This window comes from Rubripirellula amarantea (assembly GCF_007859865.1).
In the GTDB taxonomy this organism is placed as follows: domain Bacteria; phylum Planctomycetota; class Planctomycetia; order Pirellulales; family Pirellulaceae; genus Rubripirellula; species Rubripirellula amarantea.
The window spans coordinates 288,358-403,700 of sequence record NZ_SJPI01000001.1; the positions used below are offsets into that span (position 1 = coordinate 288,358).

The window sequence follows — 115,343 nt, forward strand, 5'->3', positions numbered from 1 at the left end:
CACGCCGTTGGTGGTTTCGCTGGCTTGGCTGGTGCAATCATCTTGGGCCCACGCATCGGACGCTTCTCGGCTGATGGCAAAAGCGTGCCACTGCCTGGTCACAACATCACGTTCGCAGCCCTGGGTGTATTCATCCTTTGGGTTGGGTGGTATGGCTTCAACCCTGGTAGCCAATTGGCGTTCCAAGGAACCGGCGACATCGACGCAACCGTCATGATTGCTGTTAACACAACGCTGGCTGCTGCTGCTGGTGCCTTGATCTCAACGATTCTTAGCTGGGGAATGTTCGGCAAGCCTGACTTGACCATGAGCCTGAACGGTGCATTGGGCGGGTTGGTTGGAATCACCGCTTGCTGTGACGCGTTCACCAACGGCATGTCAATCGTTGTTGGCGGCGTCGCCGGTGCTCTTGTCTTGCTCGGTGTGATCATGCTCGACAAGGCCAAGATCGACGATCCAGTGGGTGCATGGCCGGTACACGGTCTGTGCGGTGTCTGGGGCTGCATGGCTCTTGGAATTCTGCCCAACAAGCACCTCGCTAGCGGCGACACCAGCTTCGTCACTCAATTGATCGGAACTGCATCGTACTGCGTTTGGGCCTTCGGCTTGATGTTAGCACTGTTCGTAGTTCTCAAGGCTGCAGGCATGCTTCGAGTATCGCCAGAAGAAGAACAAGCTGGCTTGGATGTTTCCGAGCACGGCATGCACGCTTACCCATCAGACGCCATTGCTGGCGGTGCTGTTAGCGTGTGATTTTGATCTACCCACCGCTGCTTCGTCGTCCGGTCTGCTTGATCGGGCGGCGAAGCGCTCGGCGGGGTTTGTAAATCTCGAGCTCCTTCGGGACGACTCTTTGATTGAACCATTCTAAGTTCGGGGAGACTGGAAACTTCTTGGCTCTTGCCTGGGCCAGAAGCAGCCCGACCTGAGTAGGCGTCCGCCTCGCTTGCTCAGGCTCGGGTTTTTCCATGATCCGGAGCCGGTGATTGCCTTGGTAGTCACCGGCTCTTTTCGTTGATTCACACCAGCGCTGAATAACAGCTGGGAAACAGCTGGGAAACAGCTGAAAAACATCAGGGCTTAGCTGAACTGAAAAACGGAGTAGAATTGTCGATTGTAGCCTCGGCATTCCGCACCCGTCTTTCCCCTTCCCCATCGCTGGCTTGCAACGTGAAGCTCATCATCGCCATCATCCAACCGGGCAAGCTTGATTCCATCAAAGAGGCGCTTCGCGACGTCGAAGTGGTTCGAATGACCGTATTGGATTGCCAAGGCTTTGGACGGCAACGCGGTCAGACAGGGTCGTTTCGCGGTCATGATGTCGGCATGAATCTGCTAAGAAAGATCCAGCTTCAAATTGCCGTCAACGAACAATTTGTTGAACCCACAGTGGCCGCCATCACCGCCGGCGGACGCAGCGGTGATGACGGTGAGATCGGCGATGGCAAGATATTCGTTCTCCCAATGGATGATTGCATCCGAATCCGAACGGGCGAACGCGGCCAGGAAGCGATCTAGCACTCGCTGGCTACAGGGTGTCGACTTCAACGGACATCAACGACGACTGCTGATTAGGCGAAGGCAACTCTTCGGAATAGTTGTTGCTTTCAGGTGCCTGATACGGCGCTGCCTGATATGGCGAGGCCTGATACGGCGTTGCTTGATACTGGGGTGCAGCTTCAAGAGCGGGCAACGGTTGGGGAATTGAGTAGCTTTCGCTGTAAGTCATTCCATCGCAACCACCGTCACAGCTACTGACACCGCAACCGCAGTTTCCGCCGCTTGAACATACCGGCCCAGTTTCCTTGGCGGTCCAAGTGTATTCGCATTCGGGGCAAGTGTACTTCTTGGTCTTGAGCTTCTTGACCTTGCGAATCTTCGCACCGTTGTGGTGACAAGCGCTGCAACCACTGCCGTCGCACGAATCGCAACGGTTACAGCCCTTCTTACCGCGTTGCCATGGAAAAACAACTTTGGGAATGCAGATAACATCGTGCTCAACTTCGAAGCACTGCTTTTCAGCATCGACGACTTTAGCGTCAAGATTGCAGGTGTAACACTTGCAATCACACTTGGGGCAACAAACCTTGTTGCATTGATCGCCAAGGCATCCGCCGGCTTGCACGGAATGGACTTGAACGGTGGAGAACGTCAGCGTTACGAAGGCAACGGCAGATAATAGGAAACGGTTCATGATAGGACCTTGAACAAATGTTGGGTGTTTGGTGGGTCGAATAGCAACTCGGCGGAAGATCAGAAGTCGATCATGAAGCGAGCGCCATAGATGTCGTAGTTACCTTCAATTGGTGCACCGGCACGGTTACCCACGGTGCTGTTTTCGCTCTTTCCGGTAACGTAGTTGAACTGCATCCGAGCGTTCGAATTCCAGTGCCAGTTCAAACCAACCGTGAGTGCTTCGCCTTCACCGCCGAAGATGTCGCCGTCGCTGAAGTCGGCTTGGGAATAACGAGCAGCCACCTGCCAGGCTCCCCAACCTGCTTCGCGACATCCATCGCACTTGTCAACCAACCAGAAATTCTGGAACGGAGTAACCCGATCGATCGTGCCGCTTTCGCGATCCCAAGGCATGTGTTCACCCGTCAAGAAATAGCTGGCGTACACGTATCCGCCATCAAGTCGAACATCCTCAAATCCGTCGCGTTCGACCCAATTGGATTGATACTCCCCAACGATTTGCAGAGCGCCGACGTTAACGACACCTTCGAGCCCGATCAAATTGTAGTAGTCAGCTCCAGCAATCTGACCGGTGTCAAAGTATCGAGTGCCGGCCGTGCGTGCTTCGGGACGGGTACGAAATCTCGCTTCGGAAAGTGCGTCTTTGCTGACGTCGGCGTGAGCACCGGAAACAGCCCAGTGAGCGTACCCGCGGCCACCACTGATGTCGTCGTACCAAATGGTGTTCGCGAGACGTCCGGCAACTTCGAGTTGCAAGTGGTCGCCGACGTAGTTGCCTTCATCTTGGACGTTGCGTTGATTGAACACACCGTAACGCCAGTTCCAAGCCAGGTCATCAGAAACGCCGTAGGACTGCAAGCCGAGACGTCGCGCGTCTTCGTTGAACGCTTCAATCACGAACGGTCGTTCAATGAACACGTTGTAGCGAGAACTGTTCAGGTGATCCAATCCATAGGGACGCTTTTGGTTACCGGCTAGGACTAACTGCAGCACGGGCAAATCAGTCCAACCAATGTAAGCGTCTCGGAATTCGCTGTCGTTTCCGCCTGCGAATTCCATCTCTATTTTGTAGAGCATGTTATCTTTGACTTTGCCGGCGACCCCAAATCGTAGACGTCGGAATCCAAGCCTGTTCTCCTCGTCTTCGCCGCCTGCAAATTGAGTGACGCCTTCGTCGTTATCGAAACCCCATGCGTCCAAGTGAACTCGTCCGCTGACTTTCATGGTCGACTTGCTGGAACCGCTGACAACGAGCGATTTGTTGCCTGCAACTTCCGCCACTTCGTCGATCGAATCTTCAAGTTCGGAAAGATGTTCCTCGAACTCTTCAAAGCGTTCTTCTAGAGAACCGTCGTCGTCATCCGAATCCTCGACGCTCTCGTCATCGGTTTGAGGGACGGATAGTTCTGCTGCGTCTTCATCGGCTACGACTGAATCATCGCTGCTTTGATCGGTTGCCTCAGCATTAGCATTGGGTTCATTGTCAACGCTGGGTGCAGCGGGAACGGTCTCGCTAACGTCTTCCACCGCTTCGTCAAGCAACCATGCACCGGGACTGGCGTAGTTCGTCGGCATCACGACGGCAACGTCACCGGCAAGGCTTGACGGGACTTGAAAATGGTTATCGTCCGCAAGGGCATCGCCGGTGAATCCGACCGAGAATGCAGACAGGGCAACGCCGAGCGCTGCCCGAAGAGCGCGTCGCGCTCGCCGAGTAGAATGTGACATCTGAAGAAACCATCCATGATTTCGAAGTAGTGTAACGTTGCGGCTCTGCATCACGCTTAGCTGCTAAAGAGCGAGCAGGGTCTGGCTTCATGCACTGGGCGATTACCTATCGGCAATCGCAATCTCTGCTGGCTGTTTGAATCTTCGTCAGAACAAACAAACATACACATGCCAAAGATGACTGCATTAAACAGAAGCTTCCATCCGTCGTAATACGCGCGGATCAAGCGACGTTACCAAAACAACAGCAGTAATCGGAGGATCTGGCACAACTGTCCTCGGCCAACCCGCTCCAGGCACCCCGATGAAGCTTTCGTGAATCAGAAGAAAGATGCTTAAGCACGAACACCAAGGCATCGTCCGATTGGGCGATAACTTGTAAGGGTTGTAGTGTTAACAGCGCGGTTACTGTTTCTTCGCTTTGCGTTTGGCTTCCAACAATCGTTCGGTGTAACTCTTGGCGTCGGGTTCACTTGCTGGTACCTCTTTGGCCTCATTCTTCGTCACGTCTAAGGCAGTGGGTTGCTCCAGGTTCACATCATCTGCCGATCGGTCGTTTTGAGTTGGTTCAAAGCGGACACTCGCACGACGTTTTTCGAGCGACTCACCCAACGACTCTTTGCTTTTCCGCAACGCATCGAGCCTCTCGGTTTTTTGGGTAGAAGTTGCATCTGCTTTCCCGCGAAGTTTTGCGATCCACTTCCCTAACCAAGCCAAGCTAATGGATACACGCCGCACGAACACGTCGGCTAGGAATACAAGACACCCCAATAGCACGAACCATGGCCAAGCGTCACGAATGCTTCGTGCGAGCGGCAAACCGCCTCGAAACGTATTCGAATCAATCAAGTCCTCTGAAGGCTCGGATTGCAATGGTACGGTCACAATACCGGGTTCACCTCCTTCAGGTTTCAAAGAAGCTAGTGAGTTCAACAGAGCTTCGTTGGTTTCACGGACGCGATATTCTTCGCTGTAGGGCACTGTCACCCCCGTCGTCAACGGTGTGGCCCCGGCACCGGGAACCACGTTCACAAAGTAGCTGCCGGCTTGATCGCCCGGAAAGGATCCCACATAGCGACCTGGCGCGGTTTGCTTCATCCGCAAGGCAATGGGTTTTAGATCAGGCCCCAACGCGGTCGCATTCATTTCTAAGAAGTTCAGGAACGTGTCGTCCGTGCTAAGTGCATTGACGACCACCTGGACCTCTCCGTCACGTACTTGAGTTGCGATTGAGAACTTGCCAGTGTCGCCGGTAGGTCGCATCAACCACCGAACCAACTGAGTATAAAACTTGTCGTACCCATCCCACTTCGTCCAACCACCTGCCCAGCGGGCGCCGGTGTCGGTGGTGAGAACTGCCGTTCGCCCCAAACCGTAAGTCCAGACCGCGAGCACTGTCGCATTTTCGGGTGCGTCCGGTTTAGGCGATTGGATCAACACCTGGGCAAGCGGGCTTTCCTTCGCTTGGGTCAACACAAAACCTTCGATCGTAGGCAGCACCCGGTCAACGCCGTCGAGCAGCGGATGCGGAAAGACAACTTCCGGGACCGCGCCACCGGGCGGTTCGTAAACCAATGGGCGGGCGACCCGCCGAGCTTCTCGCTGAAAGATTCTCGGTAACGCTTTGCCACTACTGACGGCGTAGTACTTACCGCCCGTCGCCGTCGCGATTTGCTGCAATCGCCGACTTTCGGTCAAACCGTGCGAAGCAACCGCAACGGTGCTAATCGTTATGTTGTTTTGCTTAAACGACCCCACCGTCGCTGGCGAAGGAGCGGTCGGGTCGCCATCACTGATAATGATGCAGTGCTTAACCGAAGCGGGAGTCCGTGTCAGTCCGGCCACCACCATTCGCATCGCCGGATCAAACTGCGGCATGTCGCCAGGTGTCATCCGTCCTAAGGCAGCAAGCATCGCTCGCCGATTGGCGCCAACCTCTAACAATCCATTCTTGCCGCCCCACATCCATTTATCGCCCTGCATCGTCCAGTGAACCACACCGGCATAATCAGCGGGGCCGAGTTGTTCAATCGCGGACTTGGCAATCACTTTTTGCCAATAGTTTCCTTCGGCCATTTCACTAGCGTGCATGATCAACGCGAGTGCCCCAACCGCCTGGATCTTCGTGTTCTTAATCTTGAAATCAACAGGCATTGCCTCTTCGATCTTCGTGCCGGTCCAACCGCCTGCGCCGAAAGCTTCCGGACCACCGATCATCAACAAGCCGGCGCCGAGTTGCTGCGTGTTGCTGACAAGCATATCGATTTGTTGATCGCTAAATGAAGTGATCTGATCAGTCGCGTCACCCGACACTCGCGGTACTCCCGCTAGGATCACTGCGTCATAGGCCTGCAACTCTGCCAACGAGCCAAACAATTCGTCGCTAGGCTGCGATACCACTTCGATATTTCCGTCGCGAAGCGCTTCGATCATCAAATCAAACTCACCAATGCGCGAACGTTCCTCGATCAACAACACTCGTCCTTTGCCGCGGACATAGGTGTAGGCCGTGGCATTGTTGTTTTGCCGCAGGCCATCATCGTTTTCGGAGTCCGGTATAAACTCGGCGTCGTACACGTAGGCGGCGGGTTGTTCAATTTGATGCCGCAGCGGAAAGACGTTTTTGCCGGGGTCGAGTGTGATGGATTCTTCTAACAGCAAAGTTTCGTCGCCGCCGACTTGCTGCTTGACCCGTAACTTTCCTTTGACCGGTTCGCTCTGATTGGCATCTGTGTAGTTGTTGACCACGATGCGAGCTTCAAACGGTTGCCCTTTGCGAATGTTCTGAGGCAGATCAATCTTCTCGACAAGCACCTCGCTGGACGCATCTATCATCACAGGAACGATATCGATCCCGATTCCACTACGTGCGACCCGAGCAGCCAAACTTCTAGCTGCACCCACATTCTCGTTGCCATCGGTAACGATCACGATCCGCCGAGAAGTGTCTTCGGGCATGGACGCTTTGGCCAAGTTGATTGCTGACTCTAAATTCGTCGCATCGGCTCGCCCCGTAAGACTTTCCAAACGGCGAAGCGTTGGAATGTCATCGTCGAAAGGTGGGATTTCGATAGCCGCGTCACGTCCGAAAACTATGATGCCAGCGCGGTCTTCGCGAGTACGATCGCGATGTCGGCGGACATTGCGAATCACGTAGTCGAGCATTGCTTGGCGTTTCACCTGCGGGATACTCTCGGATTGATCGAGCAGGAACATGACGGTAACTCGGTCACTTGTCCGTACCAATTGGACGCCGGCAAGCGCCATCACGATCGCTGTCCAAACGACCGTGCGAAAACCGAGGGCAAGGACGCGGCGCAATTTCCCGAGCGCAGCGAGCGATGAATAGCCGATCCACCATAAAACCGGCACCGCCAATAACAGCCACAGGTAACCGGGGTGATCGAATCCGAGACGGTAGGGCAACATATTGAAGTGTTCCAACAATCCCGTAATGGATTTAGACGTGATTCAAAACGGTGGACGACGGTGCTGTGCTTAATTCTATGGGACCTTCGGGATCCCGTGGTTTTCCGTACATGGTTGCCGCAACCATCGTGGCCGCCATGCCCATGATACCCGCCAAGATGATCCCCAAGGAAATCATTAAGGCAGGTGCCCCCAAGACATCGGTTTCACCCTCCGGTGCAAGCACCACCGCGATCACGCTGATTACGTTATTGACAAAGTGCCCCAACATGGCGGGAACCAGCGATCCGCTACGCCAACTAACAAATCCCAGGAAAACTCCCATCGGAAAAACCGCCACCACGTGCACCAGATCGAGGTGAAAGACCGCGAACAAGAATGACGCGATCAAGATACCTATGACCGGATGCAGGGCCGCAGTCAGGCGTGTTTGAATGTAACCGCGGAACAAAATTTCTTCGCAAATCGCTGGGGTTGCTCCGATCATCAATGCCAACGGAATCAAGAACCCTGATGCTCCGTGAGCACGAAAGATGCTGCTCATTTCCTTCAAGCTCTCACTCTCATCCATAAACAGTCCGACCACCAGACTCGAGGCCAATCCAACAAGCGGAGTCGCGAGGGCGGCAGCAAGCCATGCCCATAACGGCCAATGACCGCGAACCAACGATAAGCGACGTAGCATCGGTGTGGGTGACAGGAACGCGGCGATCACCGCCGGAGTCACCAAGGCAAACTGCGGCAAAACGACCATGATCAGTAATCCCAATCGCGACCGAGAAACCGACATCAATTGTTCAGGGTCTCTCAGCAACTCCATCGAAATCGTGCCATGAACAACCAGGACCGCTGCTAGAGCCATCACTAAACTGGATACGAAGAACACCATTAGCGCGACAACGCCCATCGCAAATGGAGTCCACAATCGACGGCGTGACAGGAACGCCGATGAACCCGACAAGTAAGGATTGCCTAAAACGTCTGATTTCGCGTCGCTTGATCCATCCTGACCCTGTGGCCAGTCCGCTTGAGCTGGTTTCGCGTACGGGTTTGGAAGTGGAACTTGTTCAGAACGATCGCCTAACGAACCCTTCATCCCGGGATTACCCAGTCCGGGATCACCCATTCCGGGATCGTTTATTCCGGGATTGTCCCGCTCTTGATCACGCCAATTTTTTGGCGACGTCGGTCCGTGTTCATCAAATTCCATCAAAGCGACCGACTGTAGAGAAAGACAAGGCAAGCTAAGCAAATTCCGCCGTGGGAATTGTACTCCAATCGCCAACCTTCGTCGCTGCTTTGCGACAGGCATTCTGGCTGCTTCGCAGCCGACAATTTAGCCGTTCAAATTGCTAAACGACCTTGCAACGGATCGTGCGTTGGTGACGGCTATTTGAGCCCCGTGGATTCGTCGAGCCCGAACATCACGTTCATGTTCTGTATCGCAGCTCCACTAGCCCCCTTCGCCAAGTTGTCGATCGCGCAAATCAGCACCAAACGATCGCCACTGGGACGGACTGCCATTTGAACGTAGTTAGTGCCCGAGACGTGCTTAGTCGCAGGCAAATGCTCAACTGGCGTAACGAACTGGCTTTCGTCGTAACATGCCTGCCAACACGCAAAGCAGTCCTCTGCCGAAGCGAGTTTGTTTTTCCCGTCAGCGTTACGTGGACGCACATAGATCGTCGAAAGAATTCCACGGTCCATCGGCGTTAAGTGAGGAGTAAAAATTGTCGAAACCGCCGTACCTGAAATCCGTTTGACGAGGTCATCGATCTCGGGGCCATGGCGATGGGTTCCCACACCGTAGGCCGAGATCGATTCGTTCGTTTCACAGTAAAGCGTCGCTACTTTGGCACTGCGTCCTGCTCCACTCACCCCGCTTTTGCTGTCGATGATAATGTCACTCGTCTCGATCAACCCAGCCTTGATCAATGGAGAAAGCGGCATGATCGCCGACGTGGGATAGCAACCCGGATTGGCCACGATCTTCGCGTCGCGGATTTTGTCGGCGAAAAATTCCGGCATCCCATAGACAACTTGACCAATTTTTTCAGGCCAAGGGTGAGTCACGCCGTACCATTTCTCGTAGACCTTAACGCTGGACAAACGAAAGTCGGCACTGAAATCAATCACGCGAGTGCCCGCATTGGCAAGCTCACGCACGGTTTCCGCCGAAGCGCCGTGAGGCAGACAGCACATCACCACGTCACATTGTTCGGCGATCGCCAAGGCATCAAAGGTCTCGATTTGAACATCACAGCGACCGGCCAACGACGGATGAATCTCGGCGAGCGGTTTTCCTTCGTCGGCTCGGCTTGTCGCGGCCACTAACTTTGCACTGGGGTGCGACTGCAACAAACGTGCAACTTCGATCGCGGTGTATCCGGTCGCACCAACAATGCCAACTTTAACTTCGTTCATCGTGAATCTGCACCTAAGACTGCGCTGGTAGAAAGAGACGGTGGATGGGGGAATAAATCGGAAACAACAGTCGCCAAGACTTTCGGTGGCTGTTGGTGATCGCCAAGGTAGCCACGTACTTTGCGACCATCGGTTCAAAACGTTCAGTTACAACAAATCGGGATCCGCGGCACGCTCACCCGCCGTCAACGCGTACATGTCACGAATAAGCTGCTTATCGCACTCTCGCTGCTCGACCTTTCGACGAGCAAACATTCGTTTTTGGGTATTGATCATCACGTCAGCGGGCAACAACGACGTTTGGCCAAAAAGTCGTGCATAGTTGACGTAGCTCGGCACGTTCGACGTAACGAAGCCATACATCATGCTACACACCCCGATCACCTTTCCGGTGAAAATGCTGGTGTTGATCGCCGTCTTGGAATAGTCACCGATAAAGCATCCCAGAAACTGCATTCCCGTCGCCACTTTGTCGTTGCCGTAAGTGATGTTGATTTTACCGTACGTATTCTTCAAATCACTGTTACAGGTTCCCGCTCCCAAGTTGATCCAACTGCCAAGGTAGCTGTGTCCTAGGAAACCATGATGCTGTTTGTTCGTGTAAGGTTCGATCACGGACGCTTCGACTTCGCCACCAATCTTGACGGTATGGCCCAACGCAACTCCATCTTTTAACGCTGCGTGCTCGATCACTCGAGTCCCACGTCCCGCATGAACAGGCCCTGACAAGTAGCAAAAAGGCCCGACGTTGACGTTGTCTTCAAATACAATCGGTCCTTCGGACGAATCAACAACGGCGTACTCACCCACCTTGACGTTGGCTCCGGCGAAAACACCGTCCATGATTTCTTGGTAGTTGCCTCGACGCAAACGATCATTCATCGATGCCGGCATTTCCTGCATGTGAAGCTTCACAATGTCGTGAGGCCAACGAAACACGCTCAGCGTTTCAGCGATCGGTTTTAAGTCCATCGCCGAGGACAACAACGATTCGGTCGCCGACTTGTTCGAGGCAGCGTCCATCTCGATAGCTTTCGCCAAATCGCCGGCCGTGATCCGAGCGGCCAAAACCGACTGGTCCTCGGTATCGACGATCACGCATGACTGATTTGACTTCGCAAAGGACACCAATCGTTCTCGGGTGGCTACCGATGGACACAATCGTGCATTGATTAGTAGCACACCGTCCTTATCGTCCGACCATTGCGAATCGCTGAGCGTCGACGGAGGTGACTTCAATCCCAAATCAAGCTCTTGGATCATCTGCAAATGAGATCGGACAGATCCAAATTTCTTACCCGGCAAATCTTCGAGCCAGTCCAATAGCCGATATCCGGCGCAAGTGATTGCATACGCTGGGCGAGCGATCGCGACCGGCTGCAGATCGTCCACGTGCGAATCTTCAAAGCAAACAACGATCATGAGCGGTCAGAGCAGATACGAGAGAAGAGTGGGTTTGTAGGGCTGGTGCAGTTTAATCGTTTTGCCCGATCAATCTCAGCCCACCAAAGCGGGAAAGATGGATCCGCATACGAGGTCGCGAATTAGCCTTGTCAAAGGCGCCTATTCGTCCCCGTCCCCCAATCTTTATATGCGTATCCCTCTGCAAGTTATCATCTGCACCGCTCTCGCTGTTTCCATCGCTGTGCCAGTCCTGTGCCCGGCGGTCGAGGTTAGCGATGCGAGCAGTTCAAGTGGCGTGAGCATGGCAGCGGACATAACAGTGGGCGGGGCAGTGGACATCGCAGCGGACGGCGCAGTGGACGGGGCAGTGGACGGGGAGGATAACGATGACCCGCAAACTTACCTAAGAAACTTGATCGCAAAACTCGACGATGACGAGTTTCTAAGTCGGTTGAAAGCTCGTCAAAGACTTGCCGATCATGCCATGAACTTCGGGATCGACGATTTGAAGCAGGGGCTTCATCATGAATCGATCGAAGTTCGGCTGGCGACCCAAGCGATCATTCGCGAGGCCGAACAAGCAAGGCAGGATGAACAACTGCTTCAGTTCATCAATCCCAGAGTTCCAGTTGCTCAGCTCGCGACACCGGGTTGGAATCAATTTGCGTCCTGCGCGGGAACCGATTTGCACGCCCGGCGAAGCTATGCGGCCATTTTAAAAAAGTACCCGTTTCTCTTTCGAGCGATGCCGCTGGGGACTTCCGACAACGAAACAACACTCGATCCGTATCGCTTGGGTGTGGAAGATCAGGATCGGTGGATCATCTTGCTCACCGAACAGATCATTGCGAATCGAATGCCGGAATCGAATTCGCGAGTCGTTGCTCAATCCAAACGCATCGCGACGGCACTGACTAACACCGCACTCGGCCCTGACACTAGCTTGGCGAAATCCACTCATCAAAGTTCGGCAATTGTGATCCAACGCTTGATCGGCGTGTGGTTGAACGAGTCCAAACCGGCCCAGCACTGCGACCGTACTCGATTGCTGGTGGCCACACGTTACCACTGCGACAACGAGGCAGGGGAAATTGCTTCGAGTGTGCTAGCGGATCCTTCGTCGAGCCCATCTGCGGTGGTCACCGCAATGCTGGTCGCGTCAAAACTAAATCGCAGCGACTTTCACTTTGACTTTTCATCTTTCACCGCCGACACACGAACTGCTCATGTCTGGCAAATGATCGCCGATCGAAAAGTCAAAATCCGGACCCAGGTCCGCGACGTTGCGATGGCGTTAAGACTTCACCACCACCACTTTGATCCACGCCAATTTGGCTTTGAACATCTCGAGGCCGATCCGTTAGTCGGTTTTCGCGACTACAGCCTGGGCTTCACCGATGACGTTTCAAGACACGCAGCTCATCAGCGAGCCGCAGAAGCACTCATTCATCCATCAATGGACGATTAAAGGCGATTCATGGCGATCCCCAGACGGTGCCAGCCCGATTGCACGGGCTGCGAAAAACGAATGTCACAGAGACATCCCAATCGCAGCCGGCTGACCAAAAGAACGCGAAAAAGAAAAATGAGGGCGCTGGGACTCGAACCCAGGACCAACGGATTAAAAGTCCGTTGCTCTACCGACTGAGCTACGCCCTCGGGGAGACTCACCGCGGGGTGACGGATAGAGCCAAAAAGCGGAGCGGACAGGATTTGAACCTGCGGAACGGTTTGACCCGTTCACCGATTTAGCAAACCGGCGCTTTCGACCACTCAGCCACCGCTCCGTGGCCAGACTCAAAGCAAGTCTGGTCGTTGATCGAGTCGAGATTGTGCTGGAAAATGTCCATTTACGCAACCCTCAACTTTCCAGTCTTTCTGTGGTCTTTAGACTCGCAATGTTGGCACCGGGTTCACCTCGGACATCCGTTGCGGTTAGTTTCTTAGAAGACCGCGAATTTTGCACCGTCTGAAGCACTTTCATGCCCTCCAGCGTCCCTCCAACCGAACCTCTCCGCGTCGCACCGCCGCCGGGATCGCCACTGGTCACGCACGTTTCTCACGCTGCTATGGCAACAAATTTTGTGGTTTTGCTGCCCGAGAACCAATCTCACCAAGTCGAAACGGCTGTCCAAGCACTCGAAAGCCTCGATGACATCGAAGCCAAGCTAACGGTCTATCGCCCCACCAGCGAAGTCTCTCGGATTAACCAGGGTGGCCAGCAATGGACCAAGGTCTCGGCGGAAACATTTTCGATCATCGAAAAAGCAATTCTTTGGAGCACCCAAACCAACGGAGCCTTCGATATTTCAGCAGGCCCGCTGATCGAGGCCTGGGGGTTCACTCAGCGCAGCGGACGAAAACCGAACCAGGCCCAAATTGAAACCGCTCTTCAGCAGGTCGGATATCAGTTCATTGAATTGGATGTCGACACCCGGCGAGTTCGTTTTGCGAAACCTGGGATGTCCATCAACCTTGGAGCCATTGGAAAGGGCGAGGCTTTGGACTGCGTTAAACGCTATTTGATGCACGCTGGCGTCGACGATTTTCTTATCCACGGCGGCAGCAGCAGCGTCGTGGCTCGCGGCGACCAATTTCCCGGCAGCGAACTGGGCTGGGCCGTCGGGATCGCTCACCCCACCAAACCCAAACATAGACTCGCCGGGGTATGGCTTAAGAACGCCTCGGTTGCGACCAGCGGAAGCGGCAAGCAGTTCTTTCACCACAAGGGCAAACGCTTTGGTCATGTGATTGACCCGCGGACAGGCTATCCCGCAGGTGACCTATTGTCCTTGACTGTTTTGACCAACAGTGCGGCCGATGCCGATGCGATGGCAACCGGATTATTCGTTGCCGGAACCCCCAGCTTTGAATCAATGCGAACCGCCCCATGGTGGCCAACACTGATCTCGGTGGCCGCTGCAACTCGCCAAGACGAAGTGCAAGTCACCTCGCAAGGAGAAATCGTCTGGGTGGACGAATGAAAAACGGCACTCGTTACCGAGTGCCGTTTGATGCCTTTCGCAGGGTTACTTAATGCAGGGCTAGACGCCGACTTCCATCGAAGTGCCCATCGTTTGGCCGGGTGCCGGCAGGTTGCTGTGACCTTCAAGGTAGATATCGATCGCACGAGCCGCACCGCGGCCTTCGTTGATCGCCCACACCACCAAGCTTTGTCCGCGGCGGCAATCGCCTGCCGCAAACACGCCTTCGATGTTGGTCGTGAACTTACCGTGAACCGCTTGGAAGTTGCTGCGTGGATCGACTTCCAATCCCAACGATTCAGCAACGTACTGCTCGGGACCCAGGAAACCCATCGCTAACAAAATAAGCTGAGCGGGCCAAACCTTTTCGCTTCCTTCGACTTCCGACATCGCCCAACCGCCGTCGTCTTTACGCGTCCAGGCAACATTGACGGTCTTGATACCGCTCAGGTTTCCGTCTTCGTCTTTCAGGAATTCCTTACTGAGAATCTGGTACTCACGAGGATCCTTTCCAAACTTCGCTTCGGCTTCTTCGTGGCCATAGTCCACGCGGAATACGCGAGGCCACTCTGGCCACGGGTTATCAGGCGAACGATCTTCGGGTGGCTTTGGCAATAATTCAAAGTTCACCAAACTGCGGCAGCCATGACGAAGCGACGTGCCAATGCAGTCGGTTCCCGTGTCACCACCGCCGATGACGATCACATCCTTGCCTTCGGCACTGATGAAACCGTCCTCTAGCGATTCGTTGTGAACCATTTGGCGAGTGTTGGCAGTCAAGAACTCCATCGCGAAATGAACGCCCTTGGCATCCCGATTATCAATCGGCAAGTCACGAGGCTTCGTTGCACCACAGGCAAGCAGAACGGCGTCGAAATCCTTCTGCAAATCGGATGGCTGGATATCCTTGCCGACATTCACCCCCGTTACGAACGTGATCCCTTCGGCAGTCATCTTGTCGACTCGACGTTGGACGGCTTCCTTGGACAATTTCATGTTAGGAATGCCGTATTGCAACAAACCACCGATGCGGTTGGCTCGTTCGTACACGGTGACCAAGTGCCCAGCTTGATTCAGTTGGTCAGCAGCCGCCAACCCCGACGGACCACTACCGACGATGGCAACCTTTTTGCCGGTTCGATCTTCCGGTGCTTTAGCGACGATCCAACCTTCTTCCCAAGCACGATCAACAATCGCATTTTCGATATTCTTGATCGTCACGGGCGGATTGGTGATTCCCAAAACGCAAGCGCCTTCGCACGGGGCAGGGCAGGTGCGTCCGGTAAACTCCGGGAAGTTGTTGGTCTTATGCAACCGTTCAATCGCTTCTTTCCAACGGTTGTTGTAGACCAAGTCATTCCACTCGGGAATCAAATTATCGATCGGACATCCGGTCGTCGATTGGCAAAACGGCACGCCGCAATCCATGCACCTTGCGCCTTGCTCTTTAAGCTGCTCGACGCGTGGTTCAGTGTAGATTTCGTCGTAGTCGTTGATGCGAACAACTGGCAGACGCCATGGCACTTTTTTGCGGTCAAATTCTTTGAATCCGGTGGGCTTGCCCATGATGTTGTCTCGTTGGTTGGGAAGTGTAAATGGCTATGTATTAAGTCAATGAAACAACGGGCTATACCGCTGCGGCTTGCTTTTCTTTCATCTCTAACAGCACTCGCTTGTAGTCGATTGGCATGACCTTGACGCACTTGGCAAGGAAGCCTGACCAATCTTCCAAAACGCGAGCAGCTTGCTGGCTGCCAGTGAACTCAAGATGCTTTTGGATGAGTTCTTTGACATCGGCTTCTTCCTCGGGCGAATCAATTTTCTCCAGAGCGATCGTTGCCAAGTTGCAGTTCAAGCTGAAGTCGCCGTCCTCATCGAGCACGTACGCGATTCCGCCAGACATCCCGGCAGCGAAGTTGCGTCCGGTTTTGCCCAGACAAACCACGCGTCCGCCAGTCATGTACTCGCAACCATGATCACCCAGACCTTCAACCACGGTCTTAGCACCACTATTGCGAACGCAGAAACGTTCGGCAGCGCGACCGTTGAAGTACGCCTCGCCGCTTGTTGCACCATACAGGCACACATTTCCGACAAGAATGTTGTCCTCGGGTTTGAACGTGCTTTCCTTAGGTGGCTTGACGACGATTCGGCCGCCTGACAATCCCTTGCCGACGTAATCATTCGCATCACCTTCAAGATTGATCATCACGCCGTGAGCTAAGAAAGCCCCCAAGCTCTGACCCGCCGAACCATTAAGCTCGATCCGAATCGTGTCGTCAGGTAAGCCCGCTTGCCCATACTTCTTGGCTACTTCGTTACTCAAGATCGTACCGACGGTGCGGTTGATGTTGATGATCGGCGACTCGATCACAACACGCTCGCCGTTTTCGATCGCGGGCTTGGCTGCATCGAGCAACTTGGTCATGTCAAGCGACAACTCCAACCCGTGATCCTGGGCCATGCTACAAATCACACCCACGTTTTCGTGCGCGCGATGGGCTGGCATCAAAACCTTGGTCAAATCAAGCCCGTCGGCTTTCCAGTGCTTAATCGCAGCATCAGTCTTCAACAAATCACTACGTCCGACCATTTCGTCGATCGTGCGAACTCCAAGCTTGGCCATGATTCGCCGAGCTTCCTCAGCCACCATGAACAAGTAGTTGACCACGTGCTCTGGCTTACCAGTGAACATTTTGCGTAGGTCGGGGTCCTGCGTCGCGATGCCGACCGGGCATGTGTTCAAGTGACACTTCCGCATCATGATGCATCCCAGCGTTACTAATGGGGCGGTCGAAAAACCAAACTCTTCGGCTCCCAAAAGCGCTGCTATCACCATGTCACGGCCAGTCTTCAATCCACCATCGGTTTGCAAGACGACTCGCGAACGAAGATCATTCAGAACCAGAACTTGGTGGGTCTCGGCGATACCGAGTTCCCATGGCAGTCCCGCGTGCTTAATGCTCGTCAACGGCGACGCTCCCGTCCCGCCGGTGTCACCGGAGATCAAAATGTGATCCGCGTGAGCCTTCGCAACACCCGATGCAATCACACCGACGCCAACCTCGGAAACCAGCTTCACGCTGATGCGAGCCGCACGGTTTGCATTCTTCAAATCGTGGATGAGCTGCGCCAAATCCTCGATCGAATAAATGTCGTGGTGAGGAGGCGGGCTGATCAATCCCACACCCGGAGTGCTGTAACGGATATTGGCGATGTATTGGTCGACCTTCTTGCCCGGCAATTCTCCACCCTCACCAGGCTTAGCACCTTGCGAGATCTTGATTTGAATTTCGTCAGCATTGGTCAAGTAGTCAATCGTGACACCAAAACGACCTGATGCGACTTGCTTGATCGCACTTCGTTTTGAATCACCGTTTTCCATCGGCTTGAACCGAACGGGATCTTCGCCACCTTCGCCGGTGTTGGACTTGCCGCCCAAGCGGTTCATTGCAACGGCGAGTGTCTCGTGCGACTCTGCACTGATACTGCCAAGAGACATCGCGCCGGTGCAGAACCGCTTGACGATGTCTTTGGCTGGTTGAACTTCATCCAGGGGAATCGCTTTGACATCGTCAAAGTTAAAGTCCAACAATCCACGCAGAGTGCATCGATTCTTGTTGTCCTGGTTGATCGTGTGAGCGAACTTCCAGTAGGCGTCTTCGTTGTTGTTGCGAGCGGCAACCTGCAAACTTGAAATCGACTCCGGGGTCCAGGCGTGCTTTTCGCCTTCGGCTCGCCAATGGAATTCACCCAAGTTGGGAAGCTGAGCAAGCTTGTCGTCGACTTTGTTGGGGTAACCCAGTTCATGGCGACGCATCGTTTCTTCCGCCAAGATATCGAAGGACACTCCTTGAATGCGGCTAGCCGTGCCGACGAAGCATTTGTCGATCACTTCGTCACGCAGCCCCAAGGCTTCGAAGATCTGGGCACCCTTGTAAGATTGCAGCGTGCTAATGCCCATCTTGGCCATGACTTTCAGCATGCCCTTGGCAACACTCTTTCGATACGCAGCCACGATCTTGTCGTCGTCAAGTGATTCGGCCAGCAACCCATCGCGGCGTGATTGCCAAAGCGACTCAAAAGCCAAGTACGGGTTGATGGCATCTACGCCATAGCCCACCAACAAGCAGTGGTGGTGAACTTCACGAGCCTCGCCGGTTTCTACAACCAGACCAATTCGGGTGCGTTTCGCCTGTGCCACCAAGTGATGATGAACCGCTCCGGTTGCCAACAAAACCGAAACGGGTACACGATCGTGACTGATTTCACGATCGCTAAGCACGACGATTTGGATACCGGCATCGGCAGCCGCTTCGGCTTCTTGGCAGATACGATCAAGAGTCTTCTGGAGACCGGCTTTGCCTTCGCTGCGAGGGAAGGTGATGTCGATCGTGACCGAGTGCCAGCCCGCATAATCAATATGCTTCAAAGCGGCAATTTCTTCGTTGGTCAAAATGGGATGATCAACCAACAGGCGGTGACAATGCTCTGGCGTTGCTTCAAGCAGGTTTTGCTCGGGGCCGATGTAGCACTCCAGCGACATGATCACTTCTTCACGAATCGAGTCAATCGCCGGGTTGGTCACCTGGGCGAACAACTGCTTGAAGTAGTCATAGATCATTCGCGGCTTGTCGGACAAACACGCCAACGCACTGTCGTTCCCCATCGATCCAACCGGGTCACGCAATTGTTCGATCAACGGGCGGAGCATGAACTTCATCGTTTCGGCGGTGTAACCAAACGCCTGCATTCGCGGCAAAAGTGAATCGCCGTCAAAGCCGTGACCCTCGGCTTCAGGGTGCAAGTCGGCCAAGCGGATGCGTTGATCCTTTAGCCACGCGCCGTATGGCTTCTTCGATGCGAAATCGCTCTTGAGTTCTTCGTCAGGAATCAATCGACCTTGTTCGAAGTCGATCAAGAACATTTTGCCAGGCTGCAAACGTCCCTTGGACGCCACAATCGCTGGATCAACTGGCAATACACCCACCTCTGACCCCATGATCACACGATCGTCTTTGGTGATGTAATAACGACTCGGTCGAAGTCCATTTCGGTCTAAGGTCGCACCAATGTAATGCCCATCGGTAAACACGATCGAAGCGGGACCATCCCACGGCTCCATCATGCATGAGAAGTACTCATAGAAGGCTCGCTTCTCTTCGTCCATCGTGTCGTGCTTCTGCCACGCTTCGGGCACCATCATCATGATGGCTTCTTGCAATGTCCGACCGTTCATCAGCAAGAATTCAAGCACGTTATCAAACGAACCCGAATCGCTGCAGTGTGGTTCGACGACGGGAAACAACTTCTGCAGATCGTCGCCAAACAGCTCGCTCTTGGCTGACCCCTGACGAGCACGCATCCAGTTCTTATTACCGCGAAGCGTATTGATTTCGCCGTTGTGACTCATGAAACGAAGCGGCTGAGCACGATCCCAACTCGGGAACGTATTGGTCGAGAACCGACTATGCACCATCGCCAAGTGAGTTTCAAAATCTTCGTCGCGAAGGTCAGGGTAGTACGGCAACACTTGTGCTGGCGTCAGCATGCCCTTGTAGATAATGACCTTCGTGCTGAGCGAACAAATGTAAAACACAAGCGCTTGCTTGAGAGTATCGCTACCGCGAAGGGCGTGGCTGGCCTGCTTGTGAATCATGTACAGCTTGCGATCAAAAGCATCACCTTCGATGCCATCGGCTGCAGCGACAAACAACTGTTCGATCACGGGTTCACTTGCGCGAGCGGTTGGGCCTACATCGGCAAGGTCTGTTTCCTGAGGGACATCGCGCCATCCCAAGAATGTCTGCCCGCAATCCTTGACCAACTTCTCGATCACTTCCTTGCAATGCGCGCGTTCCTTTTCGTCACGTGGCAGAAACACATTGCCAGCGGCAAATTTACCTGGTTCAGGCAGATCAACACCGAGGTCTGACTTCGCAACTTTGCGCAAAAACTTGTGAGGTAGTCCACACATGATCCCGCTGCCGTCGCCGGTGTTGGGTTCACACCCGCAAGCGCCGCGGTGATCCATCGCGATCAAAATCTTGTCAGCGTCAAGGACGTTCTGGTGACTTGGCTTTCCCTTGATGTGAGCGATGAAACCGACACCACAGGCGTCCTTTTCAAATTCAGGATCGTAAAGACCCTGGGCAGGTGGCAAATGCATCAGCGGCTGCGCTAGCGGCAGTTGCGGAAGAACCTGTTCAGGCGACTGGCGGAGGATGTCATTCATAGGGGTTTTCCTAACTTCTTACTGACAAGTATTCGGTATTGAGTTGGTGTTCGATAATTGAATTGGCCGCGGGGCGGATTCAGGCGGTCGCGGGCAATCGACTCATGCGATCACCGACGCTTGTTTTGGATCGGGTGATCCACCGGCACTGTTGGCGGGAGGGTCACTGTGCTGCTTCTTGTTTCCGGACTTCTGCTTGCTTTCCGAAGTGATCGGACGGCCTAACAACAGCGAAGCGAACTCACTAGCCACTTCGCTCAATCGTCCCGACCGACGAAAAATGATTCCCAGGGGTCGGGTCATTCGCAATTCACGGCAAGGCACCACCCTCAGTGACCCCGTCGCCGTTTCGCGCCGAACCGCCGCCTCAGGCAAAACGCCGATGCCACGATTAGCTTGGATCGCCCGAATCATGGAATCCGCATTGTCGAACTCCATTCGGACGTCCACTTCCACACCGGCCTCGGACATGAAACGGTCGATCTCCTGACGCAGCAAAAGCCGTCGATCGAAACCGATCATTTCCATTCCGCTCAGTTGCGATAACCGAACCTCGCGGCAATCCGCTAACGGGTGCTTGTCACTGCAAACCAACTTCACCGGCTCAAGTTGCCAGTCGATGCACTGAATTGACTTGGAGTTCCGCGGGTAGCTTACCAAACCAAAGTCCACTTCGCCTTCGGTAACCATCTCAATCACTCGGTCCACAGGACCAAACTGAGATCGAACATCCACGCCGGGGTGCAACCGAGCAAACACCTCAGTCGCCTCAGGCATGTAGCTCAAACCCACCGAAACGATGCTGCCGATGGTGACTTGCCCCGACAAACGCTTACGGATGCTGCGAACCTCGTCCTCGAGCCGTTGATAGCTACGCAGGATTCCTCGAACGCCTCGCAAATAGGCCAGGCCCTCGGCAGTCAGCAAAAGCGGCCGTTTGGAACGGTCGATAAGCGTTACTTCCAAGCACTCTTCAAGCTGGGCAATCGACTGACTCGCAGCCCCTTGAGTCAAGCCGTGAGCGGCCGCAGCCCGGGAAAAGCTTCGTTGATCGGCAATCGTACAGAAAAGTTCGAGCGTGCGAAGGTGCAACGCAGCCTCTTAGTATTAACATCACTAATAGAGCCATCCCTAACATCAAATCCGTCGATCGACAGAGTAGATACTTCCACCGTAAGCGTCAAGTCTCTCGCTCCATCGCAGCGTCGACCGTCCCTTTGAGCCCCATTCTTTGCCAGCAATAGCACCGGCATGACCACTCCGACAGCGGACGCCCGGCCCGGCTTCGCCGAACAGTCTCGCCGAACAGTCTCGCCGAACAGTCTCGCCGAACAGTCTCGCCAATCACGCGGGCCCCCAAAATATCGCGATCGCTACAAAGTTGCCCCCGAAGCACTCGCGAGAGCCACAAGCCACAAGCCACAAGCCACGGCTAAAAACCATAAGACTGCATGGAGCACGATGGCAATCGCGCGAGACTTGCCCCCCACCCACGACCAGTCCGTAGCGATCGGCTCGCCAACGCTATCACGGCGTCCCAGTTCACCGAGCCAAAATTTCGGACTTAGGCAATCGCATTTCGGCGAAAACGCTTGGGAAGCGTGAAGGCGTACAAAATGGTGATCGTGCCGCCGGCAAGCAACATCCAAGGCATCCATTCTTTTGGTCGCCAAACTTTGGCGGTCGCCGATGGACTTCCCGCAGGATTGATAAAACTCGACGGACGTGTCTCGTTGGCCGAGTACATGCTGGCACTGTCGATAACCAAACACTCGGCGCCAACAATGATCGCCATGATGCCGAGTGCGAGAAAGATAGATCGCCACATGGGAGGAAACGCTTCCGGCTGATTGAAGAATCCAAAGAAGTCCGTGGACACTCACCGAGCGCCCGCACGCTCCTTTATCGAGCGGCAACGACGTTCAGCGGTAGGGTTTTTCAATTGCCCTTCGCGATCGATAAATCCCGAATGATCGAGACCGAACAATCGCGTTAATCGATCCAACGTTTCATCAGCCCTTCATAGGCGTCGATTCGGCGATCTCGAAAGAATGGCCAATGGGTTCGCACCACGTCGATATCATCCATCGAGCAATCGGTTGTCACCAAACACTCATCCTGGGTTCGATTCTCCGCCGCAATCTCGCCTCGAGGCGAAGCAACAAACGAGGTGCCCCAGAATTCCAAGTTGCCTTCGATACCAACACGATTGGCGGCACCGACCCACAATCCATTGCTGATCGCGTGCGCTCGCATCGCCGTTTGCCAAGCATCTTGCTGACCAGCTCCAAACTCGGCTTTCTCTTCGTGAATCCAACCAATGGCTGTTGGATACAACAAGATTTCGGCACCCGCGAGTGCCAACAGACGTGCGGTTTCGGGATACCATTGATCCCAACACACCGCAACACCAAGCTTGGCATAGCGAGTTTGAATAGGTGTGAAGCCAAGGTCGCCCGGTGTGAAGTAAAACTTTTCGTAGAACAAAGGGTCATCGGGAATGTGCATCTTTCGATACGTCCCCGCGATGCTGCCGTCGGCATCAATCACGACCGCCGTGTTGTGGTAAAGACCAGGGGCACGTCGTTCGAACAGAGGCACAACGACGACAACCTCGTGCTTGGCAGCGACTTTGGAAATCGCCTCGGTTGTGGGTCCGGGGATGGATTCCGCCCAGTCGAACATCCGATGATCTTCCGATTGGCAAGGGTAAGGCCCGGTGAATAGCTCCTGCAGACAAATCACCTGTGCACCGTCGGCAGCGGCTTTTTCTATCCACCCCAGAGCCGCATCCACATTCTTTTCACGAGTTCCGGCATCTCGCATTTGAACGAGCGATAGACGAACATTTCGGACCACGGTTATTACTTTCGTTGTTAATGAATTGAATGAAGCGAGAAGTCAGTTCCCAAATGGGCAATCCTAAATCGACCGCGTTGTTTTTTGCAGGTACCGACACTGATGTGGGCAAAACCTATACCGCATCACTGGCGGCCAAGCATTTTGCCAGCCGTGGCTTACGAGTGGGCGTCTACAAACCAGTCGCCAGCGGTTGCCGTTGCGAAAACGGCGTTCGAATTGCAGACGACGCCGCATCACTATGGCACGCCGCTGGTCAACCGCGAACACCCGACGAAGTCTGTCCGCAAAAATTTCTCGCCCCTTTGGCTCCACCCGAAGCCGCCAAACTCGAAAACTGTTTTGTTGATGACGAACAACTACTCGCAGGCCTGCTACCTTGGCTCGGTTCAGACTTCGACGTCACGATCATCGAAGGTGCCGGCGGCTTGATGAGCCCGTTGTCGACCGAACTATTAAATGTCGATTTGATCAACCGCATGAGTGACCTAATCTCAGAGCAATTTCCGCAGACTCATTTTGCAACGATCGTGGTTGCTGCCAATCGACTCGGCGTGATCCATCAAACACTTGCCACTCTTGCGGCGGCCGCTTCTCGCGATCTTCAAGTGGAGGGCGTCATTCTTTCGCATCCCACACCCACGTGCGATTCTTCCGCAGCCAGCAATGCCGCACAAATTGCTCGATTCAGTGACGCAAAAATACTCGGCGAGGTACGCCATGGAGCAACGCACCAAGACTTGAGTTTCCTAACCGCTTGATCTCTTCACTCTGATAGCGTCACTCACTCTTCTTCTGACTCATCCTCGATAAAGTTCAGCGAGGCACTGTTCATGCAATAGCGTTTGCCCGTTGGTGCGGGGCCATCATTAAACACGTGACCAAGGTGTGCGTTGCAACGCGAACAATGCACTTCGGTACGAGGGTAAAACAAGAAGCGATCTGTTTTGTAACCGACCTGCTTGTCGCTCATCGGTGCAAAGAAACTTGGCCAACCGGTACCCGAGCGGAACTTCGTTTCGCTTGAAAACAGGTCCTGCCCACAAACGACGCATTCATAGACGCCTTTGAGCTTGTAGTTCCAGTAGCGGTTCTTTCGCGCCGGCTCAGTAGCCTCATTTTGAGTCACGTCGAACTGCATACGACTCAGACGCTTTCGCAACTCACGTTCGCTCGGCTTAACGAAGGGCTCGACGGAATCCACGGGTGGGTCCACCTTGTCTATCGTTGGCATCGTTAACTTAGCGTCGTCCATGTTCGCGTGGAGCGTTCCCGATGCGGTGTCCTTGCCTGTGTCACTCGGCTGATCGGCGAAGGCAACCATAGCAAGCATCGGCAATGCGGCACATAAAAGCCAAAGTCGTTTCATGGCGAGACTCTCTTGCGTCAAGGCGGGACGTCAAACGTGGTGGTTGAATCGGTAACCTTCCGATTGGTCATTAAATACCGGGTGCGAAAATTGGCGTTGGCAAAGTAAGGTGGGACTGCGATACGCCTATCACTCAATGCACATTATTGTATGTCCTCCGTCGACCTTCGCCAGATTTCCCTATCATTTGCCGGCCGAGAAGTCGTCAAAGATGTCGATCTGATGGTCCCATCGGGAAGCTACACCGTGTTATTAGGCCCGAGCGGATGCGGAAAAACCACGCTTCTGCGACTCATCGCTGGGATCCAAGCCCCCGATCAAGGGCAAGTATGGATTGCTGACAAGAACGTCACGAAGGTTCCGCCTCGGGCTAGAAATGTGGCGATAGTCTTTCAAAACGACGCGTCCTATCCGCACATGTCGGTGCGTCAGAGCCTGGAATTCTCAGCTAAGTCGCCCGCGATTCCTCGTTCTTTCACCCAAACTTCTGACCGTGCCAACGATCAACCGTCGCAATCGTTAGATAGGGCAATAGAGCTCACCCGGATCTCCCACCTGCTCGACCGTTATCCTGATCGACTCAGCGGAGGGGAACTGCGCCGCGTTGCGATCGCAAAAGCGGTGGCTCAAAACCGTCAAGTGCTGCTGCTTGACGAACCGCTTGCAGCCCTCGATGCAACCGCGAGCGCCGAACTAGAAATCGATCTAGTGAAGCTGCATCGCGAGTGTGGAATGACAGTGATTCATGTCACCCACGACGGACGCGAAGCAATGCGAGTAGCCGACCACATTGTTGTGATCGGCACTGGCGAAGCGAGCGGACAAATCATCCAGGAAGGGTCGCCCAACCACATCTACGCTCACCCCAATAGCCTACAGTCGGCCTCTAGCCTTACTGCGATCCCGCTGAATTTGTTCAACGCAGAGCTCACCATAGCAAACGGTGTCAAAACAATTGGAATCCGCGACCATGACGTAACACTGCATGGCGAAGGTTCTGACTGGATTCATCAGATAGGTGATATCGCGAACCCAACATTGATCATCGCCGTTCGTCCCGAAGACGTGCGTGTGGTCTCTGACTTGGGTGAATGCACGATGGCAACAGGAATGTCGCTTAACGTAGAACGATGTCGCGCGCAAAACGCGATGGGGCAGACCCTGTGGACATCGCTCGACAACGACACCCCTCGCTTCGCCCTGACAGCGCCGAGCGATAACACCAGTAGCGAGTTGCGCCAGGTGCGTTTCGAAATCGAACTAGCTCGACTGCTGTTCTTCGCCGACAACAACGGCTCGATCGGACCCTCATGATTGAATCTTTGCTTCTGTTCTTACCGATCGCATTGATCCTAGCCTTGGGTACTTTTGTACAAGCAGCCGCCGGATTTGCAGCGGGCATGCTGATCGTGCCCGCACTCTTGTGGATGGGCTATACGATTCCTGCGGCGCAGACGGCACTTCTGATTGCAACTCTTCCGCAAAACGTCGGTGGAGTTTGGTCGTTGCGCGATGAGCTGTCGGTGAAACTAATCGCAGTGCCTTGCTTGGGACGGTTTGTGTTCTTCCCGATTGGCATCTGGCTACTAAGCGAATTGGAAACTCTCTCACCTGAAACGATACGGCAAATCGTTGGTGTGTTCATCCTGGTAGCCACTCTTTGCACCATTGCTTTTCATCCTCAACCCAAACCGAAGCTTCACCCCGCTTGGTCATGGATCGTGTTTCCTCTTTCTGGTTTCTTCCAAGGCCTAGTCGGGATGGGCGGCCCGGCGATGGTGCTTTGGGTGCAAGCACACAATTGGAATACTCGAAAGAGTCGTGGATTCCTGTTTGCGATGTACTTAACCAGCTTTATTCCCTCGCTGTTGGTGCTTTATTACATGTTCGGAGCCCGTATCGTACCGCCAGCTCTCGCCGCAGCAGTGAGCGCGCCCTTGATGATCGTGGTAACAATGTGGGGACTGAAAGTCGGATCGTGGCTAGGGCGCGAACGCTTACGGGCAGTGACGTTAACGTTGCTGTTGATCATCAGCCTAAGCAGCATCGCGGCGCCTTATCTGCACTAGCTGACGGTTTCACTAGCCGGACGTCTTCACTAACCGACACTCCGAGATCTAGCTATTGCGATGGCGGTTGCCCCGTTTTATCCGATGCAAATCCTCTTCGCGTGTCAGCAACCCCCAATCCAGCGCTTGATCTTGGTTGTATTGCTTACCCAACGTCAACGCAATCGATGCTTTGGCCATCTCATAACCGAGGTAAAACGCGTGCGAAGCGTCAACGTTATCCGAAGCGGGTTGTTGCATTAATTTCTCAAACAACAAGAACGGATCGGCGTCACGAAGGTGCAAACCTGCCGCCAACACGTGAATCACGTCGTCCTGTGCAAACAGGCGATAATTGTTGTCCTTCAGCGAACTCGCTAGCGACGACAACATCTCAGTTGAAAACGGAGTTAACTTTGGATCGCGAAGCATTACCAACGCATCGGAAAGCCTCTTCGGTGGCACACCATTGCGCACACTATAGTAAGCCAACCGCCGCGCTATATCGCACTCTCGCAAACTTGAACGTGCCCAGTTGATGACCTCGGTGGTCAACACACTTTCGATTCGCAATTCTTCACAAATCGCAAGCAACATCAAATTCAACCCTGCGGAATCGACATCGGTGAGTTCAGTCAAGTTGCCGATCCCCATCATCATCGCGTGATCAGGATAGTCGTTTCTAGTTTTTGCGTAACGAACAAGGCTTCCAGCGAAGTTAGCACCGATCGGTTCCAAAATCGGATCCAATCGTATCTTGACCCCAGCAGTGTCTAGAAATCCAATATTTTTTTCAAAACTTTTTTCGTCCCCAGGAGTGTCCGGAATCACAACAACTTCGGCTCCCCAATCGCGCGCTGATTCACGATTAGATGAGTTGACTGATAAGACAAGCGAAGCACCACGACGAGTCGCTTCACTTGCTTCCCACTCGTCGAAAGTGTCCACGGATACTTGCAACCCCTGATCAATGATGGCAGCTATGTAGTCGCCGATGCGATGACATCGTTGAGTGGGATCGCAACCGAAATCAATCACATCGGCGCCATCAACAGCCGCTTGCTTAGCACGTTTCACAACGGTCTCAATTGACATCCGTGGCGCGTGATTGATCTCGGCGATGATACGGGTGTTGTATCGACTTAGATCGACGGGAACACTCTTGCCGCCAAACCATTCCGGCAGGCTTCGACAATCGACGGGCCCCAAAAGCACCGGAATTTGCGAACTTTCCTGCAGCAAAGAGATTCCTTGCTCGCAGTAGCCCGGCACAACAACATGCGTTGCTTGTGACGGCACATCCCAGTGACGCAGCAACCACTTCGGCGTAATAAGCGCGGCTACCGTGATTGGTGCTACACCAATCGAATAGGCGAAACCGTACTCATGACTAAGTTTTGAAACGACGTCGCGCAACGCCACCTCGGCAAGCTTGCCGGTGATGAAATGAAAGTGATGGTGCGGCTTAGGTTGAATGACTTGGTTCATGTTGCCTTGCATCATGATCACTGATGGGACTGCGACACAAGAGACAGCTTCAAGTTTTCGTTCTGTTTGATCAGGACTGGAAAGAGTGACCCCAAAGCGATCGGCGTGCACTAAGTCTGCGAGTGATTCGTGATCCTTACAGCGAAAAAATTGTGGACTCGTGTCACGTGTCGCTATTGACTGACACTGACGAAGCTTTACAAAGAACAAAACGAGAGATTCGTGTTTGGCAAGCTTGTGCAAAACTTGATTGCTGACGTGGCCGGGATCTCTCGTTTTTTTATGCGCTGGCTGAAACGGGCTGACCGAAGCGTGCTGACCGAATTTGCCGACCGGCGGTCCAACTGGACTGACGACGACCACTGTCGGTTTACTTCACGGTAAATTCATGCGTGTTAGATACCTGCGACGTTTTCTCGTTAGCAAGTCAACTTCGTTACTCCAGCACGCCTATCGACGACCATGAACCTGCGATGTTAGAGAAGCTTTCTTGTTGCACCTCGAGTCGCTGCTTTCAAGCGATTGACAACTTGCCGTTGATTTTCTTGCGAATTGTCACAGCAATTTCTATCTACGTATGGGCCAACGACTTTCTCAGTGAAGACAAGTACCGACTGCTGTTCTTGACACCGCGTTTCTTGTTCAAGTACCCGCACCTTGAATGGATCAAGCTGTGGCCGAGCATTGGCGCCAGCGATGGAATTTACTGGCACTTCATCGTCACGAAGATCGCCGCGATTTGCTTGGGAATTGGATTTCTCACGCGGGTTTCTGCCATCACTGCATCCTTCGGTATCGCCTATGTATTGCTTGTCGAATACCACATCTATGTCAACCATTACTACTTGCTCGCCTGCGTGAGTGCGATGCTGGCGTTCCTTCCCGCCGGAACACGTCTTTCAGTTGATGCAGCGATCGGATTGCAACAAAACCGTTTCACGATGGCACGCTGGCAGTTGGCGTTGATGCGTTTCCAACTGGGGATTCCCTATGTTTTCGGAGCGTTGGCCAAACTCAATGGCGATTGGTTAAAAGGACAACCGGCTCGATTCATTGTGCAAAACAATGGCCACATTCCTGGCATCGGGGGTTGGGACCAGTGGTCGCCCGGAATGCAAGAATTCTTCACCAACGCGTTAGCCTATGGTGGTTTCCTTTACGATTTGCTAATCGTGCCAATGCTGCTGTATCGACCTACGCGGTGGCTGGCGGTTGCCCTGTCATCGGTCTTCCACCTAACCAACGCTGCAACACTGACCATCGGAATCTTCCCCTGGTTCATGTTGGCCACAATGGTAATTTTCTTTCCTCCCGAATTTATTGCCAAGCGATGGCAAATCATCTTGGGCCGTGGTAAGGAACGATCGAGCGAGACGCCAGCGGGAACGTATGAACCGTCAACGAGAAGACTCCATCGGGTGGGGCTTGCTGCCGCCGTTGGATATGTGATCATTCAATTGCTGCTTCCGCTACGTCCGGCACTTTACGCCGGCGACGCTAACTGGAATCAACGTGGCCATCGTTTTGCGTGGCGGATGATGCTGCAAGCCAAAGATGGCTTACTGCATTTTCGGGTCAATGATCCCGCAACCGGCGACTACCTGATGGTACCATCAACAACGGTGGTGACCGCTTACCAATCTTCACATGCAGATCATCATCCGTTGATGATCCGTCGCATTGCGGACGAACTAGTCATCGCGGCAAAGGAACTTGGCATTAGCAACCCTTCCGTGCATGCCTTGGCACTGGTGTCGCTTAACGGTCGTCAACCAACGTTGATGATTGATCCCTCGGTCGACTTGGCCTCGCTGCCCGCCGACGCTCCAATGAGCGACTGGTTCATCGACGACCCCGGTGAGTTCCGAGACCCACCGTGGTTGGTTCCTAAATCACAGTGGTGGCAAAGCGTAGAATTGCCGGAACCATTCAAATCATTGCAAGGAAGAACGCCGCAAGAGCTTGAAGAATTCCTGCGTACGCTGGAAGCCCAACGTGAACAAGACGCTGATAAGTTGAAATCGCAACCTAGCTCGAAGCCGTAAGCTAGCTCACGGTCGTAAACTAGCTCATAGGGCCTACGAAAAAAGCTCGCCCCGCCGATTGGCGAAGCGAGCTTGGATAAATTTCGAGGGCGAGTTCCGACTAGTTTCGGAATAGTTCGCGAATACCGAAGGTGAAGAAGGTGCTGATGCCGTAGTTGATCAGTTGCTCTTCACACTTGTATTGCAGGATCAGGGTGTCACCAGGCTGGATGAGCGGTCGTGATCGTGGATCGTTGATCGCTTTCGCCAAGTCGACTTCGATTGCGACTTGACCACCACACTCGTCATTACGCAGGATGTACAACATTCCTGGTGGAACACCGGTGACACCACCGCCAATGCTTAGTCCGTTCTGAGCCGCCGTGCCGCCGATGCTGCTTCCAGCGATCGCCATAGCACCGAGTGCGTCAAGGTCATAGTCACGTGGCAGCGGGAACTGTCCACCGTTGAGCAAGCCACCGGTGTAGAACACTTCGGTTTCTCGCGATTCGATGTAGACAATGTCACCATCTTGCAGTCGCACTTGATCTTCGGTGATGTTAGGCACAACCCCTGGCTTGACTCGCAACGGAATCTTTAAGATCGAAGGATCCTCAGGCAACTTGGGTGGGCAAGCACATGGGTCCAGTGCCGCAGCCGCTTGCTGTGCACGCCATTGGTCCATGAACTGTGCTCGCATTCGTTGGTCGGCTTGATTAGCACGCAGGATCTTGACCTCGTTCTTAGCATTCAGACCAGGCAATCCGCCTGTTTCGACCAAGGCGTGCAAGATGTCGTTTTGGTAAGCAGGAAGCTTCACCAAACCACCTGAAGCACTGCGATCACTACCACCGGTAAGGAACTGAGCTCCTAAGTTTTGATTCGTCAAACCGCGTCCTCCCGCTACACCACCACCGTCTTCACGTACCACGATCACATCATAGGTGCGTTCTCGGATGAGAGTTACGATAGGGCGAGCCTTTTCGGTACGAAGAATGTCTTCTTCAATGTACTTCTCGCGGATCGCCTCACGAACTTGCTCAAGGGTCAAGCCGTCAACATCAAGTGGTTCGATGAGTGGTAACGACAGCGTACCATCATCCTGCACCGCGATCGGATACCCAATCGAAGGCGGAAGCGTGCTATCCGCATCCGGGAAGTTCACCGGCGGTGGCTCGGGTGGTTGGTTCGGCGGATTGAACGGCAGAACGCCTTCAATGTACACACCTAAGATGTCCCCACCGCTGATTTGATAATCGCGAGGCGGTTCGATCGACAACATGGAAATGTCTACCGGAATCAAGTCATTCTTGGGTTCCGGAAAGAACTGTGGTGGCAATCGGTCGGCGGGTACGCCGTTAATCGGTTGTGTCAATGATGCACAGCCACCAAAGGTGGTCGCCAACATACCGGCGGCCACAGCGGTCGTCGCGGTGCGAAGACACAGCTTCATTCGCCCGAAAGCTGAAAGTTTCGTATTCATCCCTGAACTCTCTTGCTTAATTCCGTTTCTGGGTTTCATAAAACTCGGTTGCAATCAACCCTCGTGATTGGCCGCTCACGCTCGTCATAAGCGTGTTGCGGTTGGCCATTCACTGATGTTGGTTGATTGAACTAAATTGTCTATTCAAAGCTGAACGGCAATGAACCGTCATCTTCAAGATCAGCAGCATCGCTACCGAACATGTTTTCAAGTTCGCTATCGTCGAGATCACTGTCACCGAACGAGAGGCTCACGTTTCCATCATCGTTAGAAACGTTTGGCAAACCTGCGATCACCGCGTCAGCGGAATCGGAACTTTCATTGACGATCGTTTGCGCTGTTCGCAAAGCTTCCGCCATGAGAGCGTCTTCGTCACCATTTTCAGTGGCAACGACAGATTTCTTGATCTGCTTTGTCGCTGAAATTGATTCAGCATCATCGAAGATTGGCTTGCTACCGAGTGAACTGTCAAACTGGTACTCAAGTGATCCGCCTTCGCCGGAAATTGGCAATGGATCAATTTCAACCGGAGCCGAGTTCATGTAGGGAGCGTCCTGCATGATGGGCTGACCTTCGATGTACGGCTGACCGTCCATATAAGGCTGATGCGAGTCCATTGGTTGAGCGTAGAACGGGTTCGCGACCGTTGACGCAGGCATACCTGCACCAGGTGCCAATCCGCCCATCGTCCGAACCTGTGACCACTCGCCAATACCAGCTTCTTCAGCCGCAGCGACACCCATTGGGTATCCCTCAAACCAAGAACTCACAGCACCGTTGCCTTGAGCAGACTGATATCGCCATCCCCAGTATTGCTGTGGCGCAACCTTAGGAGTGCATCCGTTTCCACCATTCGCGACAGCCATGAAGCCATCGATGAATCCGCCCTTAAATTCTTTGGCGTGTTTGTGGTTACAGAAGCGATCCTTTTGGCAGTGCCAAGCCTTTTCGGCCATCGCCTTGTTTCGGTAGTTCACCATGAAGTCATCGACTAAATGGTTGTCACCGAACGCTCGGCAAACGCCTGAGGTCATGGTGCAACCGGTAGAGCTGCATAACAGCAGCCCTGCTGCACCAATACTCAGTGCACTAGCACCGATGGTTCGATTGAACCAGCGTCTGAGCCAGCCGTGGCCGGACATCAGATTAGCTTGGTTACGAATTGAATTCTCACTTGCACTTGTGACCGCCACTGCATTGTGACCCTTGCGGGTCGCGCCGAAGTTGGTTTGGGTTTCTGTGAAGTCGTCTTTGTTCTGTCGAGACGTATTGGCTACGTCGTTGGAACGAATCGCCATTGTGGCCCCCCTTGGCTTTGTGGCGGCATTCTGTAAGTCAGTCATGCGGGTCGTGCGGGTCATGCCGATTTGACACCCCGCTCTGGGATACTTATCGCCGCATTGAGCGTTCCGGATTAGCCAAAAGCGCCGGAAATGTCAGTGGTATCAGACGAACGGTCTGTAACGACCATGACGAATGGTTGCTTTACCCGGCCTAGGACCGACAAATCGGTCGTGGAATCCGTGCTGAAGTTGCACACTGAATTTCTGTTCAACGCGCCGTGAAACCGCGAGAAGGGAGCTCTAAACCACTTCAGAAAAGGTTTGAAACGCAATTCGCCGCTATCGCGGCGTGAAGGATGACCAAGCCAGACCAAGTGATCTGCTCAGCCCCCCCGCCGTGTAGAGGTAATCATTAGGCAGTTTTGCCAACGGCCTGCGCCAAAAGTTATAATCAATTCCGAATTGGCACTTTTTGGCAACTTTCGACCGCCTATACTGCTTCGGACTTTGGGTACCAAAGTACTCTGGTGAGCTTAGGCTGCGTTGCTTCGCACTATCATTTCAAAGACCGTTGCACACCATTTTTTAGGTGTGCATACATAACTCTTCGAAGGTGCGTACAACAAACCTGGCCTCTACCTCTCATGTATCTCGATTTGAAGGTTTGACGACCGATATGGTTTTGCTCGTTGCCATCTGCGGTGCTATCGCTCTCGTATCATCTCTGGCTTTAGTTCCTGTCGTCAGAAGCTTCGCTAGATCAGTGGGCATGGTTGATCGTCCCGATGCGCAGCGAAAACTTCAAAGCAACGCAGTGGCACTCGGTGGAGGAATTGCGGTATACAGCTCGCTTTTAATCGCTTTCGTTGCGGCGCTGCTGATTGATCGCGCCTATTTTGGACAAATGCTCGGTGTAATATCAGTTCGCTGGTACGTTCTTTTCGGATGCGGTGCCGCTGTCTTGGCGTTAGGTTTGATCGACGACTTGTGGGGACTGCGAGGACGACAAAAGTTGCTTTTGCAATGCCTGATCGTTGCTGCTTTGGTCGGAAGTGGAACGGTGATTCAACGGTTGAGCTTGTTTGGATTGACAGTTCCTCTTGGGCCACTAGCGTTTCCCATCACCGTACTTTGGCTGATTGTTGCTGTTAACGCACTGAACCTAATCGACGGGGCTGATGGAATGGCGACAACCGCAGGCGCCATCATCTGCATAGGACTGGGCGTTGCCAGTTTTGCGATGGGATCACCACTTGGCGGCATCGTTGGAATATCGTTGGCTGCGGCTCAAATTGGCTTCCTGGCTTACAATCGACCGCCCGCAACTATCTACCTTGGTGATGCAGGCAGCATGATGATTGGATTATTTGTGGGTGTCCTGGCCATTTGGGGCAATTTGAAAGAGTCGGCCGTGCTGTCGTCTGCGCCAGTAGCCATTCTTGCAATCCCCTTGTTTGATTCCTCAGCAGCAATCCTACGACGATGGTTGACTGGCCGCAGCATTTACGTGACCGATCGAGCTCACCTGCATCACTTGCTACAAGAAAAGTATGGTAGAGGCAAAATGCTTTGGGTGGTCGCTGGCCTTTGCGGCATCACGGCTACTTTATCAGTGATGTCGATCACGTTTGGTATCCATTGGCTTCCCGCCGTGGGAGTTGCGGTCGCCGGCGCCGTGCTCATTTTAACGAGATCCTTTGGTCATACAGAAGCACGTTTGGTCCTCGGCAGCACCTGGCAATTCATCCAGTCTTTTGTATTGCCCCCCCATCGTTGCGATGAAGAAATCCACCAGCGACGTGTCCCTCTCCAAGGCTCTGGACCCTGGGACACAATCTGGGAACCACTACTTAATTTCGCGAAGGCCCACGGTTTGGTGCGGCTGAAGATCAGCCTGAGTCTGCCTTGGCTGCATGAGGGATACCATGCCCATTGGCAAAGCATTCGACTACCAGAGAAGGCACGACAAATGAACATTCGCTTGCCGCTGTTCACTCATCGAACCAAAGACGACACACAAATTCAGATCGGAACACTTGAAATTGTCGCTGCTGCCGACCATCCCGAAGTCTACCAACGCTTTGCCGATCTCGGCGATCAACTCGCGGAACTAACCCCGCAGATTGATGCCGTCGTTCGTAAACTCGAATCCGAACGCCAGCAACTACACTCGCCAATGGGATCACCTAGTTCCGCAATTCCCAATTGCGAGACGATCACGTCAGGTGATCTTCCCTCAAATGGATCACGGAATTCAAGCGAGGAATATGCTGATGCCTCGCTACCATCGACGACCTAGCCAGATTGAAATGGTGTAGTTCGGCAAACGCATAGCGCAAGAATTACATTCGTCTATCAAGCAATACGCCAGTCCATGGCAGTACGTTATCCAGGAGTTCGGCGTAGCAACAATGCGAATCCTGATCACCGGCGGCGCTGGATTTATCGGCTCAAACCTGGTTCGCCTAGCACTGCAGCAAGGTCATCATGTTCTTAATGTTGACGCTCTTACGTACGCTGGCAACCTGAAGTCGTTGGCTGACGTTTCCGCTAGTCCAGCCTATCGTTTTCTTCACCTGGACATTACCGATAGTGCGGGCGTGGCCAACGCGGTGATGCAATTTTCACCTGACGCCGTGATGCACTTAGCGGCCGAAAGTCATGTGGACCGAAGTATCACGGGCCCTGGATCGTTCGTCCAAACCAACGTGATCGGAACGTACCATCTACTCCAGGCCAGCTTGGCCTACTGGCGAACACTGACATCAGCGAAAGCTAAGCTGTTTCGATTCTTGCATGTATCAACGGACGAAGTGTATGGTTCGCTTGAACAAGAAGGCAGCTTCAACGAAACGACTGCTTACGCCCCCCATTCACCCTACGCCGCCAGCAAAGCATCGTCCGATCATATAGTTCGAGCGTGGCACGACACGTACGATCTGCCGGTTCTAGTTACCCACAGCAGTAACAACTTTGGCCCCTATCAGTTTCCCGAGAAGTTGGTCCCCGTCGTGATTTTGAAATGTCTTGATGACCAACCGATTCCGTTGTACGGCAAGGGCGAAAACGTGCGAGACTGGTTGTATGTCGAAGACCACTGCCAAGCATTGATGGATGTCGTCACCAAAGGTAAACCGGGAGAAACGTACGACATCGGTGGCAGCAACGAATTTTCCAACTTGGACCTGGCACGAAATCTTTGTCAGATCCTCGATGAATATCGTCCATGTCAGTCGGGTAGTCCACACACCGAAAAAATCACGTTCGTCACAGACCGTCCGGGGCACGATTTCCGATACGCCATCGACGCCAGCAAAATCAAACGGGACCTTGGCTGGGAACCTCGCGAAGACTTCCAAGCCGGGATACGAAAGACCGTTCGGTGGTACCTCGATAATCGATCATGGTGGCAAGACATCATGTCCGGCAACTATCGACTTGACACGCACAATGCAACCGAAGATTAGAATGTAGATGAGGGCAAGGCTGTTAGTGGCGAACATGAACATGATTATGAACATCGACATGAGCACCCAAGCCTCGTTACGTCGATCACTATTACCGATGCGTCTCAGACCTATCTTGTCCGCACACTCGCCATAGTGCAGATCGTAGAATGCTATGAGTCCGCATGCACGGGACAATCGCTACCTATTGCCCACTTCGCCGCTTGGGCTGTTGCCTATGCTTACGGATCACTGACGCTCTATTGGGAGCCACTTTCGGACCGCGCTGCCAACTCGCACATGAATCATCTTCTTACTTTTTCGTTTTGCATCGTCGCTTGCCCCGCTAACCACTGCCTTGTCTTTTGATTCTATTGCTTGGTCATACCGGATACATTGGAAGTTCATTCGCGCAAGAGCTTCATCGTCGCGACCTTAGCTTTCGTGGCATCTCGCGATCCGAAGTTGATTACACCAACCGCGATTCGCTGATCTCGCTGATCCGAGAATCAAAAGCCGACTTTTTGATCAACGCTGCGGGCTATTCTGGCAAACCGAACGTCGACGCCTGCGAAATTCATAAGTCGGAATGCTTGCAGGCAAACGCAGTCCTACCAGGAATGGTTCGGCAAGCTTGTGAGCTAACCGGAATCCCATGGGGACATGTCTCGTCAGGCTGCATCTATACCGGTCGACGTGATGATGGAAACGGGTTTCGAGAGAGCGACGCCCCCAACTTCTGCTTCCGAACCAATCACTGTAGCTGGTACTCCGGTTGCAAGGCTCTCGGCGAAGAATGCCTTGTCGGTACCGACAACATCTATATTTGGCGGATGCGTATTCCATTTAACCAATTCGACTCGCCTCGCAATTACCTCTCTAAACTGATTCGATACGACAGGTTGTTATCAGCGGATAATTCGATCTCGCATGTCGATGAATCAGTTCACGCTTGCGTGGAATCCTGGACCCAACGGATACCAACCGGCATCTACAATGTGACCAATCCAGGCAGCATTACTACCGAGCAAGTCACGGCACTGATTCAAACGCATCTGCTGCCAGACAAAAAGTTCAAGTTCTTTGCAAGTGAAACAGAGTTCATGAACTCGGCAGCAACAACACCTCGGTCCAATTGCATCTTGGATAGTCGCAAACTTCTCTCTACCGGGATAGCCATGTCCGCCGTGGAAGACGCCGTCATTAGCGCGTTGAAACACTGGCGTTCTGCCAACCATAAAAAACGACTTTCGATTCGGTAAGCTCGACCAATTCTTAAGAGCAACCTCAGTCGAAGGCAGTACTAAAACGATGTCACCTAAAACTTCGACGAACTGACAAAGCGTGATCGCGTGATACTAGATCCATGACCCCAAACCTTTCCACCGAAATCCCACCACCTTGCGACCGCAAAGGCATAATCCTTGCCGGTGGATCGGGTACGCGTCTGCACCCAATCACCAGGGCCGTTAGCAAGCAGCTAGTCCCGGTTTATGACAAGCCGATGATCTACTATCCGCTTTCGACTTTGATGTTGGCCGGCATACGGGACATCCTGATCATCTCGTCTCCCAACGACATTCCCGCTTTCGAACGACTGCTAGGCGATGGCTCTGAATTAGGAGTGTCGTTCACCTACGCAGTTCAACCTCATCCTGAAGGCTTAGCCCAAGCATTCATCATTGCCGCTGACTTCATCGGAAACCAACCAGTCTCGCTGATTCTGGGTGATAACATTTTTTACGGACAAGGTTTCCGAAAGATCCTCGCCGCAGCAGCGATGAAACCACGCGGCGCAACGATATTTGCTTATCCCGTCACAAACCCGTCCGCTTACGGAGTCATTGAGCTGGATCAACAGGGCAGGGCAGTTTCGATCGAAGAGAAACCTCAACATCTCACTTCCACTTTCCCGAAATCTCACTATGCCGTCCCAGGCCTGTACTTCTATGACAACGATGTTGTTGAAATCGCCGCGAGCCTAAAGCCGTCATCACGAGGCGAGCTAGAGATTACGGATGTTAACCGTGCGTATTTGACTCGTGGTGATCTATCCGTTGAGACCTTCAGCCGCGGCTTCGCTTGGCTAGACACTGGTACGAAAGATAGCCTTCTCGACGCCGGAAACTTCGTCGCCGCCGTCGAAAAACGCCAAGGGCTTAAAATCGCATGCATTGAAGAGATCGCCTACTCGCAAGGCTTCATCAACGATTCACAGTTGCTCAAGCTCGCTGACACCTACGTCAACGACTATGGCGACTATCTCCGAAACTTGAAGTACTAAGCGTTTGCCAAACGAACCGTGGTAAAGAGAGCACAGAACAGTCGATCCTTGATGAACATGCCAGGACACAGAGAGTGAACGCGTGCCCACATAAAGACACTCCGGCAACCTTGCCAACATTCGGACCTTAGATCATTCTTACGTCATCCTTTGCGACTAAATGGACTGGACCAAACCTGGGCTCGTTGGCTGACAACTTGCAATTCCAGCATAGCTCTCCCTGCGAAAAGAATAGAAGGCGCACAACGAGTGTCATTTTCCAAGCGGAATGCCGATCTGCTTTCGACACCCCAGTATTTCCAACGGTGGGTCTGCCCTCCACGCGGACAGAGTCCGCTCTAATCCACGCTTAATAGCACGCACTACATATCCACAACTTGGCTCATTTCCCGTGCCTATTCTTCCACCCGAACCAGATTGCCATCCCGCAGATTTGCTTACGGGCGATGATATTCTTGAGCGAGGCTGGTGGTTGATGTACACCAAGAGTCGCCAAGAGAAACAGCTCATGCGACGCCTTCGCCAAGCGGATGTCCCTCACTACGCTCCTCAGATCGCGAGTCGACGTCGTTCGCCTGCTGGTCGCATTCGAGTGACGTACCAACCGTTGTTCGCTAGCTATGTGTTCGTGTGTGGCGATGATGAGGCACGCTATCAATCTGTCTGCACCGACTGTGTGCGACAGGCATCTCCGATCGAAGATGTTGAGCAGTTTGTAACTGACCTTCGGCAGATCCAAAGCCTGATCAACATGGACGTTCCCTTAACGATTGAAGCCAGGATCGAGCCAGGTGAAATGGTCCGTGTCAAAAGCGGAGTATTTGCCGGTTACGAGGGGGTCGTACTAAAACGAACTCAGGAAACACGGCTGCTCGTCTGTGTTCGGTTCATGGAACAAGGCGTCAGTGTTAAGCTCGACGACTGTCAACTTCTGCCGTTGGGGAAAGTCGACAGTCGACCAATCGACGGCCGTGATTGAATAGAATCAGCATAACGAAACGGCGTCGATCATTGCTTCCAGTTCCCGGTGCCAATCTTTTCCAAGTCGTGACATTCAGCAAGACCGCCAGCCAATCTCAGACCCGAAGTCGGCCGTGTGACCTCTTTGCAACGCGAGTTTACCAAAATCCGCCTCTCGTCCCCCAAGCGGATAACGAAGACCTTCATCTAAATGCGTCGAATCTGCAGTGACACTATCACCTAAATCAACAATCGCCGTCATCGGGCTCGGCTATGTAGGCTTACCCCTCGCACTCGCATACGCTCGCGATGGCATTACGACCATTGGCTTCGACATTGATCAAGCCAAGACCGACGCTATCAATGCCGGACGTAGCTACATCAAGCACATCGACGCAGGCGACATTGCAAAGCAGATCAAGTCAGGCCATTTCAAAGCCACCACGGACTTTTCGCGACTAACTCAAGCTGATGCGATCATCCTTTGCGTGCCCACGCCGTTGGACCATCACTTTGAACCCGATCTGTCGTATGTCATCAGCACCATTGAAGCTGTTATCCCGCACTTGAAAGCCGGGCAAACCATAAGTCTTGAAAGCACAACGTATCCCGGCACAACCGAAGAGGAACTCGTCAGCCGCATTGAAGCCGCTGGCTTTAAGGTCGGCCAAGACATCTTTGTTGTCTATTCCCCCGAACGTGAAGACCCCGGCAATCCTGAATATGCCGCTACGAACATCCCCAAAGTGGTCGGCGGTCACACTCCTGCGTGTTTAGAAGCGGGCAAATCGCTTTACGGCAGCGTATTTGACCAAGTGGTTCCCGTTAGCAGCACGCAGGTGGCCGAGTTGACCAAGTTGCTCGAAAACATCTACCGCAGCGTCAACATTGGACTGGTCAACGAACTGAAGGTTGTCGCCGATGCAATGGGTATCGACATCTGGGAAGTGATCGCAGCCGCTAGCACGAAGCCGTTCGGATTCAAAGCGTTTTATCCCGGTCCTGGACTTGGGGGGCACTGCATTCCCATCGATCCGTTTTACCTGACGTGGAAAGCACGCGAATTTGGCGTACACACTCGCTTCATCGAGCTGGCGGGTGAGATCAACCGCAAGATGCCGGCCCATATCGTCCAGCGATGCAGTGAAGCGCTTAACCGAGGCAAGAAGTCGGTCAATGGAAGCAAGGTCCTGCTGATTGGGCTGGCCTACAAACCGAACGTCGATGATGACCGCGAATCGCCCAGCTACGAATTAATGAACCGGCTTACCGCGATGGGAGCCAACGTTGCCTATCACGACCCGTATGTTCCGGTGATTCGACCGTCTCGCGAGCACTCGCATTGGGCAGGTACTCCCAGTGTCAACTGGGATCAGGCTACCATCTCAAGCTATGACCTCGTGCTGATCTCCACTTGGCACGCATGCCTGAACGTCAACGAATTGGGCAAATGGTCACAATTCATCGTTGACACTCGAAACGCTACGGCAGCTCTCCCCCCCGAAGTTCGGGCGGCGAAAGTAATCAAAGCTTAGCTGCCAAAAGGAGCGTCGGGCGTTCGCAATCACATTCGAACACCGCTTGGATTCCTGAGTGACGAACGGCGTTGACCGGGCCGGTTAGGAGGGTCGCACCGAGGCGGCCGGCCAAAATCGTGGGCAAAGGAGGGTGGCTGGCGGCTAATCCTTGTCAGCTCTGCTGGCACCAATCAGTCTGTGTGTGATTCCTGAGCTACCGATCGACGGCAAAACAATTAATCTCATGCCTCAGACTGGTTCATCAGCTCAGCTTTTAAAGCTCTTTCACCGCGCCATGCAGCCCCCTATCGGGGGAGGCTAGAAGTGGGCTGAGGGCTGGAAGGCTGAGACGAAATCTCAAGTTCTACCTATGAGTGTCCATAATGCCATGTGATTTGGCAAAAGGGGTCACCCACGTGGACGGAGTCCGCGCTAACATCTCAGGTCTAATGCGAATCCCGCACTGTTAATCGTCGCCCAAGTGAACACTGAAAGTCAATCGCCACGCCCTAGAATCGTGTTTCTAAACCGATGCTACTGGCCTGATTCCGAAGCGACGGGTCAGTTGTTGATGGATCTATGCATTGATCTATCGGAACATTTTGATGTCCACGTTGTCTGCGGCATCCCAAATAGCCCGACAACAAACCAGTATGTGAAGAAGGGCATCGAGCAGCGTCAGGGAGTTACGATCCATCGACTTTCACATATGCATTTCCAAAAGCGTATCCCTGCTGGTCGGCTTATCAATTTGGTTTCCTTCTCAAGAGCGGCATCGCAATACTTGCGAAAGACTCGCCTGAGCTGTGATGTGCTGGTCTGCGAAACGGATCCTTTTTTGCTTCCAGTTGTGGCAGCCAAACATAGCAAGCGAACTGGATGCAAGTTGATGTGCTACTTGCAGGATATCTATCCGGATGTTGCCGAAGCGATCGGCAAAGTTAGCTCGGGCTGGCTAACTCAGACCATTCGTGCGAAGTTGCGAAAGGCATATGAACGTGCAGATCGCATCGTGGTCTTGGGTGAATGCATGAAGTCACGCTTGTCTGATTCGCCGTGGTCGATTGCGGCCGAGAAGATGCATGTCATTCCAAACTGGTCAGATTGCAGCCTCATTACGCCACTTAGCGTTCATGACAATCCATTTCGCCTCAAGCATGGACTAAGCGACCGAGTTGTTGTGATGCATAGCGGCAACATGGGACTAACACAGAGGCTTAACGTCCTAATCGAAGCAACTCAGTGCGACACTTGGCCCGAAAGGGCAATGCTATTGTTGGTAGGTGATGGTGCCGCTAAGTCCTCTTTGCAACAGCAAGCTAACGACATTGGGACAGACCGCGTCAAATTCTTGCCCTACCAGCCACGCGAAAAACTAGCGGAAAGCTTTTCCGCAGCGGACCTCCATATAGTATCCATGCACCCGAATATCACGGGCTGCCTGTGTCCCAGCAAGTTGTATGGAATCCTAGCTGCGGGTCGACCGGTCTTGGCAATCGCGGATTCGCAAACGGACCTCTGCCAAACAGTTCGTCAAGAAGGACTAGGATGGACTTGCGAACCGGGCCAAGCCAACGCGATCGCAGATGCAGTTTCGCAAGCAACCTTAGACGATGCGAGCCGTGCAGCGGCTGGTGAGAGAGCGAGAAAGGTAGCTTTGGCGAAATTTGATCGCCCCGTAGTTACGAACCTCTTCAAAAACCTTCTTAATGATCTGCTCGATAAGCCGGTCACTACACTCCAAGACCAGATTGCTTAAGTCGATGGCTCTAAATCCTATTGGATCATTAGCAATGGCTGGATTTGACTTTAGGCCTACACCCACTGCAGTTTCCATGCAGGACATTCCATGCCAACTGCGTTAATCACCGGCATCACCGGTCAAGACGGGTCCTACTTGAGCGAACTACTGCTTGAGAAGGGCTACACGGTGCATGGACTCGTTCGCCGAAGCAGCAATACGGCTCGCGTGAGATTGGATAGCCTGTTTGCCGACAAGTCTACGTACGAAGAACGATTGTTCTTGCACTATGCTGAACTTGACGATGCGACCACGATTCGTCGCATCCTGATACGCTGCCAGGCCGACGAAGTGTACCACTTAGCCGGGCAGAGCCATGTGGGAGCCAGCTTTGACATTCCTGAAACGACGTGTCAGTTCACAGCGATGGGTACATTGAAGTTGCTGGAAATACTGCGAGACCTAGAGAAACGTCCTCGGCTTGTTCATATCAGCAGCAGTGAGGTATTCGGTCGACCTGACCATTCACTTCAGAACGAACGCACACCCATGAGACCGGTAACCCCCTACGGAATTGCCAAAGCGTTCGCAACACAGATGGTGTCGCTCTACCGAGAATCGTTTGATTTGTTCGCTTGCAACGCAATTTGTTACAATCATGAGTCTCCTCGTCGTGGCGAATCTTTCGTCACCCGAAAGATCACGCGGGCCGCGGCAGCAATCGCGTCAGGGTCGACGGAAAAATTGAAGCTTGGCTCACTCGATTCTACTCGTGACTGGGGCTATGCTCCTGAGTACGTTGAGGGCATGTGGCGAATGTTGCAACAACCAACGGCCGATGACTACATTCTCGCTACCGGTACGAGCCACAGCATTGAAGAGTTTCTTAACGCGGCGTTTGAGTGCGTCGACCTCAATTGGCGTGATCATGTCGTCCAAGACGCTCGCTACATGCGTCCATCTGAAGTATCCCAATTGGTTGGCGACGCCCACAAAGCACGCTCCATTCTGGGCTGGACACCGCAAACCCAATTGAATGAATTGGCACACCTGATGGTAAACGCTGACTTACTACGGATATCCAGTCTATGAGCGATCCTGCGGACATGTCGGATAAATCCCAACTAGCTGCAGAATCACCGCGTGCTTTCGCCAGCAGTAAGTCATCGAATAGGGGGCGTTCGAGTTGGCTGATCACCCGACTTCGAAACGTTCAAACTATCTCAGCGTGGTTCGCAACAGCATTGCTCGTATTATTGCCCATTGCATTATTGACCGACTTTGGGGGAGTGCTTCACTGGACTCAGTATCTCGCATTTCAAGCGGTACTCCTGATCGTTTCTGTCACAGCAGTATCGATGCTGGGCGAACAACGTTCTTCAAATCTTCGACAGCATGTTTTATTGATCCCGTTGGTGGGATGGGTGATTTATGGCTACGTTCAAACCGTATCTTTTCCTGCTTCTTTCGTTGAAGCGTTTAGTCCCGCATCGCACGCTGCGTACACACAGTGGATCGCTCCCCTAATCCCAGCGGCAAGCCTGCCGAGTCAATTTCCTATTTCAGTAGACCCCCATTCTTCACGCCATTCATTGGCGATCATGATGATGGTGATCGCAGTCGGTTGGTCATCGGCAACAATTTTCCATACGCGCCAGCGTACCATCTTCATGCTTTCAGCCGTTTCGCTATCCGGTGCCGCACTAGCGTTGTTTGGAATCGCGAGGATGACATTTCCACATGCAACTTTTTTCGACTTTACTGAAACGGATGCTGGCATACCGTTTGGAACGTTCGTCAATCGAAACAATGCAGCGTTGTTCTTGAACCTCTCGCTTGCAGCGAGCCTGGGCTTGCTTTCATGGCGTCTGATGGCGCTTACCGGGCAAGAGGTTGACGACTCTCAATTTGAGCTTAACGATGTTTTTTCGCTCGTGAGCGAACGAGAATCCGCGATCGCTATCGGTAGCACAATCTTGTGCTTAGTGGGACTATTGGCATGTGGATCACGGGGCGGCATTGCCGCGACACTGGTGGGATGCCTATTGGCCATGGGCTGGGTTCGCAAACGCCGAGGCTTCGTTAGCATTCCTGTCGTCGGCACTGTGATTGTCGTTGCGGTTGGGATTCTTGTAGTCCCAATGCAACTGAAGCTCAGTAGCATCAAGCGTTTTGAATTCTTCAACAAAGACTCAAGTACGCTTCTGACAGACGGCCGATTCTTGCATTGGCCTGAAGCTTGGAACTCTGCCTTAGGGTACTTCCCCGCAGGATCCGGACTGGGTTCCTACGCCTATGCACACTTGCCGTTTAGACAGTCGACCGGTTTGTCTGCTTGGTCTACCCACGCTGACAATCTGTGGCTCGAGCTTTTGGTCGAACAAGGCGTTGTTGGAATTATCCTAGTCATCAGCATGTTCGTTTTATTGATGACTAAACTTCAGCGGTTGGCCAGTTCGCATGACTCTCTTGACCATGGCGTCCGGGCGATGGGGTGGTACTGCATCGGGGCGTTACTGTTCTCGCAATTCTTCGACTTCGGCCTAGCGATTCCCGCTAATCTCTTCTTGCTAACTCTCATGCTTGGAACAATCACAGCGAGAGCATCGGAGATCGAAACAACGTCCAAATTCACCTCAAAAACAGAGGTAGAGTTGCCTTCCGCGGAGAAAGACGCCAGTGCGGTGAAGCAATCTCACATGCGTAGACGTGCGATTTCGGTCGTTGTACGGTCTGCATCTCTGATTGCCCCGATCGCAATCCTAATCGCATTATCGACATGGTTGCCGAGGATGCGACAAGACGCTATCGCCGAACGATGGAGCAGAGACGCGGAAGTCAATCTGAGCACTCTTAGAACCCGCAATAACGTAATAAACGAGTTCAACCAAGAAATGGGCCTCATTGCGAATGCTCTACCTACGCCTGATTTACTTAACGCGTATAGCGATGTCCAACGACAACTCGCTCGACTCACAGAAGTCGCGAATGCGAAGCCCTCAACGATCCTGGAGGCGGAACTGTACTACGACGCGACGTCACCTCTCCAGCGTCGACTACTCAATCGCGACAGTGAAGCACATCCCATAGATCCATCCTTAGCTCCTCTACGTATTGCAGATTCGAAGGAGCAGTACCGACAACCACTTGAAACGTGCTTTCAAGTTCTGGCAATGCGTCCGCTAGACCCTAAGCCTCGCTCGGCACTTCTTTACCTGGATTTCGTTGATGGCGACTTAGAACGCACCAAAGCGGTTATAGAACAACTGAGTGAATTCCATAAAAGCAATCCTGATGTATTGATTGTTCTAGGTGAGTTCGCAGCCAGCGACGCGAGGCTCGACGCTGCTGCCGACCTATGGAAAACGGTACTGGAGCTATCACCCGATCTTACCGACGAAGTGATTGAATTGGCGGCAGATTACGGACTTAAAAACTTTGACGCTATCCTTCCCTCAAATCCAATTGCCATGCGATTGGCTGCTCGCAGCATCCTTACTCGTCCAGACAAGTTGTATTGGGATGTCTTGCCGCAAACGCTCGATGGAGTTTCATGCCAAGAGTGCTCAAGTTCGCGAGAAGCATCTAGATGCCATTCTTTATCTGCCGACATTGCCTTCGCATTGGGTGAATTCGACCGTGCATTCGAAGAGTATGAAAAGTCGATACGACTGAGTGCGGACGATGTGGCATTGCGACTGAGGTATATCCGTCGTCTCGACAGAGTAGGGCGTCGAAACGATGCCAGAATTCAAGCCAGAATGGGGCGTCAAGCGATCCCGGGCGACGACCGTTTCAACGCTATTATCAGCGAAATGGCAAACGATGAGTAATACTGTGCCAGCGGAAGCGAAAACCTAGACGATGAAAATCTCCACTATTTTTTTGACGCTCTTGTTCGTACTGAGCCTAGCACTTGCGATCAAGAACATCGACATCGCCATCCCGTTTGTCGCAGGCAGTGCCGCAATCACGCTACCAATCCTTTTGCTCGGCAAGGCACGCGAGTGGAAAGGATATGTCTTGTTCATTTGTGGCTCGTTCTTCCTTACTTATTTATCAAGGATACCGGTCCTGGCCTTCATCCCTGAAGACTACGGGTTTTCGTCTCGAGAAACGTTAACAGAAACTATGCTCTCCGACACGGCGTACTCCATCGTCGCGCCGATGGCGTGCTGTATCTTAGGATTCTTTTTGCCTGTGATGGGTGGTGCCAGGATTCGATCTTTGCCTCCGGCCACCGATCAAGCAGCCCGTCAGAGCTTTGTGGTGAAGCAAGCTCACTTGATCGTGCTCTTGTCCTACGCCGTGCTGCTTTCCCGGACCATTCTCGCGGTGTTTTTTGGAGTGGGTGTTAAGCTGATCGAGAACAAAGCAACTCACCTTCAGTTCTTGACACAGTTGATTCCTGAAATGACTTGCGTTGGCTTTTGCACCTTGATAGTTGTCGTTTATCGCAAAAGCGTTCACAGAAACTTGGTCTATCTAGCGGGCGGATTCTTAATTCTTAACGCGTTGCTTACGATCTTGTTCGGATCCAAAGGTGGCGTATTGATGCTCGTCTTCTCCGTCGCAACGATCTTCCTAACACGGTTTCGCGACATGCCGATTAAGCGAGGTCGATTGGTGATGATCGTTCTCCCGACGATCCTAATTGTTGGCGCTAGCATCGTGACCGCGTCAACGATGCGGTGGGCGACACGAAAGCAATCTAACTTGAGCACTGGCGTTGCAAGGGGATGGGATCGCTTGGAAATCGGTTCCGAACTTAAGGATGGCTTGTTGATGGTGTCTAAACGGGCCAGCGCGTTTGATGCGGTGCGCATTGCCCAAATCCAGAGCCCCACCGGCGCGATGAACTCCTTCAATCCTTTCAATGTCGCCTTCAATTTGGTCGGACGACTCATTCCCGGCGTCAGTCCACGGTCGATGACCATTTCAAAAGCCGTAGCTATTTACTACTTCAATAAACCTGAGGGATTTGGCGCATCCCTAGGTCTATTCCCGACGCTCAAATTGATGTTCGGTAGGTATTCCCTGATCTCGATATTTCTCTACGGTCTATTAACCACGCTATTGTTCAGTCAAATCTGTCAGATTAGAGATCCCGATATCCGCACAACGATTCAGTACGTGTTCTTGTTTGCGACCACACGGATCATCATGTCGGGTGCCTTTGACCATCAACTATCGATCTGCATTGTTCAGATCGTTCATATTGTGGGCTTGGCTTATTTGCTTGCTCGATTCTCTCCTCGCGAGAAAAACTTTTCCAAACCAGAGTCTGCCGTTCACCTCAGTCCTCGGTTAGCTCGATGATCATCTTTTATAAACTGTGTCCAATGATTATTTATTCACAACTTGCTCATGACGGGTACGAGGTTCACGCATGAGCTTATTGCACCTGATGCTGCGTCTCGGGACGCGAAGTAAACAAGCCGTCGCGATGACGGTTGGCGGCCGAGTTCCCCTGCACATTGTGTCCGAATACCCGAAATCCGGTGGCACGTGGTTTTCGCAAATGCTTGCCGCATACTTGGACGTGCCACTGCCAAAGATGACGTACACCCCCTCGTTTCGAGAATGTGTGATTCATAACCATTGGGGATATTCCAGTCGCTACCAACGGCCCATCTATGTGCTACGTGATGGACGCGACTTGTGTGTTTCGATGTTCTTTCACTTAGTTCGCGTCACGGAAGGTAAGAAGCCTGCACTGTTGAAGTACGTCTATTCACGGATCCCCGATTGGGACGAACTCTCACGAGATGCAGAAGGACAGGTTTGCTTTAAGCCCGAATTTGTGGATCGCTGGATACAAAGCCCGATTGGTGTCAAAAGCACATGGGCACAGCATGTGGATCGTTGGTGGGGTCACGATGACGTTTGTTACGTCAAGTACGAAGATCTACTCGTCTCTCCCGAAGCTGTGCTGGAGCGGGCAGTTAAGTTTTGCACCGGACAAGACCACATCGACGCAGACAAACTACGGAAAGCGATCGACCAATTCAGCTTCGCCAAACAAACGGGTCGTCAACCAGGCCAGGAGGACACGTCCTCGTTCATCCGAAAAGGGATCGCTGGAGATTGGAAGAATCACTTTTGCGAGGAAAGCCGCAAGCGGTTCGAAACCTACGCGGGACAGACCTTGCGTGACCTAGGTTACGAAACTCAAACCAACTGGTGGCAAGAACTGGCGGAGACAGGCTCCTAAAGTCTCGTCTATTGATGAAGCCTCAAGACAAAGTTCGACGCGACACAATCCGAGGATTCGGCTGGAGCTTCGTGAGCCAATTTGGAGTTCAGTTTGCCAGATTAGCGACACTGATTGTGCTGGCGAGATTCTTTATTGGGCCTGCCGAATTTGGGCTGGTGAACATGTTTGTCGTGTTTACTGGCTTCTCTCAGATCCTGATCGACTTCGGCTTCACCAACGCGCTGATTCAAAAGCAGGACGCAACCCAACGAGATTATTCCAGCGTATTTTGGCTTAATCTCGCGATCTGCGTAGTCGTATCTTGTGGCCTGATGTTGGCGTCTCCGTGGATCGCGTCGTTTTACAATGCTCCTGCGTTAACGCCGATCGCGATGACCATGGCCCCGCTTTATGTGTTCTATGGTCTGACCTCACTCCAAAGAGTTCTCCTTCGAAAGAATCTCGATTTCCGGACGATTTCGATCATCGAAGTCGTTAGCGTTAGCGTTAGCGGTTTGCTCGCGTGTGGTGCTGCCGTCCTTGGATGGGGCGTATGGTCGCTCGTGGTGTTCTACCTCGCCACTCCGATCATGTCATCGCTGATCTACTGGCTTCAACCTGGATCTTGGAGACCCACGTTTGCGTTCTCGTTGGAATCGCTGAAGTCTCTTTCCAAATTCGGGCTGTCGATGCTGGGCAACAACAGCTTGAACTACTGGGCTCGCAACATCGACAAGGTTTTCATTGGCCGGTACTTGGGCGAAATACAACTCGGCTTCTACAACCAAGCGTATAGCCTAGTGCTGATCCCAGTGACAAATTTTTCAAATACGTTTGTGAGTGTCATGTTCCCGGCGTTTTCCAAAATGCAAAAGGACAACCACTACGTGTCCAAAATGTTCACATCGGTATCGCAAACGGTGCTGGCAGTGAACTTGCCAATCTTCCTATACCTGTCGATCGCGGCAAGAGATTTCGTTTTGATCTTATTGGGTAAGGAATGGGAACCGATCGTTGAACCGTTACGAGTGTTTGCCTTTATCGGTTTGTTTATCTCGATGCGAACCATTCACTCAAGTGTGTTCATGTCCCACAATCGAAATGGCACGCTTCTGAAGATCAACCTGGTATCTCGCACCTTGATGATTGTTGGTTACTTCTTCTTAGTCCAAAACGGAATCCAGGCAGTCGCCTACTGGCTCTTACTCAGCATCATTTTGTCGTTTGCCGCGACAGCCACATGCAGTTGCCAAATCCTTCAGTTCAGCCTTCGGTCATTCATCGCCGCGCATTCGAAGATTTTCATTTCGGCACTCGCGGCCTACGTGATGACTTCGTGGCTGTACGCTTCGCTGTGGCAGTCTCAACAGCGACTGCTGGTTCTCATTTCCTGCCAGATCGTCTTCATCGCGATCTACCTGATCGGTGCAATAGTGACCAAGGAACCGATCATCGCTGCATTGATACGGCAGGTTCGCAAAAAATTTTCTGGCCGTACCGCCAAGAGGCAGCCGGACGCATGACCCCCATTCTTGACCGCCCAGTCTTTGTTGTTGGAGTCCCTAGATCGGGCACGACAGTGATGAGCACGCTGTTGTCGTCTTCACCAACCATTTGCATTGCTCCAGAAATATGGTTCTTCAACTACTGGATGCAAAAGTATGATTTCTTGGACCTTTCCGACAGGAATAGCTACACGTTCTTCGTCGACCAATTTCTTGCGTCAAAACGTTTCCGCTACCTGGAACTGGACGCTCAACCCATTCGAGACCAACTTATCAACAGCGATGTCCAAAGCTTTCAATCTGTGTTCTCGACAGTGCTGACTCACTACGCCGACAAGTTCGCTAAGTCGCGAGTAGGCGAGAAAACCCCCGGACAATTTCAAAGCATCGAGAAGATCATCGAGTTGTATCCGGATGCTAAGATTGTGTGTATGGTCCGCGACCCTTACGCGGTTGCGGCATCGACAATCAATTCAGAGTTCGGATCCAATCACGTTTTGGATTCAGCGATACGTTGGAAGCGATACTCCAGAATCCTTAGCGAACGCTCCCATGAGAATTGCATTTGCATTGTTCGCTATGAAGACTTGGTGTTGCAATTTGAACGCGAGATTCCACGAGTGGCCACGTTCCTTGACATAGAACTCGATCCCGCCATTGCGAAGACAAGCCGGGATGGAAATTACGCGGTCGGTGATCGTGGTGAAGGCTGGGCCAAGGATCACTTCCAAAAGGCGTTTAACGCATTGAACCCGCAGAGCATCGACAAATGGAAAACCCATTTGTCGCTTGAACAAAAGCGAGTCATCCGGTGTCAGATTGCCGACGAGATGTCCCACTGGGGCTACGCGGCTCATGAAGACGAAGGTCCTCAGTGCGAGTCTACCGCCCGAAAAGCGATGCGGCGCTGGAAGTCCAAAATGAAGGCCCTCTCTCGACCATCGCTATTGCTTTCCAAATCACGAACCTACAACCGCCTCACCTATCGCCTGTTCGGTAAAGTCATGGAGCGGAATTGATGAGTAAAGCCCTTACCGATTGGAAACTTAACCATCCTGGGCGGATTCCTGGTCCGGTGCGATCAATGGTTCAAATGGGCCTTCGAGCCACTAGCTACTGGCGACCGCTGCCGTCCTTCCTTGTGATTGGTTTTCAAAAGTGCTCGACAACGTCGCTGTACAGCCATTTGGCTCTTCATCCCCAAGTTCAGGTTTCTCATCGCAAGGAAATTGACTACTTCGGTTGCGACACGGGCCAGGACCTCGCTTGGTACAGGTCTCACTTTCCGATGCGGCGATCTAAAACGATTGCGATTGGTGAAGCAAGCACGATGTACGCTTACATGCCGCAAGCCCCTGCTGAAGCGAAACTCCAGAATCCTAAATTCAAGTTGATCGCTGTCCTTAGAGATCCGGTTAAACGAACCATCTCGCACTATCATCATCGGAGAAAGTGGGGCTTAGAAGAACGAACGATTGACCAGGCAATCGAAGATGCATTTCATGACTTCGACAAGGACATAGCAACATGGCAGGATGCGGCACGCCCCGACGCGGACCCGAGTCGCCCCTATCGTGAGCCTAAAGCGTCGTACCTGATCCGCAGCATGTACTCGCTACAGATTGAAAACTGGAAGAAACTATTTGCCCCCGAACAATTACTGTTAATCCAGGCTGAAGATTTCTGGAGTCGATCCGAGGACGTCTTTCACGAGGTTGAATCATTCCTTGGCATTGATCATCACGGCATTCGCAACAACAAGGTTTTTAACCAAGGGGCCTATCAAAAGGGCAAACCGGATTCCAACCTTAGTGCCATCCAGAATCGCTTGACCAAACACTTTCAAGGTGAGTATCAGTGGTGCCGCGAGCAAGGGCTGACCTTTTCTAACGACACCACATCAGATCAAGAAAATGAGTGAGCGGCACACCATCGCAACGGAATCGGCCGATGTTGCGTCTGACGTTTCTGGAGCTCAACTTGATGCTCAAGCCAATCGCAAGGCTCGCAAGTATGCCGGTGGTGAGATCGCGGCGCGCATCATGTGGGGACTCGTTTACCCGATCTTTCGCTGCAGTCCTCGAATCCTTTTTGGTTGGCGGCGATTCATCCTTAGGTGTCTTGGTGCCAAGATTGGAAAGAACGTCCACATCTACAACAGTGCCCGAATCTTCTATCCGTGGAAGTTAGAGATGGGCGACTACGCTACCATCGGCGAACATGCCGAGATTTACAACTTGGGAATGGTGACCATTCAAAGTCGTGCAACCGTATCACAACGTGCTCACCTTTGCGCAGGCTCACACGACTACAACGACCCCGCTCTTCCTTTGCTTCGACTACCGATTACGATCGGCGAGGACAGTTGGATTTGCGCCGATGCCTTTGTGGGCCCAAACGTCACAGTGGGCAAAGGCGCCATCGTTGGTGCTAGAGCGGTCGTGATGTCGGACGTTGAACCATGGAACATCGTCTCGGGAAACCCAGCCAAGTTCATAAAGCTTCGTGAACTCCAAAATGAGCCAAACCGAAAAGAGACCGGCGAATGACGTCAATCTTCATTTTGACAAAAGACGAGGAAATCAACATTGAACAGTGCATCCAATCTGTTGCATGGTCAGACGACATTGTCGTGCTTGACTCTTACAGCTCAGATCGGACCACAGAGATTGCGCAGGATCTTGGTGCAAGAGTCGTCCAGCGGAAGTTTGACAATTGGAGCGCTCATCAGAACTGGGCCGTACAGAACATCGAATTTAAGAACCCGTGGGTGTTCTATCTAGACGCCGATGAAGCGTTCGACGACGAGCTAACGGGCGAATTGCAAGTCGAGCCTGCAGCAAACGTTGCTGCATTCAAGGTTCGCCGAAAAGATTACTTGATGGGAACATGGCTGAAGCGATCGCAGTTTTATCCGACTTGGTTCGTTCGCTACTTTCGCCCTGAAAAGATCAAGTATGAACGCTTGGCGCATCCTATCGCCATCGTCGATGGCAACGTCGAAGCACTGGCCGGGCACATTCTGCATAAACCTTTCAGTCACGGAATGCACCAATGGTTTGACAAGCACAATCGCTATAGCGACTTTGAAGCTCAAGAACTACTCGAAGAAGTCCTTGGCGACATTCACTGGAAACCAATCTTTTCGAAAGATCACAACGAACGCCGACGCGCATTGAAACGCCTTGCCTATCGCATTCCCTGCCGTCCTACGATCTTGTACTGGTACCTCATGATCGTCCGACTTGGATTCTTGGATGGTAAAGCGGGCAGGTCGTACGCTTCGCTTCGACATCTCTACGAAACGATGATCGACGCCAAGGTGATGGAAGCCAAGTACTTAAAGCGTCTCGAAAGCGAAGGCGACAGTCAGGTCCGCCACACTCTATGAAAGCTTCAATCACAGGTTGGCACGGGAAACAAAACGTAGGTGATGACGCGTTTTGCGCTATCTTTGCACGCTGGCTCAGTCACAACCTTCATTACGATGAAATTGCCATCAATGCCCCACGGCGATTCTTGCCAAAGGAAGCGACCTCGCAGACATGTCACTTTGACGCAAACTTCCCCGAGCAAGCACCGGGACGTTTGCACCGATTCTTGCTGGATCGCTCATTGCATCGCGGGGCGGATCTCGTGGTGTTTGGAGGAGGATCCATCTTTCACCGACACCGCTGGCGTTTGCTGGACTGGCAACTCAAGACGTACCCGAAACGCAACAGCCACCTGATGGCGATTGGTGTTTCGCTCGGGCCGTTTCCCAATTCGACACATGAAAGATTGTGTGCTCGAACGCTATCGAAGTTCGATCGTATCATCGTGAGGGACGAGCAATCTTTGGTGTGGGCAAGGGATCAAGGACTGGATCAAACAAAGTGGTGCAAAGACATTGTGCTCGGCTGGGGACACTTCTATGAAATCCCCACTCCCGCGCCAAACTCGGACCAACCTGTCAATCGAAAAGTGATTGCAATCTCGATAGCTGATCGCGAAAGTGAATTCGGATCGACCGAGACTGACGATCGAAAACGCGAAGGGATTGTCGATGCAATCAAGACGCTGCATGCACAAGAACCGCTTCACGTTAAAATCATCGTCAGTTGCGTCCACCCTGTTCGCGGCGACCTAGCAGCGTCAGAACGTCTACGAAGTTCGATTGAAAGTATTGGCGGCCTAGAAATTTCAGAGTATCGCTACGATGGATCGATCACGAACTATATCAGCGTTCTAAAGCAGTGCGACGCGGCGATATGCAATCGAATGCACGCATTCGTATTTTCCTGCCTGGCGAAACGACCAGCGATCCTTATCTCGTACGCGAAGAAGATGGTCGAACTGGCGAACTACCTTGCAATCGACTCATCCGTTTTCTTTTCGACCGACGATGTCGACGCGAAGCGTCTTGAAACGACCCTTCGGGATCAACTCGCCAACCCGATTCCTGTTGTCGACGACGCCTTACTCGATGACGCTCAGTCCGACGTATCAAAGATGTTTCAACAGCTCACCTCTGAGCTAACCACGCCCGCATGAAAACAACATTAGCCGTACTCGATGAGTTTCCGTTCCCACCACGCGACGGAGTAACGTATCCGATTGCTTCGCACCTGAGTCGCATGGCGAAGCTTGGGCCCATCGACCTCGTCACGACCCTGCCGGCCAAGAAGATTCCTGAATCTGAGCATCCGTTCCGATCGATTCACTCAATTATTCAAGGAAAACAAGCCTCCGGTCCAACGCGACTGGCGCGCGAAGTTTTCTCTGCGGTGCCATACTTCACTCGCGCGATTCCTGATTTCAGTTCGCTTGATCCCAACATACGTGATGGACATTACGATGTTCTTTACACGTCCCCAGCTTGGCTGGCGGGATGGTCCAAGCACTATCCCCGTTCTTGGAAGAACATTGAGAAGCAAGTTCTTTGCCTTAATGATTGTGTAACCGAACGATTTGTCCGCGACTTGTTGTTAGCGAGAAAAAACTACTTGGCTTTCGACAAACGACTGCGACATTTGCTTCGTGGAAGTCGCTATCCCTGGATGGGGCGTGTGGAAAGAAAACTACTGGATCAGTTTGATGCAGTATTGGTGCAAAGTCAGCGGGATTTAGAATCGGTCGTTCGGCATTGCGGCGAGAGCTACCGAACGAAACTATTTGTCGTTCCCAACGGGATCAAAGAACACTTACTCAGTCTTCAATACCAACCGCCCGAAAAACCAGTACTGATGCATTTGGGATCACTATTTGGCAACCGACGAGGCTTGATGCTCTGGTTTCTCCGTGAGGTATTTCCCAAAGTAAAGTTGCGAATCCCCGAAGCAACCATAAGGCTGTGCGGGAAGATTTCGGACGCTGATCGTAGTTCACTCGGCAAGATTGATGGCGTCGAAGTGGTGGGTTTCGTCGATACCCTCGAAGATGCGTTTAAAGGAGTATCAGTGTCGATCGCACCGCTGTTGATGCTGACAGGCTTAATCAACAAAGTCACCGACTCCATGGCAGCAGGAGTTCCGTGCACCGGAATGGGCGCCTTTGGCGGCATTCCAGATTTCGTCAATGGAAAACACGGCATCGAATGTCGTTCTGCCCAACACTGGTGCGACGAACTAGTGAATCTTTTGAATGACCGATCGCGTCTTCTTGATATCTCCTCGCAAGCAAGAACATTGGTGCAAGAACATTTGACCTGGGACCGAAGTCATCAAACGCTCATGCAAGCGTTAGGCGCCTAGCCGATCCGTTCCGGATTTTTTCGAACTTCTTTTCGCCTCTTCACTTACACAGCTCACAAACATGACCAGGCCCGTTCATTACTTCTATCCCGAATCTAAGTTCGGTGGATTCACAGATCTCGACGGTAGCATTCTCTTCTTCTCGCGAATTCAAAGTCTGCTGACACCTGATGCAGAAATCTTGGACGCCGGTTGTGGTCGTGGCGCGGTGCAGGATGATCCCGTCGCTTTCCGCCAGAACCTTTGCACACTTAGAGGCAAGGTCAAGCATGTGCTTGGCATTGACGTTGACCCTTGCGGCGTGGAGCATCCGTATGTCGACGAATTCCGGCTGATTGATGACAAACGCTGGCCAGTCGAGTCGTCTAGTCGCGACCTCGTCATTGCAGATTATGTGATTGAGCACCTCGCCGAACCGGGTGAGTTTTTTGATGAAGTCAAACGAGTCCTGCGCCCGGGTGGCTACTTTTGTTTTCGCACTTCCAACAAGTGGAACTACGTGGCAATCGGGGCGAGACTGATCCCTAATCGATTGCACGGAAACGTGGTGACGAAGGTTCAAGCGAAACGCAAGAGCGAAGACACCTTCGACACTTACTTTCGTAGCAACACACCTTTCAAGCTTCGCCGTGAAATGAGGAACCGCGGATTTGAAACAGCGATTTATGGTTACGAACCGAATCCTCAATACTTGGAATTTTCGAAGGTAGCGTATTGGCTAGGAACCTTGCACCAGAAATTTGCTCCGCGAATGCTCAAAGCATCCATCTTTGGATTTTGTCGTTTGAATGAAGAAGCCTAGAGGAGCTAGCGGGAGCATTCAAGTTTGCTTACTTCAATCGAACGCAATCCGGTGGCGTCCCGCCCGACACCGTCCAACGATAGACATCAGCCATCTTTTTTCCGGCATCTCGCCAAGAGAACTTTTCGTCTACCAACGTTCGCCCGCAATGTCCCATCGCCTCTCGCTGGGCGTCGGACATTTCAAACAGCGTGCCTAAGCCCGCCGAAATCGAGCTTGATTCGGGTTGGACCTCGATTGCCGCATCTGCCTCGAACCCTTCCGGTAAATTGCAGAATGGTGTCATCAGTACGGGCAACTGGAAGGACCAAGCTTCTAATACCGCCATCGGCAGTCCCTCGCTAAAAGAAGTCAGAAAAAACGCATCAGCACGACGCAAACTCGCCACCTTTTCATCATCAAACTGTGGGCCAACAAAACGAACGAAGTTTGATAGCCCAAGTTCGTCCACGGCCCGTTCGAGTTCAGACAAGTGATCGCCCTGGTTCCATCCGGCGATAACCACCATCCAGTCGTCGATCAATGAAGCCTGCCGTCGTTGCAGTTCCTTCAAGCCTTGCAAGAATGCAGAGAGTCCTTTCTTAGGATGTATTCTTCCGACGAACAGCAAGACCTTTTTTTCTTGAGGAACTTCGTCATCCCAAACCGGTTTGGAAACAGTCAGCGACAAATCGGGCAAGTCCATGCCATTGGGGATGATCGCAACCGAATTGTTCAATCCGTATTGGCGGATTGATTGGTATTCCGAATCGGCCAACGCGTGAAAGCAACTTGCATTTCGCATATTGGCTCCCTCGAAGAACAGCGAGGCGACCTTCTTTTTGGTGCTCGCGTTTTTTGCAGCCCAAGGATCCAGCATTCCTCGCGGTGATATCACGGTTGGCCGACGACCGCGCTGCGACCAGCGTGACGCAATGACGGAGTTGTACATCCACAGTCCGTGCGAATGCACAACATCCAAATCGGCTTCCATCACTGCCTTGCTCCAACCTCGGCCATAGCCGAAGGCTTGCGGTCCCAATGGCTGAGAAAGATGCAAATTCAGATCTTGCCAATTCGCCGCATCCTCATCAGAAAATTGATCCGTGACAGAGAAAACGCTGACATTACAATCAAAGCTCTTCGTTCCTCGCGTGAGCGCTCTGACTGACCAATAAAGCCCCCCCGCTCGGCGGGAAACGGCGGCGGTCAGTACGCCAACATTCAATTTCGATTGTTGGTTCGGAGTGGACATGAAGCTTACTTCGATCAGTGAAACGGTTTTGGCAGCGTTAGGTTCGCCGGGGTGGGTACTTAAGATTCAGCAACGTTACCTTTTCGTTGCCCATGATATTCCACGGGTCACCTACTCACTACTCCATACCACGACTCTCTATCTCTTCACGTTATGACTCCTCAATTCTTCACGTTATGACTCCTCAATTCTTCACGTTATGACTCCTCAGCGCATCTTAAGATTATTCAAGTCATTCCACCGTTTTCCGGAGGTCATACGATGCTTCGGCGCGTTTGACAAACCATTGAAGATGGCGCGTGCGTACTTCCAAGTGGCAGGCGATGTGTACCCGATGGACGTGGTCTATCGTGGCAAGCACACGTTCACGCTGAAAGACTGGGAGGATCTTACGACGGCATGGGTTGTATTGCTGGGCAAAGAGTACCGAGTCTATCGTGAAGACAAAACGATCGTTGACCTTGGAGCCAACATCGGAGTATTCGCAGTCTTCGCCAAACACTGCAGCCCCGAGGCAAAGATCGTCGCCGTTGAACCTTTTCCTGAGAACCTTCAACGGCTCGATAGCACGCTCGCAGAAAACAACTTGAGCGATACGATTGCTACTCGTGGCATTGCCGTTTCGGGAGCCGATGGCGAAGTGCGTTTCGATGCGAGCCCTGACATTCCCAGTCACAGCCGTAAGATTTCAGAGAATGGTGCCTCGCCTTCGCAGACAACTCAGGTGACGGTCCCCGCGTTGTCGCTAAAGACATTTCTAGATACCGAAGAACTAGAACAAGTCGATTTCCTGAAGATGGATATTGAGGGTGCTGAATACGACGCGATTCTCAACACTGATCCCGAAACACTAAAGCGAATCAAGCGAATGGGAATCGAGTATCACCAGCACGGCCATCAAAGCATTACCGACCATCTCAAGAAGGCTGGTTTCGCGATCACGTATCATCCCAAGTCGGGCCCCTACGGAGTAATTGAGTACACTCAAGTTTAGGCTCTTGTTGTTTGCCAGAGACGACGCGAATTATAGTCGCGCAATCTCTTTTCACCTCGCATTCCCGATTCTCAAACATCGATGACACTTTCTCAACTCAAGCACCGACTCGTACACCCCAAGGCGGTTGCGTTTGACAAGCAGCTTAGTGCCGTCGATGGATGGTCGAAGGATCGCTTGGCGGATTACAACTGGCAGCAGCGCAAGGCGCTCGTGAAGCATTGTGCAACCACAGTTCCGTTTTACCAACGTGCATTTCGAGACGTTGGTTTTGAAGCGGGTGATTTGAAAAGCCCCGATGATTTCGAATTGCTTCCGATTGTCGAAAAGACTCACCTGCGCGAACAGTTTGACGAGTTCATCAGTTCCAAATTCGCCGGTCGCAAGATGCCCGAAGCCACCACAGGGGGAACTACCGGTGAACCCTTGCGAGTGTACTGCGATCCCGATGTCGCAATGTCTGCTATATCTTGGCGGATGCTTCGGTGGTGGGGTGTGGATCCAACAATGAACGCCGGTTACGTCTATCGCGCGATTCCTAAAGGACTACGGAAGAAATTGATCGACCTAGCGATCTGGCCTACCCGCCGAGCGTATCTTTCGGCGTTAGACATGACCGACGAAAACATGCGTCAATTTGCGTCGGCGCTCAAGCGAACTCGTGCCAGGTACGTGATTGGGTATGTGGGGGCTCTTCAAGCATTTGCTCGCTACGTCGCTGCCAAGGACATCAAGTTCCCTGATCTAAAAGTGATCTGGACAACTTCAGCCCCACTGCCTGAACCGGTTCGACAAGATCTGTTCGAAAGCTTTGGATGCCCGGTATACACTCAATACGGTAGTTGCGAATTTTATTTCCTGGCGGCTGAGTGCGATCAACAATCAGGGTTACACATTGCTTCGGACGTTCGTCATGTCGAGATAGTTGGCTCACTCACGGAACCGCTTGAAGCCTCTACAAAAATGGATCAAATGGGCGACATTGTCGCTACCGACCTAACCAACTATGCGTTTCCTCTTTTGAGATATCGGCTGGGAGATAGAGGCCGCCTGTTGAATCGTTCATGCCCGTGCGGACGCCCTTATCCATTGATGGACTACGTCCGCGGACGTACTTCAGACAACATTCAAATGAGCGACGGAACTCAAATACCTGGCGAGTTTTGGACAACGATTTTTGATGATTTCGTAGATCAAATCTCCGCTTTCCAGGTCTACCAGGCAAAAGACGGAAGCGTCACAGTACGATACGAGACTAAGGATCCGGCGCGATCAACTGCAGCGACCATTGAGACGGTTCGTCAGCGCCTTGAGGATAAAATTCAAAATCGCGTTAAGCTAATCTTCTCGCACGAAAAAGTGGATGGCCATACGGGCGGAAAAACTCAGTATGTGTTTAGCGAACTAACAGGGCCCCAGCGTCTCCCTGCCTCAAGCAATGTGGAGTCCTACTAACGTGTCACTACCTCAATCCACAAGCGGTCACTGGACAAAGGACCGCAAGAGTGAAGTGAAAGCAATTGCCCTTCTGTCGATTGTTTCGGCCATATTGGTAGTTGCCTACGGTCCCTTTCTCTATGGCAACTTTCGGTTTATGTATCGCAGGCCGCATTATAGCTACTTCCCGGTAATGTTTGTCGCTGTCGGGTGGATGGTGTACCAGCGTTACTACGAACGCTCAACAAGCACGTCATTGCTGCTACCCAACTTCTGTCGCATCGCCTCGTACGTGGCGGCAAGCATTTTTTTCTTTATGGCAGTTGCTCTGGCGTCACCAGTTCTAGGAACGTGTTCCTTTATCTTTCTAATTGGCGGGTTAATCGGACAACGGCGGGCGGCCGGTTTCCTACCAGGAGCGTTTGCGATTTGGCTTTTGCTTTGGTTTACGATTCCAATTCCTTTGCAAATTGATCGAATCCTAATCTCGAGTTTGCAAAGCCTAAGTGCGAAGGTCAGCAGCAACTTGCTTGATCAAATTCCGGTGTACCACATGATGCGTGGAAACGTGCTTGAGTTACCCGATCGACGCCTCTTCGTCGATGAAGCTTGCAGCGGCATCACCTCACTAATCTCCTTTCAAGCGTTTGCACTTTCCTACGGAGTTTTTCGTCGACGCCACTGGTGGCACCTCGTCATTCTGAGTCTATCTGCCATCTTCTTTGCGTTTTTGGTAAACGTCGCTCGTGTGTCTACGATTGCGATGATGCTGCAAAAGTACGGAATTGACCTGACGAGCGGTCTTCCTCATGAGGTGATTGGACTATTACTACTTGCCGTAGGCATCATTAGTGTGATTGCTTTGGATCAAGTGATGGATGCTTTCAATCCTGGCTCTATTCGCACCCAAGTCGACTTAACAAGTCCTGCTGTAAAAGACAAAAGATCGGCAGGACCAAGTTCAGTCATATGCCCACTTTTGCTCAGGCGTTCGTTCCTGAGTGCATCCGTGTTCATTGCTGTTTTCGGGATATACAACACCTACATCCTTACCGCAGGATTTGACTCCCCACGGTTGGCCGTCAGCAATGCGCACGCACTGAAGCAGTCGGACCTACCGGCTCAAGCAGATGGATGGAACATGCTCGCCTATGATTCGGTCAATCGTGACACGGATCATCCCTTCGGCGAGTACTCCAAAACGTACGCCTATGGAGGTTATGGTCGCCAAGCAATTTTTTCATTTGACTATCCATTCTTCGGCGACTGGCACGATCTAACAGGTTGCTATCGAAGCAGCGGGTGGAAAGTAGGGCATCAACAAACGTTGAAAGGCAATGCGAACGAAATCCACGGCACAGATGCGAACACCGCATGGGACTCGTATGCAGCAGAGTTCACCAATAAACAGGGCGAACACGGCTACTTGATGTTTTGCTTTGTTGCCGAAGACGGCAATGCGGTCGATGTCCCCTCGGCCGAAACCACTGCATTTATAAAGCGATTAATGTCGAAGGGGCGTCACCCTTGGGAGCGGACCATTTACCAAATACAGCTATGGACCACGTCCCCGAACAAGTTTTCAGAGGCAGACAAAGCAAAACTGCGAGGACTGTACGAACAACTGCGAGAATCAGCACGAACGGCATTTTCAGGCGATTCAAACACGTTGACTGGCAATCTTTTATCGCGTGATCTTGAGTCTTTCGAAAATATTGATAGTCAACTCAAAGCAAATCCAAATACTGCGTTGTAAGGCGTACGGCATGACATCTCAACCATCCTCCAATGATTCTTCCGATGTGCTTTCACAGCCCATTATCGGCGAGTCCACGTCTCAGCCACTTTGGGCGCAATGTCGAGGCAGCGTTGCTGTTTTATTGGGGATGTTCGTGTTTTCTATGGTCTGCCTATGGTCCTGCTTGGGAACTAGCCCTCGAGTCGTGCATGCTTATCAAAGTGCAATCGAGAATCCGGATATCGTTGGAACGGTAGCTGCAGAAGAAATGCTTCTTGAAAAACTCGAAACGCTTGGAACGACTACAGCAATGACCGAGTTCCGCAAGATTACCGCGCGTGAAAATGGCTTCGCGATAGAGTCCAATATTGAGAAAGTGGAAGCGTTAGCCGAAGAGTCCAATCTATCGGCTGCGAGGAGTTGGTTACTTCACTTAGCATTGAGCGACGATGCTGGTAAGTACTGGGATGCCCCAAGCGAAATCGCACGTGAGCAAGCGGACGCGATGGTGGCGCGGTACCCAGCCAGTGTTCACCCGCTGACCTTGGCAAGACTGGCTTGGGCGGAAGGGGATGTGGGCGAGGCACTTTCGCTGGCTCGCATCGCCGGTCAAACCGACCCCGAGGCATTTGAACTCTTGCGGAAAGTCGCTAGAACCGTCGGAAACCCAACCCAATTATCGGATGTTGCAAAGGAAATCGTCGCTGCTTACGACACTGCGGTAGCAAAGGCGTCTGAGCAATCTGACGAAAATGAGCAAAACGCGGTCGTTGATTTCAGAACGTCTCAATCATTCAGAACTGCGTATTTACTTTCGCTTGATCACTTGCAAATGCACGATCGGATCACCGAAATCATTCACGCAATGGGATTGCTGCAACCTGACGATCAAGAAGTCGCTTCGGAACTAACCCGTTGTTTGATTGATGCTGTGCTCCGCGAGATCGACCGTGCGGAGCCGCGAGCGGATATTCTAGTGAGTTTGATCGAACGAACGTGCGACCCTTCACTTGGGCTCAACATGGTTCAACCTCTCATTGATCAACTTGTTGCCAACTCGGGCAATGCCCATCACCCACTAAACAATGTAGTGGGGCATTTAATCCAATCCCCCAATACATCCCCTTCGGTGCTTTTGGCCCTTTCAAAGTCTTTCGCCGGCGCCGGTGGCCATCAACAAGCGTTAGCGCTAGCACAGAAGGCGATTCAGCGAGCTCCCAACGAGCCACGAAGCTACTTCCTCACCGCGCAGCTATTGCAGCAAGTCAGAGGAGGAATTTCCAAGGAGGTTTTAGAACTATCCAAGCGTGCCGTGACGCTCGACAGCGAAGAACCAATCTACTGGATGTATCGAAATCGGCTTCTCCAAGCGACCAACAATTGGGAGACCTTGGCCGACGAAATGCTTTCTTCAGAAACGACTGGAAAGGGCGACCTTACAACCGGACAGCCTTCGCCGCTATAAGCGCAATTCCACGAACACCTTCCGTCTTAGTCGACAACCGTGGATAAAGACCTCGCTTATCGCTAGGTCTGACACTTCGCCCAATTGTCCGGGGGCCGGTTATTGCGGTTGTTCCGAATAGGATTGTTTTTGCCGTAAAACGCGTGCGTAAATTGGATATCAATCGTACGAATTTCTAGGCAAATCGCGAACCGCTCGATAGACTGTACCGTTCCTTCGGCTCAAGTTCGGTCAAACCGGCACGACACACGACTCCCTAATCTCATCACGACGTAATTCTTATGCAATTGCCTCCTCAACGTGGCCTAAGTAAGACTGACCAATCCTGGTCAGCCGATGCTTCTCGAAGTGGAAACGAATTCGGTGACAATGGCGAATCTGCGGATTTGCTCGCTGCCCTTTGGCGTTACCGCTGGGCCGTTATCCTGCCGGCCATTGTAGGTGCCGTCGCCGGATTGCTCGTGTTTTTGAAGACACCCGAGACATTGATGTCATCAACTAAGTTGATGATCGAAAGCGATCGTCCAGCAATCTTAGACTCGATCTCTGGTGATGTAATTGGTGGAGTGCCGAGTATAGAAATTCTTGAATCACAGTTATTTAGTGACCGCGTTGTCTCAATGGCTTTTGAAGACGAGCGGATGCAGCCCTATCGAGAACAATTTGACAACTCGTTCCGGGCTTTCCTGGCAACTGCTATTGAGTCACTGAAGCTAGAACCTGAGGTTTCAGACATCAGAAATGCTCAGTCATTGATAGCTGTTATGTCTTTCCAGCACACTAACGCTGACTTGTGCGAGAACGCTGTCAAATCCTTCAACGATGCTTTGGAAGACTTCTACAACGAACGTCACAAGAGTTCGCGAGATGAATTGCTGCGTCTGATTACAGTTGCAATAAATGATTTGCATCCGAAGATGAACGAACTGGAAAACAAGTATAGCCAATTTCGAACGAACGCACCTTTGGCATGGAACAACGAGGGAGAGGCGATCAATCCACACCGCGAGCGTCAACTGTTCTTGGTTGCCAAGCGAAGCGAGATGATCGAAAACATGCGTGCCAAAGCCGCACAACTAGCTGCTGTCGAAGCCATTGCTAAACAAGCCACGAATCCAATCATTGCCTTGAGCGTGATCGGACAAATGTATTCCGTGAAGATAAGTCTTCCTAATGCCGGAAGTTCGGGCGATCGGGAGATCCGGGAGGCTGATGGCCAACTTGCGATGCTTGAGCTTGACCAGCAACTTGTTCCGCTGATGATCAAACGTAACCAGTATGCGAACGAGTATGGCGAAGGTCACCCTACCGTTAAACAACTCGATGCTGAACTAACGATGATGAAAGCTGAGCTAAAGCGAATCGTCACCGACCAAACATCGCGTCTTCTAGAACTGATTGAACAAAGTCAAGCCAATGCTTCCGATCCGGTAGGCCAAGCAAAAGAAGCTGTCGCAGCGGTAATCTACGCGGCGAAGGCGGAACTCTCCCTGCTCAATGATCAAATCAAAGAGACCGATGCTCAAATCGAAGTAGAAAAGCAAGGCGCGATTGAACTTGCCAAGTATGAACAGCAAAACATTGGCATGATGCGGGAGGTTGACCGCTACCGCGAATTGATGAACCAACTCGAAGAGCAAATGGCTCGCGTACGGCTAACCGAAGAAGAAGGTGGCACGCGATTGAGCAACCTAGTTGCTCCTCAACCAGCAGTAGTTATTGGCCCTAGCTTGCTAAAGTCCCTCGCAATAGGCACTTTCTTGGGATTGATGCTTGGCTCCGGACTGGCTCTGTTGTTGGAAAAGAATGCAAATACGTTCCGCGATGCGGATGAGATTGCCACGATGTTGGGTGTTCCCGTGCTCACGCACGTTCCATTCTTCAAGGCAAAGCAACGCCGGACTAAGAAGGGAGAAATCAACGCATATGCTGATCTAGATCCGTCGTTGTTAGTTCTGCACCAACCTTCATCGGTAGCAGCAGAAGCAATTCGATCATGCCGTACCTCCGTTTTCTTTGATACGGTCGGGATCGACGGCGGGAAGATCATTCAAGTTTCAAGTCCGTTGCCTTCGGACGGCAAAACAACGGTAGCTGGCAACTTGGCCTGCTCCATAGCACAGAGTGGTAAGAAGGTCCTAGCGATTGATTGTGACTTGCGTCGTCCTCAGTTGACGGACAACTTTGCGATGCAGGATAAGCTCGGCCTCACCAATGTTCTTAATGGTCAATGTGACCCTGTTGATGCTTGCCATCAGACTCCGCTTGCTACGTTGCGAGTGATGCCTAGCGGCCCCATTCCAGCCAATCCAGCCGAAGCATTGACGCTACCTGAAATGGTCGAATTGTTGGACTTAATGCGAGAAGAGTTCGATTACATTGTCATTGATACGCCGCCGCTACTAGTGGTAACTGACCCGAGCATCACAGCCAGCATGGCAGACTGCGTCGTCCTAACCATTCGAATTCGCCGCAAGAGCAAACCCAACGCTAAGGAATCGGTGAACATCCTGCGCAGCGTCGGTGCCAATCTGCTAGGCGTTGTAATTAACAATTCCGATGAAGCGGGCACTAGCGATGGTTACAGAGGCTATGGCTATTACCGTTACGGGCGATACACCAGTCGCTACTCTCGCCGATCCGGCAAATCGAGTGGCGGCACGAATGCTCGCGAAGAATACACTCCAATGGTCGTTGAAGGCCGTGGTGTTGGAGCCCTTCGCATGGAACGACCTTCCCAGGCCGCCAGCAGTGTCGAACCTTCGGACGAAGCATGACCGTCACTCACAAGTCAGCCTCGCCTCTTTGGGATGTTAGTTCATGACGACGCTGGAAGACATTATGGCCACGCATGGTCAGACAAATAGGAAACCCTTGGGATACTTGTATTGGCTTGCACTGCTGCTGCCATTCCTGCCCATGCTGCTGCCTTATCTGGCGTCATTGTGGAGCCTGGACTACTACCGATTCTTTCCTATCGCATTGCTAACCGTCGCCTTTCTAGCCTGGAAGCGAGTAGCTCGACCGCTAGAGCCTCCACGAGGATATTTTGGCTGGATTCTCGTTGGCTTAGCACTCGCACTAGCAGCTAGCAGTATTATCGTGGGCACGTTCGCCCCAGCTGTGATCGGGTTTGCCATCGCAATCACTGGCTTCTTCTGGTCGCAGAGCGATCGTTCTGGGAGTTCAACCTTCGCATTGTGCCTGCCAGTATGGGTTTTGGTCAGACCTCCTTTTGGACTCGATGAGCTTCTCATCGTCTGGCTTCAACGCGCCTCCGCTCGACTCATGAGCGTGATTTTAGACTTCGTGGCAATTCCGCATGGAATTCGAGGAAATGAATTACGGTTGCCGGACAAGGAGCTATTCGTTGCTGAATTGTGCTCCGGCATTCTGTCGTTTTATACGATTGCGTTTCTCGCATTTATCATAATGGCACTGATGAGACGCAAGATTTTCTTGGCACCGGTTTATCTAGCCATTGCGGTCATTGTCTCAGTAGTTGCCTACACCGCCAAGATCTCACTGATCACGATGGCGGACGCTTGGCTGCAATGGGACTGGACGTCTGGTTGGGCGAGTTCCATCTTGGGCTATATCATTCTATTGCTATGCTTCGGTCTGCTTTGGTCGTTTGACAACCTAGTGGCTAGCTTTTGTCATCCTGTTGAAGGGACGCATGGCGCGAGTGAATACAACCCTTTGGTCAAGTTATGGAATCTGCTATTTGACGATGGCAAAGAGGCTTCACTCAGTCAAACAACTGAGACCAGACAGTCGAATTCAAGATCTAACATGCGCTACGTGTTCTTGTCACTGTGCTTGCTGTTGACGCTTGGAACCCTGTTTGCGTCTATCAGTTATGTCAGTGCAGGAACGAGCTCATCGGGTGACGATGTGTCTTTGCAGCTTATCATCGACCCATCGCCTCAACTTATCGAGGACGCGACGAAACACCTGACGATCGAAGATCACCAACGAAACCGCAACAACGAAAACCGGAAGCTTGGCCGTAACGCCGACATTTGGACGTGCACCTTTCAAGATGCTACTTGTCAAATTTTGATCAGCCAAACCTTTTCGAGGTGGCAAGAATTTTCAATCTCGTATCAACGGGACTGGAGACTTCTCAACCGAGGAAGGTCGAGCATTCCTGAGGACGTCACAGACATTACCGACAGGACTCCAATAGCAATGGCAAGGTTTCGCAAGCGAGTCGACACTGCGAACTCGTACGGATACCTTTTATATTCCGCACTCACTCCTGATGGCGTCGCCGTTGCTCCGCCCCAAGACCTGGGTAGGTTAACTGCTTATCTTGATTTCCGGAGGAGCAACCAACGAGAACCTCTGCTGATGATGCAAGCGTGGCTTATCACTGAAGGACGTTTATCTGCAGCGGAGATCGACGAGGTCCGAAGCGACTTTTTTCGGATCCGAGACTCCCTCGCTTCGGAGGTCCGATCCGGTGCCAGTAGTCAACAACCACGTACTCCCGATGTGCCAGTCACCGGAGAATCCCAAGGCCTTGATCAATGATGCAATACTTTAACCCTCTTGCATGGGCTCGGTGGATTCGTCAATTCGTTTATGCTTGGCTGCTTTCCATTCCTTGGCAAAGTGCCGCTAAGGCCTCTCCCGCTGTTGCGACGCTCATTGTGATTTTAATCGTGGCGTCAGTTGCGTTTTCGGGCTTTAGTTCGTGGCGTAATTCGCTTATCGCGGCGCAGACGGAGACCGCCTGGCAAAACGAAGACTACGCTACCGCTGAATTGGTAATTCGACGCCAGCTCAACATGAACCGACAGTCGCCCGATCTGCTTTACAGATTGGGGCTCGCACGTGATTCCCAGGAAGAGCGTGACGAAGCAACTGAAATCATGCGAAACTTGGTTCGGTCATATAACCATGCTCCCGCAGCCATGTGGATTTTGCGAAACGTCTATTCTGAATTGGCATGGGCGAAGCTCAGCAAAGCTGAACGCAATGAGCTGGGGAACCTGCTATCTCTGCTCAGCCGGGAAGCTCCCAAAGACCCCAACATCAAACGTACATACGCGGACTACCTCATCACCACAGGTGATGAAGAGATGGCAATCAAACTTCTTTCCGAACTGGCAGAGAATCAGCCCATGCAGGGCTTACGGGCTGCCGCAGTCGCAAAACGACTTGGAAAGAATCGACAATCTGTAATGCTCGCCGAGCAAACGCTCAGCAACTTGCAAAAGCGGGCTTCTGAAGAACCTGGTGACATTAGGCTCTCACTTGCAATTGCCCAGAACCAAATTTTCTTGGAAAAGCATCCCGAATCCGTTCGTACTCTGCAAACCGCAATCGCCAATGCAAAGACTCCTGAAGAAGCAGACCTTCTTCGGATGTCGATGAGCGATGCAATCGTCGTTTGGATTGGCTCGATAGAAAAAGCTCCAGTCGAAACCCAAGAAGACAAACTGCAAGTGCTTAAGATGCTGCAGGTCGCGTTAAAGTTCGCGCCGAATAATCCCCGAGTGTTGACACTCGTGGCGGATCAGGTGCTAGCAACGCTGGACGAAAATGATGAACAACTCAAAAAAATTCGTAATGCCCTCGTATCAGGCAGCTCGCCTGGTATCGCGCACTTCATTCGGGGCACCGCAGCATTGATGAAAGACGATGTTGAACGAGCTACTACGTCTCTCGAATTGGCAGCAAAGGAATTGCCTCGTAGCGGAGCTATTCTCAATAACTTAGCCGTGGCACTGTCGATGCGTGGTGACGAGCACCTAGAGCGGGCCTTAAAAATATCCGAGCAGGCAATTTCGACGACCCCAAACGCTACTCCGCATTTTTATGAAACTCGCGGTCAAATACTCTTCCGGCTAAAACGATATCAAGACGCGATAACCGACCTCGAATTGGCGCTTAGCGTCCCGTCGCTAGCACCACAGGCTCATTTGTCGCTCGCAGTTTGTTATCGCGAACTTGGAGAACCAGAGTTGGCAAAAATGCATGAAGAAGCTGCAAAAACGACTGCCTCAGCCAGCGAACCTACTTCTGAGTCCTCATAGGACTATGTCGCTGCATCAAATCACCACTTGATGACTTTTCCCCTAGAGGCACAAAAAAAACGGCCGACTTTCGTCGGCCGTTTTCGTTGGTTCATGCTAAGCAGTTGGGCCTAGTACATGTCGTGGTCACCACCGGTGCCGCCCTTACCTTTTTCAGGTTTGTCAGCGACAAGCGCATCGCTGGTCAACAGCAATGTTGATACCGAAGCCGCGTTCGCAAGTGCCGTGCGGGTGACCTTCGTGGGGTCGATGACGCCAGCCTTGACCAGGTCTTCGTAGGTGTCAGTCAACGCGTTATAACCTTCGTTACCTTTACTGTTGATCACCTTCTCGCACACGATGCCGCCGTCTTGGCCTGCGTTTTCAGCGATCATCGTGATCGGGGCACGACAAGCTCGCAGCACGATGTTGTAGCCCACGATTTGATCGTGAGTCAGCGTATCAGCTGGCTTAACCGATGCCGATGCACGAAGCAGTGCAACACCGCCACCAGGCAAAATCCCCTCTTCGACGGCTGCGCGAGTTGCGTGCAGCGCGTCTTCGACGCGAGCCTTCTTTTCCTTCATTTCGGATTCGGTTGCTGCACCAACATTGACCTTGGCCACGCCACCAGCCAACTTGGCCAGTCGCTCTTCCAGCTTTTCACGATCGTAATCGCTGGTGCTGTTTTCGATCTCGCGACGGATTTGGTCGATTCGAGCCTTGATGTCCGAACTCTTACCGCCACCTTCGATGATCGTGGTGTTGTCTTTGTCGATGATGATCTTCTTCGCACGCCCAAGCTGCGGAAGATCAACACTTTCAAGCTTCACGCCGAGAGCTTCGAAGATCGCTTGCCCGCCAGTCAGGATCGCGATGTCTTCCATCATGGCCTTACGACGGTCGCCGTAGCCAGGAGCCTTCACGGCACAAACGGTGAAGGTTCCGCGAAGGCGGTTGATAACCAGAGTCGCCAACGCTTCGCCGTCGACGTCTTCTGCGATGATCAACAGTGGCTTGCCTTGTTGAACGACCTTTTCCAACATCGGAACCATGTCCTTGATGTTGCTGATCTTCTTCTCGAAGACCAAGATGTAAGCGTCTTCAAGGACGACTTCCATGCTGGTCGGATCGGTCACGAAGTAAGGTGACAGGTATCCACGATCGAATTGCATGCCTTCGACCCACTCTTGTTCGGTCTTCAGGCTCTTGCCTTCGTCAACGGTGATAACGCCGTCTTTGCCCACTTTGCTCATCGCGTCGGCAAGCAATTCACCAATCTCGCGATCGTTGTTGCTGGCGATGGTGGCAACGTTCGCCATGGCTTCCTGGTCTTTGACCTTGGTAGCCATCTTGTGAAGTTTTTCGGTGATGTCGGCAACAGCGGTTTCGATACCGGCCTTCATCTGAATTGGATTAACGCCAGCGACCACAGCCTTGAGGCCTTCATTGAAGATCGCCTCGGCCATTACCGTTGCGGTGGTCGTTCCGTCGCCGGCAACGTCCGAAGTCTTACTGGCGACTTCGCGGACCATTCGAGCGCCCATGTTTTCGAAGACATCTTCGAGCTCGATTTCTTTGGCAACGGTAACGCCGTCCTTCGTGACGGTTGGGCTACCGAAGCTCTTTTGCAAGATAACGTTGCGACCCTTGGGACCAAGAGTGACTTTGACGGTGCGAGCGAGTTTGGAAACACCGCGACGAATCGCTTCGCGAGCTTCCTGATCAAAAGCAATAATTTTTGACATGGTGATCTATGTGATTGGTAGTGAAAGAGAAAGGAATGGGTGGGTCGACCGAGCGATTACTCGATGACAGCCAGCACGTCGTCTTCGCGCATCAACAGATACTCGACGTCGTCGATTTCGACGGTTTCACCAGCGTAGTGACTGAACAGAACCACATCGCCATCCTTAAGCTGGCTCTTCGCACGACTGCCATCGTCAAGCAGCTTGCCGCTTCCGATTGCGACAACGGTGCCGCGAGCAGGTTTTTCACGAGCGGAATCAGGCAGCACGATACCGCCAGCAGTGGTTTCTTCGCTTTCGACTCGCTTGATAACGATGCGTTCGCCCATGGGTTGCAAGCGAACTTTGGAGTTCTTCTTCGTGGCAGTCGCCATCTTTAGAGTCCCTTTAGAGTGAGTGGTAGGAAAGAGTTAATTGAGTGTTCGGGAAGCGTTGCGGCCAAATTTCGACGCTCAACCAGCACTGCCTTCAAAAAACTCAGGCTGGACCGAGAGCGCACCTTTGGCAGGTCACGCGAATTTGTTCGCTAGAACAGCAAGCGGTGTGCCATTCGCAAAAACAAACCTCTAAAGCGTTGACAGAAAACAACTTAAGACAAACCGACTATGCGAACGCACAACTCCGCTTACCAAATTGGCAGAGCGTACTGGACCTATCCGCACGGAGGACTGGCGCGGGAAAATGGATCAAGACTTCGACGCGGAATTAGCAGTCGAAATGCGATCAGATGACCACTGCCTTGCCAAGGTTTCGTCGAACGGGCACGAATTGGCCGACGTGCATCATCGGATGAGTAGCAATCAGCATGAAAACGCCCGCTACATTGGGACAGAACCCGGCCAATCGCTCCGGTGGATCCTTGGCAAGGTCTTCGTCCGTTTGGGCATCAATGGCTGCGAAGGCTGACGCTTTTAACTGCTCAAAGTACTGCAGGTACTCATCCTTGGTTCGAAACTCCGCCGCATCATCACTTCCGACGTTCTCTTTGCCGTGCGTTTCCGCAAATCCCTCAGGGAGCTCAATCCCGTGACCAGGAGCCACCGATTCGAGCAGCATGACTTCGGAGCTGATCAGATGCCCTAGTTGCCACGCGACGTGATTGCAGCCTTCGCAGGGCCGATTAAGCAACTCTGCGTCCGAAAGGTCACTTACGTAAGTCGACAACACCATCCGGCTGAAGTCATAGGCGTTCTTGATGGCATCTTTGGCATGCATAACGGCACTTTCGGAAAGGAGTGAGAGAAAAGCGGCAAACGGCGGAGCTTCGTTTTAGCCCGTTTCTTCTAGGACCGTATCGATGAGTCGCGGTTACACCCCAAAATAAAGGCCAGGATTTCTCGCTGGCCAAACAAGACGAACATCACAAGACGAACATCACAAGACGAACATCACAAGACGAACATCGTGAAGACGGTCGCTAGTGAAGCCGGGCGTCCACGGGGAATTAGGCTTTCGCGGCAGCAGCCACGGCAGCGGCATTGATGCCGAAATGCTCGTAAACCTTGTCGAACGGTCCACTGGCACCGTACCCGCTCATTCCGACAAATTTGCCCTGGCTACCAATCCAGCGGTCCCAGCACATCCGCAGGCCTGCTTCGACTGCGACTCGGTTGGTCACCGCCGGCGGCAATACTTCGTCGATGTACGCTTGGTCCTGATCAGCAAACAGATCCATGCAAGGCATGCTCACGACACGAACCTTCTTGCCCTCGGCTTCCAGTGTTTCGGCTGCTGAAACGGCGTAGTTCAACTCGCTGCCACTACCCATCAAAATAACGTCGGGTGTGCCATCGCAGTCCTTTAGAACGTAGCCACCTTTGGCACATCCCGAGGCCGCCGCATACTTATCCCGGCAAAGGGTAGGCATGTTTTGACGAGACAGAACGAATGCTGCAGGACTGCGATGCATTTGCATTGCGGTGCGGTAGCACTCAGCGACCTCATTGGAATCGCCAGGGCGGAATACGAAAAGATTAGGGATCGCACGGCAAGCAGTCAGGTGCTCGACTGGTTGGTGAGTTGGACCGTCTTCGCCGACACCGATCGAGTCGTGTGTAAGGATGTAAAGGACGGGTTGATGCATGATGGCTGCCAACCGCATTCCGCCACGCATGTAATCAGTGAAAACAAAGAACGTCGCACCGTAGGCACGCAGCCCAGAGAGCGATAAACCGTTAACAATCCCTGACATGGCGTGTTCGCGAATGCCAAAGTGCAAGTTGCGTCCGCTGTACTGTTTGGGCAAGAACTCACCAGCGCCATCGAACGTCAAGTCGGACTTGTTGCTTGGCGCCAAGTCAGCGGATCCGCCAATCATGAAAGGGATGTTCTTGGCAATGGCATTGAGCACTTTGCCACTGCTATTTCGCGTGGCATCACCCTTCGCATCGGCAGGGAAGACTGGGATATCCGCGTCCCAACCCGCAGGCAATTCGCCAGCGAACATGGCCTTCAATTCAGCAGCCTTTTCGGGATGATCCGACTGATACTTGGCCCATTGCTTCGACCAGGCTTCGTACGCTTCTGCGCCTCGGGCTCCCAGATTCGCCGCAAAATGCTCACGAACGCCATCAGGAACGTAGAACTTCTCATCCTTTGGCAGTCCGTAGCTTTCCTTAGCCAGGGCGACTTCATCCCAGCCCAAGGGTGCACCGTGTGCGTTGTGCGTGTTTTGCTTGTTGGGGGCACCATAACCGATGATGCTTTTGATGATGATGATCGTCGGCTTGTCTTTGCAAGCTTGGAAGTTCGCTACGGCTTTGGCAATCGCCTTTCGATCATTGGCATCAGCGACATGAACAACGTTCCACCCAAGACCTTCGAACCTAACGCCGACGTCTTCGCTGAACGCCAGATCGGTATCACCTTCGATCGTGATGCTGTTGTCGTCATAGAGCCAACAAACGTTATCGAGTTTCAGGTGCCCTGCGACGGAAGCAGCTTCACAAGCAACACCCTCCATTAGGTCCCCGTCGCTGCAAATCGCGTACACGTTGTAGTCAAACAACTTAGCGTCAGGAGTGTTGTAGTTTTCGGCGAGCCATTTTTGAGCCATCGCCATGCCAACACTGTTGCTGACACCAGCTCCCAAGGGTCCGGTCGTGGTTTCGATTCCGGCAGCTTCGCCATACTCGGGGTGGCCCGCGCAAACGCTACCGATTTGGCGAAAGTTTTTGATTGCGTCGAGCGAAATGGCAAGCTCGCCGTTGCCTTTGCCATTGCGATCCACCTCTTTAACGCCCGCCAAGTGCAGGGTGCTATAGAGCAGCATCGAGGCATGTCCGCAGGACAGAACAAAGCGATCGCGTCCGGGCCACTGAGGGTTTTCCGGATCGTAGCTCATCGTGTGATTGAACAATTGATATGCGATTGGCGCTAATGCCATCGGCGTACCGGGGTGACCGCTGTTGGCCGTTTGCACGGCGTCCATGCTGAGGGCTCGGATGGTGTCAACGGCCAAGGTGTCGATGTCAGTCGATGCAACGCTCATCGGCGAGGTCTCTCTTTGAACGATTTGAGTAGGAAATTGCTTAGCAAATCGTAATGACCCAGCAGTCGAATCGAAAGGGCTGGACGCTAGAAAACTGCCCCCTCACAGGACAGACCGCCGACGCGACGCCACATCACGATCCCTGCACTCTCCATCAACAGCCATTCTGTCGACCAATGCTGCCCAGGGACGACCACCTGCGGAAAAAAGCGATCACCAGCAGAGCTTTACACACCGCCTAGTTCGGATTGTGAGGGAAAGGAGTCGTCAATCGCCTGCAGCAACCATGCCCCGCAGAGAAATGCCGCGAATCTTGGATTATGATCTGTATCAAGGCTCACGCGTACCTCTTCTGATCGCGACCCGAGCAATACACTCAAACGCACTATCGCTTGCGTCTACTACGATTCACCCAAAATAGACCTGGCGTGCAGTATGCCGGACGTTCCAGGAAGACTATGCCCCGCTCCCGCGATCCCAACTTAGACCTACTGCGTGCGATCGCTATCTTGATGGTTCTGGCTTTTCACATTGTCCCGATGTGGCCGACCAAGTATCCAGCACTCAAGGCAGCAACCCACCTCGGAAAGTACGGCGTCATCCTCTTCTTTGTGCTTAGCGGATGGCTGATTGGTGGAATTTACTGGCGTGAGTACGCCAAAGAAGGGCGAGTTCGGCTGGGCAACTTCTGGATGCGTCGCTGGATGCGCACGGCACCTCCCTACTTCGCGGGAGTCCTGCTGGGCTATGGTGCCGTTCGCCTAGCTCGATACGAGCCGTTTGACTTTCGTTACCTGTTTTTCCTGCAGAATTACGAGACAGACATGCCCTTCTATCGAATCAGTTGGTCTCTGTGCGTCGAAGAGCATTTCTACCTCGTGCTACCTTTTGTGGGATTCGCTCTGACAAAGTTGAATCGCACCTGGGCCGCGATTGCGTTATGGACACTTCCCTTGCTTCCGCCTCTATTGCGAGTGATTGACCCGAACGCAGGACTTGAAACCCCGTTTGGCTATGGCCACGCGGCGACCCATCTTATCGCTGAGGGATTAATCCTAGGCGTGGCAGCGTCCTTCACTGCTCGCTTTTTCCCACAAACCTGGGCGTCGATCCAAAAAGCAGCTTCCTACCTGTTCGTTCCGGCGTTGCTGGTGTTCGCGTCATTGACTTGGTGGGACGAGCACTCGATCTACTATGCCGGGCAATCGGTGGTCGCGTTCTGCTGTCTCGTCTGGCTTGCTGCTTTGGCAGGACGCCGTGCCGTGCCGTATTCGGCAAACTCGGTGGTCTATGCGATTGCAATCACGTCCTACAGCGTTTACCTGACACACAGTCTGGCAATTCATTTTGCGCGTCGCTACTTTGTTCCCAAGGGCAGCCTCGGATCAGAACTCCTATGCTTGGTGCTTTGGCTTACCTTGATTGCTGCTTCCGGCATACTGTTTTACTTTTGCATCGAACGAACCGCGATCGCGCTGCGGGAACGCGTGACGAGACAAACTAAAGATCCGCAAGGCACATCGTCTTAGTAACAATAGCGAAGTTGTAGCGAAGCAGACCCAAGGGGACTCTAAAACGCGACATGAGGCTCGACGCTAAACAAACCGTCGCCAAATGTTTGGCTGCAGGCCGAGAACAGCCACCTCTCCAATCAAAGCACACAGAGTGCTTGTCTTCGATTTGCTTCAGAATACCCAATGCTGCATCCGCGAAAGCAAATCGCGGTTGGTCAGGTCAAAATCTAGCGGCGTGAGCGTCACGTTGCCCGCGCGAAGCTGAGCCACGTCGGCCTGTTCAGGTGGTGGCGTGGCAGGATCGGACCAAAGTGCCCAGTAATAGTGGCGACCTCCCGGATCCGTTCGCCGCTCGTAACTACGCCCATACTGAGCCAAACCCATCGGCACGACCTTTGTCTCCCCTTTGCCTGCCCCCTGATGATTAATCGTGGCAGCAGTGGGGATATTTAAATTGAAGAGTCGCCCAGCGGAATCGGGTTGCTTCACAACCTTCGCGATAACATCCGTCGCGATTGCAGCCGCAGCATCAAAATCGGCGTCCTCGTCGTACTCTAAAGACACCGCGACGCTCGTCACACCGAAGAACGCACCTTCGATCGCCGCAGCCACTGTGCCGCTGTAAAGGACATTGATACCAGCATTAAGGCCGCTGTTGATACCACTAACGACCAAGTCGACGGGTTCTTCGCGAAAAAGTTCGGTGATTGATAGCTTCACGCAGTCTGCGGGTGAGCCATCCACCGCCCAAGCCCAATGCTTTCCGTCCCGGTGAATGGATTTGCAAGTCAGCGGCGTCAAAAAAGTGATGGAATGACCAACGCCGCTTTGTTCCGTTGCGGGAGCTGCAACAACCACATCACCGAGTCGGCTTAAACTTCGATGTAGAGCGGCAAGTCCGGGGGCAAACACACCATCATCGTTCGTCAAGAGAATTCGCATCGGTAACCTGGATGGATCGAAATGAGACTTAAAGGAGCGGTTCTTTCGCAGATAAAGCAGGCGAGCCCCTTCATCAAATCAGTGTCATTTTCTACACTTCGAGATTCGATTCCGCGACTCCCAAGAAGATGCGACTCCCGCATGAGCGACAAGATGGCCACTGAAACCCTGTCCGGTGAAACCGCTCCTGCTGAAAGCCTGACCGAGCAACGCATCGTCGTTCTCGACTTCGGTTCGCAGTACGCACAATTGATTGCTCGCCGCGTGCGAGATCAAAACGTCTACTGTCAAATCCTTCGCCACGACATCACCGCCGAGCGAATCGCGGAACTCGCTCCCAAAGGAATCATCTTGTCGGGCGGTCCGGCAAGCGTTTACCAAGATGGTGCTCCGCGATGCGATCCAGCTTTGTTCAAGCTTGGCATTCCCGTCCTTGGAATTTGCTATGGCATGCAACTGACCTGTGACGCGTTGGGTGGCAAGGTTGCCAAGACGACGACTCGAGAATACGGGCCCGCCAATTGCACCGTGCAGATGCAAAACGAACTCTTCGCTGACTTGCCGTCGGAGATGGACGTTTGGATGAGCCACGGTGACCAGATCTCTTCAGTTGCCGAATCCTTTGAGACCTTAGCTTCGACACCGACTTGCCCTCACGCTGCGATTCGGCACCGCGAGTTGCCTGTCTTTGGAATTCAATTTCATCCGGAAGTCACTCACACACCGCTAGGCGGCAAACTGCTCGAAAATTTCGTGGTGGGAGTTTGTGGCTGCGAAGCAACGTGGCACCTGAGCGATTTTGCGGAAGCAGTCATCGAGCATGTTCGCGAGACGGTAGGCGACCGACGCGTGATTTGCGGACTCTCGGGTGGAGTCGATTCATCTGTTGTTGCGGCATTGCTTTACAAAGCCATTGGATCCCAACTCTCTTGCATCCTGGTCGACAACGGTTTGCTGCGAAAGAACGAACAGCAACTCGTCATTAAAGAATTCAGCGAACACTTCAAGACTGACCTGCACGTCGTCCATGCCGAAGATCGCTTCATGGCTTCGCTGGCCGGCATCTCGGAACCGCAAGAAAAGCGTCGACGAATTGGCCATGACTTCATTGAGTGCTTTAAGGCGGAAGCATTGAATATCAAGGACGCGCACTTCCTTGCTCAAGGCACCTTGTATCCAGACGTGATCGAAAGCGGTGCCGACCCCGATGGTCCCGCTGCGACGATCAAACTGCATCACAATGTTGGCGGTCTTCCCGAAGAACTCGGCTTCGAACTGATTGAACCACTGCGAGACTTGTTCAAAGACGAGGTCCGCAGACTGGGATTGGAACTTGGATTGCCAGAGAACCTGGTTTGGCGTCATCCGTTCCCGGGCCCAGGCTTGGCGGTACGCTGCCTCGGTGAGGTCACGCGAGAGAAATTAGCAGTGCTTCGTGAGGCCGACGCGATCGTGGTGGAAGAAATCGAAAAGGCCGGTCTTTACCGCCAAACAAGCCAATCCTTCGCGGTTCTGTTGCCAGTGCAAAGCGTTGGCGTGATGGGTGATGCCCGCACTTACGACAACGCTGTCGCGATTCGTAGTGTCGACACGTCCGACTTCATGACAGCGGACTGGAGTCGCTTACCCTACGACTTGCTGGGCCGTATGAGTTCACGAATCATCAATGAAGTTAACGGGGTCAATCGAGTTTGCTACGACATCAGCAGCAAACCGCCCGCCACGATCGAATGGGAATAGTAGATGTATTCGTTACTGGACGACTACTGACGACAGACGATCATTGACGACAACGAAGTGGTTTTGATGACTCCACCGTTTACCACCTCCCGCAACTAGTTCGCGTTTACCCAATTCGCCGATCACAAGTTCACCTTTCACCTCAATTTTTCAAACTTAATTCCCATGTCGCGTCACTACATCTACCAAGTTGAAAGCCTCACGAAGAAGCACGGCCAAAAGACAGTGCTCAACGAAGTGAACTTGGCTTTCTATCCCGGCGCTAAAATTGGTGTGCTCGGTCCTAACGGAGCAGGAAAGTCGACGCTGATGCGAATCATGGCCGGCCAAGACACTGAATTCGAAGGATCGGCAAGACTCGGCAAAGGTTACACCGTTGGATACCTCGAGCAGGAACCGCCGCTCGACGAAACCAAGACCGTGTTTGAAAACGTGCAGATTGCCGTTGCCGAGCGTCAAGCCATCTTGGATCGCTACAACGAAATCGGCGGTCTGCTAGGCGAAGTCACTGACGACAAAGAAATGCAAAAGCTTTGCGACGAGATGGCAACGCTTCAAGACAAGATTGACGCGGGCAATTTGTGGGAACTTGATCGCCAAGTCGAAATGTCGATGGCAGTGATGAATTTGCCGCCGGGCGATGCGAGTGTAAAAACTCTTTCGGGCGGTGAAAAACGACGAATTGCACTTTGCCAATTGCTCATTCGCCAACCTGACTTATTGCTGCTCGACGAACCGACCAACCACTTGGATGCCGAGAGCGTTTCGTGGCTCGAGCAGCACTTGGCCAAGTATGCCGGAACCGTCGTTGCGGTAACGCACGACCGTTATTTTCTCGACAACGTTGCCCAGTGGATTTTGGAAATCGACCGCGGCCAAGGAATCCCCTTCGAGGGTAACTACACCGCATGGATGGAAAACCGAGCGAAACGATTACAAATCGAACAACGTCAACAACAAGCCAAAGACAAGACGTTGGCCCGCGAACTTGAGTGGATTCGCATGAGCCCCAAGGCTCGTCAAGCGAAGAGCAAAGCTCGGATCAGCGCGTACGACAAACTGCTTGCCGAACAACAGAACTCTCAGATCGACGAACTCGAAATCCAGATTCCTTCAGGCCGTCACCTGGGCGATCTCGTCATCGAAGCCCAAGGTGTGAATAAAGGCTTTGGCGATCGCATCTTGATGAACGACCTTTCGTTCCGCTTGCCTGCTGGTGGAATCGTCGGTGTGATCGGTCCCAACGGTGCTGGTAAAACGACGCTGTTCCGAATGCTGACTGGTCAAGACAAACCTGATAGCGGAAACATTCGAATCGGCGATACCGTTGACCTGGGCTATGTTGACCAAAGTCGCGATTCACTCGATCCCGACAAAACGGTTTTCCAGGAAATCAGTGGCGGCACCGAAACGATTGTGATGGACGGACGCAACGTGAACGCACGTTCGTACGTATCCAAATTCAATTTCAAAGGCCCCGACCAAGAAAAGAAAGTCGGCAACTTGTCCGGTGGGGAACGCAATCGCGTTCACTTGGCAAAGTTACTGCGTCGAGGTTGCAACGTTTTGCTTCTTGACGAACCCACTAACGACTTGGACGTCGACACATTACGAGCACTAGAAGAAGCAATCGCCCACTTTGCCGGTTGTGTTGTCGTGACATCGCACGACCGCTGGTTCCTCGATCGCTTGGCAACCCATATCCTAGCATTCGAAGGTGAAGGCAAATTGACGTGGTGCGAAGGAAACTTCGACACTTACGAACGTGGCCTACGCGAACGCATGGGGCTCGATCCAGAGGACGAAGCATCCGCGATGAAGGCTCGGTACAAAAGCATTCACGCCGGCTAGGCTTTGAACTTGGCTCAAGCCTTGGGCACTTTCTTTATTTCTATTTCCCTTAACACCCCGAGAACAAATCAAGATGGCTGTAGTAAGAGTTGGAACAAACCAGAAGTACGCCAATGGCTGGGATGCCGCGTTCGGCAAGACTGCCAAGAAGAAAAAAACTGCAGCGCCCAAAGTAACCAAGAAGAGTGCGACTGCTAAGAAGAAATCAACCAGCAAGCCTGCTGCCAAGAAAAAGGCTGCCAAGAAAAAGAAGTAGTTGAATCCTAGTCGTCACGCCCGCCTCCTATCGTTTCCAGCTCTCGCCTATCAAGACCGTCATTCGAGTTATTCACGATTGTTGAAATCGCGGCCGCTTAGATTCGACATGGCGAAGTGATGCTATCACGACGCGAGACCGAATAATCCGCTGGAAAACCCAAGCCAATCATGCCCAAATCCTTGCCACCGGAATCGTTGTGCGAAACGCTGCGCCGGTTGGCCGGGTATCTGAATTTTTCGTCGGGCTCGGCCTCACAGGGTGCGGGCGCGAATCAGCGATCTTTGACTGACGCTATTGATCCGGCGACGCTTGCGGCCTGGAATCACGTGTACGCAATCGCGACTGAAGGTGACCCCATGACCGGGTTACCAGCGTGGTTGGTGGTCAAGGATTGGGTTGTCTTGACGCTCGCGGAGCTATCGGCACAGCAGCCAGCATTTCGCGATACCAGCCAAGCTGATCGAATCACCGGCTTGTTGTGGAGCAAGTTGCTTCCGGACTACCTGGACTTCCATCGCGATGCGCTGTTTCACCAACAACCTGAATTGCTCTTCAACGGGTTCTTCATGGCTCGCGCCGCCGATGCATTGCTTAACGTTTGCGTCAACGATCAATCCAGCGAAACGAGTGACAGCGAAATCATACAGTTGGCAATCGACCAACTTGACGACTTCGTCGGCTATCGACCTGTTGCCATGCTGGAAAATAGACGATGCCAGCCTTACCGGCATGAATACGTGTGTCCGGTCCCATTGTACGTGGCTGGTGCTGGTGTTTCGGCAGGCCCCTATTTCGAGATCATTACTCGCGCGATCGCGGTTCTAAAGCAAACGGATGAATCCGTACTGCATGCTGCTTCATTCGATCCCGAGCGCATGGTCGAACTATCACTTGATCCTCGTGCTTACGATTTTGATCATCCAGTAAACCGTCGCCCCAATTACCATTTCGGTGGTTGGGACGAAGGCTCGATTTCAAGCGATGGACATTACTATCGGTTCATCGTTCGCTCGGTCACTCTCGACGCTCTGCTAAGCCGCCTTAGTGACGAAGAGGAAGGGTGTCGCGACGAATGGATGGACGAATGCGCTACCGTGCTTGCGGGCACGATCCTGATGGCATCGGGCATCACCGGGTGGGGTCCTGGTGCTTATTCCAGCGACATCACACTCAGTTCGTTGATGAAGCCCATTGCGGCCTACCGTGATGCGTTCTACCGCGACCGTTTGACGGCGTGCGAGGGAGAACATGGACAACGATTGCGACGAGAGTGCGAGTTGCGTCACCAGCCCTTTGGCGGTGTTCGACAGCACCTTAACGCTGCGCTTGCTCAAAGCAGAGCCGCTCAACTGCAACATGTTCAACTGGCTCGTTTGTACGCGCGAATGGGCTACCCCGAAGCGGCCAAGCGACAAGTCGATGCGGTGCCCGCGGCGTCGGCAAGATTGATATGCCGAATCGATTGCGCGATGACAATCGGTTTAAGGCGGCTCAGAGAAGGTCGGCTTGAAGACGCGGTCGAAGTTCCCGAACAAGTCTTTGACTTACTTAAGCGAGGCATCGAGTGCGGCGCGGTGATTGACCCTTGGGATATCCTTGGTTCCGCCGGCAATTTCAGCCTTTACCCGGGCCCCGAAAGCAGCGTTCACGACCAACGTGTCGACGACGTCATTTTCCTAATCGAACAGATGTTTGGATACATCGCGCGAGTCTGGAGCGAAGCGTCGGCGCGTGATGAGCACGACATCTATGAAAAGATGGAAACATGCTATCGGGACGTTGCACTTTGGTGGCGACAGTATGCTGCCCACACGGTCGAGTCGGTCGAAGCAGCCGATCCGCTTGAATCGTTCGAGTCGGCGAAGCTTGTCGCCCGAGCACTTCAGTTGTGGCATCAAGGTGGCGCCGAAGCGGGCAATGTTCGCTTCTGGGCACCCCACGCCGATCTGTTCGATTCGCCACGCGCGTATGCGTTGGTGATCTCGGCTCTTTTGGAACGTGAAGATTTTGTGCCTGCGATGGCCCTACTAGTTCATTGGCTAAGCAATGCCGACCGAGTCGGCATTCGACTCGGCGCTAGCTCGCTGCCGCGTCTGAGTGAACGATGGTTGCTGAAGTTACGGGGCTCCATCCGACCAGGCGCTACCGAAGATACTTGGCCATTGGCTCGCAAGTTCTTTGATTACCTTGAAGCCAATGCAGAAGAGTATTGGTCAGCACCGCGGTTTAGTCTCGGGGAAAGCCGCACGATCCAGCGAGATTGGGACCGCGAACTGTTAGCCGCCGATGGCGAAGACCCGGACCAAGACGACGGCGAATCGGCTGGTCTGTTTGACGCCGCTTACGAAGGCATGACCTATCGTGACACGACGGACGACGGAAACGAAGGTGCGATCTACGATCCTGACGCAGAAAATAGCGGTGACGAACTCGAAGCCGAATCCAAGCGACTGATCGAGCATCTTAGCTTCTTGCAATCGCTTGCTCGAATGTGGGCGGTAGCGGCCGACATCGCCGTCACGGACCAGAGCAGTGCCGACCTGGGTGATCGCTGGCATTCGCTTCAATCTTGGGCCAAACGAGCCAAAGAAAATCGAATTGGTTTGCTTGAACTTCTCGATGCGGTTCGCGCCTACAAAATTGCTCCCGCTGGCAGCGATAAAGATTCGATGCGCAGCTACGATCGTCGGCGAGTCCTGCGTGATTCGTTGATGGAACGAATCATCAATACCGCCGTCGAAATGTCCGACGCGAGACGATTGATCAGCGGCGCGATGATGTCACTTCCTAATCTGGAAGAAAGCGATACCAACCAAGGCAAAACGACGTTCGTCAAAGCAGCCATCGACGACGACTTGGCGGAAGATGACGCCGGTGCAATACGCGTCTTTGGAGCCGTAATTGCCGGCGACAAAAAAGAAGCGCAGCGACAGTTCCCCATGTTTCTTGACGCGTTGAGCGACAAGAGTTTGCTTTACATTCCGCTATCGCGAGGCGGCGATCCGGTCAAAATCTATGTGGCCCGACTTCGCCAACGCGCGCTTCGCCACTTGATGCACTGGCTTCCAAGACGAGGCTTGATCGCTGAAACGTGTCGCCTGATCGAAGTGGCTCGTGAGATGGAACAACAAAACCCTATCGGAATTGGTGCTGTCACTGAATTCGACTCACTGTTTCAGGCAGGCTTCCGATCACTCGTCGCTTCATTGGTAGAATCAACGAAACACGCAGCCGATGTCGAGAAACGATCAGAACTTACCGAAGACGCTCTGATCAATTCACTCGAGCGATTAACTGAAACCATGCTCGCCAGTTGGCTTGCGCACTCCCAAACGCTTCGCCTTTCACCTTTAGAAATCGTTACCGATCCCAAGAAGTGGGAACAGATGGTTGCGTTCATCAAGACCTATGGCGACCCGATCTTTACGCAAACGTTCTTGCAGCTTGGGAATGTTCGCGCAATCCTGCACCAAGGAGTTGCTGACTGGATCGAGCGAGCGATGGAGCAGGATGATGAACACTTTCGCGAAACAAAGTTGTTTGAAGATCTAGAAAACGGAACGCTGCGTTTGTCGCAAGCCGAACGATGGATGACGCTCGTTTATGAAGCGTTGATCGATCACCATGCCGAGTACCTTGATTACAACAGCACAACTACGCAAAGCGATCGCGGAGACATGGTTTACATGTTTCTTGATTTCCTGCGACTGCGAGTTCGCTATGAACGAATCGCGTGGAACTTGAAACCCGTCATGTGGGCTCATGAAGTTCTGGTACGAGGTGGCCTCGAAAAGGCTGCAATCATTTGGCGACGAAGCTTAAGCGAACGCATCGGCGCCGAAGCAGAAATCTATGTCAAGCGTCTTCGTGACTTGCAAAAGACTTACGCGATGCGGATGCCGACAGTGGCCGATCGGATCATGGAACGTTTTGTGCAACCGATGACCATTGATCGCATGCGAGCACTCGTCGGCCCCGCAATGCGAGACGCTGAGTCGGGTGAAGAAAGCAAAGCGTTTGAAATCCTTGAGCAAGAAGCGGAAATCTTGACGCGGCATCCCACCGGTGTCGGATTAGAAGTGCCAGCATGGCTCGATGCCTTAGAAGACGAAGTCGAACAGCTAGCAAAACAACGCACTAGTAGTGAAATTGACCCGCACGCGTTGATGACTATCGCCATCGTACCGCTTTCCACCGTCGAGGTGAGCGAACAACTCGACACCGCACGAAGCCAAGGTCGGCGACTGCCTCACATGAAGCCGTAGCGTGCGTTCCGCGAACGGCAGCGGTCTTCTTGCACGTGGGCACCAATTTAGCGCTCCCCGACAGGTGGTAATTGCAGAGCGATGATCGCCCAAACACAGTGACCGTTGTGGCAAGGTGGTTAAAACACCGATTAAATACTCAAGCAACACTCGTTAAGTGCAACGGTGGCTTGGCACAAAGAAGACGTGTACGCAACGGCAAATCGTGCAACACAGCAAATCGTGCAACACGGAGTCGTGCAACACCGCACTGTGTAACGCTGAACCGTGTAACGCTGAACCGTGTAACGCTGAACTGTGCAACACTGCACTGTGCAACTTCCATGGAATGACACATTGTTCCCTTACGCGGATGTCGATCATTTTTTGTTGCGCACGATCTTTGCGAAGCGATCTTTACAAACCAGAAGCTTCCACCGATACTCAGCCCCGTTGATGCGGCGAAGCATGAGGCCCGCCCACTGGTTTCCGTCTGATATAAATCAAGGGCTACGACGCAAGGATGAATACGTTTGCGGTCAGTCAATTATCGACGCTCCGATGGAGCATGGAACAAGACGCATCAGCGTACTCGGCAATGGGCTTTGAAGGGATTGGACTTTATCGGCCCAAGCTCGATGACTTTGGAATTGATCGCACCATTGAATTGCTTTGCGAATCTTCCCTCCATGTAACCTCGCTTTCGTGGGCGGGCGGATTTACCGGAAGCTGTGGTCTGGGCGTGGACGATTCCGTTCGAGACGCGATTAAAGCGGTTCGCGAAGCGGCAAATCTTCGCGCCGACACGCTGATTGTTTTAGCCGGTGGTCGCAACAACCACATTCGATCGCATGCACGACGCACACTATGCGATGCTCTTCGTGAAGTCTCTGCGGCCGCTGAGAGTTTTGACGTTCACCTATCACTTGAACCGATCCATCCCGGCTGTGGCGACGAGTGGTCTTTCATCCATGATCTACGCACCACACTAGACATCATCGAGGATGTCGGCAGCACTCATTTAGGCCTTGCCTTGGACACGTATCACGTCGGCATGGATGACGACACCATCAAATGGCTGCCGGATCTAAAACCGCATTTGAACTTGGTGCAGTTTGGCGATGGCCGCCACAGTCCCGTGGGCGAAATGAACCGCTGCTTGCTTGGTGAAGGATGCGTTCCTTTGCAGCGTTTCTACGAAGCACTTGTGGAACAAGGTTATCAAGGTCCTATGGAAGTCGAACTGCTAGGCGAAGACATCGAAAACGTTTCGTATGAGCAGGTCTTGCAACACGCAAAGTTGTTTTTCGATCGCTTGAGTGGTTCAGTCAGCCGTTCGTAGCAGGCGAGTTCTCTTGTTGTCGTCAATCGCTCGCCAACTTCGCTCACACAGAATCGCATGACTAGCTGACGTCACCTAGCCACAGCACTTCAAACGCGGCTATCGCACGCCACTGTCTTTTTGCTTGGCGAACAGTGGGATTCGTTGATCCTCTGGTAAGAAGGCTCGGTTTACTCGCTCAGGATCCTGCTGAGTCCAAGTCTCTCGTAGTTGCGAAGCGTTGACCTGGCGGCAAGACGCATTTTCGTGCCATCGTATTTCATAGCGTGCTGGCTTCCATCGGCGCAGCGGCAATTGCGATTCATCCTTGATCAGCCGCCACCCTCGAACGTGAAATCGGCGATCCGTTTTCGACCAATCATAGAAGATGACCTGCCGAAACACTTCTCGGCCGTCTTCGTCGACAAAGTGGTTGAGTTCGACCAAGTCCACTTCCTCCACCTCCCATTCGGTGACATCGACCGTGGAAGAGCCGGAACCGCTTTGCGAATCCGCGTTTGCTTTGCCCGTAGCCAAGGCTATGGAGCCTACCCCCACACACAAACACCAGGCCACAAGCACAAGTGTGTATGCCCGGCATACAATGAAAGACATGGACAGCGAACGAAGCTTCATGACCGACTCCCTCTGTGAAAACACTTCATCATCAAGTCAGTTCGGCGCTAGCCAGAGCGTTGACTTCGGCCAGAAAAACGGTGTTTTCAACGCGTCGAACCATCCATGCCTAGATTCTTTGCCGAGGGGTTGTAAAGGGCACTTTGGTTTATCGGAAGAATCTCCTCCCCAGCGAAAGGTTTCACTTCTGCGAGGCTGGGGAGCCTGTTTTTGGCTGCTGTTCGTTTGGGGGGACGTATCTTCCAGCAGCGCCGAGACGCTGGATTATCCGCCGCCGATACCGCTGCTGAGATCCGAATTGCCGCGACCGCCCAGCGAAGAAATTTTTTTACTCGACGAAGGCTCGGTCACGATGAACTATGGGGACCGAGATCCAGACCAAGAACGGAGATCTGGCCCTCGGGTCGCTGCGGAAACGCGATTCAAAATGGAATACAACTATCGCAGTTCCCCTCGCTGGCAAATTCAAAATCGCGAGTCCGATCGAGTGCTAATCATTCGACTTCGGCTCAGGGACGTGAAGCTAGAGACGACGCATGAAATTTGGTTTCGACGCAAACCAAAGCTCGAGAACTTTTGGCAAGATCCCCTTGTCCAACATGAACTCGACCATGTCCGAATCTCGTCGGATCCACGACTCAGGAAGCGTTTCTTGGAACTCGTTGGCAAACCCGGAAAAATTGAACTGACGCTAGAACCGACCGACAAAGTAGACGCCGCCTTTGTTCGACAGGCGGTTCAGAAGCATGTGGCTAATTCCTTCGATCAGGTTTCGGAATTGGCCTCGATACGTTACCGAGAACTTGATCGTCTCACGCGGCACGGTCGTTCCCCCGTGCCCGCCGAATTTCAGCGAGACATTCTGGACCTACCAACACCGGAAAATGCCTCACATGATGCTTCTCCGGATTCGTCGGAAACGAAATGATCGGGTACCCCAGCGGCGGCGTGCTTCCCCAAGACCGATTTCCGAAGTTTCCTGGCGTCTGAGTCCCAGCGGTGTCTCAATTCAAGAACCGTCGTCACCACTGCTGTCGGGGGTATGGGGATCGTGGGGCATCATGGTAAATTGCTATTTGGCGAAACTCCTCCTTTTCCATCCACTGACTGGCTCGCTTCGCGATGACTGTTGACACCTATGCTGTATGCCCTTGTGGCAACGGCAAGAAAATTAAATTCTGCAAGTGCAAAGACTCTGTCCACGAACTCGATGCCGTTATCAAGATGGTCGAAGGCGGCCAAGTTGTTCCTGCGCTTGATCGTCTTTCCACAATCCTGCAAGAGAACCCGGATGCTGCATGGGCGCTTGCGATCCGAGGTCGCTTGTTGCTCGATTTGCGAGAATATGAATCGCTATCCGAGAACGCTGAACGTTTCATTCGCCTGCAACCAAGCAACCCACTCGCGTTGACTCAGCGAGCAGCGGCGATGATCTTCAAGGGTGACGCCGAAAGTGCGACCTCGACGATCCTTCAAGCACTCACCGAGAGCGGACGTGATGTTGATTCGTTCGTACTCGACGTTGCATCGGTGCTTGCGTTTTCGCTTGCTCAATCCGGGGCGTTTCTAACCGCCCGTGTATATGCCACGCTCGCCATGATGGCGTCTGGCTACGAAGGTGGACGGACAGCGGTTTCGGTGCTTCGGCAACTCAACCAAGCACCGACGATCAGTCAATTGATGAAGTCCATTCCGGAAACCATCGAGCGTCCCGCCGACGCGAGTTGGGGCGAACGCTATGACGAAGCAGCAGGTCTGCTTCAAAGCAACCAAGTGCTGCTGGCCGAGAATAAATTCCAATCGCTGCAACGTACCGTTGCAGACGAACCAGCGATCTTGTCGGGACTGTTGACCTGTGCGATTTGGCGAGGCGATACCGATACCCAATCGGACATGCTCAGGAAGTTGTCGGAATGCGAATCGCTCGACTTTGACACCCGAGCCAAGTACTTGGCGATGTCGGCGATGGCTAAACCGAGCACTCCCGACGTTTGCATCCCTACAGTGGAACTGACTTGCGACATAGAGAACACCGAAGAGATCGAATTGTCGATGACCGCCAGTTCTTACTTCGTGTCGCTTCCGCCGGACTTGCTTTCCGGCATGCGCGCTAGTGAGGACGATATTCCACCGCGTGCTGGGTTCCAAATTCTGGATCGCGAAAAGCCAACGGAATTGGATAAGCTTCCGCCCATCTCTGAAGTTCCAGAAGCTGTCGCGATGGTTTTCATTTACGGAAAGCAAACCGACCGTGCTGCTCGGATTGAGGTTGTCGAGGTTCGGCAAGATCGAATCGAACAAGTGAAATCACGCATCAATGACGCAGTCGAATCGGCGTTTGAATTCACCCAATCCGACGGCGAACCCTTGCCCTTGCTTGTTGCTAGTCAACCAGCAATCGCGATGGTGCGTTTTCAAGCCAGCCCGTTGGACGCCGAAAAGCTTCAACTCGATTTGGTTCAAGAGCGGATGCCGGAAGCCGTCGCGTCACTCAAACTGCCTTTGCTAGGCAACGCGTCGTTGAAGGATCTCGCGGGCGATGAATCCAAGCTGCTCGTTCGCACGGCGGTAATGCAAATCATCGAGCAATACGACGCGGTTTCATCAAAGCTCGGTGACTCGATCGAAAAGGTTTATGAATTTGCTGGTCTTCAACGACGAGGGATGATCGTTGCGAACAACGAGGACATCGAATCGCTTGCCAATGAAGATCTTGCTTTCGTTGATCCATCCCAACTCAATACCGAGTCGCTGATTTATTTAGTGCAGCGTGCTCAGCAGGTTTCATCAACCAATGCCATGCGTCGATTCGCGTCGGCTCTTCTTGAATCAGAAATGAGCGAGGAACAACGTCCCGCGAAGTTGCTTGCGTACATGACTCTGATCAACACCGCTACTGATAACGCCGTAGCATTGAAGCTGCTTGAAGAAGCCAAAGCGTTTGCCGCTGCGAATCAAATATCCACGGCGAACCTGTTGCTGACTGAAATTGGCTTGCGTTTACAAGGTGGCGATGGTCCTGGATTCCAATCAGCTCTGCAAGCGATCTCGTCACAATACGGTCAAGAACCCGAAGTGATGGCACAGCTTCAGCAGATGTTGATGGCTTATGGGTTGATTGGACCCGATGGACGTCCACGGGGAGGGCCAGGCGGTCCACCTTCAGCTGCTGCTCCCGCGGCGGCGGGTGGCGGGTTGTGGACTCCCGATGGAGGAGCCCCCGCTCCATCGCCGGCTGCTGGCGGCGAAGGCGACGGCGGCAGTAAGCTGTGGGTTCCCGGCATGGACTAGGTAGCAGCGTTCATGCTGCGATGGAGCAGTCTTGCCTCGTGCTTTCGTTTTCTATTGACCCCGTTCCAGTGAACCTATCCGTGGAAAAAGACAACGAAATCCGGTTCGAGCAAGACCGCGAGTTCATGAAGCTTGCCATCGACCTTGCCAAACATGGCGAAGGATCAGTCGAGCCCAACCCTATGGTGGGCTGCGTTTTGGTACGCGATGGCAAAGTGATTGGGCGGGGGTTTCACCGTGTCTTTGGTGGCCCGCACGCCGAAGTCGACGCAATCATGTCGTTGGCAAGCCAGGATCATGCACGCGGATCGACAGCCTACGTCTCACTTGAACCTTGCTGCCACCAAGGAAAAACACCACCATGCACCCGAGCACTCATTGCTTCGGGGGTCTCGCGAGTGGTGATCGCGATGAAAGATCCTTTTGCCAAAGTCGACGGCGGAGGAATTTCGGAACTGACGGACCATGGTATCGATGTCAGCGTCGGAGTGATGGAATCGGAAGCGACGCAATTGTTAGCTCCCTACCTAAAGCGAATTCGCACCGGCATTCCGTGGGTGATCGCCAAGTGGGCGATGACGATGGACGGCAAGATCGCAACGGTTGACCGGCAGAGCAAATGGATCACTGGCGATAACTCACGCGCTGAAGTCCACAGGCTTAGAAATCGTGTCGATGCAGTCATCGTTGGCATGGGAACCGTGGAAGCGGATGACCCCCAATTGACGACACGCCTGCCCGAAGGCGAAGCTCCCAAACGTACTGCTGTCCGCGTTGTATTGTGTCATCACAGGGTCCCTTCGATTGACTCGAAGCTCATTCAGACCGCGAATCAGACTGCGACGTTACTGCTCGTCTCGCGCGCCGTACCCACCTCAATGCTTGAAGACTTGCATGCGACGGCGGTCGAAATCGTGCAGCTCGATGCGGAGAACCGAAACGAAATTGTCATCGCTGCGCTGCAACATTTGGGCGAAAGAGGCTTCACGAACGTAATGATTGAGGGTGGCGGAGAGATTTTTTCAAGTTTTTTTTCCGTCGACCAAATCGACGAAGCACACGTTTTTGTTGGCCCTAAAGCCTTCGGTTCAGCGGCGGCTCCTGGCCCCATTTCCGGCGATGGCGTGAAAGAAGTTGCCCAAGCTTGGCAGTTCACGGTCGCGGACGTGCGTCAATTCGATGACGACGTACGCATCATTTACCGTAGGAAAAGCGATCCATTGCGCTGACTTCCACGAAGTTCCCCTTTTGCAAACTGCGCATTTTTGTCGATAACCTTCGTTGGACTCGTCGGCTTGCCCGATGAGGGCCGGCCTACGCGTTCACCTAAGCGTTTGCACCCATGCGTTGCGATTGATCATGTGCTGATCCATTGGCAACGCATCTCCCGCAAGATTCGGGGAAGGAACAGGGTACTGGTATGAGGTGGCGTTTGCTGTTTGCCTTAATCGGCTTGTCCATCACGGGCGTGTCATCTTTGGGACAAAGACCGCCTGAGGCTGAAGGTCTCCCCCCGCAACGACGGGACTCAGGTGACGGCGAGGAACTACACGCCGACTACTTCAAACCCTCGGGCGTCGTGCGTTTTCAACTTGTCCAAGCTCGGATCTGTTTGGATGCACCAAGGCATCGCAAAGGCTCACAAAGCCGTACCGAAAACCAGATCTACGAAAGTATCACGGTTACCGCCAATCGCGGCATTCCCTCAGTTCATTACATTTGCGAGACGCCTCAGCAGTCGATCACACTGCACGTTCAGGATGCACAGCACCTCAGGATCGAATCGCACATTTCAGATGACGGCAACGGCACCGCCCAACGTTGCGTCCTTGATCAGCCCGAAACCGGAATGATTACCCTGGCCATTGGTGACTTGACGTCGGAATCGGCGCAGTCCTATCAATCCAGCAACCTGCTGCATTTGCGCCTGCAAACACCGGAGATTTTCGACAAACACTTTGCTCGAGTGATTTCCAGGATGCTACATGGCGAGTCGCTCAAGCACCTTAGCGAGCGAACTCTGCAAGCCGTGATCGCCGAATCACGCCAGCCAATTGTTCTGAACCAGCAGCAAGTCGAAGCATTGATCCAGCAACTAGACCATCCACAGCGACGCAAGCGAGTCCAGGCCGAACGAGAACTGCTGAGTCACGGAACGTCAATCCTACCGATGCTTCATCAGTCGCTTGATCACGACCGACTTTCCGTTGAGCAACGATCTTGTATCAAAGCGATCCTGTCTCGACTGCGACCAACAACGCCGGATCGCCCTGCATCACTTGCGAAGATGCTGATCAACGATGCGTCATATTGGGAAGCCGTGATTCCTGAGCTTAGCTTTGTACAGCGAGAGATAGCTGACGCACGGTTTACATCTCTGGGTTGCGAAACCACGTTCATCAGCAACCCCGCTCCCAAGGCTCGACTGTCCGAAAGGTGAGTAGACACCGGTTTCGGCGAAGACAGGTATGATCACGTGGATAGAAATATCTTTGTGGTCAGACCAAAGTGTTCGGTGTTGCCTTGGCAATCCCAGCTAGTTGAATGAAACGTATCAGCAAGCCAACGCAGTAGAGAATTGACTCTGCCGCAGAATCAAAATCCACACGTGATGAGCGTCACGGCGAACTCTTGTTCTTCAGGTTCTTGTCCAGACGCTCTGCCATTTCTTTCGCTTTGCGATCTTCCTTTCGCTTCAACTTCTCGAAAGGATCGCTGTACTTGATCCACCAAGCCCATAGCTGTCGCAAATACTGCACTGCGTCCCTTTCCAAAGACATGATTCTCGGTCTAAATAGATCGGGCCAGAATTGAACTGACATATCGGGCCGACCTCGGTCCCGATGCTCACCAATACGCCGCCGATCTCTTGGCTGTTTCAAGCCACCAGTACTCAGGAGCCGGTTACACGTAACTCTCAGCACCGATTCGCGAAGACTTGACTCGAGAAGAGTCGAAGTCGGAGATTATCTTCGACGAAGACAATTTCATGGCAATCGCTAAACGCAAACCTTCAACGGATCTTACCGCGGTGTTCACATTTGCAGTTTGCTAACGCGATAGAGGCGCGTTGTAGAGGATTTCGAACAAGAAAATCCCAGAAGAATGCCCGTCGGAAAACTGAATGTTGTAGCCGTACTGCCCGACTGGCTGCATAGCCTCGATTCGCAACGGACGCGCCTCGGCGGCTGACAGGACAGGTAACAACATGGCGCTCTTTGGCTTCTCGGCATCGTTTTCGAGGGCTCGTTTTTTCTCTCGGCAAGTTGCACAAGGGCAGGCCTTACGAAGTTGATCGACTGTCCATCGCGTTACCTTTCCATCATTGAAATGAATCAGGATCACGTTGTTTCCATCTCGTTCAATTGATTCCGGCATGCAGCCTGCGGGCATGGACGTGTCGTCGGGATTGGCAGTGGGTTCAGACATATGTTGACTTGAAAGCGGCGAACGAGGGACACCTAATGTTTGGCATCGACGATTCAGACACCATTGGATCAAAGTTGTTGCTTTTTGACGACGGGCAGTTGTCGGCCACCATCAACGCAAATCCACCACACGCTTCGACTTGGCTTCAAAACGGGGCAATTCACCTACTGACAGCGATCGGACATCAATCCGCATCGCCAACCGTTCTCGCAACAATTGAGCTAACTTGGTTGCACTCTGAGTATTTCCTTCCAACCCCACCGACAATTGATCCATCTCATCGACGCGAGTGATCGTAATTTGAAATTCTGCAGATGGCTCTATTTCCCGAACGATTGCTTCGACGCTACTTGGAAACACGTTCACACCTCGAATAACGACCATGTCATCGGCTCTTCCCAACACGCCACCATCGAGCCAAAGATAAGGAATCGAATGTCCATGCTGTCGGAACGGACGCACGATATCACCGGTGCGATACCGGATTGCTGGTCCCCCATGTCGCCCCAAATTTGTTAGCACCAACTCACCTTCCTCGCCATCCTTACACGGATGCCCACTCGGATGCTGATCACTGATCTGCAACACTTCCGCAATGAACTCCGCTTCATTGACGTGCAACCCTTTGCCATCGTCACTACCAAAACCCCAAGCACCGACTTCGCTGCCACCAGCATGGTCAATGACCTTCGCCCCCCAGGTCTGTTTGATACGAGCGCGAACTGTTGGCAATGATCCGCCTGGCTCGCCCGCGACGATCACTCGCGTTACGGAACTGGAAACGAGATCAAAACCAATCTCATCGGCAACTTTCCCTAAGTGCAAGGCATAGGTGGGAGTGCAACAAACGATCGTGCATTTGTGATGCTCGATCATCTTTAAGCGAGACTCGCTTGATACGCCTCCACCGGGAACCACCAGTGCGCCTCGCTGAACCAAGGAGTCGTTGGCTGTCCAGAAGCCGATGAAGGGACCGAACGAAAATGCCATCAGGGCAACGTCCTCGGCATTCACATTCGCGGCATCAAGCACTGCATCCCAGCACCTCAACCACCATCGCCAATCTTCCAAGGTATCGAGAACCACCATGGGATGTCCTTGCGTACCACTGGTTTGATGCAATCGTGAGTAGTGATGCTTTGGCAAGTCAAAAATGCGTGCAGGCAATCCCGGCTTGGAACTCACCAGATCATCTTTGCACAACAGCGGCAGATCGATGAGCTGGTCCGGCGAGGTTAAAGGAAGCGACAATCCAGCGAATCGACTTTTGTAGAAAGGCCGTTGGATGGCTTTGCTCAACACCTCGTTCAAACGCATCAACTGACTGGTCTGGAGCTCGCTGAAGGTTGGAAAACCGGTACGTTCTTTGTGATCCGACAAGTCAATGTCCCGAAGTCAGGTGTGGAATGCGGATTGCGAATGTGAAGATCTCGTGATGCTCCTTTGCCCTCCTAATTTAACAGCAAGCCAGTTTGTTGACTGCTAGCCTAAGAAGGTGCCAAAACCCCTGCTTACTTGGCACCTAGTGCGGCCACTGAATTCGAAATGTTTTGAGGGGAGCGGAGGGGTCGCGACAGCAATTATGAAGAGTCTGTGAGCCCGCTAATTCGCTGTTGCATCACGTGCCGATGCCGTCAGAATCCCTGTCGTGCAAGGGACGCGATGAAGGAGTTTCAGAGCGGTGCCCTAGCGAGAACAACATGTCTGAACGAAGCATGCCGGCTCGGATCCCCACGCTTAACACCCGCCGTCGCGATTTACACGCGACACACAATGGCTTCACGCTCATTGAAATGCTGGTCGTTATTTCGATCATCGGCATCCTTGCTTCGTTGCTATTGCCGGCCGTTTCCAAGGCCCGAGAAGCCGCCAGAGCAGTGCAGTGCCAAAGTAACCTCAAGAACTTCGGTGTTGTGTTTGCCGCTTATTCCAACTCGGCTCCCGACGGGTCGTTTTGCAGTGGTGCATTCGATCTTAAGCGTGACGGTGTGCCCACGGAAATCGGATGGGTCGCTGACTTGGTAAACCGCGGAGTGCTCACGAGTGAGATGCGTTGCCCCAGCACAAGCGCCGAAACAAGCAGCGCTATTGAAGATTTGCTGACGCTTTCAACCTCTGAATTTCTAAAGGACGATTGCCATGATCGTTTGGGAGCCGAAACGTTTACTAATGAATTAGGGCAAACCGTCACCAACGTGTGTCGCAAAATAGCGGATGATTCGCTGGCCCCGTCCAGTACCGCGCGTGCCAATTTAATCAATGCAAAACTGCTCGAGCAGGGCTACAACACAAACTTCGCTGCATCGTGGTTTCTTGTTCGCAACGAACTTCGACTTGATGAGAACGGAAATCCAAAAGCGGGAGATTCCGCTTGCACGGACACGGACCCGAAAGGTCGAAACGTCACCCGCGGACCGCTCACGACGAAGGCACTCGATGGCGGTAAAGCTTCATCGAGTACCGTCCCATTCCTATGCGACGCCGCAGTTTCCGGGTTTCTATCCGCTCAAGTTGGCGAAATGGCCAGTGGAGCTTTTTATACGACATCGATCGTGGGCAGCCCGATTGGGAACACCGTCGAAGTCGACAACGATGCTGACGGCGTGCCTGAAACCACCAGCACTCACTTCATGGAACTACCGGTCATCGCCAGCGGAACCCCACGCGAAGGCGCAAGCGGTTGGCTCAAGACCTGGAACCACGACACACGTCAAGACTATCGCGGAATGCTGCCCGTTCACCAAGGAACCGCCAACGTTTTAATGGCTGACGGTTCAGTGCGAGGCATCATTGATATCAACAACGATGGCTTCATCAACAACGGCTTCGATGGCCCAGACGCAAGCGGATGGCCTGGGACCGCAACGATCTCGTCACCTTACTGGACCAACTCAAAAATCGAAGCCGAAACGCTGCAGCTCGCCAGCTACTTTTCTCTGCAATCCAAGGGCAGTGAAAACTAATGCGTGCACTTACCAAATCCATTCTCGTTCTTATTCCGATCTCGAAGATTGTTGATCGGATTCCGTCACTTAAGGGAGGAAAGCGACCTAACCAATTTCGACACCGATAAAGTTTAGGCCTGCGTTTGCGGTGGGTAGCTTTGAGGCTGAAGCAATCAGCATCAATGTAGGCACCGACAACGGCAAAGGAAGCACCAATCAATCTTGGTCTTATCAACCTTAAGAAAAAGTTCGGTCGCTTTCCAAGAAACCTCGCCCAGTAATCGCTAAGTCGAGCAATTGCCAAGTGAGGAAGCAATGAACGGGACTTCGATCCTGTTCTTTTAACGAAGTACAGCAGAGTGGGCAGCGAGAACGTAAACGGGTCAATGTAGACGCCACTCGCCACCACACTCCACCTAACTAGCCCCATTCTGACCGAAAACAGTGTTTTTCGTCCAGAGAAATCCAAGGAATTTACTTATGTCGCGTATGCGAAAAGCGGGTTTTACCCTCATCGAATTGTTGGTGGTTATCGCCATCATCGCCCTTTTGGCAGCTCTCCTCCTTCCAGCCATCACCAAGGCTCGTGAAGCTGCTCGTCAAGCACAATGCCAAGCCAACCTCAAGAACGTTGGTGTTGGTCTGTTCAAGTTCAGCAACCGTGACCCACAAACCCGCTACAGCTCGGGTGCTTCGGACTTCCGTCGTGACGGATGCATGGACACCTACGGCTGGGTTGCCGACATCGTTAACGTTGGCGATGGCAACATGAACGAGTCGCTTGACCCATCGAACCCACTCAAGGGTTCAGAAAAGCTTAACGACCTTCTTGGCCAAAACACTGACTCGTCCGACGGGAAAGACGGCGCTCCAGTATCGCGTCTGCGTGCTGGTGTTTGCGGCTCGGCGACGTTCCCAGGAACGACTATTACGGGCGGCGGAACGCGTTTTGCCGGAACCGGGAATGACACAACAGAGCGTGCTGAGTTGGTATCCCGCTACTTCCTGACCAGCGGTTACAACACCAACTATGCCGCTAGCTGGCACATGGTCCGTGGCATGATCAAAACCCAGAACCTAACGCCAGGCGTTAACGGTCCAGGTGGATTGCACAGCGCAGCCAACGCGCAGTTCAAGGGCCTTGGTGCCACAACCGGCCCTCTTACCGCCAGCGTGATGGACAAGAGCCGAGTCAGCAGCAGCAATGTCGGCATGGTCGGTTGTGCAGCGCCTGGCGACCTTGACGAAGCCATCCTTGATCTTGCGATTGCTCATGGTCCGGCTACCAGCCAGGAACTTTTCGCCAATGGTTCGACTGAGTCAGTGACCTACATCAATGCTGGTGACTTGCTGTCCGAAGCCTTCAACGATGGTCCTGCGTATGTTGACGCCACGGGCGACAACGTTCGTTTGCTTGCAGCAGGTCAGTCTTTGGTCAACCAAGTCAATTGCGAGCGTGGACAACCAACCACCGCATCGTGCCCAATGCCCACCGGACCTGTTGCCGGTAACGGCCAGGGTATCTACCTTCAAGACACTCGTGACTGGTTCGCCGTTCACCAAGGTAGCTTGAACCTTCTGATGGCCGACGGAAGCATCAAGACGTTCTTCGACCAAAACGGCGACGGCTTCTTGAATCCTGGCTTCGTTGTTAGCCCAGCGGCAGACGATATCGACGGAGTTGGATACTCAGACGGCACTCTCGAAATGGCTCGCGACGACTTCTTCGCGGGCATCTTCTTGAACGACGCGTACGTCAAGGGAATCTTCGAGGATTGATCTCGAAGTTTGAGTAGTCAGCTCGTCTGAGCAACTATTTAAAAAGTATCGCCTCCGCAGTTCGCAAGAGCTGCGGAGGTTTTTTATTCAAATTCGATTGAAGACTTCGACTTCTATCTCTAATTGAACCCGTGGAACCGTAGTGAAGCCAACGCTCTTATCAACATCGTCGTGTCTTGGCATTGTTCTCTTGTGGGTTACAGCCGTTCACTGCACAGGGATGGGTGGTGAATTCATTTTTGACGACAACACCTTGCTGCAAAATCCCTCGCTTCGCGACTTCTTCGGCTATGAATGGTTTCGCATCAAGCACCGACCAGTCGTCGCCGCTACCTTCGCAGCAAATTTTTCATTCGTCGGCGAAGAGCCACTCAGCTTTCACGTCGTCAACATAGCGGTTCATGTCGCGTCAGTTGGGTGCTTGTTCTTTTTGATCGAGCGGTCTTTATTGCTGTACCGGCCTGAGCTGCCTAACGTCCAGGCACAGATCATCGGATTAATTGCAGCGATGATTTGGGGGCTGCATCCGCTCTCGACCGCCGCTGTCGTGTATATCGTACAGAGAAGCGAAGCGATGGCATCGCTATTCATTATGATGACGCTGTTTTCATGGTCCAAAGCATTTGGACGGACTTCGAATGAGCAACTAAACGTATCGCACGAAACAAGTAATTCGCATGTGTGGTGGGCAATCATTTCCATCGGGACGGCTTATTTGGCTTACGGTAGTAAGGAACTATCTGCGGGGCTATGCGGCATCGTCATGTTGTACGACCGCACATTCATCGCCAAAGCTTGGCGTCCAATGAGCAGTCGCTGGCAGTGGTATTTGTTACTTGCGTTACCGCTAGCGATTGGTTGCTACCTGTTGCTGCCCGGAATGCTAAGTACTGATGTAGGACGGAATACAGTAGGGTTTCATCTGCCCGGCATGACGCCCTGGAGCTACTTGATGAGCCAGCCGTTTGTGTTTTTTCAGTATTTAAAACTAACGTTTCTCCCAATCAATCAGTCGCTTGATTACGGCTGGCTACCCTCGAAAGACTGGCGTGTTCAGGCATTCGGTTTACTCGGATGGCTGTTGATTATTTGTGCCGCTATAACCCTATGGCGTCGTTCGCGTGGCCTCGTATTTTGTCTCGTCGCCGCGATGATTGTTTTAGCGCCCACTTCGACGATCGTTCCGCTGCAAGACATTATTTTCGAACATCGGATGTACTTTCCGTTGGCATGTTTCGTAGCCGCCTTTGTGAGTTGGCTGGGGCTTCGTTCAAAATATTCGTGTCCGATAAATGTCGACAGGCCAGCATTTCAATCATGGCATCTGGTTGGGTTGCTTTTCATTCCACTATCGATTCTTTCCATCAATCGCAACATGGAGTGGTGGTCGGTACAGGGCATGTACGAAAACGACGTACGCAACAATCCGAACAATCCGCGGGCGATTGTGGCCGCTGCGGGCGCCGTCGAAGACGATTCAGTCGATCCCGAGCCGACACTTCAGAGTCTCCGAAAGGCGATAAAGATTTCGAATGACAGAGGCTACTTCTATGCCGGTACCGACTACAAATGGACACGGTATTTAGCCGATATCTTGTTCTTGACGCGACGTGGAAATGAAGCGAAACCGCACTACGAAGCGGCACTAAAAATGAGTTATGACGATTTGCAGCGAACGGAGATCTTATTCCAGCTTGCCATGATCGCCTCAATGGATGGACGCAACGCAGAGGCCGAGCGATTGTTTCAAGAGAGTTTGGCGGGGCATCCTCAAATTCGCAAAGACGTCGAAACGGTCTATGCAGAACATCGACGTCGCTTGACCGTGAAGGAAACGCCGGTTCGCGAGGTCATTCCGTGAGATCCGTTTGGATTGTGAGGGCCTATAGTGGGCTGCAGGTTCTGTTGCTGTTGGGGTGCGGTGCCAATCCATCGCCAATCCATCGCATCGACCAAGCTGCGACCGTGAAGATTCAGGCCACGAGTAACACGCCGATCCATTCAGAAGCTAGTAGCGACACGAAGCATCCGGCAAACTGGCCTGCTCTCTTTGGAGCTGATCGGACCAGCCACACGTCTTTTCCACTCACCCCGACTTGGACAAGCGAAGGTCCACCGCTGATTTGGGAAGTCGAAGTTGGTACCGGATACGGTAGCCCGGTGACGGCGGACGGCAAGGTGATCGTGAACTACCGCGACGGTGACGAAGAGTTCGTTCAGTGTCACGACGTGGAAACGGGCGAGCAGATTTGGCAACATCGCTATCCGACCGCGGCTGTTTGCGAGTTTGAATACAGCGACGGTCCCTACAGCACTCCGATTATCGACGAAACGTCCGGTCGTGTTTTTAACGTTGGCGCACAAGGACAAATGCAATGCTTGGAACTCGATTCGGGTAAGGAGATGTGGTCACGAGATCTGCATCAGGAGTACGACGTCGACGCCGATATCTTTCCCGTGGGAGCGAGTCCGATTTTGGATCGAGACTCGTCACATGAGGGCGGTCAATTGATCTTCAACCTGGGTGCTATCAGCACCGTAGCCGGAATCGTGTCGCTCGATGCCCGGACGGGGGAGACGATCTGGCAAGCCACCGATCACGGTCCCAGCTACGCAACGCCTGTTGTTGCCCGCATTCACGATCAGCGTTTCGCCTTTGTCTTGACCGACTTCGGGCTGGTTTGCCTTGATCCTGATACCGGCAAAGTCGACTGGGAATTCGAATATCGCCGCCGTGGCGACCTGACGCGCAACGCGACCTCGCCGCTCGTGCATGGCAATCATGTTCTCGTTGTCTGCAGTGGTCTCGGCGCGCTGGACATCGAAGTCATGCCTGACCGCAGTTACCGCGAACATTGGCGTGACCGACGCTCCATCGATTCCCAGTACAACACGTTGATCCTGGGTGATGATCACGTTTACTCGTTCACATCGGGTGGCCAGGGCGGAGCTGAGTTCCGCTGCGTCGATTTGACTGACGGCAAGATCACTTGGAAATACCACAGTGTGCTCAAGCGAGGGATGGGTTTTGCCACTGAGAACAGCATTATCTTGCTGGGGGAAAAAGGACACCTCGCGTCGATGGTCAAAACGCCACAAGATCCGGAAGTCATCTCGTTCACTCGATCGCCACTGATGGCCGAGCCCTGCTACTGCAGCCCGGCATTTTATGGAGACATGCTATTCCTTAAAGACGAGCAACGGCTGGCAGCGTTCCGTTTACGAGAATGAAGAGTTGATGAAGACCCTAGGATTTCAGCAGGCTTTGCGTGAGAATGTGCGGACGCTAAGCGATTGCTTGTCATCGAAGCCGCAAAGTCTCGACTGCGTTTTCTTCCCGCGAATTGTCACACCGATTTCCGATTTACCAATCCCGTTTTCATGAATCCATTCACACGTAACTTAGTTCTGATGGTCACCGGCTTTGCGGGCCTTTTTGTTGTCGGCGTCGCCCTTTCGCTATCGGTCGGCTACAAGCCGTATGGCGTGCCGGATAGCCGTCGTGAGGAATACGAGAACAAAATTGCGGAGATCAAACTCAAGCGAGAGTTGTTATCCAACCCTGATGCGACCAATGCGCCGCTCGCGGTCGTCCGTGAAACCACTCACGACTTTGGCTTGCTTGACCCGCACACGACGATGACTCATTCGTTCACCATTTCCAACGAGGGCACGGATCCACTTGCAGTTGAAGTGCTGGGTACAAGTTGCAAATGCACAACGGGAAAGTTGACGGATGGTTTACTCGAACGTGGCGAATCAACCGAAATCACTCTGGAATGGAACACGGGATACGAGGACGAGTCGTACGAACAGAACGCGGTCGTCAAGACGAGCGATCCGCTTAATCGAGAAATCACGCTCACGGTGAAAGGCACCGTACGGACCAAACTCGCCATGCCCGAGGCGATAGGACTACCGAATTCGGATCCGCTTAAGACGGTAGCAACCTCTTTTATCGTTCACAGCCAGTTGTACGAAGATTTCACAGTGAGTGACGTCCGTAGCGAGGGCTTGAAGGAATTCACATGGCGAGCCGAACCAACATCGACGAACATCGCCGAGCTTGGTGACGCCAATGCTCGGGCGGCTTGGCGCGTGACCATTGAAACGGTGGCATACGATTACGGAAAGTATGGTGGCTCGCTGGAAGTTGATGTAGAGCCAGCGGGCGGAGAAGAAAAGATTACGCGTGAAGTGAAAGTCGAAGGCAAAGTTCGCGTTCCAATCGCGTTTAAAAGTCCGATGCTCCATAGGACTGAGGGCCTGAATTTCGGCACCGTCAATTCGGGCAAGGAGCATGTCTATCACGTTGGCGTTCAGGTCCGCGGCAAGCAACCTGAAAAGCTTGCCGTCTTAGATATCGAACCGAAGGAATTGACGGCGTCGATCGAGCCAACAAGTATTGAAGGCAAGTATCGATTGACGATCACCGTCCCTGCCGATTGCCCCAACGTCATGTTTAATCGCAAGGACAAGCACGGCTATGTTCACGTTGGCGACCCAGACAATCCAGAGTTTATGAACTGGTTTCCCATGTATGGCGGCGTCGCAGTTTTGGAATAAAATTGCGGATTCAGCGGTTCTTGTTGTACCGAAACTCCAGCAGGTCTTGCTGCGAACGGCTCAACAGCGGATGGCTAGCACGACGGTAGATGGAAACGCGTTTTTCTAAGAACCATTCTTTCCAAGGTACATAGGGTTCGATCTCTGCAAGCGCCTCAATGGTCTGTTCGCGGCTTAGGCTTTCGGAGACCACGTAACGAGACAGCAAACGTTTGTCTTCAAAACTTTTGATCGCGAAGTGAGAATCCAGCGACTTGAAGACGGCCTCCGCATTCGGTTTGTCTTGCTCGGCCAAACTGATTGCGACGCGAAAGAGTCCGTCGGCCAACGATCTCAAAATCCAGGGATCAGTCTTTGAACGGTCTAACGCAAGCAGGCAACTTTCGAGTGCTTCTTTCGTCATGCCTTGTCTTTGCCATCCAATCGCTTCGACGCACAACGCCTCTGTTTCATTTCTTTCTCGGATCTTGGCAAGTAAAACCGCAGCGACTGGCTTTCCAACTTCGGCTCTCGCGTGTGCCACCACCACCGACTCAGTCCAACAGTCGTCATTGATCGAGATTTGCTCAAAGGTATCTACGGCGATCTGGTAGCGTCCATCCAAATAGGCATTCATGGCGAGCGCTCGTTGAATGTCTTGACTGATGTCAGCGTTATCGTTCTTACTCGACGCAGTTATGCCGGAATCGGCACTGACTTCACCGCCCAGGTGCAGATTCATCGCCAAACGGCGTTGACGGATGACCGCGAGTTCGTCATCCGTGACAGGAAAGGGACTGCGGTCATCGAGCTTATTTGCTAAGACAGTCAGATCATCCACGGAGAAGCGGACGTCTTTGCCGACGCTTTTGGCAAACGCATACTCTAAAACGTTGCGGTCGTCATGATTAAGTTCCCGAGGACGTTCTCGCAGTAGGTCGTCGATGGTCGTTTCGGTGCAAACGAAATGCGCTAGCACACCAAGCCGATCATTTGTTCGCCATGCCTTGCCCATTCCATCGCTAATTTCGGGTTGCTGCAGTGAGTTCGTGAGCGTCTCTTTACTGAAACCTTTCCATGCTGTTTCCGCTCCCGCAACAAAAACCAAGTCGCGAGATTTGGACTGCCAGACCTGAACTCGCGGAAACACCGATCGCAGTGTAGCCATCACGATCTCGACCGTTCGCAAGTCCACTTCGTAGGCTTGTAGCCATTGCAGGAATAATCCGTCGCTCGTCAGTCGCTCAGAAGCTGAAGCGTAAAATTCATGCGTGTAAAGATTCGCGATTCCCGCCCGGTAAGGATTCGACGGTTCAGAAACGATCAAGTCATACCGGCGATCTGCGGTTAACAGGAACTCACGAGCATCCTCGAAGTGAACTTGAATCTTGGGATGGTTCATCACGTCATGGTTCACCGAAGAACAAAGCCGAGCCATCTCAGTAACCGTCGGCTCGAGTTCGACGACGTCAACGGACCTCAGACTCGAAACATGCGCCATCCAGCCTGCTGATTCCCCTGTTCCCAAACCAATGACCAATCCCGTTTGCGGCTCAGGATGAATAAGCGTTCCCAGCAACCCAAGGCCAATTTGCGTGCCCGCATCCGAAATCGCGTTTCCATCTACTTTGCCATTGACGATAAAGGACAACCCATCAGTCGCAGAAATTGCTACACTCGATTCGATGCCTTCGGCTTCCCAAATGATCCGGCGCTTCATTTGATTTGCGAAATCACGTTGCTCATTTGCACCCCGCCCCTCCATCACCGCACGTCCCGCGCCGATTCCCGAATGGCGCCACACGGCTGTTGGGCCCGCGGCGCTAACGAAGTAAATCGCGATCAGGCACAATGCGAAGGTAGCCAGCGTTGGAAAGCTAATCCAACTTATCGCTTTGACGTTATCGTTTTGCGGATCTTTGACTTGCGAATCTCTCGAGGTGAAAGCTCCCAACCACAAACTGACGCCAAGCAGGATCAACATCACGACTGATGTCTTCCACAATCCCGGTGCGGTCAAAAGTGGCAACAAGACAAAGCCGCCTGCGATTGAACCAACGATGGCTCCGGCGGTGTTCCAGGCAAATGTTCGACCAAGCTGGCTGCCAACATGATCGCGTCCTCGTCCCACGCACGCGATCAGCAACGGAAACTGAAACCCCGACACAACGGCGGCTGGGCCTATCACTATCGACGTCACGCAGAACCAGTTCCAGACTTGTTGTGAAAAGTTTTCCAGCGGAACCCGGCCTTGCTCGAGCACCCAAAACGCGATGTCATCGCCGTACCAATACGGCAGGGCGATGACAGCGGCTTCCAAAGAACAAATCGCCGCCAGCCAGGTCAGCGACGGAGTGATCCAGCGTGACGCCACGCTGTAAACAGCTCCCCCGATTCCAATCCCTAACAAGGCCGTGCAAAGTATTAGCCCGAACGTGTAAGTCGTTCCTCCCAAAAGCGGCCCAAGCATTCGGTACCAAACGATTTCCATCAAAAAGAAAACACATCCCACCGTGGCGGAAGAGGCATAGATTAACCAAGCCTGAGGTAGCGCTGCCGGTTCATGGTTCGATGCTTTCTTGCCTTGATCCAACGGCAACGAAGACACGTTCTCGCCTAGATCCAACTTCGAAGAGAGCCTTGACGAGTAGCACCATGCAGCAAGCGACAGCAGCAGATTAACGACACAGGCCGACCAAAGTAGCGTGCGATTACCAAGCCACTCCAGCAACATAAAGTTTCCGATCGCGGCGCCAACAACGGCACCTATGGTGTTGAGTCCGTAGAGCAGTGCGAGGCCACTTCGTTTCGTATCGGATTGACGCGATACCGCGCGAGCGGTCGCTGGCAGCGTGCCTCCCATCAGGAAAGTGGGAACGGCTAAGACGATCACAGAACCTGCAACTCGCATCACCGTAGCCAGTGTACTGCCCAGTGCGGCTTGCCCACCCGCACCGACATAAGCGGTGCGAATAAGATCTACTAAGAACGGACTGATCGCGGCTGTGATCGAAATTCCGGCTTCAAGCGATGCATAAAACCGAAGGGGAGTGGACGAACGATCGACGCGTCGGCCGAAAAACAGGTTGCCAAACCCCAAGCCACCCATGAAGATTGCCAATACCGCCGCGGATGCTGACGTTGACGCGCCAAAGATCAGACGTAGTTCGCGAATCCAAACCATTTGAAAAATTAACGCGCAACTGCCTGACATGAACAACAGGCAAGCCAGCGGCAAAACCGGCGCTAAACGTTCGGTACCGCTGGTCGTCAAATTCTTTATAAAGCTCAACATTCGCTCACCGGGTCATAGATCTCGTTTCGATTTAGAACCAAATCTAACATCGGGCGAAGCGATTCAGCAGGCCTAGTCACTACTCTCACTCGCAATCTTCATGAGGCATTGTGCAGCCAACGCTAAGTTCGGTCAGTCAACTAGTGAAGCAAAGTCGTTCGCGAAAAAGAGTTCCGCAGAAACCAGTTGCTAAGACTCGTCGTCAAGGCTTGTCTTCTCAGACTCTTCCAGGACGCAGTGACTTTCGCAGGGGCAACCACGGTTATGCCCCTCCAAGCCCGACAAGTTTCCGGCAAGCGAATCAGGGATGAATTTGCCAATTTGCTGGCTCAGCGAGGGCGATGCGTAGAGCGTTGCGTTGAACAACAGCAAAGCAACGACAATCGTGCCCAAAGCCCACTTCATTACCCGGTGCGAACGACTACATCCGCACGCCTCAAGTGTGTCCGAAGATGCTCGATCGAGCGACTCGCTCGTTTCAACGGATGAGTTTGACGAGTCCACTAACGCGGGTAAGTAAGGATTTTCCATCGCAGAGTTTCTCCAGCAAGAGATAGGGAGAATGAGGCTTGTGAATGAGGTTTGGGACCGCGATCGGCGACCAAAGCGTTTTACCGGACATCAACGTTTAATGCAGCTTCAACGGTCGCATCCGTCGATGAATTTCCGCTCACTGTTTCTACATCAACTCTTCATCAAGATCGAAAGCAATGGAACAAAAAATAGCCACGAACGTGTTTCGCATGGCAGGCGAAGTTTCTAAAAAGTGATTCCGTGACTCAGGAGTTCGTCTGGTTGCCGAGTTCGCAAATTTAGTCGACGTTGATCGCCAATCCTGAAAGCAAGACGCTTCTGGCAATTTCTCCCGGTGCGAATTCTTGAGCAACGCAGTAATCATCGCCATCGAGTGTCCGCACTGTCACTGGCAACTCTTCGGGAACAGAGCAAAGAGAATCAATACAAACCACAACTACCCCACAACCGAACGAGAGCTCGAACAGGGCGAAGACAAGGTCACACCAGAAGGCTTCATCTGCGGCCACGACGACACAATTGGTTCGAGGCCCACTCACCATCGCTACGGCGTGATCGAAGCCGTCGACCATTTTTGTGTAGAACATACCTGGCAATTTGCCTTTCTCAGCCACGAACCCAACCGGAACCTGAGTTTCGCTCTCGCTAGGTTCACCTGAATTACCATGCGTTCATCTAGTGCAGCCGAACGATTCAAACCAAGTGGACCCCACTAAAAAACAAACCCCATCAGGTCGAACACGCCCTCTTGTTATTGCGTCCTTTTTTGATCCAAGCGACGGCGAGCACTGGTGCTCGAAGGAAATACCTGGCAAAACAGGAAATCCGGCGTCTCCATTGAAACTGTGGTGGGCGGGTAAGCACGCTCTGTAACCGCGTAAGATGACGATGCCTAGAAATTTGGCTTTCAATGGAACCAAAGGGAAGACGCACCGAGCGAGAAACGCCGTTCGCAACTGCCTGTGAATGACATACTTCGCGAGCGAACAAAGTTCGAAAATTACCTGCAACGGAAAAGATGATGAGCATTCTTCATATGGCGTACCGCCAACTGGTTCGAGGTCTTCAACGTTTTCAGCACCAACCGCCTCCGGGCATCAACGTTCCGCAGCCACTTCTAGACGACACGAAACTAGTCACGGATCGCCTTGAGATGCTTCGCCGACTTCCCAAGGGAGGCCGCGTGATGGAATGTGGTGTGGACGAGGGCAAGTTCTCGCGACAAATTTTGGACCTCTGCCAACCGGATGAATTGATCTTGGTTGATACTTGGGGTAGCAGCCGATTCTCGTCGGCTAAGCTGCATTGCATTGAGCAAGATTTTGCGGGGGAGATCGCATCGGGTCAGGTGCGAATCGAGCGATCGCTTTCTACCGATGCGCTCGCAAACGTCGACGACGCCTCGCTGTGTTGGGTATACATCGACACCAATCACAACTACCCAACCACGAAAGCCGAACTTGAACTTGCTAGACTAAAAGTCAAACCCGATGGCCATATATGTGGGCACGACTACACGATCGGAACCTGGGAGTCCTACACACGATTCGGCGTCGTAGAAGCGGTGAATGAGTTCTGCGTCAATCACCAATGGCGAATCGATATGCTAACCCACGAACCACGTCGCCACTTGAGTTTTGCATTGCAACAATCCGGCATTCCCGATTCAACGGGAACGGCAGCCTTCACCCAGTCGAGTTGATCGAACCTCATGGAAAGTGAATCCTACGCATTTGTTGAACGCCACCAGTGCCCGGTATGCAACTCACAAAACCAAGAGACGATTTTTCAAGAACCGTTTGTCTCGGGCGCGACTTGGCATTTTTTGGAGAGCTACTATAGAGGTCGAATCACGAAAGCGGCACTCAGAAATGGTGTCTATACGATCAAACAATGCATTGATTGTTCGTTTTGCTTTCAGTCGCAAGTGCTTGGTGACCATGGGATGCAAACACTGTACGAAGAATGGATCAGCCCGGCCGAAAGTCGTGAGAAACAGCGTCTCAGCGGCGACAACGATTCTGTCGCCATCGCCACTCAGGTACAGACGCTTGCCCGGTTGCTCGGTCGTCCTCCGTCGGAATGCAGCGTCCTGGATTTTGGGATGGGTTGGGGGCATTGGTGCCAAATGGCCGGCGCGCACGGTTACCAAGCCTTTGGTTTGGAATTGTCAGAACAACGGATCGCGGCAGCCCAGGAAAACGGGGTTCAGGTGATTCGAGATCTCGAAACTTGCGACAGAAATTTTGACTTTGTCAATTGCGAACAAGTGCTCGAGCATGTCTCTGATCCTGTCGGCACACTTAAGACGATATGCCAAATCTTACGGCCAGGCGGTTACACGCGGATTTCGGTCCCCAACGGCAGGCAGTTGCCAGATCAAATCCGTCAAGGAACGTGGAAACCCTCAAAGGATTCGATTCATCCTCTCGAGCACATCAACAGCTTTTCTAACTTGACGCTGAAACTCGCTGCCAAACACGCTGGCCTAGAGTTTATCCGACAACCCATTCTTCAATATCCAACATCTTCTTCCCTGGGGATTCTCCGAAATCGAATTTTGCCGATTCATTTGGCTCGACGCTCGACCAATCTCTATTTTCAACACGCTGGCTAAGACCTGACGAGAGTCCGAGAAGACCGGATTTAGACATTCTCGTCGAGTAACGCGTTACTCATTTAGTTTGGTTTGATTGGGCTGGTGAATAGTTCTTCTGTGGCGTCTCTTGCCGTCTAGGTACTGCAACAACCTAAACAGTCAACCAGCAGAGGTTCGCTATCGAGTAAGCCTGTACGTCAGGCAAAGGTAGCGAGAGCGGCGCTCAAGATGACGGCCCCCATCACGTCATCGCAACACTTGGTGAAATCCACTCGGAACCAAATGTTGATTCGGGTAAATGCCGGCAACTTCGAAAGATGATCGCGTAAGCGATCGTTCCAAGCCCCAGCGCGCAGGAGAACAGTGTCGTTCGATGCTCCGACCATCTATGGCTACGCTGAGCATTGTGTTCTCGGGTCATCATTGACTCTTCGTTGCTACTACGTGAAAACCACTGGCATAGGCGTCGGAGCTAACGATGCGGTCCAACAGCCACAATGCGGGATATGCCATGACCGCTAGGCAAAGCAATATGCGGCCAATGCATTTGTCAACCAAATTCGGTTGGAATGCCAGTCGTAAAAGTGGCGTCAACGACGCCGTCACGTAGCCGCCTCTTGGGACGATGTCGACGGCTTCAAAACTGGCGAGCAAATGTTTGAGCGAGAACGGGGTGAATCGCCAGTAATCGTGGGGCGCCAGATGGATTTCGATGGCGTAGGGGACGGAAAGATACAGCTTGCCACCGGGTTGAAGGACACGATGAAGTTGATGTACCGCCGTTGCCGGATCGGGGACATGCTCAAGGACTTCGATCATGAACACAGTCGCAAAGGATTCCGCTTCGGTGTGCTGATCAAGCTTGCAAACGTCCGCAACGATATCGGGTCCGTACTCCGGATCAAAATCAACCGTCTTGAAATCACCGTGCTCGATGATTCTGCCAATGATCCCACCGGCGCCCACGTTCAAAATCGGCTCTACAGCCTCTTTCCGCTGCTCCCGTACCCAACGATGCAAGCCAGGTCGCGAAAACATGCAGCAGGCATACCAGCAAACCTTGCGAATTGCAAAACGAACCTTACGGAAGAATATCATGGCTGTGCGGTCGCCCGAAATGCCCAAGCGCCCGTATTCAGCGCCAACTGCGCCTGAACGCTAGAATTCTTGATTCCAAATCGTCGCCTTAGCCACCAATACGATCGGTATGCGGCGACCACTGGCGAAACCATCAGGTAGCTGACGGAACGAGGCAAGCCTTGGAACATCCCTGTGTAAGACAATGCTCGGATCCCTAAGTAGTTCGGATCTGATTTGATCCAGTCAACCGAGAAACCTGCGTCAACAAGCGCGGCGTGGACACCGAAATGGGTCATGTTGAAATAGCTAGCGTGGTCATGGAAGGGAACCAAATAGGCAACACTTCCGATAAAGGTGCCTCCAGGCTTCAGCACCCGTTTCACCTCGCGAAGAACGACGGCCGGGCACAAAACATGCTCAAGCACGGCAAGTGATATCACAAAATCAACGGTGCAGTCCGCAAGTGGAATTGCATGAGCGTCAGCCCAGAACGGAGCTTCCTTGTGTTCGTAGTCAAATCCAATCCATTCGTATCCAGCATCTTCAAGTGAGTTTCTGTAGTCACCTGCACCGCAACCCAGATCCAAGCATCGGCTGCCCGAACCTTCAGCGGCAGGGATGTGGCTTGCCAATTCCGGCGTCAAGTGCCTTGGCAGCTTCGCAGGATCAACACACCATGAATGATCAGCCGCGAACTCCAACACGTCGTGCTCGACAACACTGAAGTTGGATTGATGCGGCAATCGAAAACTTAGCGGTATTTCCACCGGGTGCCTTGGACGAAAGTCCGCCTTCTTTGATTCATCATTCCAGTAGTTCTGCTGGCAATCCGTGCAGAAAGTTTTCTGGAGTCCCCAGGCTAAGCTACCAGAACAAATCGGACAGCGCAGAACAGCAGGCCACCAAGAATCGTACTTGGCCAAGTCTGCGTCTTGTGACATCTCGAATGAAAGATCTGGCATTGATTCGCTTTGATTCATGACTGCACTTTGGATCGCAAGAGGGTAATCCCACCTCGTTCCTCAATTTCAAAGGGTTGGTTCAAGCACGTTGATGCGATCTCCCGCATTCGTTTGGCACTCATTGGGTGATCATGCTTGGGACTCAGGGCATCAAAAGTGTCATGAATCGCATGTTCTTTGAGTGTCTCCGAATCCATATGTCCATAGCCCCGCGCAAAACGGCGGTTGTAGACGGGGATAATATTCTGCGAGAGCAGCATTAAGAGCTTGCCAAGGTACTGTTCTGGCGGAGCTTTCCGAAGTGCCGTTGATAATCCCAGGAGTGGTGGAGTTGTCCAACGCAAACATTTCAACAGACGGTCAGGGTCCATGCGCGTCGTGATTGGTCGCAGTACGTACTTCCAGTGCATCATCTGCTGAATGGTACGAGCGTAGGAATGCACAAAGACGAGCCCGTCTGGTTTGACGAATTGGAGGATGTGTTGAAGCGTCTCGTCGGGATTTGGCGTGTGCTGAAGCACACGATGACAAAAGACGATGTCGAAAGAAGCCTTCTTAAAAGGCAAATCGACAATCGAGGCCTGCAAGAATGCCGCGCCCTCATCCCCTGCAAGGTTGGCTCTCGCCGTGTCCACGCCAGCCAAGTCGGCGGCAATCACCCGCGAACCAAGATGACGCAATATCTGAGTATCTGGCCCTGCACCACAACCGCATTCGAGAACCAGTTTGTCTTGGAAGACACTCGGATCCCAGCGAGTACGATCCAGAATCGTGTCCATGCGTAATTTACCGCCCGCGACATTGTCGAGCTGTAGCTTGGGAAACTCATCACGCAGTTTGCTGAAGTTTCCTCTTGAGTAGCTTTCATCAGCCACGAATCGCGGGATGCCGCCGATGATAGGTACAGTTCGATTTCCCGATCGAAGCTGACCACCGTCATGCTCCCAGTCCTCCGTGAGCTGGCGGAGCAACCAGTCAGGACAGACATTTGAATTGTGAGTTTTCATGTGGCTAGTTGAAGACATCCTGTTCTCGGTCAAGTAACGGCATCAGCGTGGCACAAGATCATCATGCAAGGAGACTTGCTCGACTTTCCAAGCAGGACATCCCACCATTCCAGACACGCGTGAACAGACAGTGTGCGTTTCATCAACGGAAAAAATTTCGCTTCGACAACTGAAAAACCTCTGGCTTGGAGGAACAGTTGTAACTCATCACGCGTCCATTCACGCACGTGGGCTTTGTTGTTGGGTGATCGTACATCTGTGCCGTTGAGACGAATACGATCGGGTGTGCTGAGAAGGATTTGAGTGTGTCTTCCACTCATTCGTCGAATGTGCTCAAGAAGACGTTCGGGATACTCCAGGTGCTCGATAACATCAGCGCAAATGACAAGGTCAAAGATGTCTACCTTCTCCTCACAAGCCATCACGTCATCGAGATCAAGGACTTCAAACTCACCACGGTCATATCGAGAACGACATATCTCGATCGCTTCGGGCTGATCAAATCCATGTACATCAAACTCTGTTCCAAACATATTCATCAGCTTGGTGCCGGGGCCGCAACCGATATCAGCGATTCGGTGCAATCGATGCTCGTCGGCTAGTCGTCGCGCCCATTGATAGACATGGTATTGAAAGTAACTGCTTGACTTGATCCTTCGCGGCGTCCAGTACGGACCATCGTGTTCCTTAAGCGGCGGGTTGCAGACATAATCATCTGGCAAAAAGTAGTCCGTCATGGAATTGATTTTTCAAGAAGAGAGTGTTTCGAGAATCCACGCCTTGCGATGACCAACAAGCAAGCCCACCAAGCCATTTGTCCCAGTAAAAAGGAGTAAGCCGCGCCAATGGCCATGCCATTCGGGATAAGCAGCAGCCCAGCAGAAATCTGAATGACAACGGTCAAAAGACCCGCCCAAGCCAATACTGAAATATTTTGTGAACAGGCCACATAGGGACGAAGCCACAGGATTGGGATCGTGACGTAGACTAGCATTAGCAATTGCGACGGAAAAGCAGCGTCTGAGTACGAGTCTCCAAAGACGAGTGGAATTCCCCAGGGAAGAGCAAGGATGGTAAGAATCAGAACTGGCAGTCCCGTCACTGCGAGGATCGAGGTCAACTGCACCAAAAAACGGTTACGGACCAAGATTTCGTTTCCAGCAAGCTGAGTCGAAATCTTCGGAAAGATGACCTGGGTAATTGGTTCTAACACCAGGGATACCTGCGAAGTCAAGCGCCGGGCGAGGTCGTAGGGAGCGAAAACCTCAGGGACGGCAAACCATCCAAGAATGACCAAGTCAACCCGATTCGCCAGGCGACCTGCGATGGCGGCAACTGCGGCGCTTGAGAGCATCGAACGATTCTGTTTGATGGAAGCCCAAGCTCGTCGGTTGTTTGATTCGCCAATCGGATCAATTTTCATCGACCGAAGCGATCTCTTCGCGAGCCACGCAAGGCATGTTAAGCGAATGCACCACGCCAGCATGGTGGCTAGGGCAACCGAGACCGGCGTCGGCCAGAACATTAGCGCTGCGGAGACCAACACGAGTTGGAAGACACCCGAAATGCTTCGCCAAATCGCGAGGCTTCGAAAATCTCCGTTGAGACGCAACAGAGTGCGCGCGGGTTCATCAACGGACATCAGTAGTGGTTGTACCGCCAGGGCTGCAAATAGCGTGACCGCATGCCCATTATTCGTGAACTGTTGTGCGAAGACTGGCGCGAGCAAAAGCAACGCGACGGTAACGACGAAACCACCAAAAAACTCTAACAAAAAGCAGCCGCGTACTAGCGATGCTGCTTCCTGAGAATCATCGCTCGCTTGTAGTTTTGGAATGCGGATCGTCATCACTTCCCAAACTCGAAAGTCGAAAACAGCGCAGGCGAGCAACGTCACGGCCATTGCGATTCCCAGTTCACCAAATTGTTGTTTCGATAACAACTGAGTCGTAATGAATATCTGACCGAGCATGGCGAACGCGTCAGCAAAATGGGCCAATGACAGTGTGCCCGCTGCCCACGCGGAGGGTAAGGTCCGCTGTGTTCTTGCTATTCTGGATATCGCAGACCGCAAGCGAATCATGAGTCCGACATTTCTGCG

85 protein-coding genes and 2 tRNA genes (2 of these 87 only partly in view) are annotated in these 115,343 nt (G+C 52.7%); 51 read left to right on the top strand and 36 right to left on the bottom strand.

The features are described 5' to 3' along the window. Both Pla22_RS01120 and Pla22_RS01125 read left to right on the top strand, forming a co-directional pair. A protein-coding gene (locus Pla22_RS01120; RefSeq protein ID WP_146512946.1) for an ammonium transporter crosses the window boundary here: on the top strand, positions 1 to 753 show its 3' portion. It extends 690 nt beyond the left edge of the window; the window shows 753 of its 1,443 coding nt (coding positions 691-1,443); its start codon lies beyond the left edge, outside the window; it ends in the stop codon at positions 751 to 753. A 417-nt stretch (positions 754 to 1,170) separates the two neighbouring features. Beyond that, positions 1,171 to 1,518, top strand: a complete 348-nt coding sequence (locus Pla22_RS01125) for a P-II family nitrogen regulator (RefSeq protein ID WP_146512947.1) — start codon at positions 1,171 to 1,173, stop codon at positions 1,516 to 1,518. A 10-nt stretch (positions 1,519 to 1,528) separates the two neighbouring features. On the opposite strand, the gene Pla22_RS01130 is transcribed toward Pla22_RS01125, so the two are convergent. The 6 genes from Pla22_RS01130 to Pla22_RS01155 all read right to left on the bottom strand — a co-directional run bounded on the left by Pla22_RS01130 (position 1,529) and on the right by Pla22_RS01155 (position 11,199). Further along, a complete protein-coding gene (locus Pla22_RS01130; protein WP_146512948.1) occupies positions 1,529 to 2,194 on the bottom strand; it encodes a hypothetical protein in 666 nt (221 codons plus the stop codon). A gap of 59 nt (positions 2,195 to 2,253) precedes the next feature. Then, positions 2,254 to 3,924 carry an OprO/OprP family phosphate-selective porin gene (locus Pla22_RS01135; protein WP_242631727.1) on the bottom strand — a complete coding sequence of 557 codons (1,671 nt, stop codon included), beginning with the start codon at positions 3,922 to 3,924 and terminating at the stop codon, positions 2,254 to 2,256. Positions 3,925 to 4,329: 405 nt separating this feature from the next. Continuing rightward, positions 4,330 to 7,353: a VWA domain-containing protein gene (locus tag Pla22_RS01140; protein WP_146512949.1), complete on the bottom strand. Its 3,024-nt coding sequence runs from the start codon at positions 7,351 to 7,353 to the stop codon at positions 4,330 to 4,332. 31 nt (positions 7,354 to 7,384) lie between these two features. Next, on the bottom strand, positions 7,385 to 8,596 hold the full coding sequence (locus Pla22_RS01145) for a type II CAAX endopeptidase family protein (protein ID WP_165440462.1): 1,212 nt from the start codon (positions 8,594 to 8,596) through the stop codon (positions 7,385 to 7,387). 146 nt (positions 8,597 to 8,742) lie between these two features. Next, positions 8,743 to 9,777: an N-acetyl-gamma-glutamyl-phosphate reductase gene (argC, locus tag Pla22_RS01150; RefSeq protein WP_146512951.1), complete on the bottom strand. Its 1,035-nt coding sequence runs from the start codon at positions 9,775 to 9,777 to the stop codon at positions 8,743 to 8,745. 147 nt (positions 9,778 to 9,924) lie between these two features. Further along, on the bottom strand, positions 9,925 to 11,199 hold the full coding sequence (locus Pla22_RS01155) for a putative sugar nucleotidyl transferase (RefSeq protein WP_146512952.1): 1,275 nt from the start codon (positions 11,197 to 11,199) through the stop codon (positions 9,925 to 9,927). 169 nt (positions 11,200 to 11,368) lie between these two features. Here Pla22_RS01155 and Pla22_RS01160 point away from each other — a divergent pair, with 169 nt between their 5' ends. Beyond that, on the top strand, positions 11,369 to 12,649 hold the full coding sequence (locus Pla22_RS01160; protein ID WP_146512953.1) for a hypothetical protein: 1,281 nt from the start codon (positions 11,369 to 11,371) through the stop codon (positions 12,647 to 12,649). Positions 12,650 to 12,767: 118 nt separating this feature from the next. Here the strand turns inward: Pla22_RS01160 and Pla22_RS01165 are convergent. Both Pla22_RS01165 and Pla22_RS01170 read right to left on the bottom strand, forming a co-directional pair. Continuing rightward, positions 12,768 to 12,840 (bottom strand) — tRNA-Lys (locus Pla22_RS01165). Positions 12,841 to 12,879: 39 nt separating this feature from the next. Continuing rightward, positions 12,880 to 12,968 (bottom strand) — tRNA-Ser (locus Pla22_RS01170). A gap of 282 nt (positions 12,969 to 13,250) precedes the next feature. Here Pla22_RS01170 and Pla22_RS01175 point away from each other — a divergent pair. After that, on the top strand, positions 13,251 to 14,165 hold the full coding sequence (locus tag Pla22_RS01175; protein WP_242631728.1) for an FAD:protein FMN transferase: 915 nt from the start codon (positions 13,251 to 13,253) through the stop codon (positions 14,163 to 14,165). A gap of 60 nt (positions 14,166 to 14,225) precedes the next feature. On the opposite strand, the gene Pla22_RS01180 is transcribed toward Pla22_RS01175, so the two are convergent. From Pla22_RS01180 to Pla22_RS01200, 5 genes are all read right to left on the bottom strand, one after another. Then, positions 14,226 to 15,731: a glutamate synthase subunit beta gene (locus tag Pla22_RS01180; RefSeq protein ID WP_146512955.1), complete on the bottom strand. Its 1,506-nt coding sequence runs from the start codon at positions 15,729 to 15,731 to the stop codon at positions 14,226 to 14,228. A gap of 61 nt (positions 15,732 to 15,792) precedes the next feature. Further along, positions 15,793 to 20,334, bottom strand: a complete 4,542-nt coding sequence (gene gltB, locus Pla22_RS01185; protein WP_242632000.1) for a glutamate synthase large subunit — start codon at positions 20,332 to 20,334, stop codon at positions 15,793 to 15,795. A gap of 168 nt (positions 20,335 to 20,502) precedes the next feature. Further along, entirely contained in the window at positions 20,503 to 21,492 is a 990-nt protein-coding gene (locus tag Pla22_RS01190; RefSeq protein ID WP_146512957.1) for a LysR family transcriptional regulator, read from the bottom strand. Between the two features lie 472 nt (positions 21,493 to 21,964). Next, entirely contained in the window at positions 21,965 to 22,279 is a 315-nt protein-coding gene (locus Pla22_RS01195) for a hypothetical protein (protein ID WP_315854120.1), read from the bottom strand. A 113-nt stretch (positions 22,280 to 22,392) separates the two neighbouring features. Further along, positions 22,393 to 23,259: a carbon-nitrogen hydrolase gene (locus Pla22_RS01200; RefSeq protein ID WP_146512959.1), complete on the bottom strand. Its 867-nt coding sequence runs from the start codon at positions 23,257 to 23,259 to the stop codon at positions 22,393 to 22,395. Positions 23,260 to 23,288: 29 nt separating this feature from the next. On the opposite strand from Pla22_RS01200, the gene bioD reads away from it, so the two are divergent. Further along, positions 23,289 to 24,020: a dethiobiotin synthase gene (bioD, locus tag Pla22_RS01205; RefSeq protein WP_146512960.1), complete on the top strand. Its 732-nt coding sequence runs from the start codon at positions 23,289 to 23,291 to the stop codon at positions 24,018 to 24,020. A 23-nt stretch (positions 24,021 to 24,043) separates the two neighbouring features. On the opposite strand, the gene msrB is transcribed toward bioD, so the two are convergent. Next, the gene (gene msrB / locus Pla22_RS01210; protein WP_242631729.1) at positions 24,044 to 24,628 is read right to left on the bottom strand and encodes a peptide-methionine (R)-S-oxide reductase MsrB; all 585 of its coding nucleotides are present in this window, start codon (positions 24,626 to 24,628) and stop codon (positions 24,044 to 24,046) included. A gap of 150 nt (positions 24,629 to 24,778) precedes the next feature. Between msrB and Pla22_RS01215 the strand changes: the two genes are divergently transcribed. Both Pla22_RS01215 and Pla22_RS01220 read left to right on the top strand, forming a co-directional pair. Further along, positions 24,779 to 25,942 carry an ABC transporter ATP-binding protein gene (locus Pla22_RS01215; protein ID WP_146512961.1) on the top strand — a complete coding sequence of 388 codons (1,164 nt, stop codon included), beginning with the start codon at positions 24,779 to 24,781 and terminating at the stop codon, positions 25,940 to 25,942. Continuing rightward, a complete protein-coding gene (locus Pla22_RS01220; RefSeq protein ID WP_146512962.1) occupies positions 25,939 to 26,697 on the top strand; it encodes a sulfite exporter TauE/SafE family protein in 759 nt (252 codons plus the stop codon). Before Pla22_RS01215 ends, Pla22_RS01220 begins: the two co-directional genes overlap by 4 nt. 48 nt (positions 26,698 to 26,745) lie before the next feature. Here the strand turns inward: Pla22_RS01220 and Pla22_RS01225 are convergent, their stop codons facing one another. After that, entirely contained in the window at positions 26,746 to 28,164 is a 1,419-nt protein-coding gene (locus tag Pla22_RS01225) for a DUF6513 domain-containing protein (protein ID WP_146512963.1), read from the bottom strand. 392 nt (positions 28,165 to 28,556) lie between these two features. Between Pla22_RS01225 and Pla22_RS01230 the strand changes: the two genes are divergently transcribed. Next, complete coding sequence (locus tag Pla22_RS01230) at positions 28,557 to 30,209, top strand: HTTM domain-containing protein (protein ID WP_146512964.1); 1,653 nt, start codon at positions 28,557 to 28,559, stop codon at positions 30,207 to 30,209. A 100-nt stretch (positions 30,210 to 30,309) separates the two neighbouring features. Here Pla22_RS01230 and Pla22_RS01235 read toward each other — a convergent pair whose 3' ends face one another. After that, positions 30,310 to 31,671: a polysaccharide biosynthesis/export family protein gene (locus Pla22_RS01235; RefSeq protein ID WP_146512965.1), complete on the bottom strand. Its 1,362-nt coding sequence runs from the start codon at positions 31,669 to 31,671 to the stop codon at positions 30,310 to 30,312. A gap of 140 nt (positions 31,672 to 31,811) precedes the next feature. Beyond that, positions 31,812 to 33,032, bottom strand: coding sequence for a hypothetical protein (locus tag Pla22_RS01240; protein WP_146512966.1), 1,221 nt, complete (start codon positions 33,030 to 33,032; stop codon positions 31,812 to 31,814). A gap of 691 nt (positions 33,033 to 33,723) precedes the next feature. Here Pla22_RS01240 and Pla22_RS01245 point away from each other — a divergent pair. From Pla22_RS01245 to Pla22_RS01335, 19 genes are all read left to right on the top strand, one after another. Beyond that, entirely contained in the window at positions 33,724 to 35,253 is a 1,530-nt protein-coding gene (locus Pla22_RS01245) for an MraY family glycosyltransferase (protein ID WP_165440463.1), read from the top strand. Between the two features lie 112 nt (positions 35,254 to 35,365). Then, positions 35,366 to 36,421: a dTDP-glucose 4,6-dehydratase gene (gene rfbB, locus Pla22_RS01250; RefSeq protein WP_146512968.1), complete on the top strand. Its 1,056-nt coding sequence runs from the start codon at positions 35,366 to 35,368 to the stop codon at positions 36,419 to 36,421. Between the two features lie 344 nt (positions 36,422 to 36,765). After that, on the top strand, positions 36,766 to 37,662 hold the full coding sequence (locus tag Pla22_RS01255; protein WP_146512969.1) for a sugar nucleotide-binding protein: 897 nt from the start codon (positions 36,766 to 36,768) through the stop codon (positions 37,660 to 37,662). Positions 37,663 to 37,766: 104 nt separating this feature from the next. Continuing rightward, positions 37,767 to 38,684 (top strand): glucose-1-phosphate thymidylyltransferase RfbA, encoded by a 918-nt coding sequence (gene rfbA / locus Pla22_RS01260; RefSeq protein WP_146512970.1) that lies wholly within the window; start codon positions 37,767 to 37,769, stop codon positions 38,682 to 38,684. 391 nt (positions 38,685 to 39,075) lie between these two features. Next, positions 39,076 to 39,663, top strand: coding sequence for a transcription termination/antitermination protein NusG (nusG, locus tag Pla22_RS01265; protein ID WP_146512971.1), 588 nt, complete (start codon positions 39,076 to 39,078; stop codon positions 39,661 to 39,663). A 208-nt stretch (positions 39,664 to 39,871) separates the two neighbouring features. Beyond that, positions 39,872 to 41,179 carry a nucleotide sugar dehydrogenase gene (locus Pla22_RS01270; protein WP_242631730.1) on the top strand — a complete coding sequence of 436 codons (1,308 nt, stop codon included), beginning with the start codon at positions 39,872 to 39,874 and terminating at the stop codon, positions 41,177 to 41,179. Between the two features lie 499 nt (positions 41,180 to 41,678). Next, entirely contained in the window at positions 41,679 to 42,920 is a 1,242-nt protein-coding gene (locus Pla22_RS01275) for a glycosyltransferase family 4 protein (RefSeq protein ID WP_146512972.1), read from the top strand. A 90-nt stretch (positions 42,921 to 43,010) separates the two neighbouring features. After that, positions 43,011 to 43,994, top strand: coding sequence for a GDP-mannose 4,6-dehydratase (locus Pla22_RS01280; RefSeq protein WP_146512973.1), 984 nt, complete (start codon positions 43,011 to 43,013; stop codon positions 43,992 to 43,994). Continuing rightward, the gene (locus Pla22_RS01285; RefSeq protein WP_146512974.1) at positions 43,991 to 46,735 is read left to right on the top strand and encodes an O-antigen ligase family protein; all 2,745 of its coding nucleotides are present in this window, start codon (positions 43,991 to 43,993) and stop codon (positions 46,733 to 46,735) included. The genes Pla22_RS01280 and Pla22_RS01285 overlap by 4 nt, the downstream gene beginning before the upstream one ends. 31 nt (positions 46,736 to 46,766) lie before the next feature. Next, the gene (locus tag Pla22_RS01290; RefSeq protein WP_146512975.1) at positions 46,767 to 48,221 is read left to right on the top strand and encodes a hypothetical protein; all 1,455 of its coding nucleotides are present in this window, start codon (positions 46,767 to 46,769) and stop codon (positions 48,219 to 48,221) included. 70 nt (positions 48,222 to 48,291) lie between these two features. Next, complete coding sequence (locus Pla22_RS01295; protein WP_146512976.1) at positions 48,292 to 49,116, top strand: sulfotransferase domain-containing protein; 825 nt, start codon at positions 48,292 to 48,294, stop codon at positions 49,114 to 49,116. A gap of 14 nt (positions 49,117 to 49,130) precedes the next feature. Then, the gene (locus Pla22_RS01300) at positions 49,131 to 50,621 is read left to right on the top strand and encodes a lipopolysaccharide biosynthesis protein (protein WP_146512977.1); all 1,491 of its coding nucleotides are present in this window, start codon (positions 49,131 to 49,133) and stop codon (positions 50,619 to 50,621) included. Continuing rightward, positions 50,618 to 51,622: a sulfotransferase family protein gene (locus Pla22_RS01305; protein ID WP_165440464.1), complete on the top strand. Its 1,005-nt coding sequence runs from the start codon at positions 50,618 to 50,620 to the stop codon at positions 51,620 to 51,622. Before Pla22_RS01300 ends, Pla22_RS01305 begins: the two co-directional genes overlap by 4 nt. Next, a complete protein-coding gene (locus tag Pla22_RS01310) occupies positions 51,622 to 52,524 on the top strand; it encodes a sulfotransferase domain-containing protein (RefSeq protein ID WP_146512979.1) in 903 nt (300 codons plus the stop codon). The genes Pla22_RS01305 and Pla22_RS01310 overlap by 1 nt, the downstream gene beginning before the upstream one ends. Next, positions 52,517 to 53,152, top strand: a complete 636-nt coding sequence (locus tag Pla22_RS25615) for an LbetaH domain-containing protein (RefSeq protein WP_242631732.1) — start codon at positions 52,517 to 52,519, stop codon at positions 53,150 to 53,152. Before Pla22_RS01310 ends, Pla22_RS25615 begins: the two co-directional genes overlap by 8 nt. Further along, on the top strand, positions 53,149 to 53,994 hold the full coding sequence (locus tag Pla22_RS01320) for a glycosyltransferase family 2 protein (RefSeq protein WP_146512980.1): 846 nt from the start codon (positions 53,149 to 53,151) through the stop codon (positions 53,992 to 53,994). Before Pla22_RS25615 ends, Pla22_RS01320 begins: the two co-directional genes overlap by 4 nt. Next, entirely contained in the window at positions 53,991 to 55,136 is a 1,146-nt protein-coding gene (locus tag Pla22_RS01325) for a polysaccharide pyruvyl transferase family protein (protein WP_146512981.1), read from the top strand. Before Pla22_RS01320 ends, Pla22_RS01325 begins: the two co-directional genes overlap by 4 nt. Then, positions 55,133 to 56,335, top strand: coding sequence for a glycosyltransferase (locus Pla22_RS01330; RefSeq protein WP_146512982.1), 1,203 nt, complete (start codon positions 55,133 to 55,135; stop codon positions 56,333 to 56,335). Before Pla22_RS01325 ends, Pla22_RS01330 begins: the two co-directional genes overlap by 4 nt. A 61-nt stretch (positions 56,336 to 56,396) precedes the next feature. Further along, positions 56,397 to 57,137 (top strand): class I SAM-dependent methyltransferase, encoded by a 741-nt coding sequence (locus Pla22_RS01335; RefSeq protein ID WP_146512983.1) that lies wholly within the window; start codon positions 56,397 to 56,399, stop codon positions 57,135 to 57,137. 28 nt (positions 57,138 to 57,165) lie between these two features. On the opposite strand, the gene Pla22_RS01340 is transcribed toward Pla22_RS01335, so the two are convergent. Next, positions 57,166 to 58,371: a glycosyltransferase gene (locus Pla22_RS01340; protein ID WP_146512984.1), complete on the bottom strand. Its 1,206-nt coding sequence runs from the start codon at positions 58,369 to 58,371 to the stop codon at positions 57,166 to 57,168. A gap of 292 nt (positions 58,372 to 58,663) precedes the next feature. Here Pla22_RS01340 and Pla22_RS01345 point away from each other — a divergent pair, with 292 nt between their 5' ends. The 7 genes from Pla22_RS01345 to Pla22_RS01375 all read left to right on the top strand — a co-directional run bounded on the left by Pla22_RS01345 (position 58,664) and on the right by Pla22_RS01375 (position 70,052). Continuing rightward, a complete protein-coding gene (locus tag Pla22_RS01345) occupies positions 58,664 to 59,365 on the top strand; it encodes an FkbM family methyltransferase (protein WP_165440465.1) in 702 nt (233 codons plus the stop codon). An 81-nt stretch (positions 59,366 to 59,446) separates the two neighbouring features. Then, entirely contained in the window at positions 59,447 to 60,820 is a 1,374-nt protein-coding gene (locus tag Pla22_RS01350) for a phenylacetate--CoA ligase family protein (protein WP_146512986.1), read from the top strand. Between the two features lies 1 nt (position 60,821). Continuing rightward, positions 60,822 to 62,558, top strand: a complete 1,737-nt coding sequence (gene xrtU, locus Pla22_RS01355) for an exosortase U (RefSeq protein ID WP_165440466.1) — start codon at positions 60,822 to 60,824, stop codon at positions 62,556 to 62,558. 10 nt (positions 62,559 to 62,568) lie between these two features. Continuing rightward, complete coding sequence (locus Pla22_RS01360; RefSeq protein WP_146512988.1) at positions 62,569 to 64,005, top strand: tetratricopeptide repeat protein; 1,437 nt, start codon at positions 62,569 to 62,571, stop codon at positions 64,003 to 64,005. 281 nt (positions 64,006 to 64,286) lie between these two features. Beyond that, on the top strand, positions 64,287 to 66,782 hold the full coding sequence (locus tag Pla22_RS01365) for a polysaccharide biosynthesis tyrosine autokinase (protein ID WP_146512989.1): 2,496 nt from the start codon (positions 64,287 to 64,289) through the stop codon (positions 66,780 to 66,782). A gap of 43 nt (positions 66,783 to 66,825) precedes the next feature. Further along, positions 66,826 to 68,544, top strand: coding sequence for an exosortase U (gene xrtU, locus Pla22_RS01370; RefSeq protein WP_146512990.1), 1,719 nt, complete (start codon positions 66,826 to 66,828; stop codon positions 68,542 to 68,544). Continuing rightward, positions 68,541 to 70,052: a tetratricopeptide repeat protein gene (locus Pla22_RS01375; RefSeq protein WP_146512991.1), complete on the top strand. Its 1,512-nt coding sequence runs from the start codon at positions 68,541 to 68,543 to the stop codon at positions 70,050 to 70,052. Before xrtU (Pla22_RS01370) ends, Pla22_RS01375 begins: the two co-directional genes overlap by 4 nt. 110 nt (positions 70,053 to 70,162) lie before the next feature. Here Pla22_RS01375 and groL read toward each other — a convergent pair whose 3' ends face one another. The 4 genes from groL to tkt all read right to left on the bottom strand — a co-directional run bounded on the left by groL (position 70,163) and on the right by tkt (position 75,269). Then, positions 70,163 to 71,779, bottom strand: a complete 1,617-nt coding sequence (groL, locus tag Pla22_RS01380; RefSeq protein ID WP_146512992.1) for a chaperonin GroEL — start codon at positions 71,777 to 71,779, stop codon at positions 70,163 to 70,165. Between the two features lie 56 nt (positions 71,780 to 71,835). Next, a complete protein-coding gene (gene groES, locus Pla22_RS01385) occupies positions 71,836 to 72,153 on the bottom strand; it encodes a co-chaperone GroES (protein WP_146512993.1) in 318 nt (105 codons plus the stop codon). A 349-nt stretch (positions 72,154 to 72,502) separates the two neighbouring features. Then, the gene (locus Pla22_RS01390) at positions 72,503 to 72,994 is read right to left on the bottom strand and encodes a DinB family protein (RefSeq protein WP_146512994.1); all 492 of its coding nucleotides are present in this window, start codon (positions 72,992 to 72,994) and stop codon (positions 72,503 to 72,505) included. Positions 72,995 to 73,223: 229 nt separating this feature from the next. Continuing rightward, the gene (gene tkt / locus Pla22_RS01395) at positions 73,224 to 75,269 is read right to left on the bottom strand and encodes a transketolase (RefSeq protein ID WP_146512995.1); all 2,046 of its coding nucleotides are present in this window, start codon (positions 75,267 to 75,269) and stop codon (positions 73,224 to 73,226) included. Positions 75,270 to 75,727: 458 nt separating this feature from the next. Between tkt and Pla22_RS01400 the strand changes: the two genes are divergently transcribed. Further along, positions 75,728 to 76,798 carry an acyltransferase family protein gene (locus Pla22_RS01400; RefSeq protein ID WP_146512996.1) on the top strand — a complete coding sequence of 357 codons (1,071 nt, stop codon included), beginning with the start codon at positions 75,728 to 75,730 and terminating at the stop codon, positions 76,796 to 76,798. Between the two features lie 156 nt (positions 76,799 to 76,954). On the opposite strand, the gene surE is transcribed toward Pla22_RS01400, so the two are convergent. Continuing rightward, a complete protein-coding gene (gene surE, locus Pla22_RS01405) occupies positions 76,955 to 77,725 on the bottom strand; it encodes a 5'/3'-nucleotidase SurE (RefSeq protein ID WP_146512997.1) in 771 nt (256 codons plus the stop codon). A gap of 153 nt (positions 77,726 to 77,878) precedes the next feature. Here surE and guaA point away from each other — a divergent pair, with 153 nt between their 5' ends. The 5 genes from guaA to Pla22_RS01430 all read left to right on the top strand — a co-directional run bounded on the left by guaA (position 77,879) and on the right by Pla22_RS01430 (position 87,161). Next, positions 77,879 to 79,465 (top strand): glutamine-hydrolyzing GMP synthase, encoded by a 1,587-nt coding sequence (gene guaA, locus Pla22_RS01410; protein WP_207310282.1) that lies wholly within the window; start codon positions 77,879 to 77,881, stop codon positions 79,463 to 79,465. 165 nt (positions 79,466 to 79,630) lie between these two features. After that, positions 79,631 to 81,316 carry an energy-dependent translational throttle protein EttA gene (gene ettA / locus Pla22_RS01415; RefSeq protein ID WP_146512999.1) on the top strand — a complete coding sequence of 562 codons (1,686 nt, stop codon included), beginning with the start codon at positions 79,631 to 79,633 and terminating at the stop codon, positions 81,314 to 81,316. Positions 81,317 to 81,389: 73 nt separating this feature from the next. After that, complete coding sequence (locus Pla22_RS01420) at positions 81,390 to 81,572, top strand: hypothetical protein (RefSeq protein WP_146513000.1); 183 nt, start codon at positions 81,390 to 81,392, stop codon at positions 81,570 to 81,572. Positions 81,573 to 81,742: 170 nt separating this feature from the next. After that, positions 81,743 to 85,840 carry a hypothetical protein gene (locus tag Pla22_RS01425; protein ID WP_146513001.1) on the top strand — a complete coding sequence of 1,366 codons (4,098 nt, stop codon included), beginning with the start codon at positions 81,743 to 81,745 and terminating at the stop codon, positions 85,838 to 85,840. 502 nt (positions 85,841 to 86,342) lie between these two features. Beyond that, positions 86,343 to 87,161: a sugar phosphate isomerase/epimerase family protein gene (locus tag Pla22_RS01430; RefSeq protein WP_146513002.1), complete on the top strand. Its 819-nt coding sequence runs from the start codon at positions 86,343 to 86,345 to the stop codon at positions 87,159 to 87,161. A gap of 99 nt (positions 87,162 to 87,260) precedes the next feature. Here Pla22_RS01430 and Pla22_RS01435 read toward each other — a convergent pair whose 3' ends face one another. Next, complete coding sequence (locus Pla22_RS01435) at positions 87,261 to 87,776, bottom strand: hypothetical protein (protein ID WP_146513003.1); 516 nt, start codon at positions 87,774 to 87,776, stop codon at positions 87,261 to 87,263. Between the two features lie 298 nt (positions 87,777 to 88,074). On the opposite strand from Pla22_RS01435, the gene Pla22_RS01440 reads away from it, so the two are divergent. The 4 genes from Pla22_RS01440 (at position 88,075) to Pla22_RS01455 (ending at position 93,507) form a co-directional block, all read left to right on the top strand. After that, entirely contained in the window at positions 88,075 to 88,704 is a 630-nt protein-coding gene (locus Pla22_RS01440; protein WP_165440467.1) for a hypothetical protein, read from the top strand. A 194-nt stretch (positions 88,705 to 88,898) separates the two neighbouring features. Next, positions 88,899 to 91,067, top strand: coding sequence for a tetratricopeptide repeat protein (locus Pla22_RS01445; RefSeq protein WP_146513005.1), 2,169 nt, complete (start codon positions 88,899 to 88,901; stop codon positions 91,065 to 91,067). Between the two features lie 68 nt (positions 91,068 to 91,135). After that, a complete protein-coding gene (ribD, locus tag Pla22_RS01450) occupies positions 91,136 to 92,296 on the top strand; it encodes a bifunctional diaminohydroxyphosphoribosylaminopyrimidine deaminase/5-amino-6-(5-phosphoribosylamino)uracil reductase RibD (protein WP_242631733.1) in 1,161 nt (386 codons plus the stop codon). 143 nt (positions 92,297 to 92,439) lie between these two features. After that, complete coding sequence (locus tag Pla22_RS01455; RefSeq protein ID WP_165440468.1) at positions 92,440 to 93,507, top strand: hypothetical protein; 1,068 nt, start codon at positions 92,440 to 92,442, stop codon at positions 93,505 to 93,507. Positions 93,508 to 93,685: 178 nt separating this feature from the next. Here Pla22_RS01455 and Pla22_RS25125 read toward each other — a convergent pair whose 3' ends face one another. The 3 genes from Pla22_RS25125 to Pla22_RS01465 form a co-directional block, all read right to left on the bottom strand. Further along, complete coding sequence (locus tag Pla22_RS25125) at positions 93,686 to 93,847, bottom strand: hypothetical protein (RefSeq protein ID WP_165440469.1); 162 nt, start codon at positions 93,845 to 93,847, stop codon at positions 93,686 to 93,688. A gap of 271 nt (positions 93,848 to 94,118) precedes the next feature. After that, on the bottom strand, positions 94,119 to 94,496 hold the full coding sequence (locus Pla22_RS01460) for a DUF971 domain-containing protein (protein WP_242631734.1): 378 nt from the start codon (positions 94,494 to 94,496) through the stop codon (positions 94,119 to 94,121). A gap of 111 nt (positions 94,497 to 94,607) precedes the next feature. After that, positions 94,608 to 95,813: a phenylacetate--CoA ligase family protein gene (locus Pla22_RS01465; protein WP_146513008.1), complete on the bottom strand. Its 1,206-nt coding sequence runs from the start codon at positions 95,811 to 95,813 to the stop codon at positions 94,608 to 94,610. 383 nt (positions 95,814 to 96,196) lie between these two features. On the opposite strand from Pla22_RS01465, the gene Pla22_RS01470 reads away from it, so the two are divergent. The 5 genes from Pla22_RS01470 (at position 96,197) to Pla22_RS01485 (ending at position 103,786) form a co-directional block, all read left to right on the top strand. Next, positions 96,197 to 97,459: a DUF1559 family PulG-like putative transporter gene (locus tag Pla22_RS01470; protein ID WP_390620234.1), complete on the top strand. Its 1,263-nt coding sequence runs from the start codon at positions 96,197 to 96,199 to the stop codon at positions 97,457 to 97,459. Positions 97,460 to 97,921: 462 nt separating this feature from the next. After that, entirely contained in the window at positions 97,922 to 99,220 is a 1,299-nt protein-coding gene (locus Pla22_RS01475; protein ID WP_242631735.1) for a DUF1559 family PulG-like putative transporter, read from the top strand. Between the two features lie 190 nt (positions 99,221 to 99,410). After that, positions 99,411 to 101,081, top strand: coding sequence for a tetratricopeptide repeat protein (locus tag Pla22_RS25130; protein WP_165440470.1), 1,671 nt, complete (start codon positions 99,411 to 99,413; stop codon positions 101,079 to 101,081). Next, positions 101,078 to 102,451, top strand: a complete 1,374-nt coding sequence (locus Pla22_RS01480; RefSeq protein WP_165440471.1) for a PQQ-binding-like beta-propeller repeat protein — start codon at positions 101,078 to 101,080, stop codon at positions 102,449 to 102,451. The genes Pla22_RS25130 and Pla22_RS01480 overlap by 4 nt, the downstream gene beginning before the upstream one ends. Before the next feature lie 150 nt (positions 102,452 to 102,601). After that, complete coding sequence (locus Pla22_RS01485; protein WP_146513010.1) at positions 102,602 to 103,786, top strand: DUF1573 domain-containing protein; 1,185 nt, start codon at positions 102,602 to 102,604, stop codon at positions 103,784 to 103,786. A gap of 10 nt (positions 103,787 to 103,796) precedes the next feature. Here the strand turns inward: Pla22_RS01485 and Pla22_RS01490 are convergent, their stop codons facing one another. From Pla22_RS01490 to Pla22_RS01500, 3 genes are all read right to left on the bottom strand, one after another. Further along, complete coding sequence (locus tag Pla22_RS01490; RefSeq protein WP_146513011.1) at positions 103,797 to 107,060, bottom strand: fused MFS/spermidine synthase; 3,264 nt, start codon at positions 107,058 to 107,060, stop codon at positions 103,797 to 103,799. Between the two features lie 189 nt (positions 107,061 to 107,249). Further along, positions 107,250 to 107,591: a hypothetical protein gene (locus tag Pla22_RS01495; RefSeq protein WP_146513012.1), complete on the bottom strand. Its 342-nt coding sequence runs from the start codon at positions 107,589 to 107,591 to the stop codon at positions 107,250 to 107,252. Between the two features lie 281 nt (positions 107,592 to 107,872). Next, positions 107,873 to 108,181: a hypothetical protein gene (locus Pla22_RS01500; RefSeq protein WP_165440472.1), complete on the bottom strand. Its 309-nt coding sequence runs from the start codon at positions 108,179 to 108,181 to the stop codon at positions 107,873 to 107,875. Positions 108,182 to 108,615: 434 nt separating this feature from the next. On the opposite strand from Pla22_RS01500, the gene Pla22_RS01505 reads away from it, so the two are divergent. Both Pla22_RS01505 and Pla22_RS01510 read left to right on the top strand, forming a co-directional pair. Continuing rightward, entirely contained in the window at positions 108,616 to 109,296 is a 681-nt protein-coding gene (locus tag Pla22_RS01505; protein ID WP_165440473.1) for a class I SAM-dependent methyltransferase, read from the top strand. 243 nt (positions 109,297 to 109,539) lie between these two features. Beyond that, on the top strand, positions 109,540 to 110,211 hold the full coding sequence (locus tag Pla22_RS01510; RefSeq protein ID WP_165440474.1) for a class I SAM-dependent methyltransferase: 672 nt from the start codon (positions 109,540 to 109,542) through the stop codon (positions 110,209 to 110,211). A gap of 402 nt (positions 110,212 to 110,613) precedes the next feature. Here the strand turns inward: Pla22_RS01510 and Pla22_RS01515 are convergent, their stop codons facing one another. The 6 genes in view from Pla22_RS01515 to Pla22_RS01540 are tightly spaced (at most 56 nt apart) and all read right to left on the bottom strand, a layout consistent with a single transcriptional unit that may run on beyond the window. Beyond that, the gene (locus tag Pla22_RS01515) at positions 110,614 to 111,231 is read right to left on the bottom strand and encodes a class I SAM-dependent methyltransferase (RefSeq protein WP_165440475.1); all 618 of its coding nucleotides are present in this window, start codon (positions 111,229 to 111,231) and stop codon (positions 110,614 to 110,616) included. Positions 111,232 to 111,287: 56 nt separating this feature from the next. Beyond that, positions 111,288 to 112,253 (bottom strand): class I SAM-dependent methyltransferase, encoded by a 966-nt coding sequence (locus Pla22_RS01520; protein ID WP_146513017.1) that lies wholly within the window; start codon positions 112,251 to 112,253, stop codon positions 111,288 to 111,290. Then, positions 112,250 to 113,260, bottom strand: a complete 1,011-nt coding sequence (locus tag Pla22_RS01525; protein ID WP_146513018.1) for a class I SAM-dependent methyltransferase — start codon at positions 113,258 to 113,260, stop codon at positions 112,250 to 112,252. The genes Pla22_RS01520 and Pla22_RS01525 overlap by 4 nt, the downstream gene beginning before the upstream one ends. Before the next feature lie 11 nt (positions 113,261 to 113,271). After that, positions 113,272 to 113,979 (bottom strand): class I SAM-dependent methyltransferase, encoded by a 708-nt coding sequence (locus tag Pla22_RS01530; protein ID WP_146513019.1) that lies wholly within the window; start codon positions 113,977 to 113,979, stop codon positions 113,272 to 113,274. Next, complete coding sequence (locus Pla22_RS01535) at positions 113,976 to 115,325, bottom strand: lipopolysaccharide biosynthesis protein (RefSeq protein ID WP_146513020.1); 1,350 nt, start codon at positions 115,323 to 115,325, stop codon at positions 113,976 to 113,978. Before Pla22_RS01535 ends, Pla22_RS01530 begins: the two co-directional genes overlap by 4 nt. Then, on the bottom strand, positions 115,322 to 115,343 hold the 3' end of the coding sequence (locus Pla22_RS01540; RefSeq protein WP_146513021.1) for a glycosyltransferase family 4 protein. It continues 1,112 nt past the right edge of the window; only the last 22 of its 1,134 coding nucleotides appear in the window; the start codon falls outside the window, past its right edge — the gene reads right to left on this strand; the stop codon is at positions 115,322 to 115,324. Before Pla22_RS01540 ends, Pla22_RS01535 begins: the two co-directional genes overlap by 4 nt.

Coding starts and splice junctions, on each gene's coding strand:
- Pla22_RS01130 (WP_146512948.1), bottom strand. CDS start 2,194: ATGAACCGTTTCCTATTATCTGCCGTTGCCTTCGTAACGCTGACGTTC.
- Pla22_RS01135 (WP_242631727.1), bottom strand. CDS start 3,924: ATGTCACATTCTACTCGGCGAGCGCGACGCGCTCTTCGGGCAGCGCTC.
- Pla22_RS01140 (WP_146512949.1), bottom strand. CDS start 7,353: ATGTTGCCCTACCGTCTCGGATTCGATCACCCCGGTTACCTGTGGCTG.
- argC (WP_146512951.1), bottom strand. CDS start 9,777: ATGAACGAAGTTAAAGTTGGCATTGTTGGTGCGACCGGATACACCGCG.
- Pla22_RS01155 (WP_146512952.1), bottom strand. CDS start 11,199: ATGATCGTTGTTTGCTTTGAAGATTCGCACGTGGACGATCTGCAGCCG.
- Pla22_RS01160 (WP_146512953.1), top strand. CDS start 11,369: ATGCGTATCCCTCTGCAAGTTATCATCTGCACCGCTCTCGCTGTTTCC.
- Pla22_RS01175 (WP_242631728.1), top strand. CDS start 13,251: ATGGCAACAAATTTTGTGGTTTTGCTGCCCGAGAACCAATCTCACCAA.
- Pla22_RS01180 (WP_146512955.1), bottom strand. CDS start 15,731: ATGGGCAAGCCCACCGGATTCAAAGAATTTGACCGCAAAAAAGTGCCA.
- gltB (WP_242632000.1), bottom strand. CDS start 20,334: ATGCATTTGCCACCTGCCCAGGGTCTTTACGATCCTGAATTTGAAAAG.
- bioD (WP_146512960.1), top strand. CDS start 23,289: ATGAAGCGAGAAGTCAGTTCCCAAATGGGCAATCCTAAATCGACCGCG.
- msrB (WP_242631729.1), bottom strand. CDS start 24,628: ATGAAACGACTTTGGCTTTTATGTGCCGCATTGCCGATGCTTGCTATG.
- Pla22_RS01215 (WP_146512961.1), top strand. CDS start 24,779: ATGTCCTCCGTCGACCTTCGCCAGATTTCCCTATCATTTGCCGGCCGA.
- Pla22_RS01220 (WP_146512962.1), top strand. CDS start 25,939: ATGATTGAATCTTTGCTTCTGTTCTTACCGATCGCATTGATCCTAGCC.
- Pla22_RS01225 (WP_146512963.1), bottom strand. CDS start 28,164: ATGAACCAAGTCATTCAACCTAAGCCGCACCATCACTTTCATTTCATC.
- Pla22_RS01235 (WP_146512965.1), bottom strand. CDS start 31,671: ATGAATACGAAACTTTCAGCTTTCGGGCGAATGAAGCTGTGTCTTCGC.
- Pla22_RS01240 (WP_146512966.1), bottom strand. CDS start 33,032: ATGACCCGCACGACCCGCATGACTGACTTACAGAATGCCGCCACAAAG.
- Pla22_RS01245 (WP_165440463.1), top strand. CDS start 33,724: ATGGTTGATCGTCCCGATGCGCAGCGAAAACTTCAAAGCAACGCAGTG.
- rfbB (WP_146512968.1), top strand. CDS start 35,366: ATGCGAATCCTGATCACCGGCGGCGCTGGATTTATCGGCTCAAACCTG.
- rfbA (WP_146512970.1), top strand. CDS start 37,767: ATGACCCCAAACCTTTCCACCGAAATCCCACCACCTTGCGACCGCAAA.
- Pla22_RS01280 (WP_146512973.1), top strand. CDS start 43,011: ATGCCAACTGCGTTAATCACCGGCATCACCGGTCAAGACGGGTCCTAC.
- Pla22_RS01285 (WP_146512974.1), top strand. CDS start 43,991: ATGAGCGATCCTGCGGACATGTCGGATAAATCCCAACTAGCTGCAGAA.
- Pla22_RS01290 (WP_146512975.1), top strand. CDS start 46,767: ATGAAAATCTCCACTATTTTTTTGACGCTCTTGTTCGTACTGAGCCTA.
- Pla22_RS01295 (WP_146512976.1), top strand. CDS start 48,292: ATGAGCTTATTGCACCTGATGCTGCGTCTCGGGACGCGAAGTAAACAA.
- Pla22_RS01300 (WP_146512977.1), top strand. CDS start 49,131: ATGAAGCCTCAAGACAAAGTTCGACGCGACACAATCCGAGGATTCGGC.
- Pla22_RS01305 (WP_165440464.1), top strand. CDS start 50,618: ATGACCCCCATTCTTGACCGCCCAGTCTTTGTTGTTGGAGTCCCTAGA.
- Pla22_RS01310 (WP_146512979.1), top strand. CDS start 51,622: ATGAGTAAAGCCCTTACCGATTGGAAACTTAACCATCCTGGGCGGATT.
- Pla22_RS25615 (WP_242631732.1), top strand. CDS start 52,517: ATGAGTGAGCGGCACACCATCGCAACGGAATCGGCCGATGTTGCGTCT.
- Pla22_RS01320 (WP_146512980.1), top strand. CDS start 53,149: ATGACGTCAATCTTCATTTTGACAAAAGACGAGGAAATCAACATTGAA.
- Pla22_RS01325 (WP_146512981.1), top strand. CDS start 53,991: ATGAAAGCTTCAATCACAGGTTGGCACGGGAAACAAAACGTAGGTGAT.
- Pla22_RS01330 (WP_146512982.1), top strand. CDS start 55,133: ATGAAAACAACATTAGCCGTACTCGATGAGTTTCCGTTCCCACCACGC.
- Pla22_RS01335 (WP_146512983.1), top strand. CDS start 56,397: ATGACCAGGCCCGTTCATTACTTCTATCCCGAATCTAAGTTCGGTGGA.
- Pla22_RS01340 (WP_146512984.1), bottom strand. CDS start 58,371: ATGTCCACTCCGAACCAACAATCGAAATTGAATGTTGGCGTACTGACC.
- Pla22_RS01345 (WP_165440465.1), top strand. CDS start 58,664: ATGGCGCGTGCGTACTTCCAAGTGGCAGGCGATGTGTACCCGATGGAC.
- Pla22_RS01350 (WP_146512986.1), top strand. CDS start 59,447: ATGACACTTTCTCAACTCAAGCACCGACTCGTACACCCCAAGGCGGTT.
- Pla22_RS01360 (WP_146512988.1), top strand. CDS start 62,569: ATGACATCTCAACCATCCTCCAATGATTCTTCCGATGTGCTTTCACAG.
- Pla22_RS01365 (WP_146512989.1), top strand. CDS start 64,287: ATGCAATTGCCTCCTCAACGTGGCCTAAGTAAGACTGACCAATCCTGG.
- xrtU (WP_146512990.1), top strand. CDS start 66,826: ATGACGACGCTGGAAGACATTATGGCCACGCATGGTCAGACAAATAGG.
- Pla22_RS01375 (WP_146512991.1), top strand. CDS start 68,541: ATGATGCAATACTTTAACCCTCTTGCATGGGCTCGGTGGATTCGTCAA.
- groL (WP_146512992.1), bottom strand. CDS start 71,779: ATGTCAAAAATTATTGCTTTTGATCAGGAAGCTCGCGAAGCGATTCGT.
- groES (WP_146512993.1), bottom strand. CDS start 72,153: ATGGCGACTGCCACGAAGAAGAACTCCAAAGTTCGCTTGCAACCCATG.
- Pla22_RS01390 (WP_146512994.1), bottom strand. CDS start 72,994: ATGCATGCCAAAGATGCCATCAAGAACGCCTATGACTTCAGCCGGATG.
- tkt (WP_146512995.1), bottom strand. CDS start 75,269: ATGAGCGTTGCATCGACTGACATCGACACCTTGGCCGTTGACACCATC.
- Pla22_RS01400 (WP_146512996.1), top strand. CDS start 75,728: ATGCCCCGCTCCCGCGATCCCAACTTAGACCTACTGCGTGCGATCGCT.
- surE (WP_146512997.1), bottom strand. CDS start 77,725: ATGCGAATTCTCTTGACGAACGATGATGGTGTGTTTGCCCCCGGACTT.
- guaA (WP_207310282.1), top strand. CDS start 77,879: ATGGCCACTGAAACCCTGTCCGGTGAAACCGCTCCTGCTGAAAGCCTG.
- ettA (WP_146512999.1), top strand. CDS start 79,631: ATGTCGCGTCACTACATCTACCAAGTTGAAAGCCTCACGAAGAAGCAC.
- Pla22_RS01420 (WP_146513000.1), top strand. CDS start 81,390: ATGGCTGTAGTAAGAGTTGGAACAAACCAGAAGTACGCCAATGGCTGG.
- Pla22_RS01425 (WP_146513001.1), top strand. CDS start 81,743: ATGCCCAAATCCTTGCCACCGGAATCGTTGTGCGAAACGCTGCGCCGG.
- Pla22_RS01430 (WP_146513002.1), top strand. CDS start 86,343: ATGAATACGTTTGCGGTCAGTCAATTATCGACGCTCCGATGGAGCATG.
- Pla22_RS01435 (WP_146513003.1), bottom strand. CDS start 87,776: ATGAAGCTTCGTTCGCTGTCCATGTCTTTCATTGTATGCCGGGCATAC.
- Pla22_RS01445 (WP_146513005.1), top strand. CDS start 88,899: ATGACTGTTGACACCTATGCTGTATGCCCTTGTGGCAACGGCAAGAAA.
- Pla22_RS25125 (WP_165440469.1), bottom strand. CDS start 93,847: ATGTCTTTGGAAAGGGACGCAGTGCAGTATTTGCGACAGCTATGGGCT.
- Pla22_RS01460 (WP_242631734.1), bottom strand. CDS start 94,496: ATGTCTGAACCCACTGCCAATCCCGACGACACGTCCATGCCCGCAGGC.
- Pla22_RS01465 (WP_146513008.1), bottom strand. CDS start 95,813: ATGCGTTTGAACGAGGTGTTGAGCAAAGCCATCCAACGGCCTTTCTAC.
- Pla22_RS01470 (WP_390620234.1), top strand. CDS start 96,197: ATGTCTGAACGAAGCATGCCGGCTCGGATCCCCACGCTTAACACCCGC.
- Pla22_RS01475 (WP_242631735.1), top strand. CDS start 97,922: ATGTCGCGTATGCGAAAAGCGGGTTTTACCCTCATCGAATTGTTGGTG.
- Pla22_RS01485 (WP_146513010.1), top strand. CDS start 102,602: ATGAATCCATTCACACGTAACTTAGTTCTGATGGTCACCGGCTTTGCG.
- Pla22_RS01490 (WP_146513011.1), bottom strand. CDS start 107,060: ATGTTGAGCTTTATAAAGAATTTGACGACCAGCGGTACCGAACGTTTA.
- Pla22_RS01495 (WP_146513012.1), bottom strand. CDS start 107,591: ATGGAAAATCCTTACTTACCCGCGTTAGTGGACTCGTCAAACTCATCC.
- Pla22_RS01500 (WP_165440472.1), bottom strand. CDS start 108,181: ATGTTCTACACAAAAATGGTCGACGGCTTCGATCACGCCGTAGCGATG.
- Pla22_RS01505 (WP_165440473.1), top strand. CDS start 108,616: ATGAGCATTCTTCATATGGCGTACCGCCAACTGGTTCGAGGTCTTCAA.
- Pla22_RS01510 (WP_165440474.1), top strand. CDS start 109,540: ATGCAAACACTGTACGAAGAATGGATCAGCCCGGCCGAAAGTCGTGAG.
- Pla22_RS01515 (WP_165440475.1), bottom strand. CDS start 111,231: ATGTTTTCGCGACCTGGCTTGCATCGTTGGGTACGGGAGCAGCGGAAA.
- Pla22_RS01520 (WP_146513017.1), bottom strand. CDS start 112,253: ATGAATCAAAGCGAATCAATGCCAGATCTTTCATTCGAGATGTCACAA.
- Pla22_RS01525 (WP_146513018.1), bottom strand. CDS start 113,260: ATGTCTTCAACTAGCCACATGAAAACTCACAATTCAAATGTCTGTCCT.
- Pla22_RS01530 (WP_146513019.1), bottom strand. CDS start 113,979: ATGACGGACTACTTTTTGCCAGATGATTATGTCTGCAACCCGCCGCTT.
- Pla22_RS01535 (WP_146513020.1), bottom strand. CDS start 115,325: ATGATTCGCTTGCGGTCTGCGATATCCAGAATAGCAAGAACACAGCGG.